A 112,971-nucleotide genomic window follows, 5' to 3' on the forward strand; every position below is an offset into this window, starting at 1 on the left:
GACGGCACGAAGGTCCGCTTCGACGGCGTCGGCCACTGGGTCTCGCTGCAGGTCTCCCACGACCCGACGCAGGGTTTCGTGCTCGGCTTCGCCATCTCGATGTTCCTCGGCCTCGGCGCGTCCTTGCTGGTCAAGCGCCGCCGGCTGTGGGTCCGGGTGAAGCCGGGCACCGAGGACGAGCCGAGTACGGTGATCGAGGTCGCCGGGCTGGCCCGCACCGACCAGGCCGGGTACGGCGAAGAGTTCCACCGGATCAGCGAACGCCTGATAAGTGGTCAGAAGGGCTGAAGCATGCCGATCAACGAGACGCTGTCGCGGTACAGCGACTGGCTGTACACCACCGCCGCGGCGATCTACGTCGTCGCGCTGATGATGACGCTGATCGAGCAGGGCTTCGGCGCCAAGGGCCGGCTCGCCACCGAGCGGGCCAAGCTGCGTGCGCGGGAGCTCGTCGGCGCCGGTGGGCCGCCGATCGAGCAGGTCCAGGCCGCGCAGCGCGAGGTCGGGCGTCCCGAGCGGATCGGCAAGATGGGCGCGTCGCTGCTGGTGCTCGGCGCGCTGCTGCAGCTGTCGGCGATCGTGTTGCGCGGGCTCGCCGTGCACCGCGCGCCGTGGGGCAACATGTACGAGTACGGCATGGCGGTCACCTTCATCACGGTGGTCACCTGGCTGATCGTGATGTCGAAGTTCCCGGTCCGGCACCTCACCGGCTTCCTGCTGCTGCCCGTCGTGATCTTGATGTTCATCAACGGCACCCTGCTGTACACGATCGCGGCGCCGGTGCAGCCCGCCCTGCAGTCGTACTGGCTGGTCATCCACGTCTCGGCGGCCATCATCGGCTCCGGCGTGTTCCTGGTCCCGGGTGTGGCGAGCGTGCTGTACCTGTTCCGCGCGGCCTACGACAAGGACCAGACGAAGTTCGCGCGCTTCGCCTCGAAGCTGCCCGCGGCCGACGTCCTCGACCGGATCGCCTACCGGACGACGATCTTCGCCTTCCCGGTCTTCACCTTCGGCGTGCTTTGCGGCGCCGTCTGGGCCGAGTCGGCCTGGGGCCGGTTCTGGGGCTGGGACCCCAAGGAGACCGTCGCGTTCATCGCCTGGGTCGTCTACGCGGCCTACCTGCACTCACGTGCGACGGCCGGCTGGCGCGGCGCCCGGGCGGCGGCGATCAACATCGTCGGGTTCGCCGCGATCATCTTCAACCTGTTCTTCGTGAACCTCGTCACCGCGGGCTTGCACTCCTACGCCGGGGTGGGCTGAGCATCCCGCGGGTACGCCGACTACCGTCGTCATCAGGGGGAACGATGTCGGGCGGAGTGCGCGGAGGTTTACACCGGTGACCGGACCCAGCGAAGAATCGGCTCCAGGCCACTCCGAGCAGGGCGAACAGCAGGCGGAGCCGAAGCCGAGCCTGTTCGCCGACGACCGGACGGACTCGCATCCGCACCCGGAGACACCAGGCGCCCTGGACGCGTTGCCGACCCAGGCCGTCACGCCGCCGCCGAACCCGGCGGTGTCCGGCCCGCACCAGGTGCCCAACCCGAGCGTGTCGGGCCCGCACCAGGTGCCGAACCCGGCGGTCTCGGGGCCGCACCAGGTGCCGCAGGGCTACGGCTACGACCAGAACCTCCCGCCGCTGCAGCCGCACCAGCAGCAGTACCAGGCCCAGGCCCAGTACCCGCAGCAGCCCCAGCAGCAGCCGTCCGGCCTCCCGCAGCCGCAGGGCGGCCGGCACGCCGCGCCGCAGCAGCCGGGCGGCCACGGCCACGACCTGTCGACGGCGCACCTGGTCAAGCAGGTCAAGCGGCCGCCGCAGTCGGGCTGGCGCAAGGCCGTCTACGTCGGCAGCGGGAAGCTCATCAACCCGGGGGAGAGCCCGGCCGACACCCGGCGCCGCGACCTCATCGCGCGGGTCAACCAGCCGCTGCGCGGGTGCTACAAGATCGCGATGCTGTCGCTGAAGGGCGGCGTCGGCAAGACCACGGTGACCACGACGCTGGGCGCGACGTTCGCCTCGCTGCGCGGTGACCGCGTGGTGGCCGTGGACGCCAACCCGGACCGCGGCACGCTCTCGCAGAAGATCCCGCTGGAGACCACGGCGACGGTTCGCCACCTGCTGCGCGACGCGGCCCGCATCACGCGCTACAGCGACGTGCGGTCCTACACGTCCCAGGGGGCCAGCCGCCTCGAAATCCTCGCCAGCGAGCAGGATCCGGCCGTTTCCGAGGCCTTCTCCGAGGACGACTACCGCCGCACGGTCAACCTGCTGGAGCACTTCTACAACATCGTGCTCACCGACTGCGGAACCGGCCTGATGCACTCGGCGATGAAGGGCGTCCTGGACGTCGCGGACGCGCTGGTGGTCGTCTCGTCCGGCTCGGTCGACGGCGCCCGCAGCGCCTCGGCGACGCTCGACTGGCTCGAGGCCCACGGCTACGGCGAGCTGGTGAAACGCTCGGTCGCGGTGATCAACTCGGTCCGTCCCAAGGGCGGCTCGGTCGACCTCGACAAGCTGTCGGCGCATTTCGGCGCCAAGGTCCGCGCGGTCTGCCAGGTCCCGTTCGACCCGCACCTCGAAGAGGGTGCCGAGATCGAGCTGGACCGCCTGAGCGGCGACACCCGCCTGGCCCTGTTGGACCTGGCGGCCACGGTCGCCGACGGTTTCGCGACCCCGCTCTCCCAGCAGTACCGCTAGCCGCACCGGTCGTGAGCGGGTGATGAGGGTGCTGACCCGGATTACCCACTCACGACGGGCTGCGGGAACGTAAAGGGCGGCCTAAAGGTCTTCGTCCCGGCGTTTGCGCTGCTGTTCGGCCAGCTGGCGCAGGAAGTCGGGGTCGTCGTCCGGCGCGATCGGGGCGCGCCGCGCGGTGGACGGCACTCCGATCCTCTGGCCGGCGAACGACCGCCACAGGAGCAGGGCGACGACCAGCGCGCCGACCGCCGCGAGCAGAGCGAGCATGCCGGATCCTTCCGTGTGGCTTGCCAGTCCCACGAGGTTAGCCGCTTCGGCCGGGTTTGGGCCCGAACCGGTGCCGCGGCGTGACGCCGGGAACAACGAGGGGCCGCGTGGGCGGGGTGGTTTCCCCTACCGACACGGCCCCGACGTTCGGATGGTTCAGGCCTTGCGGGCCGGTTCGCTCGCGTCCGTGGTCAGCTCGGCCAGGAGCTCGTTCACCTCGGACTCACGGAACCGCCGGTGCCCGCCCGGGGTCCGGATCGAGCCGATGCGACCTGCCGTCGCCCATCGGGTGACCGTCTTCGGGTCAACTCGGAACAGTGCTGCCACCTCGCCTGGGGTGAGCAGTCGTCCGCCCATCGTCGCGGTCATTTTCCGCCTCCTTAACGACCTCACTGCTATACCGGAGGCGTCCGGGCCCTTTTGGCCCGTTCCGCCGGGGTAGCCAACACGGCAATCGTTGCACTTCACCCGTCAGGTACTCGAACGGTTGTCCACGAGTAAAGAGCCCTTAAAGGTCAAAACGGACAGGTTGCTTACGCTGTGCAACTATCTGATCGGTCACCCGAAGTGCGCAGATGACCCTTCCTTTGGCCGGCGGGTGCGGGGCGTGGTGCCAATGGGGGATTGTCCAACCGCATAGAGTGATGGCGTGGATCAGTTGGACCGGAAGATCATCGCGGCGTTGCGTATCAACGGACGGGCCACCTATGCCGATCTGGGGCGGGCCGTCGGGCTGTCCGCGTCGTCGGTACACGAACGCGTCGGCAAGCTGGAGGCGGCCGGCGTGATCACCGGATATCACGCGGTCGTCGACCCGAGCTCGGTCGGTCTCGGCGTCACCGCCCTCGTCGGCATCCATCCGACGGACACGGCGACCGACGAGGACGTCGCCGACGCGCTCGGCGAGCTCGACGAGGTCGAGAGCTGCTACGCGGTCGCGGGTGACGAAGCCTTCGTCGTCAAGGTGCGCGTGCCGACCGTCGACGAGCTGGAGCGGACCCTCGGCCGGCTCCGCCGCATCCCCGGCGTCGGGCGGACGAACACCACCGTCGTGCTCTCGACCCGCTTCGAGGGGCGCCCGAACAACGCGGGCGTGCACAAAGACCGGCCGGGCGGGGCGTAACCTGCGTCGATGTGAGCCCCAACCTGTCCCGTGACCTGACGCTGTACCTGCTGGCCCGGTTCGTGCTGGTCGGCGTGATCGCCTGGGCGCTGTCCCTGGCCGGCGTGCCCCTGCTGGTCGCGCTGCTCATCGGCCTGGTCGTCGGCCTGCCGCTGGGCCTGCTGCTGTTCCGCCCGCTCAACGCCCGCGTCACGGCCGGCCTGGCCCAGCGCAACGAGAAGCGCGCGCGGGCCCGGGCCCAGCTGCGCGCGCAGCTGCGTGGCGACTCCGCCGGTCAGCCGGAATGAGCCGCCTGCACAGCCGCAGCTGGGTGCGCGAGGCCGTCCGGATCATCGAGGCCGACGCCAACCGCAGCGCCGACACCCACCTGCACGTCTTCCCGCTGCCCCCGGAGTGGGGCATCGACCTGTACCTCAAGGACGAGTCCGTCCACCCGACCGGCTCGCTGAAGCACCGCCTCGCCCGGTCGCTGTTCCTCTACGGGCTCGTCAACGGCCAGATCGGGCCGGACACCGTGCTCGTCGAGGCCTCCAGCGGCTCGACCGCGGTCTCCGAGGCGTACTTCGCCCGCATGCTCGGCCTGCGTTTCATCACCGTGGTGCCGCGGCGCACGAGCAAGGAGAAGATCGCGCTCATCGAGTTCTACGGCGGTGAGTGCCACTACGTCGACCAGGCGCCGGCGATGTACCCCGAGGCGGAGCGGCTCGCGGCCGAGTGCGGCGGCCACTACCTCGACCAGTTCACCTACGCCGAGCGCGCGACGGACTGGCGGGGCAACAACAACATCGCCGAGTCCGTGTTCGCGCAGATGCGCTCCGAGCGGCACCCGGTGCCGTCCTGGATCGTCGTCGGCGCGGGCACCGGCGGCACGAGCGCGACGTTCGGCCGGTACGTGCGCTACAAGCGGCACACGACGAAGGTCTGCGTGGTCGACCCGGAGAACTCGTCGTTCTTCGGTGCCTGGGAGACCGGCGCGCTGGACTACGCGACCGGCATGCCGTCGCGGATCGAGGGCATCGGGCGGCCGCGGTGCGAACCGTCGTTCGTCCCCGGCGTGATCGACGAGATGTGCCAGGTCCCCGACGCCGGCTCGCTGGCCGCGATCCGGCTGCTGCGCGAGCGCACCGGGCACTGGGCGGGCGGCTCCACGGGAACCAACCTCTACGGCGCGTTCCGGCTGATCTCCCGGATGGTCGAGGACGGCCAGGCGGGCAGCGTCGTCACGCTCCTGTGCGACGGCGGCGAGCGGTACGCGCACACCTACTACGACGACGAGTGGGTGGCCCAGCAAGGTCTGGACCTCGCGCCGCACGCGGCGTTGTTCGAGGAGTTCCTGGCGACCGGGAAGTTCGCCCCGGAGGCCTAGAAGAGGTTCAGCGCGACCGCCGTGACGACCGCCCAGACCAGCATCGCCAGGCCGGTGTCCCGCAACGCGGGGATCAGCTCGCGGCCCGTCTTCCCGCCGTGGACGGCCCCGATCGCGGGAAGGAGCAGGCCGACGGTCAGCACCGCCAGCGAGGCCAGCCCGGGGCCGGTGACCGCCAGGACCACGCTGAGCACGTACGGCACCGCGATCAGCACCAGGTAGAGCCGCCGCGTGCCGCGGTCGCCGAGGCGGGTGGCGAGCGTGCGCTTGCCGGACTCGACGTCGGTCGGGATGTCACGCAGGTTGTTGGCGGTCAGGACCGCCGTCGAGAACGAGCCGACCGCGACCGCGCACGCCAGCGCGGCCCAGCTGACCCGGCCGGCCTGGACGTAGACCGTGCCCAGCACCCCGGCCAGGCCGAAGAAGACGAACACCGCGATTTCGCCGAAACCGTAGTAGCCGTAAGGCTTCTTGCCACCGGTGTAGAACCAGGCGCCGAGGATGCAGACACCACCCATGGCCAGCAGCCACCAGTGCCCGCTGAGCGCGACGAGCAGCAGGCCGAGCACCCCGGCCAGGCCCAGCGCGATCAGCGCGGCGGTGAGCACGGCCTTCGGGGCGGCGACGCGGGAGCCGACCAGCCGCAGCGGGCCGACGCGGTTCTCGTCGGTGCCGCGGATGCCGTCGGAGTAGTCGTTGGCGTAGTTGACGCCGACGATCAGCGAGAGCGAGACCAGCAGCGCCAGCACCGAACGCCACCAGGAGAACGCGTCCAGCGCGATCGCCGCGCCGGCACCCGCCACCACCGGGGCCACCGCGTTCGGCAGCGTCCGCGGCCGCGCGCCCTCGATCCACTCACTCACACTCGCCATGGACGTCATTCAACGCCATGACGATCACGGCCGAGCGGGAGCCCGGAAGGTCAGTTCGTGGTGGGCAGCTGCCAGGTCAGCTGGCCGCTGTTGGGGTCCGAAGAAGGACCGTCGGCCAGGGCCGCACCCGCGGGGAGGAGGACACCCAGTGCGACGGCGGTGCTGATCAGGGCGGTGCGTATCCAGCGCGTCATGGTGAGTAGCCAAGTGGGTGCACCCCGTGCGTGTCAACGAAGTGCCGCCGATCAGCCGTGCGAACCCGGCGGAAACCGGGCTTTCACGGCGGCCTTGTCGATCTTGCCGGGACCGCGAAGGGGCAGCTCAGCGGCGTACTCCAGGCGTTTCGGCGTCGACGCGGCGCCCAGCTCGGCCCGCACGGCGGCCCGCAGTTCGTCCGGTTCACGAGGTTCACCGTCCGGGACCACGAGCGCCACCACGGCCTCGCCCCACTCCGCGTCCGGCAGCCCGACGACACACGCGTCGCGCACCCCCGGCTGAGCGGTCAGGCAGCGCTCGATCGCGTTCGCGGACACCTTCACCCCGCCGGTGTTGATCATGTCGTCGGCCCGGCCGAGCACCTCGATCCGGCCGTCGTCGTGACGAACCCCACGGTCGGACGTCGTGAACCAGCCGCCGGAGAACGCCTCCGCGGTCAGGTCCGGCCGGAGCCGGTAGCCGTGCGCGAGGACGTCACCCGCGATCCGGACGCGCTCCCCGGCGACGTCGACGCGGACGCCGTCGAGCGGGAAGCCGTCGTAGACGCAGCCGCTGGCCGTCTCGCTCATGCCGTACGCGGGCACGATCCGGACCCCGGCTTCGGCGGCGCGCTCGCGCAGCGCGGCCGACGTCGCGGCCGCGCCGACCACGATCCCGTCGAACGTCTTCGCCGCGGCCAGCCCCGCGCCGCCGTCGTCGAGCAGGCGGACCAGCTGCGTCGGCACCAGCGCCGTGTACCGCGGGCCGCCCTTCAGCGTCGCCGAGGCGGCGGCGAAGTCGTCCGGCCGGAAGCCGTGGCCGGTCAGGTACGCCGGTTCGGTGCCCGCCAGCAGCGACCGGACCAGCACCTGCAGCCCGCCGATGTAGTGCGCCGGCGTCGCCAGCAGCCACTGCCCCGGCCCGCCCAGGCGGACGTGGGTGGCCTCGGCCGACGCGACCAGGGCGCGGGCCGAGAGCAGCACGCCCTTGGGCGCGCCGGTCGACCCGGACGTGGCGATGACCACGGCGGTGTCCGGCTCGGCGGGCTCGCCGGGCACCATCGCGTCCCGCAGCGCGGGGTCGGTGAACGGCAGCACGGCCGGGCCGCCGCCCAGCGCGTCCGCGACGGCCGCCTTCAGCGTGTCGAGCGCTTCGGGCGAGCCGTCGAGTGCGAGAGGGCGCAGCTCAGTAGTAATAGGGGACGTCCTTGAAGTCGGGGTCGCGCTTCTGCAGGAACGCGTCACGGCCTTCGACGGCCTCGTCCTGCATGTACGCCAGCCGGGTGGTCTCGCCGGCGAACAGCTGCTGGCCGACCAGGCCGTCGTCGGTGAGGTTGAACGCGTACTTCAGCATCCGCTGGGCCGTCGGCGACTTGCCGGCGATCGTCCACGCCCAGTCCAGGGCCTCTTTTTCGAGGTCGGCGTGCGGCACGACGGCGTTCACCGCGCCCATCTGGTGCATCTGCTCGGCGGAGTACTCGCGGCCGAGGAAGAAGATCTCGCGGGCGAACTTCTGGCCGACCATCTTCGCCAGGTAGGCCGAGCCGTACCCGCCGTCGAACGAGCCGACGTCGGCGTCGGTCTGCTTGAACTTCGCGTGCTCGGCCGAGGCGAGCGTGAGATCGCACACGACGTGCAGGGAGTGCCCGCCGCCCGCGGCCCAGCCCGGCACGACCGCGATGACCGGTTTCGGCAGGAACCGGATCAGGCGCTGGACCTCGAGGATGTGCAGCCGGCCGGCGCGGGCGGGGTCCACCGTGTCGGAGGTCTCGCCGCTGGCGTACTGATACCCGGAGCGTCCGCGAATACGCTGGTCACCACCGGAGCAGAACGCCCACCCGCCGTCCTTGGGCGACGGGCCGTTCCCGGTGAGCAGGACACAGCCGACGTCGGAGCTCATCCGGGCGTGGTCCAGGGCCCGGTAAAGCTCGTCGACGGTGTGCGGGCGGAAGGCGTTGCGGACCTCCGGACGGTCGAACGCGATGCGCACCACGCGTTTGCCGCCACGGCTCTCAGCGGAGCGGTGGTAGGTGATGTCGGTGAAGGCGAAACCTTCGACCTCGGTCCACGCGGCCGGATCGAACAGCTCGGAAACTCGGGCGTCATCCACGTTTGGGAGAATAGGACCTGTGGACACTTCTCATCTCGACGGAGCCTGCCGGTGAACCCTTCCACCGCGCAGGCCAGGGTCATCGTCGACGAACTCGTCCGCAACACCGTTTCGCACGTCGTCCTCTGCCCGGGCTCCCGCAACGCGCCGCTGTCGATCGCGCTCTACGACGCGGCCGCGGCCGGGAAGCTCCAGCTCCACGTCCGGATCGACGAGCGCGGCGCCGGCTTCCTCGCGCTCGGTATCGCCGCGCGCACCGGCCGCCCGGTGGCCGTGCTCTGCACGTCCGGCACCGCGGCCGCGAACTTCCACCCCGCCGTGCTGGAGGCCGACCGCGCCGGCGTCCCGCTGATCGTGCTGACCGCCGACCGGCCACCGGAGCTGCGCGCGGCGGGGGCGTCGCAGGTCATCGACCAGCACCGGCTCTTCGGCAACGCCATCCGCTACTTCGACGAGCTGGCCGTCGCCGAGCGGCGGGCCGGGCAGAACTCGTACTGGCGCAGCCAGATCTGCCGGGCCTGGAACGCCGCGTACGGCGAGTGGCGCTGCGGGCCGGTGCACCTGAACATCCCGTTCCGCGAGCCGCTCGTGCCGGACCTGGACGATGACGGCGAGTGGTACGAATCGCTCGAAGGCCGTCCCGACGGCGAGCGCTGGACCGAGCTGCCCGACTTCGGCGCGCTGCCGTCGTTCGTGGTGCCTTCGGCGCGCCACGGCCTGGTCATCGCGTGCGACACCGGCGTCCAGGCGGCCAGCGAGTGGGCCGAGCAGCACGGCTGGCCGGTGATCTCGGAGACCGGCGGCCTCGGGCTGTCCGGCGGCACGGCGATCTCGTCCGGCGCGTGGCTGCTGGGCGTCGAGGACTTCATCACGCGGCACAAGCCGGAGCAGGTGCTCTGCCTGGGCCGCCCGACGGTGTTCCGGCAGATCCAGAAGGTGCTCTCGGACGCCTCGGTCGAGGTGCTGCTGGTCCGGCCGGACTCGGACTGGCCGGCCCCCGCACACAACGTCCGCCAGGTCGGGCAGTGGTTCGACGAGCCGACCAAGCCCGCCGACCCGGAGTGGCTGGCCAGCTGGCGCCGGGCCGACGCGGCGGCGTCTGCGGCGGTCACGTCGGTGCTGGACGCGGAGCCGTGGCCCTCGGGGCTGCGCCTGGCGTCGGAACTGGTGGACGCGCTGCCGCCGGACTCGCTGCTGGTGGTGGGCTCGTCCAACCCGACCCGCGACGTCGCGCTGGCTGGCCGCCTGCGCCCGGACGTCCTGGTCCACCGCAACCGCGGGGTGGCGGGCATCGACGGCACGGTCTCGACGGCGATCGGCGCGGCGCACGTCCACCGCGGCCCGTCGTACGCGCTGCTGGGCGACCTGACCTTCCTGCACGACGCGTCCGGGCTGCTGACCGGGCCCGCGGAGCAGCGCCCGGACCTGACGATCGTGGTGTGCAACGACGACGGCGGCGGCATCTTTTCCCTGCTGGAGCAGGGAGCGCCGGAGCATTCGGCGAGCTTCGAGCGCGTCTTCGGCACCCCGCACGGCGCCGACCTGGGCGCGCTGTGCGCGGGCTACCGCGTCCCGCACGTGGTGGCGGCGACCCTGACGGAGTTCCAGGCGGCGCTGCGGCCCGCACCGGGGCTGCGGGTGGTGGAGGTCAAGGTGGACCGTTCGCGGCACCGCGACCTGCACGCCCGGCTGCGCGCCGCGGTCTCCACGGCCGTCTCCGCCGTCTGATTCGCACCGAAGACTCCTCGAGCCGACCCTCCGGGTACGTGAGCCGACCCTTCCGGCCCGTGAGCCGACCGTCTGGGTACGTGGGCATGGCGCCGTGGGGTGGTGCAGGTGCGAGTGGACCGTTCGCGGATCCGGCAGCCGCGGGCCGTGGTGAGTCGCGGGCGAGCCGTGCACGCACGGTTGCTTTCCGCGGTCTCCGCCGTCCGACCGGGTTGGTCAACCGCTTTCCGGGTGTGATCTCAGCAGGCAAGATCCTCCCTTCGGCTGTTCCTGGGTGCTTCCTGGCTGGCTACGTTCGAGCGCGCTGATCCTCACCCGTTGGAGGGATTCGAATGCGTGCAAGAACTCGCACCGGCCTTGGTGTGCTCGCGGCCGGGGTCGCCTCGGTGCTGCTCGCCGGTACCGCCAGTGCGGCCCCGGCACCCGGTGCGCCGGGCGTCGGTGACTCGTACTATCCGAACGCCGGCAACGGCGGGACGGACGTGCTGCACTACGACATCCGCCTGACCTACCAGCCCGCGACCGACGTGCTGTCCGGCACGACGACGCTGCTGCTCACCGCGACCCAGGACCTGTCGCGGTTCGACCTCGACTTCGCCCTGAAGGCGTCGAGCGTGCTGGTGAACAACCGCCCGGCCCAGTTCGCGAACCAGAACGGCAACGGCGAGCTCGTCGTCACGCCGGCGCAGCCGCTGCTCAAGGGCCAGACCGCGACTGTCGTCGTCGCCTACTCGGACACGCCGTCCACGGAGAAGGTCGACGGGCTCAACGCGTGGAAGAAGGGCTCCTTCGGCGCGCTGGGCGTCGACGAGCCGCAGAGCTCCGCGTGGTGGTTCCCGGCCAACGACCACCCGACCGACAAGGCGACCTACGACGTCTCCATCGAGGCCCCGGATGACAACGTTGCCGTCACCAACGGCACGCTCGTCCGCACCACGAAGCAACGTGCCGGCTGGACCCGCTGGCAGTGGCGCAGCACGAAGCCGCAGGCCACGTACCTGACGTCGTTCATCGTCGGCAAGTACGAGCTCGACCAGGCGACCACGCCGGACGGCAAGCCGTTCATCTCCGCGTACGGCAGCGACCTCGGCGACTCGCTGTACGCGGCGAAGGCCAGCGTCGAGCGCACGCCGGAGATCGACGCGTTCCTGGCGACGCAGTTCGGCCCGTACCCGTTCGAGGCCGAGGGTGGCGTCGTGACCAGCGGCATCACGTTCTCGCTGGAGAACCAGACCCGGCCGACCTACGGCGTGCGGAACTTCCGCGCGGGCTCGAACACGACGCTGATCGCGCACGAGAACGCCCACCAGTGGTTCGGCGACAACGTCTCGCTCGGCCGCTGGAGCGACATCTGGCTGAACGAGGGCTTCGCGTCCTACGCCGAGTGGCTGTGGTCGGAGCACGAGGGCGAGGGCACGGTCGCCGAGCTGGCGCAGTACACCTACGACTCGAACCCGGCCGACGGTGACCTGTGGAAGCTCGTCCCGGCCGACCCGGGCGCGGACAACCAGTTCGACAACGCCGTCTACGACCGCGGCGCGCTGACGCTGCAGGCGCTGCGCACGGCCGTCGGTGACGAGGCGTTCTTCAAGATCCTGCAGACGTGGCAGGTCCAGAAGGGCGGCTCGAACGGCCGGATCCAGGAGTTCATCGCGCTGGCCGAGAAGGTCTCGGGCAAGCCGCTGTACGACCTGTTCCAGACGTGGCTGTACACGGCGGGCAAGCCGGCGGTGGGGCCGAACGGCGCTTCGCCCGCGGCTTTCACGGCGCGCGCCGCCTCGGTGAAGCCGAAGTCGTTCGACCAGATCCAGGCCAACCACCGGAATCTCGCCGCGGAACACAAGCACTGAGCAGTACCGCTACGCTCGCGGCGTGAGCACGAGAGGTGAGCGGGCGAGGCGCGTCGGGTGGTGGATAACCCTCGCCGTCGCCTCGCTCCTCACCGTGATGTGCGTGTGCCTGCTGTTCGCGGCGATCCGCAACGACCGCTCGATCTCCGGGCAGCTCGGCACGGCGACGGCCACGGTGGATTCGGTGGCCTTCGACCGCACGATCATCCACTTCGAGACCCCGGACGGCATCGTCCACAGCCCGGCCAACGGAGTCCTCTACCCGGACGGCCTGGCCGCGGGCCAGCTGGTCCGCATCGAGTACGACGCGAGTGACCCGGAACTGGCCCGGGTCGCGGGCCGCTCGGCGACGCTGACACTGCTGCCGCTGGGCAGTTTCGTGTTCTTCACGTGGCTGGTGGCGGGGCCGCTGCTGTGGTGGATCCGGCGGCTGAACAAACGGGCCCGAACCGAGGTTCCGGCAGCGGCCTGACCAGCCAAAACACCCCCACCACACCCCCACCACACCCAGGGGGGCGTGCCCAGTCCCAGTCTATCGGCGCCGGCCCGGCAAAACGGTGCCGCGGCAAATCTGTGGACAACCGGAGCGGATGTGGACAACTCGGTGCGCGTGGGTCGCCGCCGGCCACCGCTACCGCTCAACCCGGCTCCCGCAGCCACCGCTTCCGCGTGATCTCGTACTCGACCTCACCCTGCTCAGTCCCCGGAAGCACCACGTCGTAGTCCTCCGCCGAGACGAACGACCGGGCGAACGTCAGCCCCGCCGAAGCCATCGTCGCGCGGGACGGCGTGTTCACCGCCATCGTCTGGGCGAAGATCCGGTCCAGTCCCAGGTCCGCGAACCCGTACCGAAGCAGCTCACGAGTGCCCTCACTGGCGTAACCCCGACGCCAGTGCCGCCGCAGCAGCCGGTACCCCAGCTCGGCCTCGCCGTCGACGAACGGCTGGTCCGGGCCGTGCGGTGGCCGCAGGATCCACCAGCCGACGAAGTCGCCGTCGGCAAAGCCCATCCAGAAGCCGAACCCGGGCGACACGGCCATCCGGCGGCGGTGCGCGGCCTCGACCTCGGCCCACGTCGAGGCGCGGCCCGTCAGGTACCGCATCACCTCCGGGTCCGAGTCCAGCTCGTACTCCAGCTCCAGGTGCTCGTCGGCCAGGGGGACGAGCGTCAGGCGCGCGGTGTGGAGGGTGGGCATGCCCCGATCTTCACAGCGCGCGCAACTCGTTTCAGCCCGCGTGCGCTGTCTCCTGCCACCAGCCCAGTACCTCGTCCGCCACGCCCGGGGCCGCCACCAGCAGGCCGTCCGTCGGGAGGGCCGTGTCCTCGCCGTGCTTGTCCAGCACCACCGCGCCCGCCTCGATGGCCATCGCCACCGAGCCCGCGACGTCCCATTCGTGGTAGCTGTGCAGCACCGCCGCCGCCGCGTGGCCCAGGGCCACCTGCGCGATCGACAGCGCCGCCGAGCCCAGGACCCGGACGCCCGCGTGGGCCGCCGCCGCGCGCTCGATGAAGCCGCCCATGCCCGGCCACGGGCCCTTGCGGGCCAGCTCGGTGCAGACGATCGCGCCCGCCGTGACGCAGCGGTCCGTCAAGCGCACCGGTTTGCCGTTCGCGCGGGCCCCTCGTCCGCGCGCCGCGGCGTAGATCTGGGCCCGGTACGGGTCCGCCACCACCCCGACCACCGGCCCGGCCGCGTCGACCAGCGCCAGGCTGTACGCGCACCACGGCACCCCCGCCACGTAGTTCGCCGTGCCGTCCACCGAGTCGACCACCCAGCGGTACTCCGCGACGTCGGCGCCGTGGTCCGCGCCGAACTCGTGGCCCACCACCGGGATGCCCGGGAACTCGGCGGTCAGCACGCGCCGCGTGTGCCGCTCGAGGATCCGGTCGGTGTCGGTGACCCAGTCGAACGGGGAGTCCAGTGTGGACGGGTGGGCGCCGCGGCCGGCGGTCGCGGTGATCACGTCGGTCGCGTCGTTGGCCAGGCGCCCGGCCACTTCGAGGGCCCTCGACAGCAGGCCGGGCTCCACGGGCCGCGGCGGCCTGGAGGACAAGAGGGTCATGCCTGCTTAGTCTGGGCCCCGCTGGTTTCCGGGACACGACCTTGAGATGACATGTCGTGGCCGATCTTCCGGTGGTCCCAGAGTTCCGACACCGTTGGCCGAGGTGTCACGCGGTCGCCAGGATCGGGTGCGATGGTCGGTTCGTGCGAGTCGCCATAGTCACCGAAAGTTTCCTGCCCCAGGTGAACGGCGTGACCAACTCCGTCCTGCGGGTCGTCGAGCACCTCCGGGAACGCCGTCACGACGTGCTGATCATCGCGCCCGGCCCCGGCCAGGACTCCTACCGCGGCGCCCCGGTGATCCGGATCCCGGCGCTCGACTTCCCGGGCGTCAACTCGCTGCCGATCGGCGTGCCGACGCGCACGGTGCTGACGGCGCTGGCCGCGTTCGGGCCGGACGTCGTGCACCTCGCTTCGCCGTTCGTGGTCGGCGCGCGCGGCCTCGCCGCCGCGAGACGGCTGCGGGTGCCGTCGATCGCCGTCTACCAGACCGACATCGCCGGGTTCGCCTCCGCGTACGGCTTCGGCCTCGCCGCCCGCGCCGCCTGGCGCTGGGTGCGGCGGCTGCACTCGCGGGCCGACCGGACGCTGGCGCCGTCCACCGACTCCGTCGAGCAGCTGCGGCGGCACGGCGTGCCGCGGGTGCACCACTGGGCCCGGGGCGTCGACATCGACCGGTTTTCCCCGGCGCACGCCGACACCGCGCTGCGGGCCGAGCTGGCGCCGAACGGCGAGCTGCTGGTCGGCTTCGTCGGACGGCTGGCGCCCGAGAAGGAGGTCGACCGGCTGGCGGCCCTGGCCGGCGTCCCCGGTATCCGCGTGGTCGTCGTCGGCGACGGGCCCGAACTGCCCGCGCTGAAAGAGCAGCTGCCGGACGCGGCGTTCCTCGGCGCGAAGTACGGCGACGAGCTCTCCGCCGCGTACGCGAGCTTCGACGTCTTCGTGCACACCGGCCCGCACGAGACGTTCTGCCAGGCGGTGCAGGAGGCGATGGCGTCCGGCCTGCCGGTGCTCGCGCCCGACGCCGGCGGCCCGAAGGACCTCGTCCTGCCCGGGCGCACCGGCTTCCTGCTGCCCGCGGACCGCGAGCTCTTCGGCCCGGCGCTGCTGGAGAAGATCGACGCCCTGCGCGACGCCGCGCTGCGGGCGCGGCTCGGCGAGAAGGCGCGCAAGGTCGTGCTCGGGCGGACCTGGCCCGCCGTGTGCCACGAGCTGGTGGGGCACTACGAAGCGGTGCAGGGCCGAGTCGCGCGCGCGGCTTGAGCATGCACATCGTCCAGCTCGCGAACTTCTACGGGCCACGCTCGGGCGGGCTGCGCACGGCGCTGCACCACCTGGGCGCCGGGTACGTGGCGAGCGGGCACGAGGTGACGCTCGTGGTGCCCGGCACCCGCTACGCCGACGAGGTCCTGCCCACCGGCGTCCGCCGGTTCTCGCTGCCGGCGCCGAAGATCCCGGGCACCGGCGGCTACCGCGCCGTCGACCCGCACCGCGTCCGCACGGTGCTGCGCAAGCTCGAACCGGACCGCCTCGAGGTGTCCGACCGGCTGACGCTGCGGGGGATGGGCGGCTGGGCGCGGCGCCACGGCGTCCCCAGCACGGTGATCTCCCACGAGCGCCTCGACCGGCTGCTGGAGCAGTTCCTGCTGCCCGAGGTCGTCGCGCGCCGCGTCGCCGACGTCGCCAACCGCCGGATGGCCGCGAGCTATGACACGGTCGTGTGCACGACGGCGTTCGCGCGGGCGGAGTTCGACCGGATCGCCGCGCCGAACGTCCGCCGGGTGCCCTTCGGCGTCGACCTGGCGACGTTCCGGCCCGCCATGCGCGACGACGGCTGGCGCGCCGGCCTGGCCGGGGGAGCGGACGCCCTGCTCGTCCACTGTGGACGGCTGTCGCCGGAGAAACACGTGGAGCGCAGCGTGGACACCGTCGCCGAGCTGACGGAGGCGGGCGCGCGGGTGCGGCTGGTCGTCGCCGGGGACGGCCCGCGACGCCGCGCCCTCGAACGCCGGGCGCGCGGCCTGCCGGTGACGTTCCTGGGGTTCCTGTCCGGCCGCGGTGACGTCGCGCGGCTGCTGGCCAGCGCGGACGTGTCGCTCGCGCCGGGCCCGCACGAGACGTTCGGCCTGGCCGCGCTGGAGGCCCTCGCGTCCGGGACGCCGGTGGTGGTTTCGGCGTCGTCGGCGCTGCGGGAGATCGTCCGGCCGGGGTGCGGCGCGGCGGTCGACGACCACGCGCCGGCGTTCGCCTCGGCCGTCACGAACCTCCTGGACCGCCCCGAGGACCTGCGTCGCGCGGCGGCCCGGGCGCGGGCCGAGGAGTTCACCTGGCCCGCCGCGGTGGCCGGGATGCTGGCCACCTTCCGCTGATCAGGACAGCCGGCCACGCGCGTAGCCGGGGTGGACGCCCGGCGTGAGCCCCTGGTCCTCGGCGACCTTGCTCAGCAGGCCGTGCAGGACGTCGCGCTCGTCGTCGGTCAGGACCGCCGTCATCGTCCGCTCGTGGGCCGCGCCGGCCTGCGCGATCCGGCCCATCATGGCGCGCCCGTCCTCGCTCAGCTCGACCGCGTAGAGCCGCCGGTCCTCCTGGTTGCGGCGCCGTTCGATCAGGCCGCGTTTCTCCAGCCCGTCGACCAGGGGGACCAGCCGGGTCGCCGGGGTGCCGAGCTGCTTGGCGAGGGTCTGCTGGCTCTGGCCCGGCCGCACCGCGACGAGCCGCAGCAGCCCGACCTGCGCCGGGGTCAGGTCCAGTTCCGCGATGCGTTCGGTGAACCGCTGGGCCGCGTGCGCGCCCACCTGGGCGAGCAGGAACGCGCTGCCCAGCCGCGGTCTCTTCGCTTCCATGGCCGGAACGATAGTCGTTGACAATTCATTACACCACTGTAATCGTTGACGTCATGAAACGAATTGCGGTCATCGCTTACGGCCTGTTCACCGTCGCCGGGGGCGTCCTCGGCGCCACCGGCACCCGCCCGGACTCCTCCGCGGCCGACGTCGCCGCCTACGACGCGAGCCATCACGGCCTGGTCCAGCTGCTGGCGCTGGCCGTCTTCGCCGCCGGGTTGTCGCTCGCGACCTGGACCTCGGCCGTGAGACCGCCCGGCCTGGGCTTCGCCGGTGGTCTCCTCGCTTCGGGGAGCCTGCTGCTGAGCGGCCTCGCGACCTGGACGGCCGCGCAGAACCCCGAGTTCGCCCGGCCCTTCACGTCACTGGCGTTCGCGGCCGGGGCGTTCGGCTTCGCGGTGCCGCTCGCGCTGCTCATCGCCGTCCTCGCCCGGACGCTGGACCTGCCGCGCTGGCTGTCGGTGCTCGGCCTGGTGATCGCGGCGCTGGCCGCGCTGTCGGCGTTCGGGATGCTGACGTCCGTGCTCTACCCGCTGATCCCGGTCGGGCGCTTCGGCGGGCTGATCTGGCTGGTGCTCGTCAGCTTCCGCAGGACCCACAGCTAATCTCAAGCCATGTCACGCGCCAGCCTGGACAAGGACCCGCACGAAGTCGCCGCCATGTTCGACGGTGTCGCGGACGGGTACGACCGGGCGAACTCGTTCATGACCTTCGGCTTCGACCGCCGCTGGCGCACCACCACCGCCCGCGTGCTCGACGCCCGCCGCGGCGAGAAGGTCCTGGACCTCGCCGCCGGCACCGGGGTGTCCACCGTCGAGTACGCCCGCGGTGGCGCCTGGTGCCTGGCCGCGGACTTCTCGTTCGGCATGCTCCGGGCCGGGCTCCACCGCAAGGTCCCGATGGTCGCGGCCGACGCGCTGAACCTGCCGTTCGCCGACGAGAGCTTCGACGCGGTGACGATCTCGCTGGCGCTGCGCAACTTCGTCGACACGAAGGCCGCGCTCACCGAGATCGCCCGCGTGGTCAAGCCGGGTGGGCGCCTGGTGATCTGCGAGGTCTCGACACCGCCGTTCCCCCCGATCCGGTTCATCCACCGGCGGTTCATGCTGAAGCTGCTCACGTGGGTCGGCAAGCGGACGTCGTCCAACCCGGAGGCCTACTCCTACCTGGCCGAATCGATGCTGGCCTGGCCGGATCAGCGCACGCTCGGCGAGATCATCGCGAGCGCGGGCTGGGCCGACGTCGAGTGGTTGAACCTCACATTCGGTGTCGTCGCGATCCACCGCGCCCGAAAGCCCGCATAAACTGCGGCCATGAGCCGTCGTAGCCCTGACCAGGACGCCGAAGTCATCGTCGTCGGCGCCGGACCGGCCGGGTCCACCGTCGCGACCTACCTCGCCCGGTCGGGCGTCGACGTCCTGCTGCTGGAGAAGACCGAGTTCCCGCGCGAGAAGGTCTGCGGCGACGGCCTGACCCCGCGTGGCGTCAAGCAGCTGATCGACCTGGGCATCGACACGAGCGAGGAAGCCGGCTGGGTGCAGAGCCGCGGCCTGCGGATCCTCACCGGCGACCTGACGCTGGAGCTCGACTGGCCGGACCTCACCAGCTACCCGCCGTACGGCGTTTCCCGCACCCGTCACGACTTCGACGACCTGCTGGCGAAGCTCGCGGTGAAGGCGGGCGCGCGGCTGTACGAGCGCACGACCGTCACGAGCGCGATCACCGGCCCGACCGGGCGCGTGATCGGCGTCGAGGCGAAGGTCGGCCCGGAACGGACGCCGGTGAAGTACTACGCGCCGCTGGTGCTGGCCTGCGACGGCGTGTCCGCGCGGCTCGCGCTGAGCGTCGGCATCCAGAAGAACGAGAAGCGCCCGATGGGCGTCGCGGTGCGCCAGTACTACAAGAGCCCGCGCCACGACGACCCGTTCATCGAGGGCCACCTCGAGCTGTGGGACCGGTCCGACCCGCGCGACCCGAAGCTGCTGCCGGGGTACGGCTGGGCGTTCCCGCTCGGCGACGGCACGGTGAACGTCGGCCTTGGCATGCTCTCGACGTCGGCGTCGTTCCGGAACACCGACTACCGCGCGCTGCTGCGCCAGTGGCTCGACGGCACGCCGGAGGAGTGGGGCTACCGCGAAGAGAACGCGATCGGCAAGGTCGGCGGCGCCGGCCTCCCGATGGGCTTCAACCGCACCCCGCACTACCGCGACGGCCTGCTGCTGCTCGGCGACGCGGGCGGCATGGTCAGCCCGTTCAACGGCGAAGGCATCTCGGCGGCGATGGAGTCCGCCCAGATCGCGGCGGAGGTCGTGGTGCAGGCCCTGGCCCGGCGCGAGGGCCCGTCGCGCGAGCGCGCGCTGGAGGCGTACCCGCGCGCGGTCCGCGAGCTGATGGGCGGCTACTACCAGCTGGGGAACGTCTTCGCGAAGATCATCGGCAAGCCGAAGATCATGCACGCGTGCACCAAGTACGGCCTGCGCGTCAACAAGATCCTCCCGCTGGTCTACAAGGGCCTGTCGGGCTGCTACGACGCCAAGGGCGGCGACGGCGTCGACCGCCTGATCTCGGCCCTCGCGAAGGTGACCCCCAGCCCCCGCTGACTCCGAGAAGCTCGCTGACAAGGGCGGCACTTTCACGTGAAAGTGCCGCCCTTCTTCGCGCGCGGACACTCGACCGGCCTAGCAAGTTGGCCGTGCGGCCAGTGGGATAGGTCACAGGTCGGCGCCCTGTTTGTCCGGTCGTGGCGTGATCATGAAACGTCTTCGTGCAGGTCGCACGCGCGCCGTTGCCGGGTCGTGACAACGATGGCGCCGGAAGTTAGGGCACCCTCATAACACGGGGGCCTAGGGACAAGAATGTGAGTCGCGTCCTACACTCCCCCCATGCTTTGTGAATCGCTTCACATCCACGACGAGTGGCTTGTGAACTATTTCACAAGCTGGCCTGAGGACAGCCACGGGCCGTAAGGAGACCCTGACCCTCGGCGGTGTGACCCAGGTCCCTTAGGGTGCCGACGAGGCTGAGCGGTTCCCACCACAAGCAAAACCGCAGCGGCGCGGAAAGGATGGCGAAGACCCCGTGCTGATGTTGCCCGTGCTGACCCAAACGGACGCAGTGAACCTGGCGCAGCAGGCCCCGAGCCTGAAGCCCTACCTGCCCCTGGTCCTGTTGTTCGTGCTGGCGCTGGCGTTCGCCACGCTGTCGGTGCTGCTGGGCCCGCTCGTCGGCCCCAGCCGCTACAACAAGGCCAAGCTCGAGGCCTACGAATGCGGCATCGAACCGTCCCCGCAGCCGCTCGTCGGCGGCGGCCGGATGCCGGTGGCGTACTACATCACCGCGATGCTGTTCATCCTGTTCGACATCGAGATGGTCTTCCTCTACCCGTTCGCCGTGCAGGCGGACGCGCTGGGCACGTTCGGCCTGGTGGAGATCCTGCTGTTCATCGCGACGGTCGGCTTCGCGTACGCCTACGTGTGGCGGCGCGGCGGCCTGGATTGGAACTAGACCCATGGGCCTCGAAGAGAAACTCCCCAACGGCATCCTGCTGGCCAGCCTCGAAGGTCTCGTCAACTGGGCGCGGAAGAACTCCATGTGGCCCGCCACCTTCGGGCTGGCCTGCTGCGCGATCGAGATGATGACGGTCGGCGGTTCCCGCTACGACATCGCCCGGTTCGGCATGGAGCGCTTCAGCGCGACACCGCGCCAGGCCGACCTGATGATCGTCGCCGGCCGGGTCACCCAGAAGATGGCCCCGGTCCTGCGCCAGATCTACGACCAGATGGCCGAGCCCAAGTGGGTGCTCGCCATGGGCGTCTGCGCCTCCTCCGGCGGCATGTTCAACAACTACGCCGTGGTCCAGGGCGTCGACCACATCGTGCCGGTCGACATGTACCTGCCCGGCTGCCCGCCGCGGCCGGAGATGCTGCTGGACGCGATCCTCAAGCTGCACGCCAAGATCCAGGACGAGCCGATCAACGCCCGCCGCGCCGCGATCCGCGCCGCCAGCGGGGCCCGCACCGAGCTCGTCGCGTCGTCGATCAAGTACGCGAAGAAGTAGAACCATGGCTGAGAACCCGAAACCCGGCGAAGAGCAGTCCAGCGCCGATCGTCCCGAAGGCGGCCTCGAACCCCGCGGCACCCGCCCCGCCGAGCCGGTCGTCACCGGCCGCGAACGCCAGGGCATGTTCGGCGTCCACGGCACCGGCGACACCTCCGGCTACGGCGGCGTCCGGCTGCCCGCCTACCACCCGGCGCCGGCCGAGCGGCCGTACGGCGGCTGGTTCGACCAGTTCGCCGACGAGTTCTACGCCGCCCTGTCGGACAACAAGATCCCCGCCGACGCGATCCTGCAGACCACGGTCGACCGCGGCGAGATCACCTTCTACGTCGCCCGCGAGCAGCTGCCGGCGATCGCGAAGGTCCTGCGCGACGACGGCGGCCTGCGCTTCGAGCTGCTGAGCTCGGTGTCCGGGGTGGACTACGGCGTCGACGTCCCGCAGCGGCTGCACTCGGTGTACCACTTCACGTCCCTGACCTACCGCCGCCGCATCCGGCTCGAGGTCACCCTCGACATCGAGGACGCGCACGTGCCGTCGCTGGTCGGGATCTACCCGACCGCCGACTGGCAGGAGCGGGAGACCTGGGACATGTTCGGCATCGTCTACGACGGCCACCCCGCGCTCACCCGCATCCTCATGCCGGACGACTGGGACGGCCACCCCCAGCGCAAGGACTACCCGCTCGGCGGGATCCCGGTCGAATACAAGGGCGCGGAGATCCCGCCGCCGGACCAGCGGAGGTCGTACTCGTGACGATTAACGAAGACGCCACTCAAGTTCCCGAGGCCGACTCGCGCGACACGACCGAAGGCCGCGTCTACTCGGTCTCCGGCGGTGACTGGGACGACGTCGTCGCCGACGCGGCGCACGACGAGCGCATGGTCATCAACATGGGCCCGCAGCACCCGTCGACGCACGGCGTGCTCCGGCTCGTGCTGGAGATGGAGGGCGAGACCGTCACGCAGCTGCGGTCGGTCATCGGCTACCTCCACACCGGTATCGAGAAGAACTGCGAGTACCGGACCTGGACCCAGGGCGTCACGTTCGTGACGCGGATGGACTACCTGGCCCCGCTTTCGACGGAGATGGCGTACTGCCTCGGCGTCGAGAAGCTGCTGCAGATCGAGGCCCCGCGCCGCGCGCAGCTGCTGCGCGTGATGCTGCTGGAGATCAACCGCATCGGCTCGCACCTGGTCTACATCGCCACCGGCGGCATGGAGCTCGGCGCCACCACCGCGATGACGCTCGGCTTCCGCGAGCGCGAGGTCGTGCTGCACCTGCTGGAGCACCTCACCGGCCTGCGCATGAACCACGCGTTCATCCGCCCCGGCGGCCTCGCGCAGGACATGCCCGAGGACTACCGCGAGAAGGTCACCGAATTCGTCAAGACGATGAAGGAACGCCTTCCGCTGTACGACAAGCTCTTCACCGGGCAGCCGATCTGGCGCAACCGGCTCAAGGGTGTCGGGTACCTGCCGGTCGACGCGTGCCTCGCGCTCGGCGTCACCGGTCCGGTGCTGCGGTCCGCGGGCCTGCCGTGGGACCTGCGCAAGACCGAGCCGTACTCCTGCTACGAGGAGTTCGACTTCGACGTGCCGGTCGACAACGGCGCCGACTGCTGGTCGCGCTACCTGATCCGGGTGCACGAGATGCACGAGAGCCTCAAGATCATCGAGCAGTGCCTGGAGAAGCTCGAGCCGGGCCCGGTCATGGTCGAGGACAAGAAGGTCGCCTGGCCCGCGCAGCTGTCCATCGGCAGCGACGGCATGGGCAACTCGCTCGAGCACGTCAAGAAGATCATGGGCCAGTCGATGGAGTCCCTGATCCACCACTTCAAGCTGGTCACCGAGGGCTTCAAGGTGCCGGCCGGGCAGGTGTACACCTCGGTCGAGTCGCCGCGCGGCGAGCTGAGCGCGCACCTGGTGTCCGACGGCGGCACGCGGCCGCTGCGGGTCCACGTGCGCGAACCGAGCTTCGTGAACCTGCAGTCGATGCCCGCAATGGCCGAAGGCGGCCTGGTCGCGGACGTGATCGCCGCCATCGCCTCGATCGACCCCGTCATGGGGGGAGTGGACCGATGACCTCAAGTACCGCAGTGCCCGAACCCGGGCCGAACGCGGCCGACCAGACCCACGCGGCCGCCGGTGGCGACGTCGACGTGATCGCCATCGCGCCGGATCCCGCCGTGGCCGAAGGGATCCTGGCGGAAACGCCGCTCGAGGACATCTTCGACGCCGGGGTCGTCGACCGCGCGCAGGCGATCATCGCGCGCTACCCGGTGGCCCGCTCGGCGCTGCTGCCGATGCTGCACCTCGTGCAGTCGGTGCAGGGGTACGTCAGCCAGGAGGGCATCGCGTTCTGCGCGAACCAGCTCGAGCTGTCCGACGCCGAGGTCGGCGCGGTCGCGACGTTCTACACGATGTACAAGCGCCGCCCGTGCGGTGAGCACCTGGTGAGCGTCTGCACGAACACGCTGTGCGCGGCCATGGGCGGCGACGCGATCTACAAGAAGCTCCAGACGCACCTCGGGTCCGAGTCGGAGCCGCTGGGGCAGAACGAAACCGCGGGCACGCCGAACGAGCCGGGCTCGATCACCCTGGAGCACGCCGAGTGCCTCGCGGCCTGCGACCTCGCGCCGGTCATCCAGGTCAACTACGAGTTCTTCGACAACCAGACCGAGGACAAGGCCGTCGCGCTGGTCGACGCGCTGCAGGCGGGCAAGAAGCCGGCCCCGACGCGCGGTGCCCCGCTGACCAGCTTCAAGGGCGCCGAGCTGCAGCTCGCCGGGTTCTTCCCGGAGGACGAGCGCCAGTACCGCGCGGACGTCGACGGCCCGTCGCAGGCCGTCGAAACCCTGCGGGGCGCGCAGATCGCGCAGGAGCGCGGCTGGGTCGCCCCGGTGGCTTCCGATGTCCCCTTGCCGGAAGTGGAGAAGAAGTAATGGCAGATCCCATTACGCCGGTCCTCACGAAGCGCTGGCTCTCGCCGAACTCCTGGCAGATCGGCACGTACGAGGCGCTGGAGGGCTACACGGCCGTCCGCAAGGCGCTCGCCGGCACGCCGGAGCAGCTCGTCCAGCTGGTCAAGGACTCGGGCCTGCGCGGCCGCGGCGGCGCGGGCTTCCCGGCCGGCATCAAGTGGTCGTTCATGCCGCCGAACTTCGACAAGCCGCACTACCTGGTGATCAACGCCGACGAGGGCGAGCCGGGCACGTGCAAGGACATCCCGCTGATGATGGCGGACCCGCACTCGCTCATCGAGGGCTGCATCATCGCCTCGTACGCGATGCGCTCCAACCACTGCTTCATCTACGTCCGCGGCGAGGCGCTGCACTGCATCCGCCGGCTCAACGCGGCCGTGCGCGAAGCCGAAGCCGCGGGCTACCTGGGCGAAAACATCCTCGGCTCGGGCTTCGACCTCAAGATCACCGTGCACGCCGGCGCCGGCGCGTACATCTGCGGTGAGGAGACGGCGCTGCTCGACTCGCTGGAAGGCCGTCGTGGCCAGCCGCGGCTCAAGCCGCCGTTCCCGGCCGCCGCGGGTCTTTACGCCGCGCCGACCACGGTCAACAACGTCGAGACCATCGCGAGCGCGCCGTTCATCGTCAACGGCGGGTCGAGCTGGTTCCGCGAGATGGGCCGCGAGAAGTCGCCCGGCCCGAAGATCTACTCGATCTCCGGCCACGTCGAGAAGCCCGGCCAGTACGAGTGCCCGCTCGGTACCACGCTGCGCGAGCTGCTCGACATGGCGGGCGGCATGAAGGACGGCGTCCCGCTCAAGTTCTGGACCCCGGGGGGCTCGTCCACCCCGATGTTCACCGCCGAGCACCTCGACGTTCCTCTGGACTTCGAAGGCGCGGCGGAAGCCGGGTCGATGCTGGGCACGACCGCCGTGCAGGTCTTCAACGAGACGGTGTCGGTGCCCTGGGCCGTGATGAAGTGGACGCAGTTCTACGAGCACGAGTCCTGCGGCAAGTGCACACCGTGCCGCGAGGGCACGTACTGGCTCGCGCAGATCCTCGAGCGCATGGTCGAGGGCCACGGCACCGAAGAGGACATCGACACCCTCCTCGACGTCTGCGACAACATCCTCGGCCGGTCGTTCTGCGCCCTCGGTGACGGCGCGGTGTCGCCGATCCAGAGCGGCATCAAGTACTTCCGCGACGAATTCCTCGCGCTGTGCGAGAAGAACCGGCACGAACAGACCAAGCCCGAACTCGTGGGAGCGCAGGCATCATGACGATCGCCCCCGACAAGCCAGAGACCCAGGAGACGCCGGTTCCCGAAGGCCACGTGAAGCTGGTCATCGACGGCGAAGAGGTCATCGCCCCCAAGGGCGAGCTGCTGATCCGCACGGCCGAACGCCTCGGCACGGTCATCCCGCGGTTCTGCGACCACCCGCTCCTCGACCCGGCGGGCGCCTGCCGCCAGTGCCTGGTCGAGGTCGAGATGGGCGGCCGGCCGATGCCGAAGCCGCAGGCGTCCTGCACGATGACCGTCGCCGACGGCATGGTCGTCAAGACGCAGCTGACGTCGCCGGTCGCCGACAAGGCCCAGCAGGGTGTGATGGAGCTGCTGCTCATCAACCACCCGCTGGACTGCCCGATCTGCGACAAGGGCGGCGAGTGCCCGCTGCAGAACCAGGCGCTGGCCCACGGCCGCACGGAGTCCCGGTTCGTGGACACCAAGCGGACGTTCCCGAAGCCGCTGCCGATCTCCTCGCAGGTGCTGCTGGACCGGGAACGCTGCGTGCTCTGCCAGCGCTGCACCCGGTTCTCCCGCGAGATCGCCGGCGACCCGTTCATCGAGCTCCTCGAACGCGGCGCCCACCAGCAGATCGGCACCGCCGAGACGGCGGACGTCCTGGACCTGGCCTCGCGCACGACGTCCGGCCAGCCGTTCCAGAGCTACTTCTCCGGCAACGTCATCCAGATCTGCCCGGTCGGCGCCCTGACGAGCGCCGCCTACCGGTTCCGCTCCCGCCCGTTCGACCTGGTGTCCGCGCCGAGCGTCTGTGAGCACTGCTCGTCCGGCTGCGCCGAGCGGACCGACTTCCGCCGCGGCAAGGTCCAGCGCAAGCTGGCCGGCGACGACCCCGAGGTCAACGAAGAGTGGATCTGCGACAAGGGCCGTTTCGCCTTCCGCTACACGAATGCCGAGGACCGCATCCGCCGTCCGCTGGTCCGCAACCGCGAGACCGGTGAGCTGGAAGAGGCGTCCTGGACCGACGCGCTGCGTGCCGCCGCCGAGGGCCTCACCGCGGCCCGTTCGAACGGCGGTGTCGGCGTCCTGCCCGGTGGCCGGCTGACCGTCGAGGACGCCTACGCGTACTCGAAGTTCGCCCGGGTCGCCCTGCAGACCAACGACGTCGACTTCCGCGCCCGCGCGCACTCGGCCGAGGAGCTGGCGTTCCTCACCTCGCACGTCGTGGGCGTGACGCCGGAGTCCGGTGTCACCTTCGGCGAGATCGAGCGGGCCCGCACGGTCCTGTGCGTGGCCTTCGACCCCGAGGACGAGGCGCCGATCGTGTTCCTGCGGCTGCGCAAGGCGGCCCGCAAGAACCGCACCCGGGTCGTCCACTTGGGACAGTGGACGACGTCGTCGGTGCGCAAGACGTCCGGCGAGCTGCTCGCCTGCGTCCCCGGCCAGGAGGCCGCGGCGATCGAGGGCATCACCAAGCACGCGCCGGACCTCGACGAGGCGCTGAGCGGCGAGAACGCCGTCGTCCTCGTCGGCGAGCGCGCCGCTTCGGTGCCGGGGCTGTTCTCCGCGCTGCACGACCTGGTGGAGCGCACCGGCGTCCGGCTCGCGTGGATCCCGCGCCGCGCCGGTGACCGGGGCGCGCTGGAGGTCGGGTGCGTGCCGGGCCTGCTGCCGGGCGGCCGCCGCGTCGGTGACGACGCCGCCCGCGTCGCCGTCGAAAACGCCTGGGGCGTCCCGCTTCCGTCCGCTCCCGGCCGCGACGCGACCGAGATCCTGAAGGCCGCCTCGGGGCGCGAGCTCGGCGGCCTGGTCGTCGGCGGGGTCGACCCGTACGACCTGCCGGACCCGGAACTCGCGCTGCGCGCGCTGGATGCCGCAGGGTTTGTGGTCAGCCTCGAGCTGCGGCACAGCGCGGTGACCGAGCGCGCGGACGTCGTGCTCCCGGTGGCCGCGTCGGACGAGAAGGCGGGCAGCTACCTCAACTGGGAGGGCCGCACCCGCCCGTTCGACATCACCATCGAGGGCACCGGCTCGCTGCCGGACTGCCGGGTACTCGACACCCTCGCCGTCGAGATGGACACCGACCTGTTCACGCAGACGCCGGCCGCCGCGCGTGGTGACTACGAGAAGCTCGGCGCGGCTTCCGCGCTGCGCTGGGGTTACGTCGCCGCGGAGACCGGGGGAGCCACGGTCGCCCCGGGTGCCGGCCAGGCGGTCCTGTCCACCTGGCGCCAGCTGATCGACAACGGGTCCCTGCAGGACGGTGAGCCGCACCTCAAGGGCACGCAGCGCAAGCCGGTCGCGCGGTTGTCCGCGAAGACCGCCGAAGGGCTGGGCGCGTCCGTCAAGGTGAGCACCGAACGCGGCGCGATCACGCTGCCGATCGAGGTCGCCGACCTGCCCGACGGCGTGGTGTGGCTGCCGGGCAACTCCGACGGCTCCGCCGTGGCCAAGACGCTCGGTGCCGGTCACGGCGCCGTGGTGAACCTCGCTGGGGGTGAACAGTGACACCGTTGCTGGCTGAAGCCGCTGTGGGCAGTGTCCCGGACGCGGCGACGCGTGCGGCACTCCTGGCGGACGACCCGTTCTGGCTGATCCTGCTGAAGTCCGTGGTCATCCTGCTGATCGGGCCGATCATGACGATCTTCCTGATCGTCTGGGAGCGCAAGGCCGTCGGCCGGATGCAGAACCGGCCCGGCCCCAACCGGGTCGGCCCCGGCGGCTACCTGCAGTCCCTGGCGGACGCGATCAAGCTGCCGTTCAAGGAACAGATCATCCCGGACACGGCCGACCGCAAGGTGTACTTCCTCGCGCCGGTCCTGTCCGCGGTGCCCGCGCTGATCGCGCTGTCGGCCATCCCGTTCGGCCCGGTCGTCTCGATCTTCGGCGAGCGGACCGTGCTGCAGCTGCTCGACCTGCCGGTCAGTGTGCTGGTGATCCTGGCCTGCTCCTCGATCGGCGTGTACGGCATCGTGCTCGCCGGCTGGGCGTCCGGTTCGCCGTACCCGCTGCTCGGCGGCATGCGCTCGGCGGCGCAGGTGATCTCCTACGAGATCGCGATGGGCCTCTCGATCGTCGCGGTGATCCTGCAGTCCGGCTCGCTGAACCTGGCCGACATCGTCGGCGCGCAGCAGCACTGGTGGTTCCTCATCCTGCTGCCGAGCTTCGTGATCTACCTGATCTCGATGGTCGGCGAGACCAACCGCGCCCCGTTCGACCTCCCCGAGGCCGAGTCGGAGCTGGTCGGCGGGTTCCACACCGAGTACAGCTCGATGAAGTTCGCGATGTTCTTCCTCGCCGAGTACGTCAACATGGTGATCGTCTCGGCGTTCGCCACCACGCTGTTCCTCGGCGGCTGGATGGCCCCGTGGCCGCTGTCGCTGATCGGGAACAACGTGCTCAACACCGGCTGGTGGCCGGTGCTGTGGTTCTTCGCGAAGATGTTCGTCCTGCTCTTCGGGTTCATCTGGCTGCGCGGCACGCTGCCCCGCCTGCGCTACGACCAGTTCATGCGCCTGGGCTGGAAGGTCCTGGTCCCGCTGAACCTGGTGTGGATCGTCATGGTGACCTTCGCGAAGGTCATCCACTGGACGCCACTGTCGATCATCATCGCCGCGATCGCGATCGTCATCCTGATCGTGCTGTTCTTCTACGTCCGCGCGTCGGGCCGCGAAGAGGAGAGCGAAGTCGTGCCGGTGACCGGTGGCGGTTTCCCGGTCCCGCCGCTGGACCTCAAGGTCCCCCAGACCACCCCGCGTCAGAAAGCCCTGGCCAAGGCCGAGGCGAAGGCGGCCCGGCGCAAGCCGGCGGCCGTCGGTACCGCACAGGAAGGAGCGCAAGATGGGGTTTCTTGATCCCGTCAAGGGCTTCGGCGTCACCTTCGGGATGATGTTCAAGAAGGTCGCCACCGAGGAGTACCCGGAGGCCGGCGCGCCGGCCGCCCCGCGCTACCACGGCCGGCACCAGCTGAACCGGCACCCGGACGGCCTCGAGAAGTGCGTCGGCTGCGAGCTGTGCGCGTGGGCGTGCCCGGCGGACGCGATCTTCGTCGAGGGCGGTGACAACACCGAGGAAGCCCGGTACTCCCCGGGCGAGCGGTACGGCGCCGACTACCAGATCAACTACCTGCGCTGCATCGGCTGCGGCCTCTGCATCGAGGCGTGCCCGACCCGGTCGCTGACGATGATCAACTTCTACGAGCTGGCCGACGACGACCGCCAGCGGCTGATCTACACGAAGGAAGACCTCCTCGCGCCGCTCCTGTCCGGCATGGAGCAGCCGCCGCACCCGATGCGGCTCGGCGAAAACGAGCAGGACTACTACGTGAACGGCCCCGAACTGGCGCGCGGGGAGGGCCCGAAGTGATGTCCTTTACTACGGGGATCACCGCCCTCCTGGCCCAGGCGCCCACCGGCGCCGCCGCCGGCGTGACGACCGGCGAGGCCATCGCGTTCTGGATCCTCGGCCCGGTCTGCCTGCTCGGCGCGCTCGGCATGATCTTCTCGCGCAACGCCGTGCACTCGGCGCTGTGGCTGGTGCTGACCATGCTGAGCCTGGGCGCGCTGTACATGATCCAGTCGGCGCCGTTCCTGGGCTTCACGCAGATCATCGTCTACACCGGCGCGATCATGATGCTGTTCCTGTTCGTGCTGATGCTGGTCGGCCGCGAGAGCTCCGACTCGGTCGTCGAGGTGCTGCGCGGCCAGCGGCTCGCGGCGACCGTGCTGGGCATCGGCCTGGCCGCGCTGCTGGCCACCGGCATCTACCGGGCGCTGGACACCGTCACCCCGGCCGTCCCGCTCGACTCGGCGACGTCGGCGGGCGGCGGCCCCAAGGGCCTGGGCCGGCTGATCTTCACCGACTACCTGTTCCCGTTCGAGCTGACGTCGGCGCTGCTCATCACCGCCGCGGTCGGCGCGATGGTGCTGGCCTTCACCGACCGGCACGCCAAGGGCGGCAAGAAGACCCAGAAGGAACTGGTCGTCGAGCGCTTCCGCGGTGAGCACGACCGGCCCTCGCCGCTGCCCGGCCCGGGTGTCTTCGCCACCGCCAACTCGGTGTCCACCCCGGCGCTGCTGCCGGACGGTTCGGTCGCACCGGAGTCGCTGTCGGCGATCATCGAGGCCACCTCGGCGATCGAGCTGGCGAAGGAACGCAAGCTTGTCGCGGACGACCGCCCGCACCCGGACGCGCACGCGCTGGTCGCTTCCGAAGCCGCTTCGGAAGGGGAGAAGGAATGACCCCGACGTACTACCTGCTGCTGTCGGCGCTGCTGTTCTCGATCGGCGCGGTCGGCGTGCTGGTGCGCCGCAACGCGATCGTCGTGTTCATGTGCATCGAGCTGATGCTGAACGCGGTGAACCTCTCGCTCGTGACGTTCGCCCGGATCAACGGCAGCCTCGACGGCCAGATCATGGCCTTCTTCGTGATGGTCGTCGCGGCCGCCGAGGTCGTGGTCGGGCTGGCGATCATCATGTCGATCTTCCGCACCCGGCGCTCGGCCTCGGTCGACGACACCAACCTGCTGAAGTACTAGGAGACACCGAGTGACCGCATCATCGTGGCTGCTGGTGGCCCTCCCTGCCCTCGGCGCGCTCGTCCTGCTGCTCATGGGCAAGCGCGCGAAGGCGTGGGGGCATCTGCTCGGCACCGCCACCGTCACCCTCGCCTTCGTCTACGGGCTGATCCTGTTCTTCTCGGCTGACGGCAAGGCCACGACGGACACCAAGCTCTACTCGTGGATCCCGGCCGGCGCGCTGCAGATCGACTTCGGGCTCCGGATCGACGCCCTGTCGCTGACGTTCGTGCTGCTCATCACCGGCGTCGGCATGCTGATCCACTTCTACTCGATCGGCTACATGGAGCACGAGGACGGCCGGTACCGCTTCTTCGCGTACCTGAACCTCTTCGTCGCCTCGATGCTGATCCTGGTGCTGGGCAACAGCTTCGTGACGCTCTACCTGGGCTGGGAGGGCGTGGGTCTCGCGTCCTACCTGCTCATCGGCTGGTACCAGGGCCGCCCGTCCGCCGCGACCGCGGCGAAGAAGGCGTTCCTGATGAACCGCGTCGGTGACGTCGGGCTCGCGCTGGCGATCTTCATCATGTTCAAGTACGCCGGGTCCACCGGCTACGCGCAGGTCTTCGACGCGGTGGGCGCCGGCAAGTTCCCGCCGGCCGCGATCACCGCGATGGCGATCTTCCTGCTGCTGGGCGCCTGCGGTAAGTCCGGTCAGTTCCCGCTGCAGGCCTGGCTCCCGGACGCGATGGAGGGCCCGACCCCGGTCTCGGCCCTGATCCACGCGGCGACGATGGTCACCGCCGGCGTCTACCTGGTGGCCCGCTCGCACGACATCTTCAACGCCACGCCGGACGGCCGCCTGATCGTCACGCTGGTCGGGGCGTTCACGCTCCTGCTCGGGTGCATCATCGGCTGTGCGTACGACGACATCAAGAAGGTCCTCGCGTACTCGACGGTCAGCCAGATCGGCTACATGATGCTGGCGGTCGGCCTCGGCCCGGGGATCTACGCGCTGGGCATCATGCACCTGGTGGCGCACGGCTTCTTCAAGGCCGGGCTCTTCCTCGGGGCCGGTTCGGTCATGCACGGCATGAACGACGAGGTCGACATGCGCAAGTTCGGCGGTCTCCGCAAGAAGATGCCGATCACGTTCGTCACCTTCGGCCTCGGCTACCTCGCGCTGATCGGCTTCCCGTTCCTCACCGGCTACTACACCAAGGACGCCATCATCGAGGCGGCGTTCGGCCAGGAAGGCTGGCGTGGCTGGGTCTTCGGCATCGCCACGATCCTCGGCGCCGGGCTGACCGCGTTCTACATGACCCGCCTGATGATGATGACGTTCTTCGGCAAGGAACGCTGGAAGGACATCAAGTCGACGGACGGCCGTGAGTTCCACCCGCACGAGTCGAAGCCGATCATGTGGATCCCGATGGCGATCCTCGCGGTCGGTTCGGTCGGCGCCGGTGCGTTCTTCGCGATCGGCAACCGGTTCGTCGACTGGCTGGCCCCGACGGTCGGCGAGTTCCACGAGGCCGAGCACACCCCGATCCCGGCGGACATCGTGCCGATCCTGACCCTCGTGTTCGCCGCGCTCGGCGTGCTGATCGCGTACCTGATCTTCCGCCGTCCGGTCCCGGTCGAGCGGCCGGAGCGGGTCTCGTTCGTCACCCGCGCCGCCCGCAAGGACCTGTACGGCAACGCGCTCAACGAGACGCTGGTCGCCCGCCCGGGCACCTGGCTCTCGCGGGCGCTGGTGTTCGTCGACAACCGCGGCGTCGACGGCGCCGTCAACGGCCTCGCCGCCGGTCTCGGCGGCGGCTCCGGCCGGCTGAGGCGGCTGCAGACCGGGTTCGTCCGGTCCTACGCGCTGTCGATGCTCGGCGGCACGTTCCTGCTTCTGGCGGCTCTCCTGCTGGTGAGGTTCTCCTGATGACCTGGTTGCTGATCCTCATCCTGGTGCCGCTCGCCGGCTCCCTGGTGCTGGCGTTCCTCAAGGGGAACGACCGCGCCGCGGTGCTGGCCGCGCTCGCCTTCTCGATCCTCGAGTTCCTGCTGATCATCCCGTTCTGGCTCAGCTACTCGCCCTCCGGCGCGCGGCTGCAGATGACGTCGAGCTTCGACTGGATCCCGAGCTTCGGGGTGCACATCGCGTTCGGCACCGACGGCATCTCGCTGATCATGATCGCGGTGATCGCCCTGCTGGTGCCGATCGTCGTCGGCGGGCTCGGCACGATGGACAAGCTCCCGCCCGGCCGCAGCGCCGGCGGGTTCCTGTCGCTGATCCTGCTGCAGGAGGCGCTCACCATCGGCGTCTTCGCCGCGACGGACGTCTTCCTGTTCTACGTGCTGTTCGAGATCATGCTGATCCCGATGTACTTCCTCATCGGCGGTTACGGCGGCGCGAACCGGCAGTACGCGGCGGTGAAGTTCTTCCTCTACTCGTTCCTCGGCGGCCTGATCATGCTGGCCTCGGCGATCGGGGCGTACTCGCTGGCGGACAAGAAGCTCGGCCACGGCACGTTCGACTGGGCCACGCTCGTCACGGTCGTCCGGGACGCGCCGCTGAGCACGCAGATCTGGCTGTTCCTCGGCTTCTTCCTGGCGTTCGCGATCAAGGCGCCGCTCGTGCCGTTCCACACCTGGCTGCCGGACGCGGCGGGGGAGGCGCCGATCGGCGTCGCCGTCCTGCTCGTCGGCGTGCTGGACAAGGTCGGCACGTTCGGCTTCCTGCGCTACTGCCTGCCGATGTTCCCGGACGCGAGCAAGGCACTGGCGCCGCTGGTGCTGGTGCTTTCGGTGATCGGCGTGCTCTACGGCTCGATCCTCGCCGCGGGGCAGCGGGACATGAAGCGGTTCATCGCCTACGTCTCGATCGCCCACTTCGGCTTCATCTCGCTCGGCATCTTCGCGTTCAACGAGCAGGCGATGATCGGCTCGGCGACGTACATGCTGAACCACAGCCTCGCGACCGGCATGCTGATCGTGGTGATCGGCCTGGTCGTCGCGCGCGGCGGCTCGACGAAGATCTCCGACTACGGCGGCATGGCGAAGGTGACCCCGCTGCTCGCGGGCCTGTTCCTCCTCGCCGGGCTGTCCACGTTGTCCCTGCCGGGCACCAACTCGTTCGTCTCCGAGTTCCTGGTGCTCATCGGGTCCTATGTGGACCAGCCGGTGTACACGATCCTCGCGACGGTCGGCATGGTCCTGGCCGCGGCCTACGTCCTCTGGCTCTACCAGCGTGTGATGCAGGGCCCGCTTCGCGGTGACGCTGTGTTGTCGCCGGCCCCGAAGGGGCCTCCCACCCCGACCAGCGTGGAGTCGGGTGGCGCCGTAGCCACGGCAACCGTGGCTCAGTCCGGAGCGACAAAGGTCATCAAGGACCTCAGTGGCCGGGAGATCGCACTCCTCGCGCCGCTGGTCGTGCTGATCATCGTTCTCGGCTTCTACCCGAAGCCGGTGCTCGACACAGTCACCCCGACGGTGCAGCAGACGCTGTCCGCGGTTCAGGGAGGCAAGTAACCCGTGCTCGACATCCTCCTGACCCAGGCGCCGGAGCCACCGATCACGACGCCGTCGGTCGACTACAACGCCGTGCTGCCGGTGCTGATCATCTTCGGCGCGGCCTGCCTCAGCGTGCTGGTGGAAGCGTTCGCCTCGAAGCGCTCGCGGTTCGGCGTGCAGGTCGGGCTGAGCCTGATCGCGATCCTCGCCGCCGGCGGCTGGCTGATCAAGTACGCGCTGAGTGACGCCCCCGCGGGCGGCGTGAAGACGTTCAGCGGCGCGATCTCGATCGACAAGCCGGCCCTGTTCCTCTGGGGCACGCTGCTGGCCCTGGCGGTCGGCGCGGTGCTGCTGATCTCGGACCGCGTCGTCGAGCCGGGCGGCGCGCTGGTCGCGCAGGCCGGCATCCGGCCGGGCACGGTCCAGGACCGCGCGCAGACGGCGACCGTCATGCAGACCGAGGTCTTCCCGCTGACGCTGTTCGCGCTCGGCGGCATGATGGCGTTCTGCGCGTCGAACGACCTGCTGACGATGTTCATCGCGCTGGAAGTGCTGTCCCTGCCGCTGTACCTGATGTGCGGCCTGGCGCGGCGCCGGCGGTTGCTGTCGCAGGAGTCGGCGGTCAAGTACTTCCTGCTCGGCGCGTTCTCCTCAGCGTTCTTCCTCTACGGCCTCGCGCTGCTCTACGGCTACGCGAACTCCGTGAAGCTGGGTGACATCGCGGCCGCGGCGGCCGGTTCGGACCGCTCGGACACGCTGCTGTTCGCCGGCCTCGGCCTGCTGGTCGTCGGCCTGCTGTTCAAGGGGTCGGTCGGCCCGTTCCACACCTGGACCCCGGACGTCTACCAGGGCGCGCCGACGCCCGTGACCGCGTTCATGGCGGCGTGCACGAAGGTCGCCGCGTTCGGCGGGATCCTGCGCGTGCTGTCGGTGGCGTTCGGCTCCACGAGCTGGGAGTGGCGCGGCGTGCTCTGGGGCGTCGCGATCATCTCGATGGTGATCGGCGCGGTGCTGGGCCTGACCCAGACCGACGTCAAGCGCATGATCGCGTACTCGTCGATCGCCCACGCGGGCTTCCTGCTGATCGGCGCGATCTCGATCACCGAGAACGGCCTGTCCAGCACGCTGTTCTACCTGCTGTCGTACGGCTTCACGACGCTGGCGGCGTTCGGCGTGATCAGCCTGGTCCGCGACTCGTCTGGCGAGGCGACGCACCTCTCGGCGTGGGCCGGCCTGGCGAAACGGTCGCCCTTGGTGGCCGCGGTGTTCACGTTCCTGTTGCTGGCGCTGGCGGGCATCCCGTTGACGTCGGGCTTCGTGGGCAAGTTCGTCGTGTTCTCGGCGGCCCTGTCCGACGGGATGGCCCCGCTGGTGGTCATCGCCCTGGTCTTCAGCGCGGTCGCGGCGTTCTTCTACCTGCGCGTGATCGTGCTGATGTACTTCTCCGAGCCGGCCGCCGACGGCCCCACGGTCACGATCCCGGGCTTCGGCACGGGAACGGCGATCTTCCTGGGTACGGCGGTGACGCTGGTGCTGGGCCTGGTCCCGGCGTTCGCCCTGTCGTGGGCGGGTGCGGGCGGCTTCGCTTCCTGAGTTCCGGTCGCCGAAAGGGCCGCCACCTGTTCCGGGTGGCGGCCCTTTCAGCTGTCCAGCAGGGCTGCGACCTTCCGCCCCAGCACCACGGGATCCCCGGGCATGACCGTGATGTACTCGCCGGCGAGCCCGATGCCCACCCGCCCGGCGTCGACGTCGAGGTAGCTGAGCGAGTCCCGCGCTTCGGTCCGTTGCCCGTCCACCTGCTTGGCGGCGTACAGCTGCCCGATCCCGACGTGCGGCTGCTTCAGGAGATCGTCGAGCCGTTGCGCCTCCCGGCTGCGCGCCGGCGCGTCATCGAAGACGTCGCTGACCGGCGCGTCCCGAAAGTCCTGCTGCGGCAGGGTGAAGGGCTTGAATTCGGCGGCGCGGTACGGCGGCAGGTTCGCGACGAGCGCGTCGACGGGATGGGTGTCCGGCGGAACCCCCTTGAGCCACACCCGGGTGCCCTGACAGACCGCAGTGACGGCAGTCCTCCCTCGCGCGGCGACCAGGACCCCGATCTGTTCGGTGAGGTCGCGGGCGTAGGCGAAGAACTCCGTCGCGGGCCGGTCGAGCAGGTGAAGGACGTCGTCGAATTCGGGCGTGAAGCCGTCGCCCTGGGTGAAGCAGTGTTCGCTGAGCTCCTCAAACGCCGCCCGGCTGGTCTGTCGTGCGGCGGACGGCGGGACATACCGCAGACCCCCGGCGAAGACCGGGTGCGGTTCGCCGCAGCCGGCCTGGCGCAGGGCGGTGAGCAGGGTGTCGAGCGAGATGTCGGCCTTGAGCACCACTGGTGCGTGTCCTCCTGGCTACTTCGGCCGGTTCTCCCCGATGACGGGCGGCATGGGCTTCTCGATGAACCCGCCGAAGGTCTCGTCAGGATCGGGGTTCTTCAGGTAGGCAGCGGTCTTCTTCTCTTTGTCTTCGTCCTTGGCCCCCCGCCCACCGGCGGCGGTACCCATGGGCATCCCGTTGGCCCCTCGGGCGCCGGCGATACCGCGTGAGCCGGGCTGCCCGGGGAGGCGTTCGTCGGGAAGACGGGCACCGGATCCACTTCCTGGCCCACGCGGGGTGACGACGCCGCCGTTCGGGCCGCCGTACCGTCCGCTGGTGCTGTTTCCCGGCCCGGTCCCAGTGCTGGTCCCGGTCCCCGGCCCGAACCCGCCGGTGCCCGGCCCGAAGTCACCGTAGGGCTGGTAACCGGAGCCGCCGCCGAGGTTGCTGACAAGCTGCCCGCTGGGTCCGAACTGATACCCGCCCTGAGCGGCCGGGGGAGTGACCGGCTGGGGTACGTAGTTGTTGGCGTGGGTGCTGTCGAAGGACCCGCCTCCGGGAGTCTGCGCCACAGCCTGGTTGCCCTGCTGGTTGGTGGGCTGCACCTGGTTGCGCCCAGCCTGGACGTTCTGATCCTGCCCAGAGGTGCGTTCCTGCCCGGAAACGCCGGGCTGACGCGGATTCCGCGCCCATTCACCGGTATCAGTGGCAAAGGTCGTGGGCCGCCCAGTGGTGGTGGTCTTCCCCCTCGTCTCCTGCCCAGGGGTGGTCATGGAGACGGGCGCCCCGGAGTCCGCGATCTGCGCGTACTGAGCAGGCATCCGCCCGCCGTTGGCGGTGCTGGCGGAGTGGTAGGCACCAAAGGCATCGATGTTGGCCTGACTGTCGGCCTGCCACCCGGCAACCTTGGTGTTGTAGGACTGGCCATCCCCGGTGAGCACATTGAGAAGGTCACCAGAGGTGAGTTCAGGCGGCTGAGGCGCAACGGGCTTCACGGAGTTCTTGGCCGTCCCAAAGGCATCCATCTGAGCCCCGACAGCCGTCCGAGCGGTCTCAAGATGAACAGCATCATCAGCGGCGGCCCGAACAAGCGGAATGGTGGCATCGGCGGCAGAGTCCCCAGCGGCACCTTGCCACCCGGACATGGTCTTGGCCCGCAGCGCACTGATCCGCTGAGCCCGTTCAACCATCCGATTGGTGAGCTGGCCGGCCCCGTCGTGTGCATCGGCCAACGAACCGATGCCATTACCACCGGTGACCTGTTCGTAGATCTGCGCGGCAGTCAGCGGCACTTCGGTGGCCATCAATTGCCTCCCTTGAGGGTAGCGAGGACTTTGGCGCCAACGGTTTGGGCGACCGCGCAAGGGTCGCTTTTCCCGATCTTCTCGCGAGACTGGGTGACGGCGATGTCCACGGTGTTGCGGTCGCTCGTGCCGACTGCGATCGAGCAGCTGCCGTCGGCTCGGTGATCCGAGGTTCCGTACGCCACCGCGGGGTAATCGCCGACCGATTCGAGAACCTGGAAGAACTTGTAGGTGCTGTCCTTTGCCTGATACACGCTGGTCAGACCCAGTCGGTCGACCTTGGAGAAGATGAGGTTGATGCTCGCGCCCGATCCGTCCGCCGGGTCCCAGGTACACGTTGGGCCGGCCGGCCCCTGCAGGTCCGGTTTTGGTGTGACGGACCGGCCGAAAAGCTCCATCACCTGGGATTCGGTCATCGCAGTGCACGGCGCGGATGCGAACTGATCCGTGTCGATCGGGGACTCGACCTTCGGGACACCGGGACCAGGCACCTCGGGGCTCGTGCTCGAGACCGATGAAGAGCTTGGTGTGTTCGCCGGCGAGGCGACACCTGAAGTTTCTGGTGAACACGCGGTGAGTGCCACGAATCCGATGCAGACGGGAAAAATGATCCGGCGCACTAGATGATGCCCTTCGGGGTGTTGCCGATTTCCGTGGCGTGAGTCTCTTCGGCGGTCGCGTACTTTCCCAGGGCGGTGACGTACTTGTTCGCCATCGTTTCGCAGTAGTCGATCCGCTGCTGCAACGTTGAGTACAGGGACTCACCGGACGATCGGATCAGTTCCGCGTTGCCTCCGCTCGCGTATTCGAGACCTGGTCCCTGCGCGCGGGCGAGCACTTCCGCGTGTGCGAGGTCGGTGCGGAACTCAGCCGCCAGATCTCGCCACTCCCTGACCAGTTCTTGCAGTGTCGCCTCGTCGTACTGGAACCCCGGCCCACCTACCCCCGAGCCCGCAGCCCCATAAAACCCAGCCCGCGGCACCCCATTCGGCCCCGGCAGCTGCCAGTTGCCGCCCGGGTCGTAAACCGGCCCCTCACCCACGACCGCTCACCACAACCGTCGTCACGTCAGCTCTCCCCTAGCTTGCTGGGTGCTCCGGCCCGAGCACCCTGCGTATCCGACGGCTCGTAGCCTACCAAGGTTCCGCCAGGGAAGAATCCGCAGGTCAAGAGGGCCGCGGCCGGCGAACGGCCGCGGCCCTCGAGTGACCTAAGGCGTCGGCGAGCAGGACGTGTGGCCCAGGATCACCTGGCCCGTGATGCCCGACGCCGGGAGGAAGTTGATGCGCAGCATCGTCAGGCCGATGCTGCCGTCGCCCGGGAGGTTCTGGGTGTTGAACACCGCGTTCGCCAGCACCGTGCCGTTCGACTTCTTGATCGGGGACACGTAGCCCACCGGGACCGGGCTCGGCGGGTTCGGGATGCCGCTCATGCCGCCGTACGTCCAGCCGGCGTTCGTCTGTGTGTGGGTCGCCGTGCAGGTCACCTTGAACGTCGACAGCTTGATCCGCGGTCCGCCCGCGCTCACCAGTGCCGACAGCTCGAAGTTCTTGCCCGTCGCTGTGGAGGTGGTCGTCGTGGCGTCCGTGTTCGGGTCCGTCACCGTCGTCGTGCAGGACGACGTGCCGCCGCCGAACGTGATGCCCGTCTTGGACACCGACTGGGCCGTCGCGGTCGTCGGGCCGGCCACCGAGCACTTGCCCTGCGCCGGCACCGTGATCGTCGAGCCGGCCTTCGTGAAGTCGGCCGAACCGATCTGGGCCACACCCGGCTGCGGCGCGGCCTGAGCCGGCACGGCCACAGCGAGTCCGGCCACCAACAGCGTTCCGGCGAGCCCCGCTCGCCTCGCGATAGTGCGCATTGCGCTGTCCTCCTTGCTGACCGGGAGAGCTGTCGGGTTCGGCAGTTCTTCCACGCCGTGAATATCCGCCTGTCCGAGCCGCCCGTTGCGTCCGAAACCGCTGATCACCCCTTCGTGGATCATGAACCACCCGTTGGGTGATCCCCGCGGTATCCGGATACGTGTCCGGCTCGACGTCGCGAGCGGTGCCCGTACCGCGATCTCGTGGTCAGCCCGACCTGCCTCGAGGGCGTCGGGATCAAGCGCCGCCGCGGTGTCATGTTCGTCACCGTTTCCGCAGGACAGCGGGTAAACGGTGACGCGGGGCAGCCACTACGCTCAGGGGAGAACCCGACCGGTGCACGAGTAGAGCGGAGCCGACGTGTCTGTGCCTTCCCCAGCCCCCGGGGCGGGATCCCTCCCCGCTGCGCCGGGTGGCGCCCTCGAGGACCTGCGCTCGTCGGTTGGCCTGCAGATCGCCGACGAGACCCTGCTGCGCTCGATCGCCGCCGGGCTGGCCGACGTCGAGAAGCTGCTGCGCGAGGTCGTGCGCAGTGACGTCCAGGCCGTCAACGACGCCGCGTTGCACCTGGTCGAGGCGGGGGGCAAACGCTTCCGTCCGTTGTTCACCCTGCTGTCCGCGCAGTTCGGGCCGAAGCAGGACGACCACGTCGTGATCGCCGCCGCCGCGGTCGAGCTGGTGCACCTGGCCACGCTCTACCACGACGACGTGATGGACGAGGCGGACATGCGCCGCGGCGCCGAGAGCGTCAACGCGCGCTGGGACAACACCATCGCCATCCTGACCGGCGACTTCCTCTTCGCCCACGCCTCGCGGCTGGTCGCCGACCTCGGCACGGACGCGGCGCGGATCATCGCCGAGACCTTCGGCGAGCTGGTCACCGGGCAGATGCGCGAGACCGTCGGCCCCGGACCGGGTGACGACGCCGTCTCGCACTACCTCACCGTGATCGCGCAGAAGACCGGCTCGCTGATCGCGACGTCCGGCCGGTTCGGCGGGATGATGTCCGGCGCCGCCGACGAGCACATCGAGGCGCTGCGCCGGTTCGGCGACATCATCGGCACCGCGTTCCAGATCTCCGACGACATCATCGACATCGCCTCGGCGTCCGACGAGCTCGGCAAGGCGCAGGGCACCGACCTGCGTGAAGGCGTTCGGACGCTGCCGATGCTGTACGCGCTGGCCGACCCCGGGACCGACCCCCGGCTGGTCGAGCTGCTGTCCGGGCCGATCGCCGACGACGACCTCGTCCAGGAAGCACTCGAGCTGCTGCGCGCGAGTAGCGGACTCGAACGCGCGCGCGTCACCCTTTCCGACTACGCTCAGCGCGCGCGTGCCGAGCTCACCGCGCTGCCGGCGTCCCCCGCACGGGACGCCTGCGAGTCGGTTGCCGCTTACCTGGTCGCGCGCACGCACTGAACTAGGGGCAGGGATAGATGTCCATTTTCGGACAGGTTTGGCTGTGGAGCCTCGCGGCGTTCTTCGTCGGGGTACTGCTCACCTGGCTGGTGCTGGTGCTGCCGCTCCGCAAGAGCGTCCGCAAGCTGGAGAGCGCGCTGGCGCAGGCCCACGCCGACGCCGCGCGCACCCCCGCGAACGCCGCCGGGCTGGCCACCTCGGGCGCCGAGGGCTTCACGCGACCCGCGCCGTCCTATGACGACGACGAGAGCCGGTACGAGCACAACCCGTACGAAGAGGCCCGGCCGCAGGAGACGTCGTACCCGGGGACGCTGGTCGCGTCGCCGGTGAGCCTCGACGACGTCCACGACGACATCGACCAGGACTTCGCCGAGCTGGACTCGCAGGTGCCGCCGCGGACCCCGCCGGCGCCCGACTACCGGCCGGAACCCGAGCCGGAGCCCGAGGACGCCTACCCGGCGTCGGCGACGCAGGTGATGGCGCCGGTCGCGGAGCCGGAGCCGGACGACCCGTACCGCACGGCCGCGTCCGAGTACCTGAGCCCGGAGGACGACGAGCACTTCGAGCCCGAGGCCGCCCCGGCGCTTTCGCAGCTGGAGCAGCAGCTCGAGCCGGACACCGCCGGGTCGCTGTTCCGGCCGCCGGGCGCGGAGCCGCAGCCCCGACCGCAGGACCCGGACTGGTTCGACCACCAGCCGGCCGAGCAGCGGTCGGCGTTCGAAGAGCCGGTGGAGCGCACCCGCTACATCAGCGCGCACCCGGGTTCGGTCCGCGAGGAAGAGCCCGAGGACGACGAGACGCCGCAGTACGCCTTCGCGGGCGACGACGCGTCCGACGGTGAGCTGGACGTGCCGCCGGAGACCCCGGCCGAGGCGACGCAGGTGCTGCCGAAGCGCCAACCGCGCGGCCTGGGGTCGGTGCGGGGCGGGTTCGACGCCCCGCAGCCAATCCAGCCGTCGATGCGCACGGTCGAGCGCCGCGACCCCGAGCTGTCCGGCGCGCACAGCGGCTCGCTGTTCGAGCCGTCGGTGCAGCCGAACCAGACGGCCGTCGGCGTCGCGCCGGAGCCGCCCCCACCCCCGCCCGCGCGGGAGACGGCCGAGGATTCGGTTCCGCCCGGCCCGTTCGGTCCCGGCTCGGCCATGCCCCGCCCCGGCGGCGGCCGGCCCAGCGACGCCTTCGAGGTGAAGGCCAGCGTCACGGCTTTGCGGTACTGCACCGACGAGTCCGAGCAGTTCCCGAAGATGGTGGCCGAGGTCTGGTTCCGCACCGCCGAAGACGCCGAGCGCGTCGGGTTCCGCCCGATCGTCTGAGCGTTCATGCCGCCTGGAACAGCACCATCGCGGCCCCGCCGGGATCGGTGACGACGACCAGCGAGCCGACCGGCAGGTCCGTGCGTTCGCGCACGAGCTTTCCGCCCAGCTCCACCGCTTTCGCCGCCGCGGTGTCCACATCGGACACCGCGGCGTAGGGCAGCCACTGCGGCGCGCGCTCGTCGTCCGGGGCCAGTTCCGTGAGGCCGCCCCACGGCGCGCCGTCCTCGGTGAGCAGCGGGCCGCTCGCCTGCCAGCCCAGCAGCTCGGCGAAGAACCGCTTGCTTCCGTCCACATCGGACGTGCGGACGTCGAAGAACACGAACGGTGCGGCCATCCCGCACCACCTCCTCAGGTCGGTTGACCTAAAACTTAGGACAAGCGTCCCAATCAGGCAACACCAAAAAGGCCACCTCGTGCTGAGGTGGCCTCTCGGGTTACGCGACCGTCCAGGTGTCCTTGCCGCGCAGCAGACCCTGCAGGTCCGGCTTGCGGGCCGCGCGGGCCTCCTCGACCTGGGCGCGGGCGCCGTCGTCGTAGGTGGGGCGCTCGACCTGGCGCAGGATGCCCGTCGGGACGTGGTTCAGGCTCTGGTCGCCGAGGCGCGAGAGCGCGAACGCGTACGACGTGTCGGTGATCGTCGGGTCGTGCACGACGATGTTGTCCTCACCGATGTCGGCCACCTTGGCGACGTCCAAGCCGCCCCAGTCGCCGCGCTTGACGCCGAACTCCTGGTTCGGGCCGAACCGGATCGGCGCACCGGCCTGCAGCGGGATCAGCCGGGCGGCGGCCTCGTCGGCGTCCTTGAGGACGTCGAACGCGCCGTCGTTGAAGATCGGGCAGTTCTGGTAGATCTCCACCAGTGCCGACCCGCGGTGCTGCGCCGCGGCCTGCAGGACCTCGGTGAGGCCCTTGCGGTCGGAGTCCATCGCGCGGCCCACGAAGGACGCCTCGGCGCCGATGGCCAGCGACAGCGGGTTGAACGGCGTGTCCACCGAACCCATCGGCGACGACTTGGTGACCATGCCCGGCCCCGACGTCGGCGAGTACTGGCCCTTGGTCAGCCCGTAGATCCGGTTGTTGAACAGCAGGATCTTGATGTTCACGTTGCGGCGCAGCGCGTGGATCAGGTGGTTGCCGCCGATGGACAGCGCGTCGCCGTCACCGGTGACGACCCACACCGACAGGTCCGGCCGCGTGGTCGCCAGGCCGGTCGCGATCGACGGCGCGCGGCCGTGGATCGAGTGCATGCCGTAGGTGTTCAGGTAGTACGGGAACCGCGACGAGCAGCCGATCCCGGACACGAACACGATGTTCTCGCGCTTGAGGCCGAGCGTGGGCAAGAAGGACTGGACCGCGTTGAGCACGACGTAGTCGCCGCAGCCGGGGCACCAGCGGACCTCCTGGTCCGACTTGTAGTCCTTGGCCTTCTGCGGCTCGTCGGTGGTCGGGACGAGATCCAGACCGCCGAGAGTCGGCAGCCCCAGGTCGATCGCAGTCACTTCACGGCCTCCGTAACCCCAGTGATGATCTCCGAGAACACGTTCTGCAGCTCTTCGGCCTTGAACGCCATCCCGGCGACCTTGGTGTACGAGTGGATGTCCACCAGGTACTTCGCGCGCAGTAGCAGAGAAAGCTGACCGAGGTTCATCTCCGGCACCACGACCTTGTCGTAGGAGCGGAGCACGTCACCCAGGTTCGACGGCAGCGGGTTGAGGTGGCGCAGGTGGGCCTGCGCGATCGGCATGCCGAGCTTGCGCACCCGGCGGCACGCGGCACCGATCGGGCCGAAGCTGGAGCCCCAGCCGAGCGCGAGCACCCGGGCCTTGCCGCCGCTCGGGTCGTCGACCACGACGTCGGGGACGTCGATGCCGTCGATCTTCGCCTGCCGCAGCCGGACCATCTTGTCGTGGTTGTCCGGGTCGTAGGAGATGTGCCCGGTCCGGTCGGCCTTCTCCAGGCCGCCGATGCGGTGCTGCAGGCCGGGCGTGCCCGGGATCGCCCAGGCGCGGGCGAGGGTCTCCGGGTCGCGGACGTAGGGCCAGAACTCGCCGGAGTCGTTGTCGGAGTTGGGTTCGGTCGCGAACTCGACGCGCAGGTCGGGCAGCGTCGCGACGTCCGGGATCAGCCACGGCTCGGAGCCGTTGGCGATCGCGCCGTCCGACAGCAGCAGCACCGGCGTGCGGTACTTCAGCGCGATCCGGGTGGCCTCGATGGCCGCGTCGAAGCAGTCCGCCGGCGACAGCGGCGCGATGATCGGCACCGGCGACTCGCCGTTGCGGCCGAACATCGCCTGCAGCAGGTCGGCCTGCTCGGTCTTGGTCGGCAGGCCGGTCGACGGGCCGCCGCGCTGGACGTCGATGACGACCAGCGGCAGTTCCATCATCACGCCGAGGCCGATGGTCTCCGACTTCAGCGCGACACCCGGGCCGGACGTCGAGGTGACGCCGAGCGCACCGCCGTAGGACGCGCCGAGCGCGGCGCCGATGCCGGCGATCTCGTCCTCGGCCTGGAAGGTGAGGATGCCGTAGTTCTTGTGCTTGGACAGCTCGTGGAGGATGTCCGAGGCCGGGGTGATCGGGTAGGTGCCGAGCAGGATCTGCAGCCCGGACTGCTGTCCGGCGGCGACGATCCCGTAGGCCAGCGCGGTGTTGCCGGTGATCTGCCGGTAGGTGCCCTGGTTCAGCTTGGCCGGCGCGACCTGGAACGTCGTCGCGAACGACTCGGTCGTCTCGCCGTAGTTCCAGCCCGCGCGGAAGGCCAGGATGTTGGCCTCGGCGATGTCCGGCTTCTTCGCGAACTTCTCGCGCAGGAACCGCTCGGTGCCTTCGGTCGGCCGGTGGTACATCCACGACAGCAGGCCGAGGGCGAACATGTTCTTGCAGCGCTCGGCGTCCTTCTTGCCGAGTCCGGTGTCGGCGAGCGCGCCCTGGGTCAGGGTCGACATGGCGACCCGGTGCACCTGGAACGGGGTGAGCGTGTCGTCGTCCAGCGGGTCCGTGGCGTAGCCGACCTTGGTCAGGTTCCGCTTGATGAAGTCGTCGGTGTTGAGGATGATCGTGCCGCCGCGCGGCACGTCGCCGAGGTTCGCCTTGAGCGCGGCCGGGTTCATCGCCACCAGCACGTCCGGCCGGTCGCCGGGGGTGAGGATGTCGTAGTCGGCGAAGTGGACCTGGAACGAGGAGACGCCCGGGATCGTGCCCTGCGGGGCGCGGATCTCGGCGGGGAAGTTCGGCATGGTCGACAGGTCGTTGCCGAACGCGGCGGCCTCTGACGTGAAGCGGTCACCGGTCAGCTGCATGCCGTCACCCGAGTCGCCCGCGAACCGGATGACGACCCGGTCCAGCTTGCTGACCTCGGTCTTCCTGGTCGCGGCGAGCGAGCCGTGACCAGCGCCGTTGCCGTTCGCACTCGTGCTCATGGGTCAGGGATTCCCTCTCTCCCGACGATGCGGCCTTCGGTCGCTCTTGCCCGGTGTCGTGACATTCGGGGCACCAGGCCCTACCACGAGGTTAGCTCGCGCATGACCACGATGTTCCCAGTGTCCCTACAGTCGAACGACCTCTCGGCTGCGCTGGTGGTTCTTCTGTGCTGGTCCGACAAATACCTGTTACCGATGGTAACGGGAATATCTTTTCGAACGCTGTGACGCGTGTCTCGCGCGTCGCGTCCATCTGCTGGGAATCACGGCCGCGCCCGGATCCGCGCTCGCATCGCCGCCAGTCGTTCGGCGAACTCCGGGGACGCCAGCGAGGCGAGCTGCGGCTCGATCTCGACGTCGACGGCGTCGGCGTGCGCGGCCAGTGAGGCCGTCGTCCGGAGGCTGCGCTTGGTGGCGAGCAGGGCCTCGCGCGGCGCGGCGACCGCGGGGGCCGCCAGCTCGCGCGCCGCGGCCACGAGCTCGTCGTGCTCGCCCTCGACCACGCGCAGCGCCAGCCCGGCGCGCACCGCCGCCTCGGCGTCGAGCGGCCGGCCGAACAACGTCATCGCGGCGGCCTGCTGCGGGCCGGCCAGCCGCTGCGTCATCCACGTCATCCCGCCGCCCGGGTGCAGGCCCAGCTCCAGGAACCGGGCGACGAACTTCGCGTGCGGCCCGGCCAGCCGGACGTCCGCCGCGAGCGCGAGGTTCAGCCCGGCGCCGACGGCCGCGCCGCCGACCGCCGCGATCGTCGGCAGGGCGCAGCGCGCGACGGCGAGGAAGCCTTCGTAGATGGCGCGCAGGCCGGCCTCGTCGGCGGCGCCCAGCGCGGCGAGGTCGGCGCCGGCGCAGAAGGCCGGCGGGGTGCCGGTGACCACGACGGCGTGCACCGACTCGTCCCGCTCCGCGGCCGCGACGGCCGCCGCGAGCTGCGAGGACAGCTCGAGCGTGAGCGCGTTGCGGCTGCCGGGCGCGTCGACGGTCAGCAGGGCGACGCCGCCCGCGTGCTCGCTGACGATGCTGTCGGTCATGGGGGTAAGGGTGGCACGGGGCGGCCGACGCCGTGCTCGGGTATGACTTGGAGGTATGGGGGAACTCGTCGGAGCCCTGGTGCGGGGGTTCATCGTGCTGGCGGGCCACGTGCTGACGATGGTCGACACGGCCGAGTTCTTCGGCGCCCGCCGCCGCAAGGCGCGTCAGGAGGCGCTGGCCCGCGGCGAGCAGGTGAAGATCCCGTGCGTGCTGCGCGACCCGGACCTGACGGACGGCCGCGAGCAGCAGGGCAGGCTGCACGTGGGCGGCGGCCGCGTCCGGTGGCTGGCCCCGGGCCGCCCACCGGCGGCGTTCGAGCCGGGCGAGCTGACGATGCAGGCGGTGGACGAGCAGGCCATCACGTTCCACGCGGGCCGCACCGAGCTGCGCCTGCACCCGGACGAGGCCCCGGCGGTCCTGCGCGCGCTCGGCACCTGAAACCGTCGGTACCCGCCGCTACGCTGGAAAGCGGGGGGCGCCGCCCCGCGTTCGTTCATCTTTCGCCCTTCGACCAGCGGGCGACGTGCGACCGGCGTCCGACGCCCGGCCCGGCGAACGGCGGATTCCGGCGTCACTCCTCCGGCGTCGGCGGCCGTTCGAGCAGCCGGGAGAGGACGACCGTCGACACCGTCCGGTCCACGATCTCCAGCCCGCGCAGCCGCTCCAGCGCCGTCTCCAGGTGGTGGATGTCGGCCGCGCGCAGGTGGACGATCGCGTCCGCCGCGCCCGACACCGTGTACGCCGCCACCACCTCCGGCAGCGGCTCCAGCCGCGCGCGGATGCGGGCCGGCGTGATGTTGCCCTGGCACGTGACCTCGACGAACGCCTCCGTGCCCCAGCCCAGCGCCTCCGGGTCGACGACCGCCGTGAAGCCGCGCAGGATGCCGGTTTCGAGCAGCCGGTCGACCCGCCGTTTGACCGCCGGCGCCGAGAGTCCGACGACCTTGCCGATCTCCGCGTAGCTCGATCGCGCGTTCGCCACGAGACACGAAACGATTCGCTGGTCGATGGTGTTCACACGCAACATTTAGCACAGATACGCGCAGCGAACAGCGATTGATTGCGAGTTTAGGCAGCACTTACCCTGCAATCATGCAGGGATCACAGCCCTTGGCCACTCGTGTACCGACCACCCGCCGATACCTGATGTGCCCGCCGCGCTTCTTCGCGGTGGACTACGTGATCAACCCCTGGATGGACCCGACCCAGCCGGTCAGCGCCGACGTCGCCGTCGCGCAGTGGACCGAGCTGCGCGACACCTACCGCCGCCTCGGCCACACCGTCGAGGAGATCGAGCCCCAGCCCGGCCTGCCCGACATGGTCTTCGCCGCGAACTCCGGCACGGTCGTCGACGGCCGCGTCCTCGGCTCGCGGTTCCGCGCGCCGCAGCGCTCCGCCGAGGCCGAGCACTTCCGCCGCTGGTTCGTCGAGCACGGCTACCGCGACATCACCATGCCGGAGAAGATCAACGAAGCCGAGGGGGACTTCGCCTGGACGGGCAGCCTGCTGCTGGCCGGCACCGGCTTCCGCACCGACCCCGCCGCGCACGCCGAGGCGCAGGAGGTGCTCGGCGTCCCGGTCGTCTCGCTCAACCTGGTCGACCCGCGTTATTACCACCTCGACACGGCGCTGTTCGTGCTCGCCGAATCGACCGACACGACCCGCGCGCAGATCGTCTACTACCCGGAGGCGTTCTCCGCGGGCTCGCGCCGCGTGCTGGAGCGGCTGTTCCCGGACGCCGTGCTCGCCACCGCGGCCGACGCCGAGTGCTTCGGGCTCAACGGGGTGTCCGACGGCCGGAACGTCGTGCTGCCGGTCGAGGCGACACGACTGGGTGAACTGCTCGCCGCCCGAGGGTACGAGCCGGTCTACGTCGACATCTCTGAGCTGCGGAAAGCCGGTGGCGGACCGAAGTGCTGCACGATGGAGATCCGGAAAGGCTGATTGCCGGAAAAAGGGTGTAACTCACCCGTTTGCTTCCGCGATTAATCGAGGTAATAGCTCGACTACGTGCGGTGGCAGGGGGTGGAGCGGTGGCGGTGAACCTCGCCATGCACGGGATCGGCCGGCCGGCTCGCCAGCTCGAGCCGGGGGAGAACGAGCGCTGGGTGACGGTCGAGCAGTTCGAGCGCATCCTCGACGCGGTCCAAGACCGCGACGACGTCCACCTCACCTTCGACGACGGCAACGAGTCCGACGTCGAGATCGCCCTGCCCCGGCTCGTCGAGCGCGGGCTGACGGCGGAGTTCTTCCCGCTCGCCGGCCGTCTCGGGCAGCGCGGTTATCTCGACCGCGACGCCCTGCGCGAGCTCGCCCGCGCCGGCATGGAGATCGGCTCGCACGGCTGGGAACCCCGCGACTGGCGCCGGCTCGACGACCGCCACGCCCGTCGGGAGCTGACGGAGGCGCCGAAGCTCCTCGGCGACCTGTGCGGCAAGCCGGTGCGGCGGTACTCGCTGCCGTTCGGCGCCTACGACCGACGGGTGCTGGCACGGCTCAAGCAGGCGGGCGCAACCCGCGTGTACACGAGCGACGGCGGCGAAACCAGCCGCGACGGCTGGCTGCAGGCACGTACGGAGCTGCGTCACGACCTTGACGACGCCTGGCTCGACGGGGTTCTGTCGGGAGGCCTCCGCAAGGGCTGGTGGGGGCGGCTGTTTCGGCGGTCTGACGGTTAGTCGGTATAACCGTCAGACGGGTTGCCTGTCTGACGGTTGGTCGGTCCGACGGCCGTCGGTATGACCGGTAGTCGGTATAACCGTCATTCTGGCTGCCGGGCTGGCTGTACGCCGCCGGCACTGGCTCTGCGCTTGCTGACCGGGTGGACGTAGCCGGGCCGCGCGCCTGGGCGTCGGTGGGCTTGCCGGCTGGGGGACGGTTAGTCGGTATAACCGTCAGACGGGTTGTCTGCCTGACAGTTTGATCGCAGCTGCATGAGCTTGTCAGCCGGTAAATCGGTATGCCGGTATGACCGTCGATCGGACTTCCCGATGGCCGGAACACGGCGCCAACCCGGTTTCCGCGCGGACCGCGTCCGGTGAGCAGGGTTTTCGTCAAGTCCCGCCGGATGCTGGGAAATTCTCGTACCTCTGGGTCTTGAACCCGTCACGGTCCGGGTGCATCCTGTGTGCCTCGCCGCCGTAAGGAAAGTTTCCTAACTAAAGGGAGCACCAGGAATGCGGAAACTGATCCTGCTCGCGACCATGGCGCTTGCCGCGGCCGTGATGCCCTCGGCACTCGCGTCGGCGGCCCCGGCCCCCGCCGCGGCGCCGGCCTCCGTCGAAGCCGGGCCGACCGCGGCCCAGCTGCTGGCCAAGACCACCAGCTGCCACCAGATCTCCAACGGCAAGTACAAGACCGACGAGGACGTCTCGGCCAAGACGGTCGCCGTCTGCGACGCGAACGGCGCGGTCTTCTGGAAGGCCGACATGGACATCGACTGCGACGGCCAGCGCACGACGCAGTGCAACGAGAACACCGACTGCTGCTACCAGGACGACACGGCGTTCCACCAGTCCGACGGCAAGCCGCTCAGCGCCGCGAAGCTGCCCTACATCGTCGTGCCGAGTTCGAGCAGCATCTGGAAGTACTCCTCGTCGCAGCTGAAGGGCGGCGGCTCCTGCGCGGTGATCTACAACGGCAAGATCGAGTACGCCGTCATCGGCGACACCGGCCCGACCCAGATCATCGGTGAAGCCTCCTACGCGACGGCGAAGGACCTCGGCATCAACCCCGACCCGTCCAACGGCGGCACCGACTCCGGTGTGACGTACATCTGCTTCAAGAACTCGACCGTCTCGCCGATCGAGAACCACACCAATGCGATCAGCAAGGGCGAAAGCCTCGCCACGACTTTCGTGAACAACAACTGACGCACGCGCGTCCGGGGCCGATCCGTTCAAGACACGGGCCGGCCCCGGCTGCTGTGCTGGGCCCATGAGCGAACTGCTGAAGCTGGCCAACATCGGCCCGGCGATGGTCCGCGACCTCAGCCGGCTCGGCATCACCGAACCCGCCCAGCTGGCCGGGCGCGATCCCGTCGAGCTGTACGAACGCCTCTGCGCGACCGACGGGCACCGGCACGACCCGTGTGTGCTCGACACCTTCATGTCGGCCGTCGACCAGGCCGGCGGCGCGCCGCCCCGGCCGTGGTGGACCTACACCCCGGAACGGAAACGCCTTCTCGGGGAACGCTGACCGGAACCGCGCCGAACGCGTTGCCCGCCCACCTGCAAGATGCAATTCCCGGGCGAATCGAGACGCGATTCTTACCCGAAAACTGTTGCGCCTCACGGCCGTCACACGCATTACCCCGTTCGCGGCCCTCGCGGTAACGATCCAGGGGGGCCCGCCGACCAACTCATGGGTCGCGTGGGAAAAGCGGAGGTTTTGGCGTGAAGATCAGTGTCTTCGGGCTCGGTTATGTCGGATGTGTCTCCGCGGCGTGCTTGGCGGGGCAGGGGCACCGGGTGGTCGGCGTGGACGTCAACCCGGTCAAGATCGACCTCATCACCCAGGGCAAGGCCCCGGTGGTCGAGGAGCGGATCGGCGAGCTGACCGCCGAAGTCGTGGCGAGCGGGGCGCTGAGAGCCACGACCGACGTCGCGGAAGCCGTCGCCGACAGCGAGATTTCGCTCGTCTGCGTGGGTACGCCATCGGCGCCGAACGGCAGCCTCTCCACGGTCTACCTCGAGCGCGTCGCCGAGGAGATCGGCGAGGCGATCGCGAAGAAGACCGAGCGGCACACCGTCGTCTTCCGCAGCACGATGCTGCCCGGTACCTGCCTCGACCTGCTGGTTCCCATCCTGGAGAAGGCGTCCGGCCGCACGGCCGGTGTCGACTTCGGTGTCGCGGTGAACCCTGAGTTCCTGCGCGAGGGCACCAGCGTCCGCGACTTCTTCGACCCGCCGAAGACCGTGATCGGCGAGATTGACGCCACCAGTGGTGACGCCGTCGCGGCGCTCTACGAGGGCCTGCCCGGCCCGGTCTTCCGCGTGCCGATCCCGGTCGCGGAGATGACGAAGTACGCCGACAACTCCTTCCACGGCCTGAAGATCGGGTTCGCGAACGAGCTCGGCTCGATCTGCCGCGCGCTCGGCCTCGACTCGCACCAGGTGATCGACGTCTTCCTCGCCGACACCAAGCTCAACATCAGCCCGGCCTACCTGAAGCCCGGGTTCGCGTTCGGTGGCTCGTGCCTGCCGAAGGACCTGCGCGGGCTGGTCTACGCCGCGCACCGCGCCGACGTGAAGGTGCCGATCCTGTCGCACGTGCTCAGCTCCAACGAAGAGCACCTGCAGCGGGCGTTCGACCTGGTCGCGCGCACCGGCAAGCGCAAGGTCGGGCTGTACGGGCTGTCGTTCAAGCCGGGTACCGACGACCTGCGCGAGTCGCCGCTGGTCGAGCTGGCCGAGAAGCTGCTCGGCAAGGGCTACGACCTCAAGATCTACGACGCGAACGTCAGCCTCTCGCGGCTGATGGGCGCGAACCGCGAGTACATCGAGGGCCGGCTCCCGCACCTCGGGCAACTGCTCGCCGGATCCGTCCAGGAAGTCATGGACCACGCCGACGTCGTGATCGTCGGCTGCAAGGACCCGGACGTGCTGGCGGCCCTGCCGCACGGCGGCGACCGGGTGCTGATCGACCTCGTCCGCCTGCCCGACGCCGAGAAGCGTCGCCTTGAAGAGGGATACGCCGGCCTTGCCTGGTAAAGCGCTCATCCTCGTCGAAAACCTTTCGGTGCCCTTCGACCGGCGCGTCTGGCAGGAGTCCACGACCCTGCGCGACGCCGGCTGGGAGGTGCACGTGATCTGCCCGCAGGGCACGAAACGCGACACCGAGGCCGAAGCCGTCATCGACGGCGTCCACATCCACCGCTATCCGTTGAAGGCCGCGACCGGCGGCCCGGCCGGGTACCTGCAGGAGTACGGCAGCGCGCTGTGGCACACGCTGCGGCTGGCCCGGAAGATCGGCCCGGTCGACGTCGTGCACGCCTGCAACCCGCCGGACCTGCTGTACCTGGTCGCGAAGGTCCTCAAGCGCCAGGGCGCGAAGTTCATCTTCGACCAGCACGACCTCTGTCCCGAGCTGTACCTGTCGCGCTTCGACCGCGGGCAGGACCTCCTGTACCGCGGGGTCTGCGCGCTGGAGCGCGCCACCTACCGCGCCGCCGACGTCGTCATCTCGACGAACGAGAGCTACAAGCAGGTCGCCCGGATCCGCGGCGGCAAGCGGCCCGAGGACGTCTTCGTGGTGCGCAGCGCCCCGGTGGTCGAGCGGTTCCACGAGGTCCCCGTCGAGCCCGAGCTGAAGAAGGGCAAGCCGTACCTGCTGGCCTACCTCGGCGTGATGGGCCCGCAGGACGGCGTCGACTACGCCCTGCGCGCGCTCGCGAAGCTGCGTGACGAGGTCGGCCGCACCGACTGGCACGCCGTGTTCGTCGGCTCCGGTGACGCCTTCGACGACATGGTCGCCCTCTCGGCGAAGCTCGGGCTGGCCAACCAGGTCGAGTTCACCGGCCGGATCTCGGACGAGGACCTGGTCCGGTACCTGTCCACCGCCGACGTCTGCCTGTCGCCGGATCCGCTCAACCCGCTCAACGACGTCTCCACGATGAACAAGGTCATGGAGTACATGGCGATGAGCAAGCCGATCGTCTCGTTCGAGCTGCGGGAGGCACGCGTCTCCGCCGGCGACGCCGCGGTGTACGCCCCGGCGAACGACGAAACGGAGTTCGCGGCCCTGGTCTCGCGCCTGCTCGACGACCCCGAGGAGCGGGTCAGGATGGGTAAGCTCGGCCAGGCCCGGGTCGCGGGCCCGCTGTCCTGGGAGAACTCGGCGAAAGCCCTCCTCGCCGCGTACGAGCACGCACTCGGTTCCTGATCGCCGTTCGGTCAAGAAGTCACCGGACGTGTAACCAATGGTCCCGGCCGGACGACGGTTGGGGTAACCGGCCGATCCACTGAAGCCGTTCGGCGTACTCGCCTCAGGAATGGAGATCCAGCCGTTGACTGACGACACGGTGCGCCTGAGCCTGATCGGGCAGGTTCTCCGCCGGCGCTGGCGGCTGCTGGTCGCTCTCGCCGTCCTGGGCGGGGCGGTCGGCGCCGGCGCCTCGGTGCTCTTCTCACCCGGGTACCAGACTTCGTCCAGCGTCCTGCTGCAAGGGCCGCGCCAGGCCGACGAGCTGCTCACCCAGGCCGAGGTCGCGACCAGCTCGGTCGTCCTCGACCGGGCCGCCGTGCAGCTGCCGTGGCACCCGAGCGGCGCCGACCTGAAGAAGCAGGTCACGGCGTCGGTGGCGAACGGCAACGTCGTGACGCTCACTGTCTCGGCCGACACCGCCGAGCACGCCCAGCAGCTCGCCGACCAGGTCGCGCAGCAGTTCGTCAAGTACTCCGGGCAGCTCGCCAGCAACTCGGCCGACGCCTCGGTGCAGCTGGCCCAGGAGCAGCGCGAGACACTGCGCCAGCAGGTCCAGCTGACCACGCAGAAGATCAGTGACCTCGCCAAGAGCGTCGGCGGGGACCTGACCGTCGAGAGCGTCCAGGTCCGCACGCAGCTCGAAGGCCTGCGGACGTCGCTGGAGCAGGCCATCAACGACCTCAACCAGGCCGACCTCGCGACCGGCATCGGCAACACCGTGGTGCTCGGCCCCTCCGAGCGCCCGACCGGTCCGGCCGCCCCGACGATGACGCAGCTGGCCGCCGGTGGTGCCGTGCTGTTCTTCCTGATCGGGGTCTTCGGGCACCTCTTCACCGCACGTGCCGACCGGCGGCTGCGGGGCGAGCCGGAGATCGCGTCCGCGCTCGGCTCGCCGATCCTCGCCGGCGTCGACGTCCCGACCCCGGCGGGCGACCGCCTCCCGGCGACCGGCCTGTACGGCAAGGTGCGGCGCCTGCTCGGCGGCGACCGGCCGTGGGTGCTGCCGCCGGTGGCGACCTCGGCCGACGACGTCAACCGCGGCATCCGGTACCGCCGGGTACTGGCCCGGGTGGCCACCGGCCCCGCCGACATCCTGCTGCTGGTGGCCGACGACGACGAGACGGCCCGGCTGGCCGCGACGCAGCTGGCCGCCCTGGCCGACGAGATGTCGCTGCCGCTGCGCGTCCAAGAGGTCACCCCCGGCCGCCCGACCGTCCCGGACGCCGCGGCGAGCTCCGGCGTGCTGGTCGTGCTCAGCACGGCCAGCCGCACCGCGTGGGAGCTCGTCTCCCTCGCCGAGGCCTGCTCGGAAGCCGGGCGGGAGATCATCGGCGCGGTTCTCACCCATCCCGTCCGGCCCCGTGAGCCGGTCGCCGAACCCGCGGCGGAAGCCCCAGAAAACACCACCGAGAAAGCCTTGGCAGGTTCGGCGTGACGACTACATCGGAAACCCCGGCCGCTCCGCTGGTCGACCTGGCGCGGGTGTTCGTCGCCATCCGCCGCCGCAAGCGGTTCTGGCTGGCCACGGCGCTGCTCGGGCTGATCGCGGGCGCTCTCGTCGCGATCCTGCTGCCGGCCCCGCCGACCGCGGTCGCCAAGGTGATCGTGGTCCACCAGGACGACTCGCCGACCGACAGCGGCACGCTGATGCGCACCGACGTCGCGGTGCTGTCGACCACCCAGATCGCCGAAGGCGCGCTGAAGAAGCTCAACAGCACCGAATCGCCCGAAGAGTTCATGAAGAACTACGCGGGCCTGCCGGTGACGAACAACGTCATGCAGATCACGGTCAAGGCCAAGACCGACGAAGAGGCTGTCGCGCAGGCCAAGGCGCTGGCCGACACGTTCATCGCCGACCACGTGCAGCGCAGCCAGGCCGCCGCGGCCGCGCAGTCGAAGGCCATCCTCGACCAGCGCAAGAACGCCCAGGACGAGCTGACGAAGGTCGACGCGCAGATCGCCGACGAGACCGGCAAGGGCCGCAACGCGAACGCGAGCACCCTCGAAGGCCTCTACGGCCGCCGTGCCGCACTGGCGTCGCAGGTCTCGGACTTCGACTCCCGCGCCCAGCAGGCCGGCATCGGCAGCCCGCAGGTCGCCGCCGGCACCCAGATCGTCGACGCGCCCCGCGCGCTGCCGAAGGCGTTCCTCAAGACGACCGCGACCAACGCCGGCATCGGGTTCGCGCTGGGCCTGGCCCTCGGGATCGCGTTCGCCGGCATCGGCGCGGTCTCGCGTGACCGGCCGGTGCTGCGCCGCGAGATCTCGACGCACCTCGGCGCGTCCGTGATCGCCCAACTGCCGTCGAAGCGCCGCGGCCCGGCCCGGCTGTGGCAGCGTTCCCGCGCGGTCTCGGAACGCAAGCGCGTCGCCACGACGCTGGTCCGCGCGATCCAGAAGGACGTCACCGAGGTGTCGCTGCTGGAGCTCGGCGCGCCGAAGATCGCCGCCGCGCTCGCCCTCGACGTCGCGGAGCAGCTCGGCGAGGACGGCCGCGCGAGCGTCGTGGACGACCTGCCGGGCGAGGACGTCCGCAAGCTGGCGAGCGAGACCAAGAGCCAGGTCACCGTGCTCGGCGCGGGCGACCCGGAGGCCGAGGACGGCGAACGCCGGGTCGGCGTCGGCACGGTGTCCCCGGGCACCGCGTGGACCGACCTGGAGCACCTCGGCGCGGAGACCGTGCTGGTCGTCAAGGCCGGGCACGCGAACACGCTGTGGCTGCACACGGTCGCGCGGCAGCTGGCCGACCAGCAGATCCCGATCCTCGGTGTGGTGCTGGTCGACCCGGACCCGCGCGACAAGTCCGACGGGACGCTGTGGGACGGCCTGCACACCGCGCTGCGCGGCCGCGCCGGCCTGGCGCCCGCGGCGCCGCGCGTCGACGAACGCGAAGACCGGATCGACGAGCTGGCGGCCCGGGTCGCCGAGCGCGTCGCGCTGGTGGATCCGCCGACGCGGATGTTCGCGCCGGTCCGGCCGATGGTCCCGTCGGTCGCCAAGCCGCTGCAGCCCAAGCCACTGCCGCCCAAGCCCCTGCAGTCCGCGCCACTGCAGTCCAAGCCGGTGCCGCCCAAGCCGCAGGACCAGAAGGTCCCGGAACCCGGCAGCGTCAGCGTCCCGCACGCGGACGCGCCGACGAAGAAGTTCGCCCCGGTCAAGCCGAAGCGGCCGACGCCGTTCAAGCGCGACCACGGCGAGCCGACGCACCAAGGCGAACTGAACGCCGAGCTCGAGTCCGAAAAGAGCGCGGAGGTCTCCTGACCCCGCGCCGCGACGAAGGGGAACCCACTCGAGATGTGCGGCATCGCAGGCACCTACCTCTGGCCGGACGGCGGACCGCTGACCGACCGGCTGACGAAGACGCTGGCCCACCGCGGGCCGGACGGTTCCGGCCGCTACGACCACGGCGTCGGCGGCGCCGGCTCCGGCGACGTCCACTTGGGACACCGGCGGCTCTCGATCGTCGACCTGACCGAGACCGGCGCCCAGCCGATGGTCCTCGACGGCCTCGCGCTGAGCTACAACGGTGAGCTGTACAACGCGCCGGAACTGCGGGCCGAGCTCGAGGGTGCCGGCGTGCGCTTCCGCGGCACGTCCGACACCGAGGTGCTGCTGCAGGCGTGGCGGCGCTGGGGCACCGACTGCCTGCCGAAGCTGCGCGGGATGTTCGCCTTCGCGATGTTCGAGGAGGGCACCGGCGAGCTGTTCCTGGTCCGCGACCAGCTGGGCATCAAGCCGCTCTTCTTCGTGCGGCGAAACGGCGGTGTCGCTTTCGCGTCCGAGCTGAAGGCGCTGGCCGGTGAGCTGGGCGGGTCGCTGCAGATCGACAACGCGGCGCTGGTCGCGTCGCTGCTCTACTACTGGGTGCCGGACAGCCGCTGCGCCTACCAGGGCGCGGAGAAGCTGCAGCCGGGCACCTGGCTGCGCTGCCGGCCGGACGGCCAGGTCGACCGCGGCCGCTACTGGTCGCTGCGGGAGGTCGCCGAGGAGGGCGCGGCCTTCGAGGGCGAGGTCGACCTGCACGAGGTGATCTCCGAGTCGACCGCCAAGCACCTGATCTCGGACGTCCCGGTCGCGACGTTCCTCTCGGGCGGCCTGGACTCCAGCTACCTGACGGCGCTGGCCGCGCGATCCCGGCCGGGGATCTCCGCCTACACCATCGGGTTCCGCGCCGAGGACGCCAAGTTCGAGGCCATGCCGGACGACCTGAAGTACGCCCGGATCGTGGCGCAGCAGTTCGGCGTGGACCTGCACGAGATCGAGATCGCGCCGCAGGTGCTCGACCTGCTGCCGAAGATGACCTACCACCTCGACGAGCCGATCGGCGACCCGGCGGCGATCAACTCGTTCCTGATCTGCTCGGCCGCGCGGGACGCCGGCGTCAAGGTGATGCTCTCCGGCATGGGTGCCGACGAGCTGTTCGCCGGCTACCGCAAGCACCTCGCGAACCTGATCGCCCTGCGCTACCACAAGGTGCCGGGCGCGGTCCGGCGTCCGGTGGAGTCCCTGGTCGACCGGCTGCCCGTCGCGTCGGCCAAGCGCGGCTACCGCTCGGTGCGGTTCGCGAAGCGGTTCCTCTCCTTCGCCGGCCTGCCCGAGGAGACGGCGTTCCGGCGCAGCTACACGATGTACGACCAGGCGGAGCTGCTCGGCCTGCTCAACCCGGACCTCGCGCCGACGGTCGACGACGTCCTCACCGAGCACGCGGACACCTACAACGACCAGGCGCTCGACGACTTCGTCAACCGCATGTGCCTGGCGGACTCGCGGCTGTTCCTGCCCGGCCTGAACCTGACCTACACCGACCGCTCGACGATGGCCGCGTCCACCGAGGTGCGGACGCCGTTCGTCGACGTCGAGGTCGTCCGGGCGGCGTTCAAGATCCCTGGGGACAAGAAGATCGTCGGCCGCGCCGGCAAGGTGGCGCTGAAGAACGCGGCGCTGAACATCCTGCCCAGCGAGATCGTGCACCGGCCGAAGGGCCTGTTCAGCGCGCCGCTGCGGGCGTGGATGAGCCGCGACCTGGCGCCGCTGGTGCGGGAAGTCGTGAACGAGGGTGTGCTCGTCGAGTCCGGCTTCCTGCAGCGTGAGGCGCTGCAGCGGATGGTCGCCGAGGACGCCGCCGGCCAGGAGGACCGCGGCAAGCACCTCTGGCACATCTTGACCCTTGAGTACTGGTACCGGAATGCGATGGCGGGAGCGAAGTGAAGCAGGTCGTTCAGAACTACAAGAGTGGTGAACTGGCACTGCTCGAGGTGCCGGAGCCGGCGTGCAAGGCCGGCGGCGTGCTCGTCCGCACGGTGTACTCCCTGATCTCGACCGGCACCGAGATGATGAAGGTGTCCGAGGCGAGCCTGTCGCTGGTGGGCAAGGCGAGAGCCCGGCCCGACCAGGTCGCGAAGGTCGTCCAGAGCGTGGCGACCAACGGCCTCTCGGCGACCTACCGCAAGGTGACGTCCAAACTGGACTCATACACGCCCCTCGGATACTCGTTGTGCGGCATCGTGGAGCAGGTCGGCGACGGGATCACGGACGTCGCGGTCGGCGACCTCGTGGCCTGCGCGGGCAACGAGCACGCGCTGCACGCCGAACTGAACTGGGTGCCCAAGAACCTCTACTCGCGCGTCCCGGCCGGGGTCGACCCGCGGCACGCGGCGTTCGGCACCGTCGGCTCGATCGCGATGCAGGGTGTGCGCCGCGGCGAACCGCAGATCGGTGACGTCGCCTTGGTGATCGGGCTCGGCCTGATCGGCCAGCTCGTGGTGCAGCTGCTCGTGTCGTCCGGCGTGCGCGTGTTCGGCGTCGACCCCGACCCGGATCGCTGCAAGCTCGCCGAGAGCCTGGGCGCGCTGGTGTGCAGCCACCCGGGTTCCGGCGTGGTCGACACCGCGGTCGACGAGCTGACGCACGGCGCGGGCGTCGACCAGACCTACCTCGCGGCCGGCGGCAACACGAACGACCCGGTGGAGCTGGCCGCGAAGCTGTCGCGCGACCGAGGCCGCGTGATCGACATCGGCAAGTGCAAGCTCGACCTGCCGTGGAACGCCTACTACGAGAAGGAACTGGACGTCCGGTTCTCCCGCTCGTACGGCCCCGGCCGCTACGACCCGTCGTACGAGCTCGAAGGGCGCGACTACCCGATCGGCCAGGTCCGCTGGACCGAGCGCCGCAACCTCGAGTGCGTCATCGACCTGATCGACCGCGACCGCCTCGACGTCGAGCCGCTGATCACGCACGTCTCGGACTTCTCCGAGGCCGTCGAGACGTACAAGGCGCTCAACGACGGCGAGCTGAAGGCTGTCGCGGTGCTGTTCCGCTACCCCGACGCGGTCGCGAGGACCGAGCCGGTCGTGACGTCCGCGCGAGTCGGGCTCGTCGAGCACAAGGCTGCGCCGCGCCCGGCCGGGCAGCCGGTGCGCCTCGGCTTCATCGGGGCCGGCAACTACGCGTCTTCGATGCTGCTGCCGCACCTCGCCGAGCGCGAGGACGTCCACCTCGAGCACGTCGCGACGACGTCGGCGCTGTCCGGTGCCAACGCCCGGCGCAAGTTCGGCTTCGCCGAGGCGTCCACCGACATCGACAACGTGCTCGGCGACGACTCGATCGACGCCGTCTTCGTCGTCACCCGCCACAGCTCGCACGCCGAGCTGACCCGCCAGGCGCTGCTCGCGGGCAAGACGGTGTTCGTCGAGAAGCCGCTCGCCCTGTCGGAAGCCGAGCTGCAGAAGGTGCTCGACGCGATCGAGGAGTCCGGCAACGACCGGCTGCAGGTCGGCTTCAACCGCCGGTTCGCACCGCTGCTGCACGAGGCCCGCGGCCAGTTCGGCCCGCGCGTCGGCCCGGCGACGGTCCGGTACCTGGTCAACGCCGGCCGCCTCGACCACGGCAGCTGGTACAACCAGACCGCCACCGAGGGCTCGCGCTTCGCCGGCGAAGGCGGCCACTTCATCGACACCGTGAGCTGGCTGCTCGACGCCGACCCGGTCTCGGTGTACGCGACCGGCGGCACGGACCTGCAGGTCACCCTCGGCTACGCGGACGGCTCCACGGCGGTCATCACCTACGCCGAGAGCGGTTCGTCGGGCTTCCCGAAGGAGACGCTCGACGTCACCGCCGACGGCAAGGTCCTGAAGTTCGACGACTACGTCCGTGCCTCGGTGTACTCCCGCAAGAAGTGGGCCAGTTCGCGGATCCCGAAGGGCCGCGACAAGGGCCAGGCCGCCGAGGTCGACGCCTTCCTCGAAGCCGTGCGCACGGGTGGCCCGATGCCGATCTCGGTCGCTTCGCTGGCCGCGACGACGCTGGCCACGCTCGCCGCGCAGACCAGCGTCGCGAACTCGGCGCCGGTCCGGATCGAGCTCCCGCGGAAGGCGGGTGCCCCGGCATGATGGGTCCCGGCTGGTACCTGCGCCGGCTGTCCCGGATGGGGCCGGCGGAGGTCGTCGGCCGCGCTCGGCACGCCGTCTTCCAGCGGCAGTGGCGCTCGGCGCTGCCGTCGCCGCCCGAGCGGCCGTCACACCCACGGTTCACCGCCCAGCTGCCGGACGGCGTTCTCGGCAAGGTCTCCGGCGAGGCCGTCACGCGGCTGCTGGCCACGGCCGACGGCCTGATGGCCGGCCGCGCCGAGTACTTCGGCGTCCTCCGCGAAGACATGGCCGACCCGGACTGGGCGCTCGACCCGAAGACCGGCCGCCGCGCGCCGCTGGACGTCTACGCCTTCGACGTGCCGTACCGGTCGGAGGACACGGTCGGCGACATCAAGCAGATCTGGGAACCGTCGCGGCACCAGCACCTCACCGTGCTGGCCGCGGCGTACGCCCTGACCGGCACCGAGGCGTACGCCGAGCGCGTCGCCGCCCACCTGCGGTCTTGGTGGGCGGCCAACCCGCCCCTGCAGGGGCCGCACTGGGTGAGCGGGATCGAGCTGGGCATCCGGCTGCTGTCGTGGGTCTGGGTCCGCCGCCTGCTCGACGGCTGGGCCGGCGTCACGGCGTTGTTCGAGGACAACCCGGACTTCCACCTGCAGCTGTGGCACCACCAGAACTGGCTGGCGACCCTGCGCAGCCACGGCTCGTCGGCGAACAACCACGTCATCGCCGAGGACGCCGGGCTGCTGGCCGCGGCCTGCGCGTTCGGCTGGTTCCCGGAGTCGCCGCGCTGGCGGGCCGAGGCGACCCGCTCGCTCGACGTCCAGCTGGGCCGCAACACCTTCGACTCCGGGCTCAACGCCGAACTCGCGTCCGAGTACCACGGCCTGGTGCTGGAGCTGGGCCTGGCGGCGGCGCTCGAAGCCGACGCGGCGGGCACCCCGGTGCCGGACTCCACCTGGGACGTCCTGCTCCGGATGACCGACGCCCTGGCGTCCATTGTGGACAACCGGTTCCGGCCGCCGCGGCAGGGCGACGCCGACGACGGCTTCGGCCTGATCGTCGACGGCTCCGAGACCAGCCGCTGGGGGTCGCTGCTGGCCACCGGGGAAGCCCTGTTCGGCCGCCTCGACTGGTGGCCGGTGCCGGGCGACGACGTCCGCACCCCGCTGCTGGCCGCCCTCGCGGCCCGGACGCCGCGTGTCACCGGCGTCCGCCCCGGCCGGCGCCCCGCCCACCTGCGGGACGCCGGGATGACCATCCTGCGGTCGGGCAAGGTCTGGGCGCGCTGCGACGGTGGCCCGCACGGCTTCCTGTCGATCGCCGCGCACGCCCACGCCGACGCCCTGTCGGTGGAGGTCCGCCACGACGGTGTCGACGTCCTCGCCGACCCGGGCACCTTCTGCTACCACGGCGAGCCGCAGTGGCGGTCGTACTTCCGGTCCACGCTCGGCCACAACACGCTCGAGCTGGGCGGAAGCGACCAGTCCGGGTCCGGCGGCCCGTTCCTCTGGACCCGGCACGCGGTGACGAAGGTGCTCGGCGTGCACACCCCGGACGACGGCGCGTCCCGCTGGTCGGCGGCCCACGACGGCTACGCGCCGGCCGTGCACCGCCGCACGGTGGAGCTCGACGGCGCGGTGCTGAAGATCGTCGACGAGGTGCTCGGCGACACCGGCCCGGCCGCGCGGCTGGCGTTCCACCTGGGCCCGGCCGTCACGGCCACGCTCGAGGGAAACGTCGCCCACCTGAGCTGGGCGGGCGACGGCCGTACCTTGGCCCCGGTGCACACCGCGGAGCTGGAACTGCCGCCCGAGCTGTCGTGGACGGCCCACCGCGGTGAGCTCGACCCGCCGCTCGGCTGGTACTCGGCGGGCTTCGGCCGCAAGGAACCCTCGACCACCCTGGTCGGCTCCGGCACTCCAGGACACCTGACCACCCTGCTCCGCTTCAGTTAGGACCCGCCCGTGACAGCCCGCCGCTCCCGACTCAGCCGTGCCGCTCCGCTGCTCGGCGTGCTGCTCACGCTCGCGGCGTGCTCCAGCAGCCCCGACACCGGCGGCCCGGCCCAGGCGACGTCGGCTCCCAGCGGGTCGGTCGCGGCGGTCTGCGACAAGGAGCAGGCCGGCCCGACGGCGCCGCCGGCGGGCGCGGTGATCGTCGACCCGGCGGTCCCGAACGACCTCGCCGTGAAAACCCGCTCGGCCGGCCCGGGCACGACGTTCTGGCTCAAGCCGGGCAAGCACGTCCTCGGCGACGACAAGTACGACCAGGTCTCCCCGAAGGACGGCGACGTCTACATCGGCGCTCCCGGCGCGATCCTCGACGGCCGGAAGATCAACCAGTACGCGTTCACCGGGCACGGGGCCAACGTCAAGCTCACCTACCTGACCGTGCAGGGCTTCGCGGCACCTCGCGACGAAGGCGTCGTCAACCACGACTCGGGCGACGGCTGGCTGATCGAGCACTCCACGATCCAGGACAACGACGGTGCCGGGCTGATGGCGGGCGCGCGCCAGCAGGTGCGCGGGAACTGCCTGCGCCGCAACGGCCAGTACGGCATCAACGCCTTCTCCGGCAGTACCCCGATCACCGCGCTGGTCGTCGAAGGCAACGAGATCGCCGGCAACAACACGGGCGACTGGGAAACGAAGATCGACGGCTGCGGCTGCACCGGCGGTGTGAAGTTCTGGGACGTCAACGGCGCCGACGTGCGCGGCAACTGGGTGCACGACAACCACGGCACCGGGCTGTGGGCCGACACCAACAACAACGACTTCCTCATCGAGGGCAACCTCATCGAGAACAACGACAGCGCCGCGATCATCTACGAGATCAGCTACAACGCGATCATCCGCGACAACACGATCCGGAAGAACAACTGGGTCGACGGCCGCAAGTACGCCGACAAGGGTGACAACTTCCCGACGCCGGCGATCTACATCTCCGAGTCCGGCGGCGAGCCGCGGATCAAGGCGCGCACCGCGAAGCTGGAGATCTCCCGCAACTACCTGGAGAACAACTGGTCCGGGATCACGCTGTGGGAGAACGCCGACCGGTACTGCAACAGCCCGGCCAACACCTCCTCCGGCGACTGCACCCGGCTGGTGCCGAACGTGAAGACGTGCGCCGCTCCGGCCATCACCACCCAGCCACTGCTGAGCGACTGCCGCTGGAAGACCCAGCACGTCGACATCCACGACAACAAGTTCGTGCTGGACCCGGCCGTGGTCGGCTGCCAGGCCTCGTGCGGCCGGATGGCCCTGCTGTCGAACTTCGGCACCTACCCGGACTGGTCGCCCTACAAGGGTGACGTGGTCCAGGAGGCAATCACGTACAAGCAGGACAACCGCTGGCACGACAACACTTATGCCGGGCCGTGGACGTTCATCCCCTACACCACCGACCGGGTTGTCGAGATCGGCGAGTGGGAAGGCGCGCCGTACTCGCAGGACACCGGAAGCACGTTCACCGCGCAGGGCGGGGGCTGACATGGCGGCGCAGACCGGAGTGGCGGCGGGGATCCGCGGCGAGGCCGTGACCGAGCCCGGATCGGCGACGCCGAAGTGGGCGGCCGTGGCGTGGGCCCTGCTGATCATCAACACGCTCGGCTCGACCGGCGCGAAGACGGTCATCCCGCTGCCGCGCTCGGTCAGCCAGCTGGTCACGATGGGCTCGCTGATGACGGCCTTCGTGATCGCGCTGGCGCTGAACAAGCACCTGCGGATCCGGCCGAGCGCGTACCTGCTGCTGCTGACGTTGCTGCTGCTGTCCAGCATCCTGGCCAGCGCCGACCTGCAGGAAGGCGCGGGTGCGCTCTTCCGGTGCTTCCGGCTGACCGTGTTCGTGTCGACGCTCTGGCTGCTGACCCGCTGGTGGGACGGCGGGTTCGCCTTCGTCCGCTCCCATATCCGGACGTACGGGGTCGTGCTGGCGTCGGTCGCGATCGGCCTGGTCGTCTCGCCGGGCAACGCGATGCCGGAGGAGTACGGCGGCCGGCTTTCGGGTGCGATCTGGCCGCTCACTCCGCCGCAGATCGGCCAATACGCCGCGGTCATCGCGGGACTCACGCTCCTTCTCTGGTTCGGCCGCCGCACGACGTGGCGCAGCGCGGTGGTCATCGTGGTGCCGGTGCTCGGGTTGCTGCTGCTCACGCACACCCGCACGGCGACGCTCGGCCTGATCGCCGGGCTCCTGGTGGCCTTCCTGTCGATGGCGCTGACCAGCGCCCGCGCCCGCAAGGTGTTCGCCTGGACGGCGGGCATCGGCGGCGTCGCCGGTATCGTGCTGGCCGGGGCGCTGCAGGCGTGGTTCCTCCGCGGTCAGAGCGCGGACAACTTCTCCAGCCTGACCGGTCGCGCGAAGGTGTGGGACGCGCTGCTCGAGGCTCCGCGGACGACGTCGGAGTACATCTTCGGCGTCGGCCTGACGGACAAGTCCTACGACGGCCTCCCCATCGACAACAGCTGGCTCGCGATCTACCACGAGCAAGGGTTCGTCGGGATCGCTTTGGTCGCCGCGTTCCTCCTCACGTTGGTCGTGGTCGCGGTGCTGCGCCCGCCGTCACTGGCTCGCGCGTGCGCGATCTTCTTGATCACCTACTGCATTTCGGCCTCCTACACCGAAGCCGGTCTCGGCGACGCGTCGCCGTACCTGCTGCACCTGGCGCTGGCCGCCTCGCTGCTGGTGCGGGGAACGCCGCAGACCGACGAAGAAGCATTCATCCCGTCGAAGGGGGCAAGCGTGCGAGGTGCAGGCGCGTGAAGGTGCTCGTGGTCCACAACCGATACCGGTCCGAGCAGCCGAGCGGGGAGAACAACGTCGTCGACGCCGAGGTGTCGCTGCTCGCCGAGGGCGGGCACAAGGTCTCGTTGTTCGAACGCCGCAGCGACGACATCGCGCAGATGCCGTTGCCCCGCAAGGCGGCCGTCCCGCTGATGGTCCCGTGGAACCCGGCGGTGCGGAAGGAACTCGCGGCCCGGCTGCGAGCCTCGCGCCCGGACGTCGTGCACATCCACAACACGTTCCCGCTGCTGTCGCCGTCGGTGGTCGCGGCCTGCGCGGACGCGGGCGTGCCCGCCGTCGCGACGCTGCACAACTACACGATGGTCTGCCCACCGGGCACCCTGCACCGCGACGGCCACATCTGCACCGAGTGCGTCGGCGGCTCACCGCTGCCCGCGGTGAAGCACGGCTGCTACCGCGGCTCGAGCGCCGCGACGGTGCCGATGGCGGCGAGCATGGTCGCGAACCGCCGCCGGTGGTGGACGGGCGTCTCCCGGTTCTTCTGCATTTCGGCGGCTCAACGTGACCTCCTGGTGTCGGCCGGCATGCCCGGCGAGCGGATGGCGGTGAAGCACAACTTCGTCACCGACCCCGGCGTCCGCCGCACCGGCGACGGGACACATGTGCTCTTCCTCGGCCGAATCACCGAGGAGAAGGGGGTCGGGCTCCTCATGCGGGCCTGGGACCGGCTCGGCGGCGCCCTGGGCGTGCCGCTGGTCATCGCGGGTACCGGCCCGATGCAGGACGAGGTCGCTGTCTGGGCGAACGGCCGCTCCGATGTGTCGTACGTCGGCCTGCGGAACAAGGCGGAGTGCCGCGCGTTGACGGCCGACGCCCTGGCTGTGGTGGCCCCGTCGACGTGGCTGGAGGCGTTTGGCCTTGTGGTCGTCGAAGCGATGGCCGCCGGTGTGCCGACGGTCGCGGCGGCCCACGGCGCGTTCCCCGAACTGGTCGAGGACGGCGTGACCGGCCTCCTGCACCAGCCGAACGACGCGGCCTCGCTCGCGGACCGGCTGCGCGAGGTGGTCGGCGACCGGAACCGGGAGATGGGTGACGCGGCCCGTGTCCGGTACGAGAAGGACTTCACCCCGGAGGTCGGGCTGGACCGGCTGATCTCCGGGTACCAGGCGGCGATCGAGGCGCACGGGTGAGGGAGCTCGTCCGGACCGCGCCCGTGGCCCTGCCAGCCACGCTGCGCACCCCGCTGGCGATGACGGGCGCGCTCGCGACGGCGGTGCTCGTCGCCCTCGGCATTCTCCACTTCCACGACTCCGGCCTGACCGGGATCGACGCGGCCGTGCTGCCCTCGGTCGACGGCGTCCGGCCGCCGTGGCGGTACGTGGCGCTGATCTTCGACTTCGGCGGCGAGCCGGTCGGGTCGACGATCCTGGTCGCGCTGATCGCCCTGGCCGGGTTCCTGGCCCACCGGGTCCGGATCGCGGTGCTGACCGTGCTCGGTGTCCTGGCCACGGTCGCGGTGACGACGGTGCTCAAGCCGATCGTCGGCCGCACGATCCACGGCGAGTTCCTCTCCTATCCGAGCGGCCACACGGCCCTCGCGACGGCGCTCGCGCTGGTCATCGGCCTGCTGGTGGCCGACCGCCTGCACCTGGGCCGTACCGCGGCAGTGACACTCCTGCTCGTCCTGGCCGTGGTCGCCGGGCTCGCGATGGGCTGGGCCGAGGTGGCCTTGGGCGCGCACTACCCGACGGACACGATCGGCGGTTTCTGCGCCGCGCTGGCGGTGGTCCCGGCGACGGCGTGGGTCGTCGACCGCGTCGCGGACCGTCTCTGACGAGAGCCCGGCCGTCCGGCTGATCGGTTCCACAGGGGTGTCGGTCTTCGCCCGACCTGTTCGTCGGTGGGGTGACCGACTCACGAAGGAGACCCCGATGATCCAGGACCTGATCGCCGCGGAACGCCGTGACCTGGCCGCGGTGCTCGACGGCCTGTCCCCAACCGAATGGGCGACGCCGACGTTGTGCGCCGGCTGGCGTGTGCCGGAGGTGGTCGCCCACCTGACGATGCCGTTCCGCATGTCGACCGGCCGGTTCGCGCGCGAGATGCTGAAGTCCGCCGGCCGCTTCAACCACATGGCGAACCGGGTTGCCCGCCGCGAGGCGGCCGAGCTGTCGCGGGAGGCGCTCATCGCTTCGCTGCGCGACAACGCCGAGGACCCCTGGCGGCCGCCGGGCGGGGGAGCGGAGGGCGCGCTGAGCCACGACGTGATCCACGGCCTCGACATCACGACCGCCTTGAGCCTCGACCGGCACGTGCCCTTGGACCGGCTCGAAGTGATCCTGAACAGTCTCAAGCCGAAGCAGGTGAAGTACTTCGGCACCGATCTGACGGACATCTGCCTGCGCGCCGACGACCTCGACTGGTCGTACGGCACCGGCACGCCGCTCACCGGCGCGGCCCAGGATCTCCTGCTGGTGCTCTGCAACCGGCGGCTGCCCTCCGGGCGGCTGCGGGGAGAGCCGAGTTCGCGGTTCACCACGGTCTGAGCTCTCTTCGCAACTGTTCCATTGTGGACAGACCGGCCGCGCCGAACCGCAGCGCCTGCAGGCCCGCGGCCCGCGCGGCCATGACGTTCTCCGCGCGGTCGTCGATCAGCAGGACGCGGTCCGGCACCACATCGAGCCCCCGGCACAGGCCGGTGAACGCTTCGGGATCGGGTTTGCGTACGCGGACATCACCGCTGACGACCCAGTCAGTGATGTATTCGGCGAGCCCGAACCGTTCCCGCAGCACCTTCGACCATTCGCTGACGTCGTTGCTGAGACAGGCGAGTCGCACGCCGGTGGTGTCGAGCTCGGCGAGCACCGTGACGACGCCGTCGGTGAGACGGTGGCCGCGGCAGTATTCGTCGTCCGGCGCGCCGGGTACGCCCGCCGCCGCCCAGAAGTCCGCGGAGGACATCTTGCCGAGGCTGCAGGCGTGGTAGAGGTCGTCGATGTCACGTCGTTCGAGCACGCATCCCTTGCCGCGCAGGAAAGGGACGAGCAGCTCGCCGACGTCATCGGCGCACGAGTAGAGGACGCCCATGGCGTCGAACACCACGACGTCGATCGCGTCGCGGCGGAGGGGTTCGGAGACGGGGCTCGGGGTGGCCATGTCTCCGACGGTACCGAACACCCGTGCGAACACCATCGCTGAAACGGGTGATCTACCGGTGTCCGGAATTTACCGGTCGCGACTTTTCCCTTGTGCGCCAAGGGAAATCGTCATCACTGTCGTGACTGTTCGAGAAAAGTGTCGGACCTCGCTGTCACAGTCGTGATCAGCAACCGGCGGACCCACCGTCGAACGAAGAACACGCGTCCTGCGAGTACGGGCCCGCCCGCCAGCCCGCAGGATCGACCGTCCTGGAGGTGTCATGCGCGACGAAGGTCCACGGCCCCGCGTAGGAGTTGTCGTGCCACCGGTTGTCCTGCTGGAAGGTGATCGCCTCCTGGACCACGGTTCCCTTGTAGGGCGACCAGTCCGGGAACGTCCCGTAGTTCGACAGCAGGGCCATCCGCCCGCAGAGACTCGTGCACCCGAGCCGTGCGGGATCGAACCGGAAGGTGTTCCCGTGAATCTCCACACGCTGCGTCTTCCAGCGGCAGTCGCCGTAGGCAGGCGCCTTCGCGATGGTGCCCGCCGAGCACGAAGACGGGGAAGCCACCTTCGTGCAGTAGCCCGAAGACGTGTTGGCCGGGCTGGTGCAGAAGCGGTCGGCGTTCTCCCACAGCGTGATCCCGCCCCAGTTGTCGGCGAACGTGTTCCCGCTGATGTCGATGGCGGACGTCCGCGCCGGGACTCGTGGCTCGCCGCCCGACTCCGACAGGTACACCGTCGCCACCGGGAAGTTGTCGCCGCGCGCCGCGAACGCGCGGCCCTGAACCAGGCTGTTTCCGCGGAAGGTGTTGCCGCGCAGCACCAGGTTGTAGCTCGTCTCGTAGAACAGCGCCTCGGCGTCGTTGGCCTCGAAGAGGTTGTCTTCGACGAGGAAGTCGTTGTCGTTCGTGTCGGCCCACAGACCGGCGCCGTGGTTGCCGTGGACCCAGTTGCCGCGGACGTCGGCGCCGTTCACGGCCCAGAACTTGGCCCCGCCGCTGCAGCCGCAGCCCGGCACCTTGGTCTCCCAGTCGCCGGTGTTGTTGCCGGTGATCTCGTTGCCCTCCAGCACGAGCCCGGTGATGCCGTCGCCGGCCTGGTACGCGTTGAGCCCGTACTGGCCGTTGTTCCGCAGGCAGCTGTGGCGCACGACCTGGCCCGCGCCGGCCATCAGGGCGGCGCCGGCGTTGTCTTCGATGGTGGCGTTTTCGATGAGCCAGCCGTTGCCGGAGTCGTGGTTGACCACACCTTGGTCCTGCAGGGCCGCGAAGCCGCGGATCGTCAGGTTCCTGATCTCGACGTCACGGGCCCGCTGGGTGAACGCCGCGCGGTTGACGCCGCGGCCGTCGACGATCGCGCCGGGCGCGCCGAGGTAGACGTCGCCGTCCTTCGGGGCGACCTGGCCGAACTCGTCGGTGCCGAGAGTGTGGGTGCCGGGGCGGAGCCAGAACGTGGTGCCGGGCGGGTTCGCCGCCGTCTTGGCCGAAAGGTCCCCGTCGACGCCCGGATCGACGGAGACCGCTCCGGAGGGCGCCTCTTCGTACGCCACGGGCTGGTGATCGCACACCGGCTCCGGCCCGTCGGCACCCCGCGCGATCGCCGGGCAGGCCACGGCGATCAAGAGCGAGCAAGCACCAACGAGGAACGCACGAGATCTGCCCATGGCAGGACGCTACGCACGATCGGGCGGGAAGACAGTCACCCTGCAGTGTCCTCATCGGACCCAAGGAGTGAATCCGGCTCCCCGGGGCGGCGAACCGGCGTGCTTCCGTGGAGACGGAACCGCCCGGTGCCCGGTCGAGACCGGGCACCGGGCGGGTCGTGGCCGTTCGGGTCAGGCGTACTTGCGGAACACCGGCTGCACCGGGCGCCCGCCCATCCACGGCGTGGGGTCGTTGGCGTCGAGGGCCTTGCGGTAGACCGTGCAGGCCTGGGCGACCACGTCGATCGTCTTGTCGATGTCCGCCTCGGTGAGCGCGGCACTGACCACGAAGGACGGGCCGAGCACGCCGCCGGAGATCAGCTCGCGCAGGAACAGGGTCCGGTACGGCTGCGACGGCTTGCCTTCCTCGTCGAGCGTGCCGAAGACCAGGTTGCTGGCCCGGCCGCGGACGACGACGTGGTCCTCGACGCCGATCCCGGCCGCGACTTCGCGGACGCCGGCGGCGAGCCGGTCGCCGAGGGCGTGCATGCGGCCGATGACGTCCTCGTCGCGGTAGACGTCCATGACGGCCATCGCGGCGGCGAGGGAGTGGGTTTCGGCGCCGTGGGTGGTCGAGAGGAGGAACACCCGCTCCCGGTCGGTGCGCACCCCGCCGATCTCCATCAGCTCCCGCTTGCCCGCGAGCGCGGAGACGGCGAAGCCGTTGCCGAGTGCCTTGCCGAAGGTCGAGAGGTCCGGGGTGACGCCGTAGAGGCCCTGCGCGCCGTGGGCGGACCAGCGGAAGCCGGTGATCATCTCGTCGAAGACGAGCACGACGCCGTGGCGGGTGGCGAGTTCCCGCAGGCCCTGCAGGTACCCCGGTGGCGGTTCGACCGCCGCGGCCGGCTCCAGGATCATGCACGCGATCTCGCCGTCGTGGCGCTGCAGCAGCTCCTGCGCGGCCTGCAGGTCGCCGTACGGGAAGGACACCGTCTGCTCGGTCGTCTCGTCCGGGATGCCCGCGTTCATCGGCGTGGTGCCGATGAACCAGTCGTCGGTCGAGAAGAAGGCGTGGTCGGCGCACTTCGCGACGAGCTTGCGCCCGGTCGCGGCGCGGGCCAGCCGCACCGCCGCCGTCGTGGCGTCGGAGCCGTTCTTGGTGAACTTCACCATGTCGGCCGTCGGGATGTTCACGAGGAACCGCTCGGCGGCCTCGGCCTCGATGATCGACGGGCGGATGAAGTTGCTGCCCTTGTCCAGTTCGCCGCGGACGGCGTCGAGGACCCGGGGGTGGGCGTGACCCAGGCTGACCGCTCTCAGCCCGGAGCCGTACTCGATGTACTCGTTGCCGTCGACGTCCCAGACGTGGCCGCCGCGGCCGTGGGAGATGACCGGGGCCATCTCGAAGGGATACTGGTCCGAGCCCTTGGCGTAAGTGTGCGCACCACCCGGGATGACCCGGTGCAGCCGCTCGTTCGCCGTCGTGGAGCGGGGCAAGTTCGTTCCCATGGGGGTCACCTCGTTGGTTTCAACGCCTCTCCGAGAGACGGCGCACGTTCGTCTCGGTCACTCACCAGTGTGACCGACAGTGGCCAGGAAATGTCCAATTCAGGGTCTTTGTACGAAATCGTAATGTCTTCGTTCGGGTTGTGCGCCCGATCGATACGGTACGAGACGTCGGACGGATCTGTGAGTGACTGGAATCCGTGCGCACACCCCGCGGGGATGTACACGGAAACCTGCGTCTCACCCGAAAGTTCGAAAGTCTTGATGTTTCGGAATGTCGGGGAATCCGGTCGGAGGTCCACCACGACGTCGAAGATCGCGCCGTGTGAACAGCGCACGAGCTTCGATTCGCCGGCCCCGCCGCGCAGGTGCATCCCGCGCACGACTCCCTTGCGGGAGCGGGAAAGGCTGTCCTGGGCGAAGCCGTCCGGGTCGATCCCGACCGACGCGACGACCGCACGGTCGAAGGTGCGGCTGAAGAAGCCGCGCTCGTCGACGTGGGGGGTCGGTTCGAACAGGTACACGCCCTCGATTTCGGGCACTGGAATGGCCTTCATCGCCCACCCCCGAAGAGGGCCGCCGAAAGGGCGGCGAACTGGTCCTTGAGCCGTTGCGCGTTCATCTCGTTCCGTTCCAGCAGCGTCTGGCGCAGTTCGGCCGAGCGGTTCTCGAGTTCGGTGAACTGCTCGACGAGACGGTCGAAGTCGACGGTCTTCGCCCGCTGGGTGAAACCGCCGAGCCCCATCTCCGCCATGAGGACGTCGTTCTTCGGCGCGTACCCGATCGCCACGGTCGGTTTCGCGACCTTCAGGGCGCAGAGCACGTTGTGGTAGCGCGTCGCCACCACGCGGTCCACCGCGGCCATCTCGTGCATCAGCTCGTCCAGGGTCTCCGCCGAGGCCGCCGTCACCAGCGGGGAAGCGGTCTTCTCGATGATCTCGTCCACGACCTGCCGGTCGATCTGGTCGCCGATGAACAGCCGGACCGGTCTGTCCTGGTCAACGAGCCAGGCGACAAAACGGTTCATCGTGTCGACGTAGTGGCGGTAGATCCGGTCGGCTTCGGCGCGGTCGTCGTTGCCGCCGTAGTAGGCCATCACGCCGACGCCGACGGTGCCCGGCCTGCCGTCGCCGTCCGGGGTGGGAAGGGAGAACGCGAGGTCGGGGTACACCTGGTCGCGGCCGGTGTCGACGCCCATGGCGCGCATCGCGTCGCGGGAGATGTCGTCGCGGTAGGAGCGGTAGGCCGCGAGCCGGCCGGCCCAGCGGACCAGCGTTCGCGTGGCCCGTGCGCTGATCTCGTTGGCGCCGACGCTGACCAGCGCGACCTTCGTCCCGAAGAGCTTTCCCGTGGCAGAGAGGAGGAACAGCGAATACGGAAAACCCCAGGGGCGCAACGGAAGCGTCGCTTCGAGGACGCCCATGCCGGGCACGATCACGACGTCCTGCTCGCGGACCCAGGCGGCCGTGCGGCCGATGTCGACCAGCTTGCCGAGTCCCTTGAGGACGACCGACCGGAGGCCGGACGCCGTCTCGTACTCGGACTGGTTCCAGTGCAGTGGTGTGGTGTCGAGGCCGTACCGCTCGCGGACGATCTCCGGGCCGCCCACCAAAGCGCCCAGCACGGCGTCCGGGTACTCGGCGCGCAGGTAGCCGAGCACGGCCTCGAGGGAACCGTCGTTGCCGAGGTTCCCCGAGCCGAGCAGACCGAACACGCCGACGCGTGGGGCACGCTTCACGCGAGCCTGCCTTCCCGGCCGGCGACGATCTCGTTGACCGTGGCGACGTCGGAGGCGGTCGGCGCGCGGTCCTCGACGCGCTCGCCGTGACCGGAGCGCGCGCGGTCGGTCAGCCAGCTGCCGAGGTGCCGGAAGCACTCGCGCTTGTCGGCACCCGAGATCGGCGCTCGCCTGATCAGGTCGGCGAACCCGACGATGTACTCGCCGACCAGGCGGACGGTGGGATTCCGGAGCCGGTCCGCGCGCCGCGGGTCGAGGTTGGCGCACCGGCTCCGGATGGTCGGGTTGGCCCGCTCCGCGCGGCCCGGGTGGTCGCGGCGGAAGTACAGCAGCTCGGGCACCTGGTAGAAGGGGCCGTGGAGGGCCATCTCGGCCGAGTACGTGCGGTCGGCGTGGTGGTAGCTGTCGAGCGGCTTGACGCGGCGGAGGACGTCGGCGCGGATGACGCCGTAGAAGTCGTCGCCGCCGGGCTCGAACAGGATGCTGCGGAAGCGGTCCGGGGCGTGCCGGGAGCCGGTGTTCAGCGTGTACTGGAGCGGCTGGACGATGCGGCCGTCGCCGTCGATGATGGCCTGGTCGCAGTGGGCGAGGATGACGTCCGGGCGTTCGTCGAGCGCCTCGACGCAGCGCTTCAGGAGGTCGCGGGCGTAGAGGTCGTCGTGGGAGACCCACTTGAAGAGCTCGGTGCGGGACACGTCGAACACGAAGTTGTGGTTCGGCGTCGCGCCGATGTTCTTCGGCTGGCGGACGTAGCGGATCCGCGAGTCCTTCTCGGCGTAACGGCGGCAGATCTCGTCGGTCGCGTCGGTGGACGCGTTGTCCGAGATGATCAGCTCGTAGTCCTCGTAGGTCTGGCCGAGCAGCGCGTCCAGTGACTCGGCGAGGTACTCCTCGCCGTTGTACACCGGGAGGCCGAGGCTCAGCCGCGGGACGGTGGTCATGGAGTCCTCATTCCTTGATCGGCTCTTGGATCGGGGCGAAGACCACGGTGGTTTCGTTGATCGTCTCCTTGATCGGCGCGAAGACGATCGTGGTCTCGTTGGCCCCGGCGTCGTCCAGGGCCGGCGGCACGTACTCGCGGAGCCCGAGCCGCAGCTGCCACCACCAGACGACGGATCCGGTGAGCGTCGCGGTCGCGACGCCCCAGGCGGATCCGGCCGCGCCGCCCAGGAAGGCTCCGGTGATGCCGAACGTGACGTAGAAGAGGGAGGCGATCAGCTGCGACCGCAGGCTCCGCGGGGCGGCGCCGAGGGCACGGAGACCGGCGGCGGCGCCGGTCGCGAAGCTCGCGCCGACCACGGCGAGGGTCACCGGGAGGATCAGCGGGGACGACGAGTCCCACACCGAGCCCATCACCCAGCGGCCGGCCGAGTCGGGGATCAGGAACAGCAGCCCGAGACCCCAGCACAGGGCGGCGCCGGCCTGGCCGCCGCCGAGGATCACGCAGAAGTGCTTCAGCCGGTGCGGCGCCCGCTGAAGCACCCGCGCGCCCTCGGCGACGGTGACCAGGGACAGGCCCATGAGCAGGGCCAGGAACGGGCCGAGCAGCTGCTCGGCCCCGCGGACCGCGCCGACGGCCGTGATGCCGGCGATCGCGCCGAGGCCGTAGGCGCGCAGCTGGGACGCGCCGCTGTTGCTGACGTTCTCGACGAGGTAGCGGACACTCAGGTCGCGTTGCTGCCGGAACCACCCCAGCGCTTCGCGGGGGTGCGGGAGGATGCCGGTCTGGAACCAGCCGAACAGGGCCGCGACCGCGCCGGAGAGGCCCCAGGCCAGCACGAACGCGACCACGGTGTGGACCTGGGCGGCGACGAACAGCGCCGGCAGCAGGGCCACGCCCCAGACGCAGTCGTTGACGAACGCCTTCTTGCCCTCGCCCTTGGCGAAGAACGCGAAGCGCCAGGCGTCCTGCAGCAGCAGCCCGGGCAGCACCACGGCGAGCGCGACGAACGCGCTGCCCAGCGGGCCGCCCGCGGCCAGCCCCGCGACGAGGCTGATCACGCCGGTCACGCAGCCGACGCCGATCGCGGTGCCGGACGCGCTCGCGACGCCGGAGCGCCAGCGATCCTGCGCGACGGCGCTGAAGCGCACCATCAGCGGGTCGGTGGCCAGTCCGCGTGAGACGTTCAGCACCACGCCGTACGTCACCCAGGCGAGGCTGAAGATGCCGAAGGCGAACGTCCCGAGCGAGCGGGCCACGTACAGCCCGACCGCGAAGTTGGTCAGGCTCGACACCGCCTGGTCGCCGAGTCCCCAGCTCAGCCGTCCGGCCATGGCGCGCACGGCGCCGTTCCGGAGCAGCGAGCGGGGAGCACGGCGATGGTTGGCCACGTTGCTCATTCCTTGACCAGACCGGCGTCGTGGAGGGCACGCGCCGCGACGTCGACGATGTCGAAGGGCAGGCCGGCCCGTTCGGCGATGTCGAGGAGCGAGTGGTCGCCGTCGGACAGGTTGAGCACCCAGAGCATGGCCATCTGGGCTTCCTTGGCGTCGCTGCGGCCGCCGAGCGAGCCGTAAAGCCCGCGCTTGCCGAGCTGGGGCTCGCCGTAGGGGCTGAGGTTGACGTACTGGCGGTTGCGGTCCAGGACACCGAAGGCGTCGAGAAGCGCGCCGAGCGTGTCTTCCATGGCCGCGGGCGAGACGAAGCCCGGGTTGTCGGCGGAGGTGTGGTACTCCGGGTAGCCCGCGTACGGCGTCCGCGTCAGGGAGCCGACGCCGAGGTTGAAGCCCGGCGAGCAGAACTGGCGCTCGTCGTAGCCGTACGGCGAGAAGTCGACAACGCGATGCTCGCGTGAGCGCAGCACGTGCTGCACGACGCGGTCGATCTCGGCGTCGTCGCGGCGGGACTTCTTGTACGTCAGCGGGCCGGGGTCACCCGCGCACGCCAGCACCAGGCCGTGCTTGACCTTGTCGATCCGGCCGGCGTTGCGCGCGAGCCAGGTGATCGAGCCGATCGTGCCCGGCATGAACAGGAACCGGTACGTGTAGTGCGGCTGCGCCTCGGCCAGCTGCTGGGCCAGCGAGATCGCGACGGCGATGCCGGCGAGGTTGTCGTTGGCCAGCGACGGGTGGCAGACGTGGCAGGACACGATGACCTCGTCGGTGACGCGGCCGGGCACGACGTGCTCGCCGTAGGTGAGCGAGCCGTCGGCCAGGGTCGAGTCGATGACGACGTCGTAGTCGCCGTCGGGCAGCGCGTCCAGCTTCTCCTGCGCGAGGCAGAATCCCCAGGCCGGGGCGTAGTAGCTGGTCCGGTAGGGCACCCACGACGGCTGGTCCGGCAGCGTGTGCAGGTGCTCCCGCAGCTCGCTCAGCGGCATCCGCTCGGACACCGGGACGCTGTACCCGACGACGTGCAGGTTCGACTCCCGGAAGTCGATTACCCGCTCACCGGACGGCGTGGCGACGTACGCGTCGCGGATGTTCCACTCCTGCGGGATCGTCCAGTCCAGCACCTGGGTGCCGGTCGGGACCTCGTGCCGCTCGAGCGCGATGTGCTCGCCGATGATGTCCAGGGTCTGCCGCACGCCGTCGCCGGTGATGCTGCGGCAGACCGGGTACAGCCGTTCGACCAGGGCGTGCAGCTCCGCCCCCGACCGCAGCCGCGAGCCCGGCACTAGTGCCGCCGCAGGGTGTCGTCGACGCGGCCGGCTTCGCCCTCGCTGCGCAGCCAGGCGAGCCTGGTGAACAGCTTGTCGAAGGATTCCCTGGTCAGGCCGAACTTCCGGTAGGCCTCGATCAGCTCGACGGCGCCGTCCTTGACCGACCACTCGCAGGCGAAGCCCGGGATGGCCTCGCGGAAGCGCGAGAAGTCGACGCGGTAGGAGCGCGGGTCGGCGCCGGCCTCGCCGGTGATGTTCAGCGTCGAGCCCGGCACGGCCTCGACGACCTCCTGGGCGATCTCGGCGACGGTGACGTTGTTGTCCTCGGTGCCGATGTTGAAGGCCTTGTTGTGCACGGCCTCCTTCGGCGCGGTCAGCGCGGCGGTGAACGCGCGCGCGATGTCCTGGGCGTGCACCAGCGGCCGCCACGGCGTGCCGTCGGAGAGCACCAGCACCTCGCCGGACAGGTGCGCGTGCGCGGTGAGGTTGTTCAGCACGATGTCGCCGCGCAGGCGGGGCGAGTAGCCGAACGCCGTCGCGTTGCGCATGTAGACCGGGGTGAAGTCGTCGTCGGCGAGCTCGTGGACGTCGGCCTCGACGCGCACCTTCGACTCGGCGTACGGCGTCACCGGCTTCAGCGGCGCGTCCTCGTCGACCAGGTTGTCGCCGCCGGCGCCGTACACCGAGCAGGTCGACGCGTAGAGGTAACGGCCGACGCCGGCGTCCTTGGCCAGCTTCGCGAGCTTCACCGACGCGTGGTGGTTGATGTCGTAGGTCAGCTCGGGTGCGAGCGAGCCGAGCGGGTCGTTCGACAGCGCGGCCAGGTGGATCACCGCGTCGACGTCGGAGACGTGCTTGGCCGTGACGTCGCGCAGGTCGACCGCGTAGCCGCCCGGGTCGGCCGGCGCGGGCCCGAGCAGACACTGCTCGAACAGCCCGGAGTCGAGGCCGACGACCTCGTGGCCGGCCGCGGCGAGCACCGGGGCCATCACCGTGCCCAGGTAGCCCTTGTGCCCCGTCAGCAACACCCGCATCGAATTCAGCCCTTCAGGTCGAGAGTGAGTTTCTTGACGAAAAACGCTTCGGCGTACTTCGCGGCCGCTTCGATCCCGCGGATCCGGGCCAGGCCGAGGAAGGCCTCCCGGTCGTACCAGCCACGGTGCCGCTGGGACGCGTAGTGCGTCTGCAGCAGCCGCACCTTCTCCTCGGCGACGTCGTCGTCGAGCGGCTGGTAGACGGACGGCGCGCCGAGGTCGCCGTCCCACTTGACGATCTCGTAGCCCAGCGCCAGGTGGTCGCGGAACGCCGTCGGCACCAGCTTCGCGAGCCCGCGGTGGTCCTGATGCGCGTCGTCGGTGCGCGGCGCCAGGATGACGTCCGGGTCGGTCCGGCGCCGCAGCTCCTCCAGCGCGTTCTTGGCCTCTTCCCAGTGCGCCGGGAACCGGCCGTCCGGCAGCTTCAGCACCGTGACGTCGACCTGCGCGCCGGGGCAGAACGCCGCCAGCGCCGCGCGCTCCTCGTCCTCGCGGGGTGTGCCGCCGCCGGAGAGGACCAGCGCGTCGACCCGCAGGCCCGGCCGTGCCGCGCACATCGTCAGCAGGGTGCCGCCGGCGCCGATCGCGATGTCGTCGCAGTGCGCGCCGAGGGCGACGACACCGCCGAGCCGACCCGGCCGGAGCCCGATCACGCGATGCTTTCGACAGGCCGCTCCCAGAGCGCCCAGGGCTTCTTGCCGTGCGTGTACGCGTCGTCGAGCGCCGCGCGCTCCTTGACCGTGTCGGTCGGCTTCCAGAACCCGCGGTACGGGTAGGCCAGCAGCCGGCCGCGTTTGGCCAGCTCGCCGCAGCCGTCGGCGACCAGGTCGCCGTTCTCCGGGATGTGGTCGAAGACCTCCTGGCGGAGCACGAAGTACCCGCCGTTCTCCCACAGCGGCATCTCGCTGACGGCGGTGATCGCGCCGACCATGCCGCCTTCGTTCATCTCGACGCAGTGGAACGACGACTGGGGCGGCACGACCATCATCGACGCGCCGGCGTCGGTGTTCTGGAACCGCTCGATCATGTCCGGCAGCGGCGCGTCGGACAGGACGTCGGCGTAGTTCGCGAGGAACATCTCGTCGCCGTCCAGGTAGTCACGGACGCGGCGCAGACGCTCACCGATCGGCGACTCGATCCCGGTCTGCACGAAGGTGATCGTCCAGTCGGCGATGTCGGTCGAGAGCAGCTCCGCCTGGCCGTTGCGCAGGATGAAGTCGTTGGAAATGGTTTCCTGGTAGTTCAGGAAGAAGTTCTTGATGTGCGCCGCGCCGTAGCCGAGGCACAGGATGAATTCGGTGTGCCCGAAGTGGGCGTAGTACCGCATGACGTGCCAGATGAGCGGTCTCGGGCCGACCATGGCCATCGGCTTCGGGACGTCGTCGGCCGCGCCGTTGCGCATCCGCATCCCGTAACCACCGCAGAAGAGAACGACCTTCACTTCAAGACACCTCGACGATTTCCAGGCGGGGAATGGGGAACACGAGCTTTCCGCCCCAGGCACCCACGAACGACAGCTGTTCGGTCAGTTCCTCCCGGAGGTTCCACGGGAGGACGAGCACGTAGTCGGGCCGATCGGCTTCGATCCGTTCCGGGGGCAGCACCGGAATGCGCGTGCCCGGGGTGAACCGGCCGTGCTTGTACGGATTGCGATCGACGGTGTAGCTCAGCAGGTCCGTCCGGATCCCGCAGTGGTTCAGCAGGGTGTTGCCCTTGCCCGGGGCGCCGTAGCCGACGACGGTCTTCCCGTCGTTGCGCGCCTCGATGAGGAACTTCAGCAGGTCCAGCCGCACGCGGGTGACGCGCTCGGCGAACTCGGTGTACCCGGACAGCTCGTGCAGCCCGGCGGCCTTTTCGCGCTCCAGGACGTCGGTCATCCGCTCGCTCGGCTCGCCCGCGACCTCGTCGGGACGCGCCCAGAGCCGGATCGAGCCGCCGTGCGTCGGCACGAGTTCGACGTCGACCACGGTCAGCCCGCCGGTCGCCAGTGCGCGGCGGGCGGATTCGACCGTGTAGTACTGGAAGTGCTCGTGGTAGATCGTGTCGTACTGGTTCTTTTCGATCAGCGTGAGCAGGTGCTGGACCTCGATGGAGACCCAGCCGTCGTCCGCGACCAGGGCGCGCAGGCCCTTGGTGAAGCCGAGGACGTCGGGGATGTGCGCGTACACGTTGTTGGCGGCGACCAGGTCGGCCGGCCCGTGCTCCTCGCGCACCTGCCGGCCGGTTTCCTCGGAGAGGAAGGCCGTCAGGGTGGGCACGCCGGCGTCACGCGCCGCCTGCCCGACGTTCACCGAAGGTTCGACACCCAGACACCGGATCCCGTGGCCGACGACGTGCTTGAGCAGGTAGCCGTCGTTGCTGGCGACCTCGACGACGAACGACTTCTCGTCCAGCCCGAGCCGCTCGACCGAGCCGTCGACGAACCGCTTCGCGTGCTCGACCCACGACGTCGAGAACGACGAGAAGTAGGCGTACTCGGTGAAGGTGTCGTCCGGGTCGATCAGCGGCGGGATCTGCGCCAGCCAGCACTCGGTGCACACGATGAGGTGCAGCGGGAAGGTGGTTTCCGGCTCGTCGAGCTGTTCGGCGGTCAAAAATCGCTCACACGGGGGAGTCGCGCCGAGGTCCACGACGCTGGCCGTGTTTGTCGAACCGCAGAGTCGACATGTGGTCATCTACCAGGCTCCTTGGACTCGCGGTCGCGATATGCGTTAGACACGTCGAGCAGCGGTGGAAGGTCGTTACAGCGACGCGTGCCGGTCAGGTGGACCGATTCGGAACCGCAACATCACCACGCCGACCAGGTGACCTGTGGTGCAGATCACGGATAGTGCCGGTCCGGATCCGTAACGTCCACAGTGGACCTGGGCCCTACGCTGGGCGGATGACTTCGGAGCCGACTCCCCGCCTGAGCGGGATCGCGGGCGTGGTGCTGACGGTCCGTTTCCTGACGGAGCTGGCGCTCTTGGGCGGCTTGGCCCTGGCGGGCACCCAACTCGGCGGCGGCCTGGCACTGGCGATCGTCGACGCGATCCTGCTGCCGGTGGTGGCGGCCGCGATCTGGGGCCTGTTCATCGCCCCGCGCGCCCCGCGGCGGCTCCCGGAACCGGCCCGTTTCCTGGTGGAGTTCGTCCTGTTCGCGGTCACCGGCGTGGTGCTGGCCCTGGTGGGCTGGGTGGTCGCCGGGATCGTGCTGGCGGTGGTCGGCATCGGCGTCGCGGCCCTGACCCGGCGCTTCGCCAAGGACGGCTGAGGTGGCCGGAGACATTCTTCTGACTCGCGAGCTGGTGTGGGCGGTGAGCTACTCGGCGTACCACTGGGCGATGGATTTCCTGGCCGGGGAGGTCACGGACGCCGGGCTTCGGCGGAAGATCACGGAGGTCCACGAGAGCGGCGTCGGCATCTTCGACGTGACGGAGCTTCCTGCGCCCTGGCGGGCGGAGATCCTGCTCTCGCTGCGGACTCGATTCGTGGACTACTCGGCGCAGCGGCTGCCTGGCCCACGGGCGGGGAGCGAAGGTTTCCTGGCGATGTGCCGCGAGCTGGCGGAGCTCGCGGCGAAGGCCGGTTGACGGTTGCCTCGCGAGACGGGCCCGCGAGGCAACCACCCAGGTCAGAGCTTGTTCGCCACCGGGATCACGTCCGTGGCGAAACGCTCGATCACCGACAGGTCCGGCACGCCCGGGACCCAGCCCAACACCGCGTCCACGCCCAGGCCGGACAGGCGCTCCAGCTCCTCCAAGAGCGCTCCGGTCGACGAGCCGCCGTCGCCCGTGTCCAGCCACAGCGCCACCGTCTTGGTGATCTCGCTGTAGTCGCGTCCCTCCGCTTCGCAGTGGGCCCGGAGCACCGACAGCTTGTGCTCCAGGTCCGGGCCGGCGATCAGGTTACAGGCGTCGCCGTACCTCGCGACGAAGCGCAGGGTCTTCTTCTCGCCGCCTCCGCCGATCATGATCGGGGGGTGCGGGCGGGACAGCGCCTGCGGGACGTTCAACAGGCGCTCCGCCGTCACGTGGGTGCCCGAGAAGCCCGAATCATCCGATGACCACATCTGGTGGACGTACCTCAGCGCGTCTTCCAGCTGCTCGAAACGCTCCTTCGTGGACGGGTAGCGCATGCCGAGGCCACGCGCTTCCTCCTCGTTCCAGCCGGCGCCGAGGCCGAGCACGGCGCGGCCGCCGGAGAGCACGTCCAGCGTCGTGATCGCCTTCGCCAGCAGGCCCGGGTGGCGGTAGATCACGCCGCTGACCAGTGTCAACAGCCTCACCTGCGACGTGTGCGCCGCCAGGAAGCCGAGCGTCGTGTACGCCTCCAGCATCTCGTGCTCGGGCGGGCCGTAGCGCGAGATCTGGAAGAAGTGGTCCATCACCGAGAGGTAGCCGAAGCCGGCTTCGTCGGCCGCTCGGGCCGTCGCGGCCAGGTCGGCGCCGAGCGCGGCCGGGCCGTTCGGGTACGTCTGCTGGGCGAGGTGGAGACCTAGTTTCATCCGATGTTCTCCGCGGCGGGGATGACGTCGGTGCCGAACTTCTCGAGCACCGCCTGGCTGTGCACGTGCGGAACCGCGCCGAGGGCGACCTCGAAGCCGAGCCCGTTCAGCCGCTCGAGCTCCTTCAGCAGCTCGTCGGTCTTCTCACCGTTCTCGCCGATGTCGAGGACGTGGTAGACGGTCTTGGTGATCGAGTCGTAGTCCCGGCCCTCGTTCTCGCAGTGCCGCTTGAGGACGTCGAGCTTGTGCTCCAGCTCCGGGCTGTTGAAGAGGTTGCACTGGTCGGCGTACTTCGCGACGAAACGCAGCGTCTTCTTCTCGCCACCGCCGCCGATCATGATCGGCGGACGCGGGCTCGAGAGCACCTGCGGCACGTTCAGGAGCCGTGAAGCGTCGAAATGCTTGCTCTTGAACGCGCCGTCGCCCTCGGCCCACATCTGGAGGACGTACTGGAGGTTCTCCTCCAGCAGCTCGAACCGTTCGGCGACCGGCGGGAACGGGAAGCCGAGCCCCGTGGACTCCTCCTCGTTCCAGCCCGCGCCGATGCCGAGGATCGCGCGGCCGCCGGACAGGACGTCCAGGGTCGTGATCGCCTTGGCCAGCAGGCCCGGGTGCCGGTAGAGGACACCGGTGACGACGGTCAGCAGCTTGGCGCGCTCGGTGTGCGCCGCGATGAAGCCGAGGGTGGTGTACGCCTCGAGCATGTCGTTCTCGACGGGGCCGACCCCGCGGATCTGGAAGAAGTGGTCCATCACGGCGATGGAGTCGAAGCCCGCGTTGTCGGCGGTGCGAACGACCGCGGCCAGGTCGGCGCCCAGCGCGGACGCCCCGTTCGGCCAGGTGAAGTCGGGAATCTGCAGTCCGAGTTTCATAGTCTCCGACCGTATACCTGGAGTTGCCCCAGCCGGGTGCTCAGAAATCCCTAATGAGGGAAACCCGGCCGTGCAAGGGATCCGTGACGAACACCGTGCGCGTGCGCTGGTCGACAGCGACGTCGCCGGGGTTGACGCCCAGCGAAAGATCGCCCGACAACGTGCCCGTCGCGCCGTCGATCCGGCTGAGCCCGTTCGAGCCGCCGTTGGTGTACACGGTGTTGGTGCCCTGGTGCACCGCGAGGGCAGAGGATTCACTGCGCAGCAACACGGTCTTGCGCTCGGTGCGCGTCGAGGAGTCCACAATGGACATGTGGTGGATGCCGGAGTTCGCGACGTACACCGCGCCGCTCGCGACGTGCACCGCGACGGCCGTCGGCCTGGCCCCGACCTTCACGCTCGCGACGAACTTCCCAGCCTCGATGTCGAACACCTCGACCGAGTCCGTGCCGGTGCTGGCGCAGTACGCGAGCTTGCGGCCGGGGTCGACGGCGATGCCGCCCAGGCTCGGCTTCGGGCCGGGCACGAGGGCCGCCAGGGTGCAGCTGACGCCGTCGAGCACGGCGAGCATGCCGGTGCCGCCGCTGGCCGCGTAGACGCGGTTGGCCTGCTCGTCCACCGCCAGGGTGGCCGCGCCGGCCCCGGCGCCGATCACGCTCACCAGGTCGTGGGTGTGGCCGTCGAGCACCACGACGGTGCCGGCGGGCGGGTTCGCGACGTAGACCCGGTTGGCGACCGAGTCGACGACGACGTCGCCGGGCTCCCCGCCGACGCGGACCACCGCGCCGACCGTGGCGCTCTGCGGATCCACGACCGACACCGTGCCGGCCTGCGGATCCGTGACGTACCCGAGCCCGGTGACCGGATTCACCGCGACGGCGGTCGGGGCGCCGCCGACGTCGATCGAGCGGACGTTCTCCGCGCGCGCGACCCCGGGTAGGACCAGGGCTCCGGCGCCCGCCGTGACCAGGGCGAACAGGGTCCTCCGGCGTATCTGGCGACCTCGCATCGGCGCCTCCGCTCGTGATCAATTCGCTTCCCGAGCGTAACCCGCGCGATGATCACGTGAAGGAACTTCGGGTCCCCCGATCGCGTTGTTTCCAGTGGGTAACCCACCTGAAGAGCGGGAAGAGCGGACGGAGGCGAGCGCGCGTGCACGGGCACCAGAACGGACTCAAGACGGCGTTGCTGCTCGGCCTGCTGTCGGCGATCATCGTCGCGATCAGCGGGCTCTTCGGCCGCGGTGCCCTGGTCATCGGCCTGGTCGTCGCCCTGGGGATGAACGCCTTCGCCTACTTCAACTCGGACAAGCTGGCGCTGCGCGCGATGCACGCCCAGCCGGTGTCCGAGGCCGAGCAGCCCGCGATGTACCGGATCGTGCGCGAGCTCGCGACCGTGGCCCGCCAGCCGATGCCCGCGCTGTACCTCAGCCCGACCGTCGCGCCGAACGCGTTCGCCACCGGACGCAGCCCGCGCCACGCCGCCGTCTGCTGCACCACCGGCATCCTCGACCTGCTCGACGAGCGGGAGCTGCGCGCCGTGCTCGGCCACGAGCTGTCCCACGTCTACAACCGCGACATCCTGATTTCCTGCGTCGCGGGGGCCCTGGCCAGCGTGATCAGCGTGCTCGCGAACATCGCGCTGTTCTTCGGCGGCAACAACCGCGACGGGAGCCCGCTGGTCAGCCTGATGCTGATCTTCGTCGGCCCGATCGCGGCGGCCGTCATCCGGATGGGCGTGAGCCGGTCACGGGAGTACCAGGCCGACGCGTCCGGCGCCGAGCTGACCGGCGACCCGCTGGGCCTGGCCTCGGCGTTGCGCAAGCTGGAGGCGGGCACACGCGCGCGGCCGCTGGTCGCCGAGCCGCAGCTGGTGTCGCAGTCGCACCTGATGATCGCGAACCCGTTCCGTCCGGGCGAGGGGCTGAGCAGGATGTTCTCGACGCACCCGCCCATCGCCGACCGCGTCGCGCGGCTCGAGGAGATGGCCCGCCGCGGCCCTGGTGGTCTCTAGGCCGAGGCCCCCGCCGCCACGGCGACAGCCTTGACGTAGTCGCCGTAGCCGGACTTCGCCAGCTTCGAGCCCAGGGCGTAGCACTCGTCGGCGTCGATGAAGCCCATCCGCAGCGCGATCTCCTCGAGGCAGGCGATGCGCACGCCGGTCCGGTGCTCCAGCACCTGCACGAACTGCCCGGCTTCGAGCAGCGAATCGTGCGTCCCGGTGTCGAGCCAGGCGAACCCGCGGCTCAGCTCGACCAGCGTCGCCCGGTCCTGGCGCACGTAGGTGAGGTTGACGTCGGTGATCTCCAGCTCGCCGCGCGCGGACGGCTTGAGCGCGCGCGAGATCTCGACGACCTCGTTGTCGTAGAAGTACAGGCCGGTGATCGCCTTGTTCGACCGCGGCTTGGCCGGCTTCTCCTCGATGGAGACCAGCTTGCCGTCCGGCCCGACCTCGCCGACGCCGTAGCGCTCGGGATCCTTCACGGGGTAGCCGAACAGGACACAGCCGTCGAGGTCCCGGACCGCGGCCTGGAGCCGGCTGGAGAAACCCTGGCCGTAGAAGATGTTGTCGCCGAGCACCAGCGCGACGTCGTCGTCGCCGATGAAGTCCGCGCCGATCACGAACGCCTCGGCCAGCCCGTTCGGGCTGGGCTGCTCGGCGTAGGAGAACGAGAGGCCGAACTGGTCGCCGTTGCCCAGCAGCTTGCGGAAGCTCGGCAGGTCGGCCGGGGTGGAGATGATGAGGATCTCGCGGATCCCGGCCAGCATCAGCACCGAGATCGGGTAGTAGACCATCGGCTTGTCGTAGACCGGGAGCAGCTGCTTCGACACCGCCTGGGTGATCGGGTGCAGGCGTGTCCCGCTGCCTCCGGCCAGCACGATGCCCTTCATTCGCTGCCTCCCTCTCGTCGACCACAGCCTTGCCCACCCTACGGGGCGACCTGTGGAGCCGGGATGGGGAAGCGCTAGAAGAGCGGGCCCTTGCCGAAGTAGGCCTTGCAGCCGAGGTTGTACTCGGTGGCGATCTCCAGGACGTTCTTGCCGTCGTCGACCGGCAGGAGCGTCGAGGAGTAGTTGGGGCAGAAGTTGTTGTAGATGCCGGTGATGTGCACCGGCGCGGGCAGCTCGTACCAGTTGCCGCTGCCGAAGTTGTCGTTGGCCAGCAGGACCTGGCCGTTGCCCGGCTGCGGCTTGCCCTTGGCGTCGGTGTAGATCTGCCCGACCATGACGATCCGGACGCCGTTCGGCCCGCCGGGAAACAGCGTGATCGTCTGCGCGTGCTGGAAGTAGTTGCCGTTCGCGGTGTTCACCCGGGTGCCGGGGTCGGTGGTGCTGCCCCAGTTGGCGCCGTCGGACGAGATCTTGAAGTACGGGTCGCAGTAGCGGTCGCGGAAGTTGCAGATCTCGTAGGCGAAGTAGTACCGGCCGTCGGGCAGCCGCCGGATGATCGGCATGCCGGGGCGGACCCGGTCCGGCGGGATCGCCAGGGTGAGCTGCTTGGTGCCCCAGTTCACGCCGTCGGTCGAGGCGACCCGGTTGAGCACCTGCGCGTACTTCGGGGCCTGCGTCTCGTCGGCGAAGTGCAGCCAGAGCGTGCCGCCGGCGTCGACGGTGAACTCCGGCTCCCAGATGCCGTCGATGTTGTGCGAGCGGGCGGCCTCGGCGAGGAACCCCCAGGAGCGGCCGCCGTCCTTGCTGGCCCAGATCTTGATCCCGACGCGGCGTTGTGCCCCGGCGTCCTGCCGGTAGGACGCGGCCCACAGCAGGGTGCCCGCGCGGAGCCGGCCGACGCGCTGGGGGAGTTCGTAGAGGGTGCCGCAGCACATGCCGTAGCGGCCGTCGGGGTCGTGGATCTCGGCGATCTTGTGGAACGTCTCGCCCTCGTCCGTGCTCTCCAGCACCGGCGTGAACTTGCCGCCGGCGTCTTCGCTGGTCAGCGCGGCGATGATGTGGCCGCGGCCGAAGATCGAGTACTCGAGCCGGACGAGGCGGGCGTAGGAGCCGTAGCCGGGGACGAGCTGCTGGCGCTCGGCGGCGCTCGCGGGCGTCAGCAGCGCGGTGACGAGGACCAGTGGAAGCACGAAGACGAGCAAACGGCGCATCCTGACCCTCTCCACGCGGTGACGGCGCGATTACAGCACGGCCGGGCCGTCTCTTGTGGACAGTCGAACGGTGTTCGCGCTTTCGGGGAGCTGGGTAGGCACGATCGGGTGACCAATCACCCAAGGCGACGGTAACGCCGGGCCAAAGGGGACCGAAAGATCACCTGGGGGGCCGGTGGTGGCCCCGAGGGGGAACGATGAAACTCCGGCTGTCCTGTCTGCTGGTCCTGATATTGGCGTCCGCGTGCGCGCCGTCCGTCGGTTACGGCGAGATCGTCGCCGCTACGTCCGCCGAAGAGCCGTCGCCGACGTCGGCTGCAGCACCGCGCGAGGTGCCGCTCGAGACGCACACAGGCACGGGGAGCGGCGAGTTCGCGACCAGCTGGCCGGCGGACCAGCTCGGTTTCTTCACGTTCGACTGCCCGAAGTGCTCGTCCAACGTGATCATCGACACCGACGGCGGCGAGCACGGCCTGGTCAACGCGATCGGCGCGTACAAGGGCACGACGTGGCTGAACACGGACCCCGACCGCCCGGTGACGCGGGTGACGGTCCACGCGAACGCCCCCTGGACGGCGACGATCCAGGACTACCGAAGCCTCCCGACGGCCTCGGTGGGCCAGCCGGCCTCGGGCAAGGGCGACGCGGTGCTGCGCCTGCCGGAAGGAGCGACGCACATCCACCTCACGGTGAAGACCCGCGGCAGCACCGCGCTGTGGGTGATGTCCCCGGAACAGCACGACCTGCTGGTCAACCAGATCGGCGACCTGCAGGTGGAGCGGAACGTGCGCGGGCCGGCGTACCTGCGGGTGGACGGCTACGAGGCGAGTTGGACGCTGACGCCGTCCTGAGCGGGCAGGATGGGTGCATGGTGAAGATCGGTTACCTGACCGAATCCGACCGCGCCCTCTGGGAAGTCCTGACCCGTGGCAAAGACGCGCACTTCGGCGTCGAACGCGGCGCCGACGCCTACGAACGAACCTGGCGCCGCCTGCTCGACGACGACCGGTTGCGCGGGATCGCCGCCCGGCTGGACGACAGGATGGTCGGCGTCGCGCACTACCTGTTCCACGCCAGCGTCTGGTACTCCGGCAAGTGCTACCTGGCGGACCTGTTCGTGGCCCCGGAAGCCCGGCGGCGCGGTATCGCGACGGCGATGATCGAGTGGGTGGCGCGCGACGCCGGGGAGCGGGGCTTCCCAGGCCTCTACTGGAACACGCTGGAAGACGCCCCGGCCCGTGCGCTGTACGACCAGGTGGGCAAGGTCCACGAGGGGTTGATCCACTACAGCTACCGGCGTGACGCCGCCGACGGTTTCGGTCCGATGGTGGCCGGCGCTGGTGATCACGATGTCCCCCAGGTTGTACCCACGGGCATCTGAAACCAGATACCCGCAGGTCAACGAGGGTGTGTCAGCGGTAGTTGGTGAACTGCAGCGCGATCTCGAAGTCCTTGCCCTTCAGCAAGGCGATCACGTCCTGCAGCTGGTCCTTCTTCTTGCCCGACACCCGCAGCTGGTCACCCTGGATCTGGGCCTGCACACCCTTGGGGCCCTCGTCGCGGATGAACTTCGCGATCTGCTTCGCCTTGTCCGAGGCGATGCCTTGGATGATCTTGCCGCTGAGCTTGTAGATCTTGCCCGAGAGGGCCGGCTCGTCCGCTTCGAAGGCCTTCAACGAGATGCTGCGCTTGATCAGCTTCTCCTTGAACACCTCGACCGCGGCCAGCGCGCGCTCCTCCGTCTCGGACTCGATCGCGATCGCCTCCTCGCCGGACCAGTTGATCGTCGTGCCCGTGCCGCGGAAGTCGAAGCGCGTACCGAGCTCCTTGCTCGCCTGGTTGAGCGCGTTGTCCACCTCCTGGCGGTCGACCTTGCTCACGACGTCGAAAGAGGGATCCGCCACGTGTCCTCACACCTCGTACTCGCTTGTCAGGGGCACTCAGCCTAGTCCCGGGTATCCCGGTTGACCCCCGCCGGGAGTGCTTGGGTAAGCTTCTTCCCGGCCGGTACGACCGGCTTGGGCGGGTTACCCGAGTGGCCAAAGGGGACTGGCTGTAAACCAGTTGGCTTACGCCTACGGGGGTTCGAATCCCTCACCCGCCACGCCCAACGGCCCCGGTGACCAGCAGGTCACCGGGGCCGTTTGCGTCAGAAGCCCGAGTTCCCGGCGCCCCGCACCAGCGTGTAGCCGCCGTCGTTGAGCAAGCCACCCGAGGTGGCGCCCGTCACCGTGGTGTGGGCGATCGACGCGCTGCCCGTTGCGTTCGTCTCGATGCCGTACGTGCCCGCTCCGGTGATCGTCACGCGGTCGAAGCTCAGCTGCGTGATCGACTTCTGGAAGCTCAGGAGCACACCCTGGTAGCTGCTGTCGGTCAGCGTCAGGTCCTCGACGACGATCGGTGCCGCGATGGGCGCCGAATCCGCGTAGATCCAGAGGCCGCCGATCGCCGAGTTCCAGTTGTGCTCGAAGCTGCCGGTCCTCACCAGCGTGTTGCGGCGGATCGACGTCGTGCCCGACAGCGGCACCGGGTTGAAGCGGGTGCCGACCGTGATGCCCGAACCCGCCTCGACGTTGTCCGAGACCACGTTGTCCTCGACACGGTTACCCGCCCCGCCGAAGACGCCGATGCCGTTCGCCAGCGCCGGCGACTGGACCGTGTTGAACGTGTACGCGCTGCTGGTCACAGCGCTGCCTTCCGAGAACATCGCCAGGCCGTCGTCGCCGGTGTTGCGGACCATGGACTGGTCGACCCGCACGTTGGTCACGTTGGCGTGGATGTTGACGCCGTCCGCGAACGTGTCGCGGATCCGGGTGCCGACGACGTACAGGCCGTTCGTGCCCGAGTCCGCCCACAGCCCGACCTTGGTGTGCTCGATCCACAGGTTCTGGACGAACGACCCGGCGCCGAAGTTGCCGTCGAGCGCCGCGTCCGAGCCGTTGTCGTCCCGGATCCGGACGTCACCGAAGATCGCGAAGTCGGCCAGCGTGACGTTGCCGCCCGTGCCGAAGAAGCCACCGCGAGGGCCGGTGCCCTGGATCACCGAGTACCAGGGTCCGGCGCCGTAGACGTGCACGTTCGCCACGTTGATCTTCGACGTGATCCGGAACGTCCCGGCCGGGATCCACACGGGCTTGTTCTGCGCTGCGCCCGCCGCGATCGCGGCGTTGATCGCCGACGTCGCGTCCGAGCCGTTGTCCGGCACCGCGCCGTACGACGTGATGGACAACGCACCCGCGGGAGCGGTTGCCGCGGCCGGCGCCTGCTCGGCGTCCAGCAGGTCGACGTCGTAGTACGCGGCCGTGCTCGACGCGTCCTTCTGCAGCTTCAGTACCGTGCCCGCGGGCCAGTCGCCGATCAGCGCGCGCGTCTCGTCGTAGTACCGGTGCGGGCTGCCTTGCGACGGCACGTTCGTGTACGGGTACGCGCCGTAGACCCAGCTGTAGTTCGACGTCAGGGACAGGTCGCGGATCTTCGTCCCGTTCGCGTAGAGAGCGAGCGGCGCGGTCTGCCCGGCGCCGTCCGCGGTGTCCGGGATCGAGAACCGGAGGGTGACGGCGTTCGCGGGCTTGGTCAGCGTGACGCTCACGGACTGTCCGGTCGCGCCCAGCCGCACCGCGCGGCGGCCGCTCGACTCGGCCTGGACCGTGTGGAACGTCCGGTCCGCGGCGAGCACGGTCCCGGTCGTCGTCCCGGCTTCGGCTTCGTACTCGGTGTACGGCGTCGTCGCGCCCCGCGCGGCCAGCGCCGTCTCGTTCGCGACGACCACGCTGTCGACCTGCACGTCGCTGCCGGTTCCGGCCAGTTGCAGCGTGTTGACGCCCGCGCGGACCGGCACCGAGATCGTCGCCGTGCGCCAGCCGGTGCCGGACGGCAGGGTCGCCGACCCGGCGTCACGGCCGTTCGCCGACACCGCGAGAGCGCCTCCGCCACTGAACCGAATCGTCGCGGTCGACGTTCCCGCCGACGCCATCGCGAAAGTGCGCACCAGACGCGCGCCCGTCGTCGCGAAGCCCGTCACATAGCCCGGACCGGTGTAGCCCGCGGTCGTGGCGCCGACGGTCGCACCGCCGGACAGGAATGCGGCTTCAGCCTCGCCAGGACCGGCGGGCACCGAAGCCGTCACGGTCAGGCTGTCCAGGTTCACGTTGCCGGAATCGTTGCTGTCGAAGGCGTATGCCACCGTGTGGTCACCCGCGGTCAGCGTCACGGACTCGGTCGCCGACGTCCACGTGTCCCAGTTCGCCGACGGCGGCAGCGACACCTGACGTAGCCGGACGCTGTCGACATAGAGCGAAAGCGTCATGGCGGTTCCGGTGCCGTTCGCGTACCGGAGCGCGAGCGACTGCGCCCCGGCCGTGGTGACAGCAACCGCGAACGACGTCCGCGCGGCCCCCTTGTTCGCGTCCGTGTAGCCGCCGACGAAGCCGGTCCCGCTGTAGCCGGGATGGTCGGTCGCGACGACCGCGCCGCCCGTGAGGGTCGCGTTCTCCGCCTCGAACAGCGGACCCGCCTGCCCGGTTGCGGACGGCGTCACGTCGAGACGGTCCAGGTTGACGTTCCCGCTGTCACCCGAACCGAAGGTGTACGACACGTTGTGCGCGCCCGCGCCGAGCGAGACGGCCACGCTCGCCGAGCCCCAGCTGTCCCAGGAAGCTGTTGCGGGCAGGGAAATCTGCTGGGCCGTGGAATCCACAGTCAGCGTGAGAGTTCGCACGGAACCGGTGCCGTTCGCGTAGCCGAGCGCGAGCGTGTACGAACCGGCTGAAGCCGCGGAGACGGCGAACGTCGTCCGCGCGGTACCTCGGTGGCTGTCGGTGAAACCGCCGACGAACCCCGAACCGCTGTAGCCGGGATGGTCGGTTTCGACGACTGCGCCGCCCGAAAGGGTGGCGGATTCGGCTTCGAGACGGGTGGTCGCGGCCTGAGCCGGGACCGTGCCCAAGAGAGCGGTGAAGGTGAGCACCGCGACGGCCAGAACAGGGGATCTGCGCATCTGTTTTCTCCCAACCAGAGAGTCAGCCCTTGACGGCTCCGCCCAGCGCGTTGCCGCGCAGGAACATCCGCTGGAACACGAGGAACAGCACGACGGGAATCACCGTCGAAATAGCCAGAGCGGCCAGGAAGACGTCCAGCTCGACGAACTTCTGCAACGCCGGCAGCCGGACCGAGAGCGGCTGGACCGCCGGGTCGGGCAGCACCAGCATCGGCCACAGGAAGTCCTTCCAGGCGGCCACGATCGCGAACACCGAGACGACGCCGAGGATCGGGCGGGACATCGGCAGCACGACCGACCAGAACAACCTCAGCGGGCCCGCGCCGTCGACGCGAGCGGCTTCGAACACCTCACGCGGGAGGTTGTCGAAGAACCGTTGCACCAGAAGGATGTTGAACGCGCTGGCACCCGAAGGCAGCCAGACCGCCCAGAACGAGTTGATCAGCGAGAAGTCCACCATGGACAGGTAGAGCGGCACCAGGAGTACCACCCCCGGCACGAACAACGTCGTCAGGACGACCCCGGTGAGCACCCGCCCATAGCGCGGCCGCAGCACGGACAGCGCGAACCCGGCCGTCGTCGCGACGATCAGCTGCACCAGCCACGACCCCGCGGCGACCCAGACGGTGTTGAGGAAGTACTTGTCGATCTGCACGCGCGTCCACGCCGTCGAGAGGTTGGCGAAGTCGATCCCGTGCGGCCACAGGGCGAGTGGGTCGCGCAGCGTGTCCTGCGTCGGCGTTACGGCCGCCTTCGCCAGCCACAGCATCGGGCCCAGTCCCGCCAGGAACAACGCGGCGAGCAGGAGCGCGTGCAACGTCCGAGTCGTGCGCCGGACCACCGGACGTCGCCAGTCCGACGGCGAGAGCAGGGCGCGCGTCATGACTTGCTCCAGGAGCGGGTGAGGCGGAAGTACACGGCGGAGAACAGGCCCAAGACCACGGCGAGCAGCACGCTCAACGCGGTCGCGGCGCCGTAGTCGCCGCCGAGGCTGTCGGCGAAGGCGTAGTTGTAGACGAGCAGCAGGATCGTGGTCGTCGACCGCGCCGGGCCGCCGCCGGTGAACAGGAACGGCTCGAGGAACACCTGCGCCGTGCCGACGATCTGCAGGATGAACGTGATCAGCAGGACCCCGCGCAGGTGCGGCAGCGTGACGTGCCAGACCTTGCCCCAGACCGACGCGCCGTCGATCTCGGCCGCCTCGTACTGCTCGGGCGGGACGCTGGTCAGGGCGGCGAGGTAGATGATGATCGTCGCGCCCGCGGCGGCCCACGTCGCCTCCGCGACCAGCGAGAACATCGCCGTCGACGCCGACTGCAGCCACGGCGCCGGGCTGATCCCGACGGCGCCCAGCACGGTGTTGAACACCCCGTTCGGGCTCGCGTCGTAGAAGAACTTCCACAGCAGCACGGCCACCACCGGCGGGATCACCACCGGCAGGTAGGCCAGCGCGCTGTAGAGGCCCTTCGCCCGGCGGACCTCGCTCATCAGCACCGCGGCGACGAGTGGGATCGGGTAGCCGAGCAGCAGCGCGAGCACAGCGAACCACAGCGTGTTGCCGACGGCGTTCCACAGCTGCGGATCACCGAGGACGGCGCGATAGTTGTCCAGCCCGACGAATACCGGGTCCGAGACGAGGTTCGTCTGCTGGAAGCTCATCACGACGGCCTGGCCGATCGGCCGCCACGAGAACAGCCCGAACACCGCCAGCATCGGCAGCAGGAACAGCACGGTGCCGAGGCCGCCGCCGCGCACCCACGTCATCGGGGTGCGCCGGCGGCGGGCCCGGGCCGGGCGGGTGGCGGTGACCGCCGGCCGGGCCGCCGTGAGCGTCACGGCTTGTCCAGCAACGCCTGGGCCTGCGTCTGCGCGTCGGCCAGCAGCGCGGGGATGTCCGCGCCGCGGTCGGTCAGGACCTTCTGCGCCACCGGGTCGAGCAGGCCGTAGACCTGCTGGGTGGACCGCGTCGGCTCGGGGAGCAGCGGCTGGCCGAACATCTTGTCCGTGTACGGCGTCATCTGCTTCACCGGCACGTTGACGTACTGCGCGATCCAGCCCATCCGCTGGTCGAAGGTCGCCTTGTCGAACACCGGCAGCTCGGGCGAACCGACGGCCTCACCGGAGTCGGCGGTCGTCTTCGCGTCGGCGACCGCGGCGGCCTGGTCGGCCTGCTTCTGCAGGTAGTAGAAGTCGATCCACTTGACGGCCGCGGCCTTCGTGGCGTCTTTGGCTTTGGCGTTGACGGCCGCGAGGGTGCCGCCGCCGAGCACACCCGCGCCCGGGCCGTCGAGCGGGAGGGCCGTGACGCCGTAGTCGTCCGCCTTGATCGCGTTCTGCGCCTTCAGCGAGCCGTAGTTGCCGCCGCCGGAGATGTACATCCCAATCCGGCCGGCGGCGAAGTCCTGGTTGATGCCGTTCCAGTCGTAGAGGAAGTTGGCGCCCATGCTGTTGTCGTCCCACCGCATGGTGTGGATGGTCTGCAGCGCGCGGGCCATCTGCGGGGTGTTCAGCGTCGCCGTCGCCTTGTCGCCGGTCAGCTGCTCGGTGCGGCCGCCGAAGGCGTAGTCGAGCGTCGCGAGGATCCAGCCGCCGGTGTTGTCCGTGGTCAGCTGGGCGTAGCCGGCCTGGCCGGTCTTCTGCGCGATCTGCTTGGCGTCGGCGCGGATCTCGTCCCAGGTGGACGGTGGCTTGTCCGGGTCGAGTCCGGCTTGCTTGAAGAGCGTCCGGTTGTAGTGCAGGGCCTGGCCGTGCGCGGCTATCGGGACGGCCCACATCTTCCCGTCGGCGGCTGAGCCGGCCTTCGCGACCTCGGGGTTGAACTTCTTCGCGTACGGCAGCTGGTCGACCAGGCCGCTGATGTCGGCGATCTGACGGCGTTCGATCAGGCCGCGGCCGTCGGTGAACGGCATCGTGAGGACGTCGGGGAGCGTGCCGCCCGCCAGCTGCGCGGTGAACGTCGTCGCGTCCCACTTGAACTCCTGCGGGACCAGGTCGATCTTCGGGTTCGCGGCTTCGAACTGCGTGACCCGGGCGTTGAACGCGGCGACCGCGCCCTGGTCCAGGCCCGGTTCGATGGACACCTTGACGACGGTCTTGCCGTCGGCGGTCGTGGTGTCGTCGGTGCCGGAACAGGCGGTCAGCGCGGCGGCGGCGCACAGGCACACCGCGGCGATCTTCGAGGACTTCATCGTCACTCCTGGCGGGTTACTGGACTCGCAGCCAGACGGCTGTGTCGGTGGGCAACTGGGAGCCGGCCAGCTCGCCGCTGGCGAGCAGGATTTCGAGGTGGGCGGGCAGGTCGATCGGGGTTTCGCCGAAGTTGACCAGGCAGAGCAGGTCGTCGCCGCGGCGGAAGGCGAGGACGTCGGCGCCGTCCTCGGCCGCCCAGGCGAACTCCTCGCCACGCAGCGCGGGTTCGGACCGGCGCAGCGCGATCATGGTGCGGTAGAGCGTCAGCATCGACCGCGGATCGCCGTCCTGCCGCTCGACCGAGTAGTCACCCCAGTTCGCCGGCTGGGGCAGCCACGGCTCTCCGCCGAAGCCGTACGCGGTGCTCGCGTCGGACGTCCAGGGCAGCGGGACGCGGCAGCCGTCGCGGCCGGGGTCGGTACCGCCGGAGCGGAAGTGCATCGGATCCTGCAGCACCTCCAAGGGCAGGTCCTCGACCTCGGGCAGGCCCAGCTCGTCACCCTGGTAGACGTACAGCGAGCCGGGCAAGGCCGCCGACAGCAGCGCGGCCGCGCGGGCTCGCCGTTGAGCCTTCGCGAGGTCGGTGGGGATGCCGAAGGCCCGGGCCACGAAGCCGAACGAGCTGTCCTCGCGGCCGTAGCGGGTGGCCGCGCGGGTGACGTCGTGGTTGGACAGCACCCACGTCGGGGGCGCGCCGACCGGGCCGTGGGCGTCCAAAGTGGACACGATGGCGGTGCGCAGCTCGCCGGCGTCCCAAGGCCGCATCATGAAGTCGAAGTTGAACGCCGTGTGCATCTCGTCGGTGCGCAGGTAGCGGGCGAAGCGGTGCGGGTCGGCCAGCCAGACCTCGCCGACCAGCACGCGTGGCTCGGCGTAGGAGTCGGCGACGGCCCGCCAGCCGCGGTAGATGTCGTGGATCTCGTCGCGGTCGACGAACGGGTGCGCGTCCGGCGTCACCTGGTTGGGCAGCGCGGGGTCCTTGACCGGCATGGTCGCGGAGTCGATGCGGATGCCCGCGACCCCCCGGTCGAACCAGAACCGCAGCACCCGCTCGTGCTCGGCGCGGACGTCCGGGTGGTTCCAGTTGAGGTCCGGCTGCTCGGGCGCGAACAGGTGCAGGTACCACTCGCCGGGCGTGCCGTCCGGGTTCGTGGTGCGGGTCCAGGTGCCGCCGGAGAAGGCGGACTCCCAGTCCGTCGGCGGCAGTTCGCCGTGCTCGCCGCGGCCCGGGTGGAACCAGAACCGTTGGCGCTCCGGCGATCCCGGCCCGGCGGCCAGTGCTGCTTGGAACCACTCATGCTGGTCCGAGACGTGGTTGGGGACGATGTCCACAATGGTCTTGATGCCCAGCCCGGCGGCTTCGGCGATCAGCTGCTCGGCCTCCTCGAGAGTGCCGAAGGCCGGGTCGATGACGCGGTAGTCGGCGACGTCGTAACCGCCGTCGGCCAGCGGCGAGGCGTACCAGGGCGTGAACCAGAGGGCGTCCACGCCGAGGCTTTTGAGGTGGGGCAGCCGGGCGCGGACGCCGGCGAGATCGCCGGTGCCGTCGCCGTTGCCGTCGGCGAAACTGCGCGGGTAGATCTGATAGATGACGGCCCCGCGCCACCACGGCGCCGCCTGGTCGACGGGTGCGGTCAGCGGGCTGGTCGAGAGGTCGGTGGTCACGGGACTCCCGTTCTGGCTCAACGGTTTCCGGAGCGCGGCGAAGGGTGCGGACCGGCGTCCGCAGCGATTAGGTTTAGCGCTATACCTCGATAGACGGTAATGTCGTCCCCGGCCGGTTGTCAACGGCCGGTCCCGTAACCTGGGGGCCCGGGTGAGCGAGAGGAGTCCGAGGGTGCGCGTCACGCTGCGGGAGGTCGCCGAGCAGGCGGGCGTGAGCATGATGACCGTGTCGAACGTGATGAACGGCAACCGCGCGCGCGTCTCCCCGAGCACCATCGAGAAGGTCCAGCGCATCGCGGACGAGCTGGGTTACGTCCCGAGCGCGTCGGCCCGCAGCCTCGCGACGCAGGCGTCCCGGCTGGTCGGCCTGCTGGTGCCGGCCGCCGACGAGGACAGCCTGATGATCAGCCCGCACACCATGGCGATCGTCGGCCTGATCGAGCGTGAGCTGCGCAAGTACGGCTACCACCTGCTGCTGCGCGGTGTCGCCCACCCGGACGAGGTCGCCGAGGCCCTGCGCTCGTGGAGCCTCGACGGCGCGATCCTGCTCGGCTTCCTCGACGAAGAGGTCGGCAAGCTGACCAAGAAGACGATCGGCGCGGTCCACGTCGTCGCGATCGACAGCTACTCGGCGAACCGCCTCACGACGGGCACCCGTTCCGACGACTTCGCGGGCGCCCGGCTGGCTGCGCGGCACCTGCTGAACCTCGGCCACCGCCGGATCCTGTTCGCTGGCCCGGCGTTCAGCGGCGTCGGCGTGGTCCACGAACGCTTCGAGGGCTTCAATCAGGCGTTCGCGGACGCCGGTGTCCCGCGGCCGGGCTTGGTCGAGACGGTCAACACGACGTACGAGGAGGGCCGGGAACTGGGGCTGGTCCTGCGGGAGCGCCACGCCCCGACGGCGGTGTTCGCGACGGCGGACATCCTGGCGGTCGGCATCGTCCACGGCCTGACCGAGGCGGGCGTCCGGGTCCCGGAGGACGTCTCGGTGGTCGGCTTCGACGACCTCGACCTCTGCAACTACGTGACACCGAAGCTGACGACCGTCGCCCAGGACATCGCGCGCAAGGCGTCGACGGCGGTGTCGATCCTGATGGACTCCATCGAGAAGGGCGATCGCTCGAAGCACCCGGTGACGATCGACGTCTCCCTCGTCGAGCGCGAGTCGACCGCCCCGGTCCGGACGTGAAGAAACGGCCGGTTTCCCTTGGGGGAGAGGGAAACCGGCCGTTCAGGTGGCGGCGTTCGGGGTTACGCCGCCTGGGCAACCGGCGTCGAAGCCGGGGTCAGGGCGAGGTCGAGGACCTCGCGGACGTTCGCCACCGCGTGGACGTCCAGCTGGGACAGCACCTCGGCCGGGACGTCGTCGAGGTCCGGCTCGTTGCGCTGCGGGATGATCACCGTCTTCATCCCGGCCCGGTGGGCTGCCAGCAGCTTCTGCTTGACGCCGCCGATCGGCAGGACGCGCCCGGTCAGGGACACCTCGCCGGTCATCGCGACGTCCGCCTTGACCACGCGGCCCGAGAGCAGCGACGCCAGCGCCGTCGTCATCGTGACGCCGGCCGACGGGCCGTCCTTGGGCACCGCGCCCGCGGGGACGTGGACGTGGATGCCGCGGTTCTTCAGGTCACCGACCGGGAGTTCCAGCTCCGCGCCGTGCGAGCGCAGGTAGGACAGCGCGATCTGGACGGACTCCTTCATCACGTCGCCGAGCTGGCCGGTCAGCTGCAGCCCGGACGCGCCGGACTCCTGGTCCGCCAGCGACGCCTCGATGTAGAGGACGTCACCGCCGGCTCCCGTGACCGCCAGGCCCGTGGCCACACCGGGGGTCGCGGTCCGCTGGGTCGACGCGGGCAGCGACGACTCCGGCAGGTGACGCGGCCGGCCGAGGTAGGTCTCGAGATCGGCGTCGTCGATCGTGAGCGGCAAGGACACCTCGTCCAGGGCCACCTTGGTCGCGATCTTGCGCAGTACCTTCGCGATCGTGCGGTTCGCGTCGCGCACGCCCGCCTCGCGGGTGTACTCGGCGGCGATCCGGCTGAACGCGGCGTCGGTCAGGCTGACGTCGGCGACGGCCAGGCCGGCGCGCTCCAGCTCGCGGGGGAGCAGGTGGTCGCGGGCGATGGTGACCTTCTCGTGCTCGGTGTAGCCGTCCAGCGTGACGAGCTCCATCCGGTCCAGCAGCGGGCCGGGGATGGTCTCGAGCGCGTTGGCCGTCGCCAGGAACACGACGTCGGACAGGTCCAGCTCGACCTCGAGGTAGTGGTCGCGGAACGTGTGGTTCTGCTCCGGGTCCAGCACCTCGAGCAGCGCTGCGGTCGGGTCGCCGCGGTAGTCGGCGCCGACCTTGTCGATCTCGTCGAGCAGCACGACCGGGTTCATCGAGCCGGCTTCCTTGATGGCGCGGACGATCCGGCCGGGCAGGGCGCCGACGTAGGTGCGGCGGTGGCCGCGGATCTCCGCCTCGTCGCGGATGCCGCCGAGGGCGACGCGGACGAACTTGCGTCCCATGGCCTTCGCGACGGACTCACCCAGCGAGGTCTTGCCGACCCCGGGAGGGCCCGCGAGGGCGAGCACCGCGCCGGACCGGCGTCCACCGACCGGGCCGAGACCCGATTCCGCGCGACGCTTGCGCACGGCCAAGTACTCGATGATGCGTTCCTTGACGTCGTCGAGACCGGCGTGATCGGCGTCCAAAACGGCGCGCGCGGCGGCGATGTCGTAGACGTCCTCGGTGCGCTCGTTCCAGGGCAGCTCCAGGACGGTGTCCAGCCAGGTGCGGATCCAGCCGCCCTCGGGGGACTGCTCGGACGTCCGGTCCAGCTTGTCCACCTCGGCCAGCGCGGCCTTCTTCACGGCGTCCGGCAGCTCGGCACCTTCGACGCGGGCGCGGTAGTCCGTGTCGTCGGCGGAGCCGTCGAGCTCACCCAGCTCCTTGCGGATCGCTTCGAGCTGGCGGCGCAGCAGGAACTCCTTCTGCTGCTTCTCCATGCCTTCGGAGACGTCCTTGCGGATCGTGTCGGTGACCTCGAGCTCGGCCAGGTGTTCCTTGCTCCACTCGAGCGCCTTCTCCAGGCGTGCGGTGACGTCGAGCGTGGTGAGCAGCTCGACCTTCTGGTCGGTGTCGAGGTACGGCGCGTTGCCGGACAGGTCGGCGACCGCGGACGGGTCCTCGACCTGCTGGACGGCGTCGATCAGCTGCCAGCCGCCGCGCTGCTGGAGGATCGAGATGACGACGGCCTTGTACTCGGCCGCGAGCTTCGCGGTCCGGTCGTCGGTGGTTTCGGGGGCGTCCTCGGCGTGCACCCAGCGGGCGGCGCCGGGACCGTCGGCCATCCGGCCGACGAGCGCGCGGCTCGTGCCGCGCAGCAGCACGGCGGCCTTGCCACCGGGCACGCGCCCGATGCGCTCGACCGTGGCGACGGTGCCGTACTCGGCGTACTCACCGTGGACCCGCGGGACGATCAGGACCTCGCCTTTGCTGGCCTTCAAGCCGCCGGTCGACCGGATGCCGGGGAACGACGCCTGACTGGGGGTGTTGGCCTGGGCGGACTCCACCGCGGCCCGCGTCTCGGTGTCGGTGAGGTCGAGCGGGACGACCATGCCCGGCAGCACGACGTCGTCATCGAGCGGGAGCACGGGCAGGAGGCGGGTGTCGGACATGTGCACTCCTCGGGTAGTTGAGTCTGCCTAGCTCAACTCTCCGATGGGCGGGTTTGTTTCCGATGGTGCGTTCGCCCACAGCGATCAGCGAACCCGCAGGTCAGAGGGGGCTGAGTGCTCCATATGGCGTTGGGGGCCGCGCGGATCGGGGCGACGAGACTCGAGCTCAGTGGCTTGGCCGCGGACTGCGGGCGGTGGCCGGCCGGCGTGGCCGGCCCGCTCGCCGGATGTCGTGGACCGCGGGCGGGCGCGGGAGCTGCCCTCGCCGATGTGAGCCGGAGTTTCACGTCCGGTGCCGATTCGACCTGGGGCAGCCGCTTCTCGCCAGGGCGGCCGCGTAGGGCGGCGAAGTGAAGGTCGCCAAAGCGGGCGAGTGGGTGCCTCGCAGAGCCTGGACGGGCGACGGTGAAAGGTCAGAGGCTTGGCCGGCGCGCGACGGCGCACCAGGCGAACGGCCGCGTCTCCAGGTCGATGGCGTTCGGCGGCGCCTCCGGCCGCCAATCCGGCAACGATGTCATCCCCGGCGGCAACAGCGGCCAGCCGCCGAACCAGGGGAGCAGTTCTTCGGCCGTGCGCAACCAGGCCGGGTTCGTCGTGTCGCGGTAGGCGTCGATGAATCGTTTCACCTCGGCCGCGCGAGCGGGTGGAGCGTCGTCGCGGCAGGTGCCGTGGGTCAGGGCCAGCCAGCTGCCCGGGGCGAGCTTCGCGCGGTACGCCGCCATCAGGCCCGCGGGATCGTCCGACGGGCCGACGAAGTGCATCACCGTGATCATCAGCAGGCACACCGGCCGCGACCAGTCGATCAGGTCCTGGGTCACCTCGTCCGCGAAGATCTCCTTCGGGCGGCGGATGTCCCGCTCGACCAGACCCGCCCAGTCCGTCGCTTCTTCCTTCTCCAGGATCAGCCGGGAGTGCGCGGCGGCCACGGGCTCGTAGTCGACGTACACCACCGACGCGCGTTCACCGGCGGGCAGCAGGTCGCGGACGATCTCGTGCACGTTGCCCGCGGTCGGCACGCCGGAGCCGAGGTCGACGAACTGGCGGACGCCGGCGGCCATCGCGGTCTTGACGACCCGGTTCATGAACGCCCGGTTCTGCCGCGAGATCGGCCGGATCAGCGGCCACACCTTCTCGACGCGGCGGCCGAACTCGCGGTCGACCGCCCAGTGGTGGTTGCCGCCGAGGTACCAGTCGTAGACGCGCGCCGCGGACGGCTTCTCCGTGTCCACCCCGGCCGGCGCGATCGGCGCGGTTTCGCTCATCCGCCCGGCCTCTCCGCGATGCCGCACCACGCGTACGGGCGGGCGGCGGCTTCGAGTGCGTTCAGCTTCCGGTCGGGCCGCCAGTCCGGCAGGTGCACGATGCCCGGCTCCAGCAGGGGCCAGTCGCCGAACAGCGGCTCGATCTCGTCGCGGTCGCGCAGCCACACCGGGTTGCTCGTCTTCCGGTACTGCTCGACGAACCAGCGCAGCCCGGCCAGCATCTCGCCCTCGCCGTCACCCTCGCTCATCTGCGAGATCGCCAGCCAGCTGCCCGGCGCGAGGGCGTCGCGGTAGGCCTTGAGCAGGCCGTGCGGGTCGTCGTCCGGGCCGACGAAGTGCAGCACCGCCATCATCATCACGCAGACCGGCTTCGAAAAGTCGATCAGCCGCTTCGTCTCCGGAGCGCGCAGCACGGCCTTCGCGTCCCGCATGTCGGCCTGGACGATGCCGGCCCAGTCGGTCGCCGCTTCCTCTTCGAGGATGAGCGTCGCGTGGGCGACGGCGACCGGCTCGTAGTCGACGTAGACGACCGTGGCGTCGTGGTCGTCCGGCAGCTCGGCCTCGACGACCTCGTGCACGTTGCCGGCCGTCGGGACGCCGGAGCCGAGGTCGATGAACTGCCGGATCCCCGCCTTCAGCGCCGCGCGCACGGCGCGGTTCATGAACTCGCGGTTCTGCTTCGAGCCGGGGCGCACGAGCGGCCACTGCTGTTCCATGCGGCGGCCGAACTCGCGGTCGACGGCCCAGTTCTGCGTACCGCCGAGGTACCAGTCGTAGATCCGGGCCGCGGACGGCTTCTCCGTGTCCACGCCCTCGGGTGCTCTGGGCGCGGCGTCCCGCTGCTCGTTCACGTCGGCTCCCCGTCCCTTGTACTGACATCAGCCTATAAGGACGGGGCACCCGGGGTAATCCGCCAGTAGTTCACCGAACGGCTGGGCGACGCTGCCAGTACGTCCACAGCGGGCGGTAACCCTGCGCGTACCAGAACGGCGTCGAGAGCGGGTTCGCCGCGGCGTGGTGCAGCAGGACGACGTCGGTGCCCTCCTCGTCGAGGACGTGGTGGGCGTGGGCGGCCAGCGCCGTGCCGACACCGGAGGACCGCGCCGCCTCGGCGACCGCCAGCGACGACAGGTACCCGACCCGGGTGGCGGCGACGCGGTCGCTGATCCAGCCGGTCTCGCCGGGGTGCTGGACGTTCACCATGCCGAGCGGACGGCCGTACAGCTCGGCGATCCACAGCGGCGGCTCCGGCCGGTTCAGCTGCTCGGCGAGGTCCTTGGCCATGATGTCCTCGACGCCCTGGCGCAGGTTGACCGTGCCGTACTGGGCGTCGTAGGAGTGCAGCTCCAGGCCGAGGGCGACGACCGTGTCGAGGTCGCCGGGCTCGGCGCGCCGGATCTTGACGCCCGGGGTGCCGTGCGGGCCCTCCGGGATCATCCGGTCGGCCGGGCGGACCGCGACGACGCGCAACGGCGCGAAGCCGTGGTGCAGCATTTCGCGCGCGCCGGCGGCGTCACGGCTGGCCCGGGGGACGACCGCGGCGGTCTCGGTGTCGCCGCGCTCGGCGACGGCCCGCAGATGTTCATCCCATCGGGTGAGGAGGGCGTCGAGCGCACCGGCCGGGTGGGGGCCGGCGAGCTGGAGGTCGAGCCGGTGCTCGGTGAGGGCGCGCCACGGCGCGTTGGGGGCGTCGCGGTCCACCTGGACGCGGGAAGCGAGTCCCGACGCGGCCGAGTCGTCGGTGGCCACCTCCAGGACCACGGCGTTTTCGGCCGCTTCGAACGGAGATGAGCCGGGGAGGAGGGGATCCACCGCCGCGAGTCGCGTCGCGTGCTCGGTGGCAATCACATCGCTGTGCATGGGGCACATTCAAGCGCTACCCGGCCCGGAATGCGTACAGAACCTCCCGGGAAGGGGTCGCGGCTCCCGCACCAGATGTTTCACCCCTTGGTCCACGCAGGTCAGCGCTATCGAGGCATTGTTAACCCTGGGGTGATCTCCTACTGTCTCGAAAGGGACATGAGTACGCCCTACGGGGTACGGTATGGCCCTTGTCCACACCTGACGTCACGGATCAGCGACCAGTGGGCAATCCGGGAGGGAAGAACGGATGCCGGAGACCACCGCGCACGGCGACGCCGTCGCGCAGCCCGGGCCGGGCGGTCCCGCGACCGCACCGATCCCCGCGGCCTCCGTCGAAGCGCGGACCGACGAACGCCGGTTCCGCGCCTACACCTTCGCGGTACTGAGCCTGGGGCTCGTCGCCGCGTTCGCGGTCGGCTCGTGGCTGCCGTTCCACTGGGACAGCAAGCTGCTGTGGATCGGCCCGGTGCTCGCGGTCGCGTTCCTCCTCGCCGAGCAGCTCGGCATCAACGTCGACGTCCGCAGCGGCATCTCGTGGACCATCTCCTTCACCGAGATCCCGCTCGTCATCGGCTTCTTCATCGCGCCGTTCGAGGTCGTGCTGGCCGCGCACCTGGTCGCCGGCATCGGCACGCTGCTCGCGCGCAAGGTCGCCGGCCGGGTCCTCTACAACGCGGGCGCGTTCCTGCTCGAGATCACCGGCGCCTTCGCGGTGGCCGGGCTGGTCAAGGTCGCCGTCGGCGCCGGGGCGGGCAGCGAGATCCCGTGGGTCGCCGCGCTCGCCGGCACGCTGACCGCGCCGCTCGTCAGCACGCTGCTCGCCCTCGCCGCGGTGCGCGTGCTACGCCGCCGGATGCGGGTCAGCACCGCGGTCCGGCTCACCGCGCGGATCCTGGTCGTCGGGTTCGTCAACGCGTCGGTCGGCCTCTCCGGGTACCTCGTCATCTCGAACACGCCCAAGGCGTGGCCGCTGGTGCTCGCCGTCTTCCTCGGCCTCACCGCGCTCTACTGGGCCTACTCCGACCTGCTGCGCGAGCAGCGGGACATGGAGGCGCTCTCGGACGTCAGCCTGATGGTCGCCCGCTCCGGCCAGCAGGCCGCGGCGCGCCCGGCCAGCCGCGCGGACGAGCTCGTCGGCGGCGTCGACGTCCGCGAGTGGGCCACGATCGCCGAGCGCATCAAGGACCAGCTCGCCGCCGGCCGCGTGGTGCTGCGGCTGCGGCTGGAGCCGAAGGACACCATGCGCGTCGTCGTCGCGGGCGACGAGCTGCCGGCCGCCGACCCGGGCGCCGACGACCCCCTGCTGCGCCTGCCCGGCGCGCACGTCCGGCACTTCCGGATCACCGAAGCCAACCCGGACGTCCGCGCCGCGCTGCTCGACCGCGGCGCGCAGGAGGCGCTCGTCGTCCCGCTGCGCAGCGCGAACCAGCTGCTCGGCGTGGTCGAGGCGCACGACCGGCTGTCCCGCTGGCGCGGGTTCGGCAAGTACGACGTCCAGCTGCTCGGCACGATGGCCAGCCACCTCGCGACGTCGCTGGACAACCGGCGGCTGCTCGCGACGCTGCGCCACGACGCCTACCACGACCCGCTCACCGGGCACCTCAACCGGCCGGGCTTCCGGCAGGTGGCGAAGGAACCGTTGCGGGACTTCGCGAACGCCGTGGTGCTGCGGATCGACCTCGACGTCTTCTCGACCGTCTCCGACGCGCTGGGCTACGCCTGGGCCGACCGGATGGTCATCGCCGCCGGCCGCCGCATCCGCGACGCGCTCGGCCCCGACATCCCGCTGGCCCGCCTCGAAGGCGCGTCGTTCGCGGCGCTGCTCGTCGGCTGCGCGCCGGAGGACGCCCACCACGCGGCGGAACGGCTGCGCGAGGAGCTGTCCGCGCCGTACCCGGTGGACCGCCTTTCGGTCGAGGCCAACGCGATGATCGGCTACGCGACGACAACGCCCGAAGAGGCCGGCGACCCGGTCGACATCGAAGGCCTGCTCCAGCGGGCCGACGTCGCTGTTCGCGCGACCAAGGGCGGCGAAGAGGTCCGCGGCTACGTGCCGAGCATGGGCCAGATCTTCCTGCGGCGCTTCCAGATGGTCACGCAGTTCCGGCAGTCCCTGGAGGACGGCCAGGTCAGCGTCCACTACCAGCCCAAGATCACCCTGCCGAACCGTCAGGTCCAGGGCGTCGAGGCGCTGGTCCGCTGGGTGCACCCGGAGTTCGGCAGGCTCGGCCCGGACGAGTTCGTCCCGGCCATCGAGGCGGCCGGCCTGATCGGCGTGCTGACGTCGTTCGTGCTCGGCGAGGCGCTGAAGCGCTGCCGCAAGTGGCTCGACGAGGGCCTGCGGATCTCGGTCGCGGTCAACCTGTCGGTGCGCAACCTCGCCGACGAGGACTTCCCGAACAAGGTCGCCCGCGAGCTGGACCGCGTGGGCATCCCGCCCGAGCTGCTGACGTTCGAGCTGACCGAGTCCGGCGTGATGTCCGACCCGCAGAAGGCGCTGCCGATCCTGCGCGAGCTGCACTCGCTGGGCATCACGCTCGCGGTGGACGACTTCGGCACCGGCTACTCGTCGCTGGCCTACCTGCGGCAGCTGCCGGTCGACCAGGTCAAGATCGACAAGAGCTTCGTCCTCGGCATGGGCACCGACCTCGGCGACCTGGCCGTGGTCCGCTCCATCGTCGAGCTGGGGCACTCGCTCGGCCTGACGGTGGTCGCGGAAGGCGTCGAAGAGGACGTCGCGCGCGACCAGCTCGAGGCGATGGGCTGTGACGTCGCCCAGGGCTACCTCATCTCGCGGCCGCTGCCGGAGGACCGCCTGGAGGCGTGGCTGCAGGCCCGCACCGCGCGCTCGCCGGGGCGGCACTCGGAGACCGTCCTGACCCTGCTGACCTGAGGTTTTGCTCTTTCGGGACCCCGGTTGCACGGCCGGGTGACGGGACTTGGTAATCTTTCCAAGTCCTCGCGAGAGGCCAGGCCCCTTTAGCTCAGTCGGCAGAGCGTCTCCATGGTAAGGAGAAGGTCTACGGTTCGATTCCGTAAAGGGGCTCCGCGATCAGGCGAGCTATGCTCGGGAAAAGCCCGAGCCTGGCTCGCTTCGCGGTGTCCATCTGGGGGTCGACCCCCAGACCCCCGCCAAGGGGCTTCGCCCCCTGGACCCCCGGGGTTGGGCATGTAAGGGCGGTGTAGCTCAGTTGGCAGAGCAAGCGGCTCATAATCGCTGTGTCGCCGGTTCAAGTCCGGCCACCGCTACGCGGTAACGACTGGGGCTGGCCCCCGGGACCTGAGAGAGAAGGAAACGCTGTGGCTGCCACCGACGTGCGACCCAAGATCACGCTGGCGTGCGAAGAGTGCAAGCACCGCAACTACATCACCAAGAAGAACCGGCGCAACAACCCGGATCGCCTGGAGATGAAGAAGTTCTGCCCGAACTGCGGTACGCACCGGACGCACAAGGAAACCCGCTGACCGCGTAGCGCGTTCGCACCAGCTTCGAAGAGCCGCCCTGGACCACCGGGGCGGCTCTTTGCTGTTGGTAGCCTCGTCGGCGTGCCCTTGGACGAGTCGTTCACCGGGCGGGTTTACCCGCCGCAGACCAGTTACGAAGTGAGCCGGGAGAAGATCCGGGAGTTCGCCGACGCGATCGGCGACCAGAACCCGGTCTACCGGGACGTCGACGCAGCGAAAGCCGCCGGCCACCCGGACGTCATCGCGCCCCCGACGTTCCTCACGATCATCAACCTCGCCTCGATCAACTCGATCGTCACCGACCCCGAGCTCGGTCTCGACTACTCGCGGATGGTCCACGGCGACCAGCAGTTCAGCTACACCCGCCCGGCCCACGCCGGTGACGTGCTGCTGCTGACCACGCACATCGACCGGATCATGGCCCGGGCCGGCAACGACTTCATCAACCTGCGCGCCGAGATCACCGACGCCGGCGGCGGGCACATCGCCACCACGCGCGCGCAGCTCGTGGTGCGGGGGGAGGACGCGTGAACGTCGGAGACGAACTGGCCGCCCTCGAGGTCCGGATCACCCGCGACCAGCTGGTGCGCTACGCCGGAGCGGCGCTGGACTTCAACCCGATCCACTGGAACGAGGCGTTCGCGAAGGAGGTCGGCCTCCCCGACGTCATCGCGCACGGCATGCTCACGATGGCCGTGGCCGGCCGCGTGGTCACGGACTGGCTCGGCGACCCGGGCCGCCTGGTCGACTTCAGCGCCCGCTTCACCCGCCCGGTCGTGGTCCCGAACACGCCGGAAGGCGCGGTCGTCGAGATCACCGGCAAGGTCGGCGCGCTGCAGGACGACGGCATCGCCCGCATCGACCTCGTGGTCAAGTCCGACGGCAAGACGGTGCTCGGCAAGCCCCAGGCCCTGATCCGCGTCTGACCGCCGCGCGGCGGCGGTGAGCTAAGGCAGCTTCAGCAGGGAGACCACGGCGTCGGCCATGCCCTGCTCGCCGCGGGCGTTCGGGTGCAGCGGCGCGGCGGGCGAGGCCGGGAGGATGCCCTCCACCCAGCGCTTGTCCGACGCCGTGCAGACGTCGTGGCCCTTGCCGGGGGTCGCCGTGTCCGCGTAGCCCGCGCGGTGGGCCTTCGCCTGGTCCTCGAGCATCGCGTTCAGCTTGGCCAGGGTGTCGCGGAAGTACGCGACGTCGCCCGCGCCGAGCGGCAGGGCGGGCCAGCAGCCGTCGCCGTCGGGCAGGACCGTCGGGTAGCCGACCAGCACCACCTTCGCCCGCGGCGCCTTGGTGTGGATCTTGTCGAGCACCGCGCCCAGCTTCGGCGCGGTGGCGTCGATCCGCTCGGCGAGCTGGTCGTGCCCGCCCGCGGTCAGCCGGTCCTTGCAGGGTGACGCGGACGGGTGCGCCGTCGCGCAGGTCGGCGCCAGCGCCAGGAAGCCGACGTCGTTGCCGCCGATGCCGAGGGTCACCAGCGTCGTCTTCCCGGTCACCGCGTCCAGCTGCGGCGGGTTCGTGCCGTTCGACGTCTGCTGCGCGGCGGTGAGGCTCGCCGTGGTGGCGCCGCCGCAGCTGACGTCGGCGAACTCGGCCGGCTTCAGCTTCGCCGACACGAGGTGCGGGTAGTTGTCGTCCGAACGTTCGCAGCCCACCGGGGTGCCCGACTGCCGCCCGGTGCGTGGCGAGGACGTGTACGAGTCCCCCAGCGCGACGTAGCGGCCGCTGCCGCCGCCGGTGTCGTCGCCGTCCGGCGGCGCCGCGGACGAGCCGTGCTGCCACTTGTAGTACCCGAAGATCAGCAACCCGACCACGAGCACGACCACGAGGCAGCCGCCCCCACCGCTCTTTTTCGCCACTAGTCCGTTTCTACCGGGCCGCGTGCCTCGCGGACCTAGTCAATCCGGGTGACGCCCTGCGCGATCAGGTCGTTCACCAGGCCGGCGCCGGTCTCCGGGTCGTCGACGCTCACCAGCACGGTCCGGCCGTTCTCCAGGGTCAGCGCCAAAGCCGGGCCGCCGCGCACCTTGTACGCCGTCGTGCCGGTCATTGAGTTGAAGCGGAGGCCGAGCCCGCCGTCGCCGAACGTCGTCAGCTCGCGCACGGTGGCCTCGCGGACGTCGCCCAGGTCGAGGTGCCGCCACGGGAAGCCGAGGAGGCCGAAGCGGATCGTCACGCCCGTGGCGTCCACCTTCGCCCGCAGCCGGTAGGTCAGCGCCGTGACCACCGCGCCGACGAAGCCGATCCAGACGGCGGTCGGCCACGGGAGCCCGGCGGGTAGGAAGGCGATCGCGACGGGGATCGCCAGGAGCGCCCAGAGCATCGCCGGGTTCGACGCCCGGCCCGACCAGAACGCCCGCTGCCCCGGCTGGAGCCCGACACTCGGCCGGTACTCCCCGGTAGCGTGCTCGCGAGCCGGCGCGGGCAGGCCGCCGACGAACGCCGCCACGACGCCGAGCACGGTCACGCCCAGCAGGAAGAGCAGGACGAGGGCGCCGCCGCGGGCCGCGTGCCAGTCCGGCGCGTCGAGGTTCAGCACGAGCGTCGACAGCAGGACGGCGGACGGCATCGCGGCGAGCCCGGTGCCCAGCCCGGCGGCCAGGCGCGGCAGCGGCCGCCCGTTGCGCAGCCCGACCACGGCGATCACCGCCACGACCGCGGTCACGACCACGCCGAGCACCAGGCAGACGGTGACGAACAGCCCGAGGGAGTTCGCGTTGTCCGGCCCGTCGTTCCAGTGCGTCGCGATGGGATCGGGCAACCGGTCGCGCCACGCGTTCGCGAGGACGGCGGCGACGGCCAGGACCGCACCCGGCAGCACGGCCGTCGCGACCAGGACCCGGATCAGCTTGTTCATGAGTACTTCTCCTTGATCACCCCGGTGAGCTCGTCCGGGCCGACGCCCGCACGTTTCGCTTCGTCGATCAGTTCCGCGACGAGCTCGGTCAGCCGTGCCCGCGACGGTGCGTCGCCGAGCACGACGGCACCGCGCCGTCGCCGCAGGTCGATGAGGCCTTCGTCGCGCAGCAGCGCGTACGCCCGCAGCACGGTGTGGACGTTGATCTCGAGCGACGCCGCCAGCTCGCGGGCCGGCGGCAGCTGTTCGCCGCGCGCGGGGCTGCCCCCGGCGAGGGCGCGGCGGATCGACGCCGCCACCTGTTCGAAGAGCGGGACGGGCGAACCCGGGTCGATGCGGACCAACATAGTTCTAACTGTACTAGAACTAACCAGCTTTGTGTGGGTGAACCTGAGTGAGGGAACGAGGGTTGCGTGAGACGCCGATCACAGCGAGGGTGGGGCCCGTTCCGTAGTCGAAACCGAGGAAGGCAGGAAACGCGCTGTGGGCCTGAACCTGAACAAGCTCGTCGACAAGGCTTACGAGGACAAGTCGATCAAGGAGCTGCTGGACGCCCCGCCGTCCGCGCTCGAGGGGCTCACGCCGAAGCACGACGAACTGCTCGCCGAGCTGAAGATCAAGACGATCCGCGACCTCGCCAACTGGAAGTACGCGGCCAAGGCGCAGGCGCTCGCCGCGCTCGCCGACAGCGAGTCCTAGGGGCTCAGCCGGTCAGTTCGCCGGCCAGTTCCAGTGCGTGGTCGACGTCCTTCGCGACGTAGTGCAGGTCGACCAGCACCTCCGTGACGCCCTCTTCGCGGGCCACGTCCAGGCACGGCAGGACGTCCGCGACCGACTCGACCCCGGTGCCCGCGCGCGGGTTGATCCGCAGTACCCGCCGCAGGGTGCCGGGGTCCCGGCCGGCTTTTTCGGCCGTTTCGAGCGCGACCGCCCAGAGGCCCTTGAGGTACGGCCGGGGCATCCAGCCGGCCAGCCAGCCGTCCGCGCGGCGGCCGATCCGGGCCAGTGCCGGCGGCGCGAAACCGGCGAGCAGCACCGGCGGCCGCGGGTCCTGCGCCGGGCGCAGGCCGACCGTCGACGGCGCGATGCGCCACTGCGGGCCGTCGTGCGCCACCGGGTCGCCGGTCCAGATCGCTTCGAGCGCGTCGAGCACCTCGTCGAGCCGCTTGCCTCGACCCTCCCAGGGCACGCCCGTCGCGAAGTACTCCTCGCGCAGCCAGCCGAGCCCGAGGCCGACGTCCAGCCGTCCCGCGCTGGCGAGGTCGAGCGAGGTCAGCGCCCTGGCGAGCAGCACCGGGGAATAGACGGGCCCGGTCAGAGCGCTCATCCCCAAGCGGACCTCGTTCGTCACCGCGGCCGCCGTCGCCAGCGTCGTGAACGGGTCGGCGAAGGTCTTGAACTCCTCCGGGTACGGGTGCTCCGGCGTTCCGCCGCCCGGGTAGAGATCGGACGGCTCGAGCGGCGTCAGGATCCGGTCGCCGACCCACAGCGACGCGAAGCCGAGTCCCTCTGCGGCGACGGCGAAGCGCGCGACGGCGGCGGGGTCGGCCAGGGCGCCGTACTGCGGCAGGGCGAGCCCGAGCCGTGTTCCGCTCACCGGGTTGCTCGTCATGGCGGACATCCTGGCATGATCACCAGGTCGGCGGGAGGTTTTCCGCAGGCCGACCGGGGTTCGGCGGTCGATCGGGGGGCGCGGTTGCGGGCTCTCGTGAGGCTTGCCGTAGACTTCGGGACTTGGAAAGCACTACGGTCATCCCCGCCTGGATGGTG

108 protein-coding genes and 3 tRNA genes (1 of these 111 only partly in view) are annotated in these 112,971 nt (G+C 70.3%); 61 read left to right on the forward strand and 50 right to left on the reverse strand.

The annotated features are described in order from the left end of the window. The 3 genes from ACGFMK_RS04165 to ACGFMK_RS04175 all read left to right on the forward strand — a co-directional run. Nucleotides 1–288 carry the 3' portion of a cytochrome c biogenesis protein ResB gene (locus tag ACGFMK_RS04165; protein WP_392758267.1) on the forward strand. The gene continues 1,308 nt to the left of window position 1, outside the view, so the window shows 288 of its 1,596 coding nt (coding positions 1,309–1,596); the start codon falls outside the window, past its left edge; the stop codon is at nt 286–288. Between the two features lie 3 nt (nt 289–291). Then, nucleotides 292–1,260 (forward strand): c-type cytochrome biogenesis protein CcsB, encoded by a 969-nt coding sequence (gene ccsB, locus ACGFMK_RS04170; protein WP_392758268.1) that lies wholly within the window; start codon nt 292–294, stop codon nt 1,258–1,260. A 76-nt stretch (nt 1,261–1,336) separates the two neighbouring features. After that, nucleotides 1,337–2,695 carry a MinD/ParA family protein gene (locus ACGFMK_RS04175; protein ID WP_392758270.1) on the forward strand — a complete coding sequence of 453 codons (1,359 nt, stop codon included), beginning with the start codon at nt 1,337–1,339 and terminating at the stop codon, nt 2,693–2,695. Nucleotides 2,696–2,776: 81 nt separating this feature from the next. Here the strand turns inward: ACGFMK_RS04175 and ACGFMK_RS04180 are convergent, their stop codons facing one another. After that, a complete protein-coding gene (locus ACGFMK_RS04180; RefSeq protein ID WP_392758272.1) occupies nt 2,777–2,962 on the reverse strand; it encodes a hypothetical protein in 186 nt (61 codons plus the stop codon). Between the two features lie 156 nt (nt 2,963–3,118). Then, nucleotides 3,119–3,331: a BldC family transcriptional regulator gene (locus ACGFMK_RS04185; protein WP_072474890.1), complete on the reverse strand. Its 213-nt coding sequence runs from the start codon at nt 3,329–3,331 to the stop codon at nt 3,119–3,121. Nucleotides 3,332–3,611: 280 nt separating this feature from the next. Between ACGFMK_RS04185 and ACGFMK_RS04190 the strand changes: the two genes are divergently transcribed. From ACGFMK_RS04190 to ACGFMK_RS04200, 3 genes are read left to right on the forward strand one after another with little or no spacing between them, the layout of a single operon-like run. Beyond that, nucleotides 3,612–4,085 carry an Lrp/AsnC family transcriptional regulator gene (locus ACGFMK_RS04190; RefSeq protein ID WP_323329387.1) on the forward strand — a complete coding sequence of 158 codons (474 nt, stop codon included), beginning with the start codon at nt 3,612–3,614 and terminating at the stop codon, nt 4,083–4,085. Between the two features lie 11 nt (nt 4,086–4,096). Further along, on the forward strand, nt 4,097–4,372 hold the full coding sequence (locus ACGFMK_RS04195) for a DUF4229 domain-containing protein (RefSeq protein ID WP_392758273.1): 276 nt from the start codon (nt 4,097–4,099) through the stop codon (nt 4,370–4,372). Further along, nucleotides 4,369–5,451 (forward strand): PLP-dependent cysteine synthase family protein, encoded by a 1,083-nt coding sequence (locus ACGFMK_RS04200; RefSeq protein WP_392758276.1) that lies wholly within the window; start codon nt 4,369–4,371, stop codon nt 5,449–5,451. The genes ACGFMK_RS04195 and ACGFMK_RS04200 overlap by 4 nt, the downstream gene beginning before the upstream one ends. Here ACGFMK_RS04200 and ACGFMK_RS04205 read toward each other — a convergent pair. Genes ACGFMK_RS04205 through ACGFMK_RS04220 form a run of 4 tightly spaced genes read right to left on the reverse strand, consistent with a single transcriptional unit; the run spans nt 5,448 to nt 8,627 of the window. Continuing rightward, nucleotides 5,448–6,323, reverse strand: coding sequence for a 1,4-dihydroxy-2-naphthoate polyprenyltransferase (locus tag ACGFMK_RS04205; protein WP_392758277.1), 876 nt, complete (start codon nt 6,321–6,323; stop codon nt 5,448–5,450). The genes ACGFMK_RS04200 and ACGFMK_RS04205 overlap by 4 nt on opposite strands. Nucleotides 6,324–6,373: 50 nt before the next feature. After that, nucleotides 6,374–6,517 carry a hypothetical protein gene (locus ACGFMK_RS04210; RefSeq protein WP_392758278.1) on the reverse strand — a complete coding sequence of 48 codons (144 nt, stop codon included), beginning with the start codon at nt 6,515–6,517 and terminating at the stop codon, nt 6,374–6,376. Nucleotides 6,518–6,568: 51 nt separating this feature from the next. Next, nucleotides 6,569–7,702, reverse strand: a complete 1,134-nt coding sequence (menE, locus tag ACGFMK_RS04215) for an o-succinylbenzoate--CoA ligase (RefSeq protein ID WP_392758620.1) — start codon at nt 7,700–7,702, stop codon at nt 6,569–6,571. A 1-nt stretch (nt 7,703) separates the two neighbouring features. Next, complete coding sequence (locus ACGFMK_RS04220; RefSeq protein ID WP_392758279.1) at nt 7,704–8,627, reverse strand: 1,4-dihydroxy-2-naphthoyl-CoA synthase; 924 nt, start codon at nt 8,625–8,627, stop codon at nt 7,704–7,706. 51 nt (nt 8,628–8,678) lie between these two features. On the opposite strand from ACGFMK_RS04220, the gene menD reads away from it, so the two are divergent. The 3 genes from menD (at nt 8,679) to ACGFMK_RS04235 (ending at nt 12,677) form a co-directional block, all read left to right on the forward strand. After that, complete coding sequence (gene menD, locus ACGFMK_RS04225; RefSeq protein ID WP_392758280.1) at nt 8,679–10,355, forward strand: 2-succinyl-5-enolpyruvyl-6-hydroxy-3-cyclohexene-1-carboxylic-acid synthase; 1,677 nt, start codon at nt 8,679–8,681, stop codon at nt 10,353–10,355. A 332-nt stretch (nt 10,356–10,687) separates the two neighbouring features. Further along, nucleotides 10,688–12,205 (forward strand): M1 family metallopeptidase, encoded by a 1,518-nt coding sequence (locus ACGFMK_RS04230; protein WP_392758282.1) that lies wholly within the window; start codon nt 10,688–10,690, stop codon nt 12,203–12,205. Nucleotides 12,206–12,227: 22 nt separating this feature from the next. After that, nucleotides 12,228–12,677 carry a DUF3592 domain-containing protein gene (locus ACGFMK_RS04235; protein ID WP_392758284.1) on the forward strand — a complete coding sequence of 150 codons (450 nt, stop codon included), beginning with the start codon at nt 12,228–12,230 and terminating at the stop codon, nt 12,675–12,677. Between the two features lie 166 nt (nt 12,678–12,843). On the opposite strand, the gene ACGFMK_RS04240 is transcribed toward ACGFMK_RS04235, so the two are convergent. Both ACGFMK_RS04240 and ACGFMK_RS04245 read right to left on the reverse strand, forming a co-directional pair. Then, a complete protein-coding gene (locus tag ACGFMK_RS04240; protein ID WP_392758285.1) occupies nt 12,844–13,401 on the reverse strand; it encodes a GNAT family N-acetyltransferase in 558 nt (185 codons plus the stop codon). A 31-nt stretch (nt 13,402–13,432) separates the two neighbouring features. Continuing rightward, a complete protein-coding gene (locus tag ACGFMK_RS04245; RefSeq protein WP_323329397.1) occupies nt 13,433–14,269 on the reverse strand; it encodes an inositol monophosphatase in 837 nt (278 codons plus the stop codon). A 191-nt stretch (nt 14,270–14,460) separates the two neighbouring features. On the opposite strand from ACGFMK_RS04245, the gene ACGFMK_RS04250 reads away from it, so the two are divergent. Next, nucleotides 14,461–15,531 (forward strand): glycosyltransferase family 4 protein, encoded by a 1,071-nt coding sequence (locus ACGFMK_RS04250; RefSeq protein WP_392758287.1) that lies wholly within the window; start codon nt 14,461–14,463, stop codon nt 15,529–15,531. A gap of 2 nt (nt 15,532–15,533) precedes the next feature. Then, on the forward strand, nt 15,534–16,637 hold the full coding sequence (locus tag ACGFMK_RS04255) for a glycosyltransferase family 4 protein (protein ID WP_392758622.1): 1,104 nt from the start codon (nt 15,534–15,536) through the stop codon (nt 16,635–16,637). On the opposite strand, the gene ACGFMK_RS04260 is transcribed toward ACGFMK_RS04255, so the two are convergent. Further along, a complete protein-coding gene (locus tag ACGFMK_RS04260; protein WP_392758289.1) occupies nt 16,638–17,111 on the reverse strand; it encodes a MarR family winged helix-turn-helix transcriptional regulator in 474 nt (157 codons plus the stop codon). Nucleotides 17,112–17,164: 53 nt separating this feature from the next. Between ACGFMK_RS04260 and ACGFMK_RS04265 the strand changes: the two genes are divergently transcribed. From ACGFMK_RS04265 to nuoN, 17 genes are all read left to right on the forward strand, one after another. Beyond that, a complete protein-coding gene (locus tag ACGFMK_RS04265) occupies nt 17,165–17,716 on the forward strand; it encodes a DUF4386 domain-containing protein (protein ID WP_392758291.1) in 552 nt (183 codons plus the stop codon). 9 nt (nt 17,717–17,725) lie between these two features. Then, nucleotides 17,726–18,415: a demethylmenaquinone methyltransferase gene (locus tag ACGFMK_RS04270; protein WP_392758292.1), complete on the forward strand. Its 690-nt coding sequence runs from the start codon at nt 17,726–17,728 to the stop codon at nt 18,413–18,415. Between the two features lie 9 nt (nt 18,416–18,424). Beyond that, a complete protein-coding gene (locus ACGFMK_RS04275) occupies nt 18,425–19,711 on the forward strand; it encodes a geranylgeranyl reductase family protein (RefSeq protein ID WP_392758294.1) in 1,287 nt (428 codons plus the stop codon). Nucleotides 19,712–20,195: 484 nt separating this feature from the next. Next, complete coding sequence (locus tag ACGFMK_RS04280; RefSeq protein ID WP_323329734.1) at nt 20,196–20,615, forward strand: NADH-quinone oxidoreductase subunit A; 420 nt, start codon at nt 20,196–20,198, stop codon at nt 20,613–20,615. A gap of 4 nt (nt 20,616–20,619) precedes the next feature. After that, nucleotides 20,620–21,168, forward strand: coding sequence for an NADH-quinone oxidoreductase subunit B family protein (locus ACGFMK_RS04285; protein ID WP_086863694.1), 549 nt, complete (start codon nt 20,620–20,622; stop codon nt 21,166–21,168). Nucleotides 21,169–21,172: 4 nt separating this feature from the next. Then, nucleotides 21,173–21,922, forward strand: a complete 750-nt coding sequence (locus ACGFMK_RS04290; protein WP_392758295.1) for an NADH-quinone oxidoreductase subunit C — start codon at nt 21,173–21,175, stop codon at nt 21,920–21,922. Continuing rightward, on the forward strand, nt 21,919–23,250 hold the full coding sequence (locus ACGFMK_RS04295) for an NADH-quinone oxidoreductase subunit D (protein WP_392758296.1): 1,332 nt from the start codon (nt 21,919–21,921) through the stop codon (nt 23,248–23,250). Before ACGFMK_RS04290 ends, ACGFMK_RS04295 begins: the two co-directional genes overlap by 4 nt. Next, nucleotides 23,247–24,110, forward strand: coding sequence for an NADH-quinone oxidoreductase subunit NuoE (gene nuoE, locus ACGFMK_RS04300; RefSeq protein WP_392758298.1), 864 nt, complete (start codon nt 23,247–23,249; stop codon nt 24,108–24,110). Before ACGFMK_RS04295 ends, nuoE begins: the two co-directional genes overlap by 4 nt. Further along, entirely contained in the window at nt 24,110–25,408 is a 1,299-nt protein-coding gene (gene nuoF, locus ACGFMK_RS04305) for an NADH-quinone oxidoreductase subunit NuoF (RefSeq protein WP_323329406.1), read from the forward strand. The genes nuoE and nuoF overlap by 1 nt, the downstream gene beginning before the upstream one ends. Beyond that, nucleotides 25,405–27,879 carry an NADH-quinone oxidoreductase subunit G gene (locus ACGFMK_RS04310; protein ID WP_392758299.1) on the forward strand — a complete coding sequence of 825 codons (2,475 nt, stop codon included), beginning with the start codon at nt 25,405–25,407 and terminating at the stop codon, nt 27,877–27,879. The genes nuoF and ACGFMK_RS04310 overlap by 4 nt, the downstream gene beginning before the upstream one ends. Further along, on the forward strand, nt 27,876–29,225 hold the full coding sequence (gene nuoH, locus ACGFMK_RS04315; RefSeq protein WP_392758300.1) for an NADH-quinone oxidoreductase subunit NuoH: 1,350 nt from the start codon (nt 27,876–27,878) through the stop codon (nt 29,223–29,225). The genes ACGFMK_RS04310 and nuoH overlap by 4 nt, the downstream gene beginning before the upstream one ends. Then, nucleotides 29,212–29,736, forward strand: a complete 525-nt coding sequence (gene nuoI, locus ACGFMK_RS04320) for an NADH-quinone oxidoreductase subunit NuoI (RefSeq protein ID WP_392758302.1) — start codon at nt 29,212–29,214, stop codon at nt 29,734–29,736. The genes nuoH and nuoI overlap by 14 nt, the downstream gene beginning before the upstream one ends. After that, nucleotides 29,736–30,611 carry an NADH-quinone oxidoreductase subunit J gene (locus ACGFMK_RS04325; RefSeq protein WP_392758304.1) on the forward strand — a complete coding sequence of 292 codons (876 nt, stop codon included), beginning with the start codon at nt 29,736–29,738 and terminating at the stop codon, nt 30,609–30,611. The genes nuoI and ACGFMK_RS04325 overlap by 1 nt, the downstream gene beginning before the upstream one ends. Further along, nucleotides 30,608–30,907, forward strand: coding sequence for an NADH-quinone oxidoreductase subunit NuoK (gene nuoK, locus ACGFMK_RS04330; protein WP_392758305.1), 300 nt, complete (start codon nt 30,608–30,610; stop codon nt 30,905–30,907). The genes ACGFMK_RS04325 and nuoK overlap by 4 nt, the downstream gene beginning before the upstream one ends. Nucleotides 30,908–30,917: 10 nt before the next feature. Then, entirely contained in the window at nt 30,918–32,819 is a 1,902-nt protein-coding gene (nuoL, locus tag ACGFMK_RS04335) for an NADH-quinone oxidoreductase subunit L (protein ID WP_392758307.1), read from the forward strand. Next, complete coding sequence (locus ACGFMK_RS04340) at nt 32,819–34,408, forward strand: NADH-quinone oxidoreductase subunit M (protein ID WP_392758308.1); 1,590 nt, start codon at nt 32,819–32,821, stop codon at nt 34,406–34,408. Before nuoL ends, ACGFMK_RS04340 begins: the two co-directional genes overlap by 1 nt. A 3-nt stretch (nt 34,409–34,411) precedes the next feature. Then, nucleotides 34,412–35,983: an NADH-quinone oxidoreductase subunit NuoN gene (nuoN, locus tag ACGFMK_RS04345; protein ID WP_392758309.1), complete on the forward strand. Its 1,572-nt coding sequence runs from the start codon at nt 34,412–34,414 to the stop codon at nt 35,981–35,983. A gap of 47 nt (nt 35,984–36,030) precedes the next feature. Here the strand turns inward: nuoN and ACGFMK_RS04350 are convergent, their stop codons facing one another. The 5 genes from ACGFMK_RS04350 to ACGFMK_RS04370 form a co-directional block, all read right to left on the reverse strand. Beyond that, a complete protein-coding gene (locus ACGFMK_RS04350) occupies nt 36,031–36,756 on the reverse strand; it encodes an ESX secretion-associated protein EspG (protein ID WP_392758311.1) in 726 nt (241 codons plus the stop codon). Nucleotides 36,757–36,774: 18 nt separating this feature from the next. Next, nucleotides 36,775–38,043 carry a hypothetical protein gene (locus tag ACGFMK_RS04355; RefSeq protein WP_392758313.1) on the reverse strand — a complete coding sequence of 423 codons (1,269 nt, stop codon included), beginning with the start codon at nt 38,041–38,043 and terminating at the stop codon, nt 36,775–36,777. Beyond that, complete coding sequence (locus tag ACGFMK_RS04360; protein ID WP_392758314.1) at nt 38,043–38,663, reverse strand: DUF3558 domain-containing protein; 621 nt, start codon at nt 38,661–38,663, stop codon at nt 38,043–38,045. Before ACGFMK_RS04360 ends, ACGFMK_RS04355 begins: the two co-directional genes overlap by 1 nt. Further along, the gene (locus ACGFMK_RS04365; protein ID WP_392758316.1) at nt 38,663–39,085 is read right to left on the reverse strand and encodes a hypothetical protein; all 423 of its coding nucleotides are present in this window, start codon (nt 39,083–39,085) and stop codon (nt 38,663–38,665) included. The genes ACGFMK_RS04360 and ACGFMK_RS04365 overlap by 1 nt, the downstream gene beginning before the upstream one ends. A 168-nt stretch (nt 39,086–39,253) precedes the next feature. Next, nucleotides 39,254–39,904 (reverse strand): hypothetical protein, encoded by a 651-nt coding sequence (locus ACGFMK_RS04370; protein ID WP_392758318.1) that lies wholly within the window; start codon nt 39,902–39,904, stop codon nt 39,254–39,256. 367 nt (nt 39,905–40,271) lie between these two features. On the opposite strand from ACGFMK_RS04370, the gene ACGFMK_RS04375 reads away from it, so the two are divergent. Together ACGFMK_RS04375 and ACGFMK_RS04380 are read left to right on the forward strand one after the other, a co-directional pair. Next, complete coding sequence (locus ACGFMK_RS04375; RefSeq protein ID WP_392758623.1) at nt 40,272–41,324, forward strand: polyprenyl synthetase family protein; 1,053 nt, start codon at nt 40,272–40,274, stop codon at nt 41,322–41,324. Nucleotides 41,325–41,341: 17 nt separating this feature from the next. Then, nucleotides 41,342–42,637, forward strand: a complete 1,296-nt coding sequence (locus ACGFMK_RS04380) for a hypothetical protein (RefSeq protein ID WP_392758319.1) — start codon at nt 41,342–41,344, stop codon at nt 42,635–42,637. A gap of 4 nt (nt 42,638–42,641) precedes the next feature. Here ACGFMK_RS04380 and ACGFMK_RS04385 read toward each other — a convergent pair whose 3' ends face one another. From ACGFMK_RS04385 to ACGFMK_RS04400, 4 genes are all read right to left on the reverse strand, one after another. Next, nucleotides 42,642–42,974, reverse strand: coding sequence for a VOC family protein (locus tag ACGFMK_RS04385; RefSeq protein ID WP_392758321.1), 333 nt, complete (start codon nt 42,972–42,974; stop codon nt 42,642–42,644). Nucleotides 42,975–43,074: 100 nt separating this feature from the next. After that, a complete protein-coding gene (locus tag ACGFMK_RS04390; RefSeq protein ID WP_392758323.1) occupies nt 43,075–44,139 on the reverse strand; it encodes a 2-oxoacid:ferredoxin oxidoreductase subunit beta in 1,065 nt (354 codons plus the stop codon). Then, nucleotides 44,136–46,058 carry a 2-oxoacid:acceptor oxidoreductase subunit alpha gene (locus ACGFMK_RS04395; RefSeq protein WP_392758325.1) on the reverse strand — a complete coding sequence of 641 codons (1,923 nt, stop codon included), beginning with the start codon at nt 46,056–46,058 and terminating at the stop codon, nt 44,136–44,138. The genes ACGFMK_RS04390 and ACGFMK_RS04395 overlap by 4 nt, the downstream gene beginning before the upstream one ends. A 263-nt stretch (nt 46,059–46,321) precedes the next feature. Further along, entirely contained in the window at nt 46,322–47,086 is a 765-nt protein-coding gene (locus tag ACGFMK_RS04400) for an enoyl-CoA hydratase (RefSeq protein ID WP_392758326.1), read from the reverse strand. Nucleotides 47,087–47,141: 55 nt separating this feature from the next. On the opposite strand from ACGFMK_RS04400, the gene ACGFMK_RS04405 reads away from it, so the two are divergent. Then, nucleotides 47,142–47,525, forward strand: coding sequence for a hypothetical protein (locus tag ACGFMK_RS04405; RefSeq protein WP_392758327.1), 384 nt, complete (start codon nt 47,142–47,144; stop codon nt 47,523–47,525). A 133-nt stretch (nt 47,526–47,658) separates the two neighbouring features. Here the strand turns inward: ACGFMK_RS04405 and ACGFMK_RS04410 are convergent, their stop codons facing one another. Next, nucleotides 47,659–48,105 carry an Lrp/AsnC family transcriptional regulator gene (locus tag ACGFMK_RS04410; protein ID WP_026468878.1) on the reverse strand — a complete coding sequence of 149 codons (447 nt, stop codon included), beginning with the start codon at nt 48,103–48,105 and terminating at the stop codon, nt 47,659–47,661. Nucleotides 48,106–48,179: 74 nt separating this feature from the next. On the opposite strand from ACGFMK_RS04410, the gene ddaH reads away from it, so the two are divergent. The 16 genes from ddaH to ACGFMK_RS04490 all read left to right on the forward strand — a co-directional run bounded on the left by ddaH (nt 48,180) and on the right by ACGFMK_RS04490 (nt 68,670). Then, the gene (gene ddaH / locus ACGFMK_RS04415; protein ID WP_392758329.1) at nt 48,180–49,031 is read left to right on the forward strand and encodes a dimethylargininase; all 852 of its coding nucleotides are present in this window, start codon (nt 48,180–48,182) and stop codon (nt 49,029–49,031) included. 107 nt (nt 49,032–49,138) lie between these two features. Next, entirely contained in the window at nt 49,139–49,765 is a 627-nt protein-coding gene (locus tag ACGFMK_RS04420) for a polysaccharide deacetylase family protein (RefSeq protein WP_392758625.1), read from the forward strand. 498 nt (nt 49,766–50,263) lie between these two features. Next, a complete protein-coding gene (locus ACGFMK_RS04425; protein ID WP_392758331.1) occupies nt 50,264–50,959 on the forward strand; it encodes a glycoside hydrolase family 75 protein in 696 nt (231 codons plus the stop codon). 64 nt (nt 50,960–51,023) lie between these two features. Next, nucleotides 51,024–51,284 carry a helix-hairpin-helix domain-containing protein gene (locus ACGFMK_RS04430; protein ID WP_392758332.1) on the forward strand — a complete coding sequence of 87 codons (261 nt, stop codon included), beginning with the start codon at nt 51,024–51,026 and terminating at the stop codon, nt 51,282–51,284. A gap of 197 nt (nt 51,285–51,481) precedes the next feature. Continuing rightward, entirely contained in the window at nt 51,482–52,798 is a 1,317-nt protein-coding gene (locus ACGFMK_RS04435) for a nucleotide sugar dehydrogenase (protein WP_392758334.1), read from the forward strand. Next, the gene (locus ACGFMK_RS04440; protein WP_392758336.1) at nt 52,788–53,969 is read left to right on the forward strand and encodes a glycosyltransferase family 4 protein; all 1,182 of its coding nucleotides are present in this window, start codon (nt 52,788–52,790) and stop codon (nt 53,967–53,969) included. The genes ACGFMK_RS04435 and ACGFMK_RS04440 overlap by 11 nt, the downstream gene beginning before the upstream one ends. 109 nt (nt 53,970–54,078) lie before the next feature. Beyond that, the gene (locus ACGFMK_RS04445; RefSeq protein ID WP_392758338.1) at nt 54,079–55,446 is read left to right on the forward strand and encodes an exopolysaccharide biosynthesis protein; all 1,368 of its coding nucleotides are present in this window, start codon (nt 54,079–54,081) and stop codon (nt 55,444–55,446) included. Next, nucleotides 55,443–57,272: a Wzz/FepE/Etk N-terminal domain-containing protein gene (locus ACGFMK_RS04450; RefSeq protein ID WP_392758340.1), complete on the forward strand. Its 1,830-nt coding sequence runs from the start codon at nt 55,443–55,445 to the stop codon at nt 57,270–57,272. The genes ACGFMK_RS04445 and ACGFMK_RS04450 overlap by 4 nt, the downstream gene beginning before the upstream one ends. A gap of 33 nt (nt 57,273–57,305) precedes the next feature. Next, nucleotides 57,306–59,219, forward strand: a complete 1,914-nt coding sequence (gene asnB, locus ACGFMK_RS04455; protein WP_392758342.1) for an asparagine synthase (glutamine-hydrolyzing) — start codon at nt 57,306–57,308, stop codon at nt 59,217–59,219. Beyond that, nucleotides 59,216–61,399, forward strand: coding sequence for a bi-domain-containing oxidoreductase (locus ACGFMK_RS04460; protein ID WP_392758343.1), 2,184 nt, complete (start codon nt 59,216–59,218; stop codon nt 61,397–61,399). The genes asnB and ACGFMK_RS04460 overlap by 4 nt, the downstream gene beginning before the upstream one ends. Beyond that, nucleotides 61,396–63,336: an alginate lyase family protein gene (locus tag ACGFMK_RS04465; RefSeq protein ID WP_392758345.1), complete on the forward strand. Its 1,941-nt coding sequence runs from the start codon at nt 61,396–61,398 to the stop codon at nt 63,334–63,336. The genes ACGFMK_RS04460 and ACGFMK_RS04465 overlap by 4 nt, the downstream gene beginning before the upstream one ends. Before the next feature lie 9 nt (nt 63,337–63,345). Next, nucleotides 63,346–64,869 (forward strand): right-handed parallel beta-helix repeat-containing protein, encoded by a 1,524-nt coding sequence (locus ACGFMK_RS04470; protein ID WP_392758346.1) that lies wholly within the window; start codon nt 63,346–63,348, stop codon nt 64,867–64,869. A gap of 1 nt (nt 64,870) precedes the next feature. Continuing rightward, nucleotides 64,871–66,142 (forward strand): O-antigen ligase domain-containing protein, encoded by a 1,272-nt coding sequence (locus ACGFMK_RS04475; RefSeq protein WP_392758348.1) that lies wholly within the window; start codon nt 64,871–64,873, stop codon nt 66,140–66,142. Beyond that, nucleotides 66,139–67,314 (forward strand): glycosyltransferase, encoded by a 1,176-nt coding sequence (locus ACGFMK_RS04480; protein ID WP_392758350.1) that lies wholly within the window; start codon nt 66,139–66,141, stop codon nt 67,312–67,314. The genes ACGFMK_RS04475 and ACGFMK_RS04480 overlap by 4 nt, the downstream gene beginning before the upstream one ends. Next, nucleotides 67,311–67,958, forward strand: a complete 648-nt coding sequence (locus tag ACGFMK_RS04485; RefSeq protein WP_392758352.1) for a phosphatase PAP2 family protein — start codon at nt 67,311–67,313, stop codon at nt 67,956–67,958. The genes ACGFMK_RS04480 and ACGFMK_RS04485 overlap by 4 nt, the downstream gene beginning before the upstream one ends. A 97-nt stretch (nt 67,959–68,055) precedes the next feature. Further along, nucleotides 68,056–68,670 carry a maleylpyruvate isomerase family mycothiol-dependent enzyme gene (locus tag ACGFMK_RS04490; RefSeq protein WP_392758353.1) on the forward strand — a complete coding sequence of 205 codons (615 nt, stop codon included), beginning with the start codon at nt 68,056–68,058 and terminating at the stop codon, nt 68,668–68,670. On the opposite strand, the gene ACGFMK_RS04495 is transcribed toward ACGFMK_RS04490, so the two are convergent. The 12 genes from ACGFMK_RS04495 to ACGFMK_RS04550 all read right to left on the reverse strand — a co-directional run bounded on the left by ACGFMK_RS04495 (nt 68,657) and on the right by ACGFMK_RS04550 (nt 81,462). Beyond that, nucleotides 68,657–69,280, reverse strand: coding sequence for an HAD family hydrolase (locus tag ACGFMK_RS04495; protein ID WP_392758355.1), 624 nt, complete (start codon nt 69,278–69,280; stop codon nt 68,657–68,659). The two genes, ACGFMK_RS04490 and ACGFMK_RS04495, sit on opposite strands and share 14 nt — an antisense overlap. Before the next feature lie 166 nt (nt 69,281–69,446). Continuing rightward, nucleotides 69,447–70,928, reverse strand: a complete 1,482-nt coding sequence (locus ACGFMK_RS04500) for a right-handed parallel beta-helix repeat-containing protein (RefSeq protein WP_392758357.1) — start codon at nt 70,926–70,928, stop codon at nt 69,447–69,449. 171 nt (nt 70,929–71,099) lie between these two features. Next, entirely contained in the window at nt 71,100–72,416 is a 1,317-nt protein-coding gene (locus ACGFMK_RS04505; RefSeq protein WP_392758359.1) for a glutamate-1-semialdehyde 2,1-aminomutase, read from the reverse strand. Between the two features lie 5 nt (nt 72,417–72,421). After that, a complete protein-coding gene (locus tag ACGFMK_RS04510) occupies nt 72,422–72,970 on the reverse strand; it encodes a dTDP-4-dehydrorhamnose 3,5-epimerase family protein (protein WP_392758361.1) in 549 nt (182 codons plus the stop codon). Next, nucleotides 72,967–74,151 carry a polysaccharide pyruvyl transferase family protein gene (locus ACGFMK_RS04515; protein ID WP_392758362.1) on the reverse strand — a complete coding sequence of 395 codons (1,185 nt, stop codon included), beginning with the start codon at nt 74,149–74,151 and terminating at the stop codon, nt 72,967–72,969. Before ACGFMK_RS04515 ends, ACGFMK_RS04510 begins: the two co-directional genes overlap by 4 nt. Next, a complete protein-coding gene (locus ACGFMK_RS04520) occupies nt 74,148–75,092 on the reverse strand; it encodes a glycosyltransferase family 2 protein (protein ID WP_392758363.1) in 945 nt (314 codons plus the stop codon). Before ACGFMK_RS04520 ends, ACGFMK_RS04515 begins: the two co-directional genes overlap by 4 nt. Before the next feature lie 7 nt (nt 75,093–75,099). Next, complete coding sequence (locus tag ACGFMK_RS04525) at nt 75,100–76,491, reverse strand: hypothetical protein (protein ID WP_392758365.1); 1,392 nt, start codon at nt 76,489–76,491, stop codon at nt 75,100–75,102. Next, on the reverse strand, nt 76,488–77,768 hold the full coding sequence (locus tag ACGFMK_RS04530) for a DUF4910 domain-containing protein (protein ID WP_392758366.1): 1,281 nt from the start codon (nt 77,766–77,768) through the stop codon (nt 76,488–76,490). Before ACGFMK_RS04530 ends, ACGFMK_RS04525 begins: the two co-directional genes overlap by 4 nt. Beyond that, nucleotides 77,768–78,787 (reverse strand): NAD-dependent epimerase/dehydratase family protein, encoded by a 1,020-nt coding sequence (locus tag ACGFMK_RS04535; RefSeq protein WP_392758368.1) that lies wholly within the window; start codon nt 78,785–78,787, stop codon nt 77,768–77,770. Before ACGFMK_RS04535 ends, ACGFMK_RS04530 begins: the two co-directional genes overlap by 1 nt. Before the next feature lie 5 nt (nt 78,788–78,792). Then, nucleotides 78,793–79,440 (reverse strand): PIG-L deacetylase family protein, encoded by a 648-nt coding sequence (locus ACGFMK_RS04540; protein ID WP_392758370.1) that lies wholly within the window; start codon nt 79,438–79,440, stop codon nt 78,793–78,795. Next, entirely contained in the window at nt 79,437–80,228 is a 792-nt protein-coding gene (locus tag ACGFMK_RS04545) for a glucose-1-phosphate cytidylyltransferase (RefSeq protein WP_392758372.1), read from the reverse strand. The genes ACGFMK_RS04540 and ACGFMK_RS04545 overlap by 4 nt, the downstream gene beginning before the upstream one ends. Nucleotide 80,229: 1 nt before the next feature. Continuing rightward, on the reverse strand, nt 80,230–81,462 hold the full coding sequence (locus ACGFMK_RS04550; protein ID WP_392758374.1) for a class I SAM-dependent methyltransferase: 1,233 nt from the start codon (nt 81,460–81,462) through the stop codon (nt 80,230–80,232). A 209-nt stretch (nt 81,463–81,671) separates the two neighbouring features. Between ACGFMK_RS04550 and ACGFMK_RS04555 the strand changes: the two genes are divergently transcribed. Beyond that, nucleotides 81,672–82,040, forward strand: a complete 369-nt coding sequence (locus ACGFMK_RS04555) for a YrdB family protein (protein ID WP_392758376.1) — start codon at nt 81,672–81,674, stop codon at nt 82,038–82,040. A 1-nt stretch (nt 82,041) separates the two neighbouring features. Then, entirely contained in the window at nt 82,042–82,359 is a 318-nt protein-coding gene (locus ACGFMK_RS04560) for a hypothetical protein (RefSeq protein WP_392758378.1), read from the forward strand. Between the two features lie 41 nt (nt 82,360–82,400). On the opposite strand, the gene ACGFMK_RS04565 is transcribed toward ACGFMK_RS04560, so the two are convergent. From ACGFMK_RS04565 to ACGFMK_RS04575, 3 genes are read right to left on the reverse strand one after another with little or no spacing between them, the layout of a single operon-like run. Then, nucleotides 82,401–83,273 carry an LLM class F420-dependent oxidoreductase gene (locus tag ACGFMK_RS04565; RefSeq protein ID WP_392758380.1) on the reverse strand — a complete coding sequence of 291 codons (873 nt, stop codon included), beginning with the start codon at nt 83,271–83,273 and terminating at the stop codon, nt 82,401–82,403. Beyond that, a complete protein-coding gene (locus tag ACGFMK_RS04570; protein WP_392758382.1) occupies nt 83,270–84,145 on the reverse strand; it encodes an LLM class F420-dependent oxidoreductase in 876 nt (291 codons plus the stop codon). Before ACGFMK_RS04570 ends, ACGFMK_RS04565 begins: the two co-directional genes overlap by 4 nt. Nucleotides 84,146–84,185: 40 nt before the next feature. Further along, complete coding sequence (locus ACGFMK_RS04575; RefSeq protein ID WP_392758384.1) at nt 84,186–85,154, reverse strand: hypothetical protein; 969 nt, start codon at nt 85,152–85,154, stop codon at nt 84,186–84,188. A gap of 143 nt (nt 85,155–85,297) precedes the next feature. On the opposite strand from ACGFMK_RS04575, the gene htpX reads away from it, so the two are divergent. Continuing rightward, entirely contained in the window at nt 85,298–86,158 is an 861-nt protein-coding gene (gene htpX, locus ACGFMK_RS04580; RefSeq protein WP_392758385.1) for a zinc metalloprotease HtpX, read from the forward strand. On the opposite strand, the gene rfbA is transcribed toward htpX, so the two are convergent. Beyond that, nucleotides 86,155–87,036 carry a glucose-1-phosphate thymidylyltransferase RfbA gene (gene rfbA / locus ACGFMK_RS04585; protein ID WP_392758387.1) on the reverse strand — a complete coding sequence of 294 codons (882 nt, stop codon included), beginning with the start codon at nt 87,034–87,036 and terminating at the stop codon, nt 86,155–86,157. The genes htpX and rfbA overlap by 4 nt on opposite strands. A 74-nt stretch (nt 87,037–87,110) precedes the next feature. Continuing rightward, nucleotides 87,111–88,247, reverse strand: coding sequence for a sialidase family protein (locus ACGFMK_RS04590; protein ID WP_392758389.1), 1,137 nt, complete (start codon nt 88,245–88,247; stop codon nt 87,111–87,113). A gap of 197 nt (nt 88,248–88,444) precedes the next feature. Here ACGFMK_RS04590 and ACGFMK_RS04595 point away from each other — a divergent pair, with 197 nt between their 5' ends. Both ACGFMK_RS04595 and ACGFMK_RS04600 read left to right on the forward strand, forming a co-directional pair. Continuing rightward, nucleotides 88,445–89,098 carry a hypothetical protein gene (locus ACGFMK_RS04595; protein ID WP_392758390.1) on the forward strand — a complete coding sequence of 218 codons (654 nt, stop codon included), beginning with the start codon at nt 88,445–88,447 and terminating at the stop codon, nt 89,096–89,098. A 17-nt stretch (nt 89,099–89,115) separates the two neighbouring features. Next, nucleotides 89,116–89,628, forward strand: a complete 513-nt coding sequence (locus ACGFMK_RS04600; RefSeq protein WP_392758391.1) for a GNAT family N-acetyltransferase — start codon at nt 89,116–89,118, stop codon at nt 89,626–89,628. Nucleotides 89,629–89,659: 31 nt separating this feature from the next. Here the strand turns inward: ACGFMK_RS04600 and ACGFMK_RS04605 are convergent, their stop codons facing one another. Then, nucleotides 89,660–90,151 carry a YajQ family cyclic di-GMP-binding protein gene (locus ACGFMK_RS04605; RefSeq protein ID WP_284747809.1) on the reverse strand — a complete coding sequence of 164 codons (492 nt, stop codon included), beginning with the start codon at nt 90,149–90,151 and terminating at the stop codon, nt 89,660–89,662. Nucleotides 90,152–90,268: 117 nt separating this feature from the next. Between ACGFMK_RS04605 and ACGFMK_RS04610 the strand changes: the two genes are divergently transcribed. After that, nucleotides 90,269–90,351 (forward strand) — tRNA-Tyr (locus ACGFMK_RS04610). Nucleotides 90,352–90,396: 45 nt separating this feature from the next. Here the strand turns inward: ACGFMK_RS04610 and ACGFMK_RS04615 are convergent. From ACGFMK_RS04615 to ACGFMK_RS04635, 5 genes are read right to left on the reverse strand one after another with little or no spacing between them, the layout of a single operon-like run. After that, nucleotides 90,397–93,243: a CBM35 domain-containing protein gene (locus tag ACGFMK_RS04615; protein WP_392758393.1), complete on the reverse strand. Its 2,847-nt coding sequence runs from the start codon at nt 93,241–93,243 to the stop codon at nt 90,397–90,399. A 22-nt stretch (nt 93,244–93,265) separates the two neighbouring features. Continuing rightward, on the reverse strand, nt 93,266–94,126 hold the full coding sequence (locus tag ACGFMK_RS04620) for a carbohydrate ABC transporter permease (protein ID WP_392758394.1): 861 nt from the start codon (nt 94,124–94,126) through the stop codon (nt 93,266–93,268). Beyond that, complete coding sequence (locus ACGFMK_RS04625; protein WP_392758395.1) at nt 94,123–95,079, reverse strand: carbohydrate ABC transporter permease; 957 nt, start codon at nt 95,077–95,079, stop codon at nt 94,123–94,125. Before ACGFMK_RS04625 ends, ACGFMK_RS04620 begins: the two co-directional genes overlap by 4 nt. Continuing rightward, nucleotides 95,076–96,431, reverse strand: a complete 1,356-nt coding sequence (locus tag ACGFMK_RS04630) for an ABC transporter substrate-binding protein (protein WP_392758396.1) — start codon at nt 96,429–96,431, stop codon at nt 95,076–95,078. The genes ACGFMK_RS04625 and ACGFMK_RS04630 overlap by 4 nt, the downstream gene beginning before the upstream one ends. A 16-nt stretch (nt 96,432–96,447) precedes the next feature. Beyond that, complete coding sequence (locus ACGFMK_RS04635) at nt 96,448–98,097, reverse strand: glycoside hydrolase family 13 protein (protein ID WP_392758398.1); 1,650 nt, start codon at nt 98,095–98,097, stop codon at nt 96,448–96,450. Nucleotides 98,098–98,269: 172 nt separating this feature from the next. Here ACGFMK_RS04635 and ACGFMK_RS04640 point away from each other — a divergent pair, with 172 nt between their 5' ends. Beyond that, nucleotides 98,270–99,286 carry a LacI family DNA-binding transcriptional regulator gene (locus ACGFMK_RS04640; RefSeq protein WP_392758399.1) on the forward strand — a complete coding sequence of 339 codons (1,017 nt, stop codon included), beginning with the start codon at nt 98,270–98,272 and terminating at the stop codon, nt 99,284–99,286. Nucleotides 99,287–99,348: 62 nt separating this feature from the next. Here the strand turns inward: ACGFMK_RS04640 and lon are convergent, their stop codons facing one another. From lon to ACGFMK_RS04660, 4 genes are all read right to left on the reverse strand, one after another. After that, nucleotides 99,349–101,760 (reverse strand): endopeptidase La, encoded by a 2,412-nt coding sequence (lon, locus tag ACGFMK_RS04645; protein WP_392758401.1) that lies wholly within the window; start codon nt 101,758–101,760, stop codon nt 99,349–99,351. Between the two features lie 413 nt (nt 101,761–102,173). Further along, nucleotides 102,174–103,022, reverse strand: a complete 849-nt coding sequence (locus ACGFMK_RS04650) for an SAM-dependent methyltransferase (RefSeq protein ID WP_392758403.1) — start codon at nt 103,020–103,022, stop codon at nt 102,174–102,176. Then, nucleotides 103,019–103,873, reverse strand: a complete 855-nt coding sequence (locus ACGFMK_RS04655; RefSeq protein WP_392758404.1) for an SAM-dependent methyltransferase — start codon at nt 103,871–103,873, stop codon at nt 103,019–103,021. Before ACGFMK_RS04655 ends, ACGFMK_RS04650 begins: the two co-directional genes overlap by 4 nt. A 70-nt stretch (nt 103,874–103,943) precedes the next feature. Continuing rightward, nucleotides 103,944–104,882 carry a GNAT family N-acetyltransferase gene (locus ACGFMK_RS04660; protein ID WP_392758406.1) on the reverse strand — a complete coding sequence of 313 codons (939 nt, stop codon included), beginning with the start codon at nt 104,880–104,882 and terminating at the stop codon, nt 103,944–103,946. Between the two features lie 250 nt (nt 104,883–105,132). Here ACGFMK_RS04660 and ACGFMK_RS04665 point away from each other — a divergent pair, with 250 nt between their 5' ends. From ACGFMK_RS04665 to ACGFMK_RS04690, 6 genes are all read left to right on the forward strand, one after another. Further along, nucleotides 105,133–107,778 (forward strand): putative bifunctional diguanylate cyclase/phosphodiesterase, encoded by a 2,646-nt coding sequence (locus ACGFMK_RS04665; RefSeq protein ID WP_392758408.1) that lies wholly within the window; start codon nt 105,133–105,135, stop codon nt 107,776–107,778. Between the two features lie 80 nt (nt 107,779–107,858). After that, nucleotides 107,859–107,931: transfer RNA gene (locus tag ACGFMK_RS04670), tRNA-Thr, on the forward strand. Nucleotides 107,932–108,061: 130 nt separating this feature from the next. Continuing rightward, nucleotides 108,062–108,134, forward strand: a tRNA-Met gene (locus ACGFMK_RS04675). Nucleotides 108,135–108,185: 51 nt separating this feature from the next. Next, a complete protein-coding gene (gene rpmG / locus ACGFMK_RS04680; protein ID WP_005152047.1) occupies nt 108,186–108,350 on the forward strand; it encodes a 50S ribosomal protein L33 in 165 nt (54 codons plus the stop codon). An 81-nt stretch (nt 108,351–108,431) separates the two neighbouring features. After that, nucleotides 108,432–108,881 carry a MaoC family dehydratase N-terminal domain-containing protein gene (locus ACGFMK_RS04685; RefSeq protein WP_392758411.1) on the forward strand — a complete coding sequence of 150 codons (450 nt, stop codon included), beginning with the start codon at nt 108,432–108,434 and terminating at the stop codon, nt 108,879–108,881. Next, nucleotides 108,878–109,276, forward strand: coding sequence for a MaoC family dehydratase (locus tag ACGFMK_RS04690; protein ID WP_323329480.1), 399 nt, complete (start codon nt 108,878–108,880; stop codon nt 109,274–109,276). Before ACGFMK_RS04685 ends, ACGFMK_RS04690 begins: the two co-directional genes overlap by 4 nt. Nucleotides 109,277–109,297: 21 nt before the next feature. Here the strand turns inward: ACGFMK_RS04690 and ACGFMK_RS04695 are convergent, their stop codons facing one another. Genes ACGFMK_RS04695 through ACGFMK_RS04705 form a run of 3 tightly spaced genes read right to left on the reverse strand, consistent with a single transcriptional unit; the run spans nt 109,298 to nt 111,548 of the window. Beyond that, nucleotides 109,298–110,203, reverse strand: coding sequence for an SGNH/GDSL hydrolase family protein (locus ACGFMK_RS04695; protein WP_392758413.1), 906 nt, complete (start codon nt 110,201–110,203; stop codon nt 109,298–109,300). A gap of 35 nt (nt 110,204–110,238) precedes the next feature. After that, the gene (locus tag ACGFMK_RS04700) at nt 110,239–111,201 is read right to left on the reverse strand and encodes a hypothetical protein (RefSeq protein ID WP_392758415.1); all 963 of its coding nucleotides are present in this window, start codon (nt 111,199–111,201) and stop codon (nt 110,239–110,241) included. Further along, nucleotides 111,198–111,548 (reverse strand): GntR family transcriptional regulator, encoded by a 351-nt coding sequence (locus ACGFMK_RS04705; protein ID WP_392758417.1) that lies wholly within the window; start codon nt 111,546–111,548, stop codon nt 111,198–111,200. Before ACGFMK_RS04705 ends, ACGFMK_RS04700 begins: the two co-directional genes overlap by 4 nt. Nucleotides 111,549–111,684: 136 nt before the next feature. Between ACGFMK_RS04705 and ACGFMK_RS04710 the strand changes: the two genes are divergently transcribed. Then, nucleotides 111,685–111,900 carry a hypothetical protein gene (locus ACGFMK_RS04710; protein ID WP_257921896.1) on the forward strand — a complete coding sequence of 72 codons (216 nt, stop codon included), beginning with the start codon at nt 111,685–111,687 and terminating at the stop codon, nt 111,898–111,900. A gap of 4 nt (nt 111,901–111,904) precedes the next feature. On the opposite strand, the gene ACGFMK_RS04715 is transcribed toward ACGFMK_RS04710, so the two are convergent. Then, nucleotides 111,905–112,822 (reverse strand): TIGR03619 family F420-dependent LLM class oxidoreductase, encoded by a 918-nt coding sequence (locus ACGFMK_RS04715; RefSeq protein WP_392758419.1) that lies wholly within the window; start codon nt 112,820–112,822, stop codon nt 111,905–111,907. Nucleotides 112,823–112,971: the final 149 nt, after the last annotated feature.

The sequence above is a fragment of the Amycolatopsis sp. NPDC049252 genome, assembly GCF_043197175.1.
GTDB lineage: Bacteria > Actinomycetota > Actinomycetes > Mycobacteriales > Pseudonocardiaceae > Amycolatopsis.

Coding starts and splice junctions, on each gene's coding strand:
- ACGFMK_RS04245 (WP_323329397.1), bottom strand. CDS start 14,269: ATGACCCTCTTGTCCTCCAGGCCGCCGCGGCCCGTGGAGCCCGGCCTG.
- ACGFMK_RS04500 (WP_392758357.1), bottom strand. CDS start 70,928: ATGGGCAGATCTCGTGCGTTCCTCGTTGGTGCTTGCTCGCTCTTGATC.
- ACGFMK_RS04285 (WP_086863694.1), top strand. CDS start 20,620: ATGGGCCTCGAAGAGAAACTCCCCAACGGCATCCTGCTGGCCAGCCTC.
- ACGFMK_RS04595 (WP_392758390.1), top strand. CDS start 88,445: ATGAAACTCCGGCTGTCCTGTCTGCTGGTCCTGATATTGGCGTCCGCG.
- ACGFMK_RS04620 (WP_392758394.1), bottom strand. CDS start 94,126: ATGACGCGCGCCCTGCTCTCGCCGTCGGACTGGCGACGTCCGGTGGTC.
- ACGFMK_RS04420 (WP_392758625.1), top strand. CDS start 49,139: ATGCACGGGATCGGCCGGCCGGCTCGCCAGCTCGAGCCGGGGGAGAAC.
- ACGFMK_RS04665 (WP_392758408.1), top strand. CDS start 105,133: ATGCCGGAGACCACCGCGCACGGCGACGCCGTCGCGCAGCCCGGGCCG.
- ACGFMK_RS04570 (WP_392758382.1), bottom strand. CDS start 84,145: ATGAAACTCGGACTGCAGATTCCCGACTTCACCTGGCCGAACGGGGCG.
- ACGFMK_RS04325 (WP_392758304.1), top strand. CDS start 29,736: ATGTCCTTTACTACGGGGATCACCGCCCTCCTGGCCCAGGCGCCCACC.
- ACGFMK_RS04385 (WP_392758321.1), bottom strand. CDS start 42,974: ATGGCCGCACCGTTCGTGTTCTTCGACGTCCGCACGTCCGATGTGGAC.
- ACGFMK_RS04425 (WP_392758331.1), top strand. CDS start 50,264: ATGCGGAAACTGATCCTGCTCGCGACCATGGCGCTTGCCGCGGCCGTG.
- nuoE (WP_392758298.1), top strand. CDS start 23,247: ATGACCTCAAGTACCGCAGTGCCCGAACCCGGGCCGAACGCGGCCGAC.
- ACGFMK_RS04380 (WP_392758319.1), top strand. CDS start 41,342: ATGTCCATTTTCGGACAGGTTTGGCTGTGGAGCCTCGCGGCGTTCTTC.
- asnB (WP_392758342.1), top strand. CDS start 57,306: ATGTGCGGCATCGCAGGCACCTACCTCTGGCCGGACGGCGGACCGCTG.
- ACGFMK_RS04445 (WP_392758338.1), top strand. CDS start 54,079: ATGGAGATCCAGCCGTTGACTGACGACACGGTGCGCCTGAGCCTGATC.
- ACGFMK_RS04200 (WP_392758276.1), top strand. CDS start 4,369: ATGAGCCGCCTGCACAGCCGCAGCTGGGTGCGCGAGGCCGTCCGGATC.
- ACGFMK_RS04270 (WP_392758292.1), top strand. CDS start 17,726: ATGTCACGCGCCAGCCTGGACAAGGACCCGCACGAAGTCGCCGCCATG.
- lon (WP_392758401.1), bottom strand. CDS start 101,760: ATGTCCGACACCCGCCTCCTGCCCGTGCTCCCGCTCGATGACGACGTC.
- ACGFMK_RS04525 (WP_392758365.1), bottom strand. CDS start 76,491: ATGAGCAACGTGGCCAACCATCGCCGTGCTCCCCGCTCGCTGCTCCGG.
- ACGFMK_RS04705 (WP_392758417.1), bottom strand. CDS start 111,548: ATGTTGGTCCGCATCGACCCGGGTTCGCCCGTCCCGCTCTTCGAACAG.
- ddaH (WP_392758329.1), top strand. CDS start 48,180: ATGCAGGGATCACAGCCCTTGGCCACTCGTGTACCGACCACCCGCCGA.
- ACGFMK_RS04340 (WP_392758308.1), top strand. CDS start 32,819: ATGACCTGGTTGCTGATCCTCATCCTGGTGCCGCTCGCCGGCTCCCTG.
- ACGFMK_RS04255 (WP_392758622.1), top strand. CDS start 15,534: ATGCACATCGTCCAGCTCGCGAACTTCTACGGGCCACGCTCGGGCGGG.
- ACGFMK_RS04405 (WP_392758327.1), top strand. CDS start 47,142: ATGGGGGAACTCGTCGGAGCCCTGGTGCGGGGGTTCATCGTGCTGGCG.
- ACGFMK_RS04660 (WP_392758406.1), bottom strand. CDS start 104,882: ATGCACAGCGATGTGATTGCCACCGAGCACGCGACGCGACTCGCGGCG.
- ACGFMK_RS04490 (WP_392758353.1), top strand. CDS start 68,056: ATGATCCAGGACCTGATCGCCGCGGAACGCCGTGACCTGGCCGCGGTG.
- ACGFMK_RS04520 (WP_392758363.1), bottom strand. CDS start 75,092: ATGACCACCGTCCCGCGGCTGAGCCTCGGCCTCCCGGTGTACAACGGC.
- ACGFMK_RS04465 (WP_392758345.1), top strand. CDS start 61,396: ATGATGGGTCCCGGCTGGTACCTGCGCCGGCTGTCCCGGATGGGGCCG.
- ACGFMK_RS04210 (WP_392758278.1), bottom strand. CDS start 6,517: ATGACGCGCTGGATACGCACCGCCCTGATCAGCACCGCCGTCGCACTG.
- ACGFMK_RS04495 (WP_392758355.1), bottom strand. CDS start 69,280: ATGGCCACCCCGAGCCCCGTCTCCGAACCCCTCCGCCGCGACGCGATC.
- rfbA (WP_392758387.1), bottom strand. CDS start 87,036: ATGAAGGGCATCGTGCTGGCCGGAGGCAGCGGGACACGCCTGCACCCG.
- ACGFMK_RS04430 (WP_392758332.1), top strand. CDS start 51,024: ATGAGCGAACTGCTGAAGCTGGCCAACATCGGCCCGGCGATGGTCCGC.
- ACGFMK_RS04265 (WP_392758291.1), top strand. CDS start 17,165: ATGAAACGAATTGCGGTCATCGCTTACGGCCTGTTCACCGTCGCCGGG.
- ACGFMK_RS04575 (WP_392758384.1), bottom strand. CDS start 85,154: ATGCGAGGTCGCCAGATACGCCGGAGGACCCTGTTCGCCCTGGTCACG.
- ACGFMK_RS04230 (WP_392758282.1), top strand. CDS start 10,688: ATGCGTGCAAGAACTCGCACCGGCCTTGGTGTGCTCGCGGCCGGGGTC.
- ACGFMK_RS04180 (WP_392758272.1), bottom strand. CDS start 2,962: ATGCTCGCTCTGCTCGCGGCGGTCGGCGCGCTGGTCGTCGCCCTGCTC.
- ACGFMK_RS04290 (WP_392758295.1), top strand. CDS start 21,173: ATGGCTGAGAACCCGAAACCCGGCGAAGAGCAGTCCAGCGCCGATCGT.
- ACGFMK_RS04615 (WP_392758393.1), bottom strand. CDS start 93,243: ATGCGCAGATCCCCTGTTCTGGCCGTCGCGGTGCTCACCTTCACCGCT.
- ACGFMK_RS04700 (WP_392758415.1), bottom strand. CDS start 111,201: ATGAACAAGCTGATCCGGGTCCTGGTCGCGACGGCCGTGCTGCCGGGT.
- ACGFMK_RS04355 (WP_392758313.1), bottom strand. CDS start 38,043: ATGGCCACCGAAGTGCCGCTGACTGCCGCGCAGATCTACGAACAGGTC.
- nuoF (WP_323329406.1), top strand. CDS start 24,110: ATGGCAGATCCCATTACGCCGGTCCTCACGAAGCGCTGGCTCTCGCCG.
- nuoK (WP_392758305.1), top strand. CDS start 30,608: ATGACCCCGACGTACTACCTGCTGCTGTCGGCGCTGCTGTTCTCGATC.
- nuoI (WP_392758302.1), top strand. CDS start 29,212: ATGGGGTTTCTTGATCCCGTCAAGGGCTTCGGCGTCACCTTCGGGATG.
- ACGFMK_RS04240 (WP_392758285.1), bottom strand. CDS start 13,401: ATGCCCACCCTCCACACCGCGCGCCTGACGCTCGTCCCCCTGGCCGAC.
- ACGFMK_RS04555 (WP_392758376.1), top strand. CDS start 81,672: ATGACTTCGGAGCCGACTCCCCGCCTGAGCGGGATCGCGGGCGTGGTG.
- ACGFMK_RS04395 (WP_392758325.1), bottom strand. CDS start 46,058: ATGAGCACGAGTGCGAACGGCAACGGCGCTGGTCACGGCTCGCTCGCC.
- ACGFMK_RS04505 (WP_392758359.1), bottom strand. CDS start 72,416: ATGGGAACGAACTTGCCCCGCTCCACGACGGCGAACGAGCGGCTGCAC.
- ACGFMK_RS04205 (WP_392758277.1), bottom strand. CDS start 6,323: ATGGCGAGTGTGAGTGAGTGGATCGAGGGCGCGCGGCCGCGGACGCTG.
- ACGFMK_RS04715 (WP_392758419.1), bottom strand. CDS start 112,822: ATGTCCGCCATGACGAGCAACCCGGTGAGCGGAACACGGCTCGGGCTC.
- ACGFMK_RS04400 (WP_392758326.1), bottom strand. CDS start 47,086: ATGACCGACAGCATCGTCAGCGAGCACGCGGGCGGCGTCGCCCTGCTG.
- ACGFMK_RS04650 (WP_392758403.1), bottom strand. CDS start 103,022: ATGAGCGAAACCGCGCCGATCGCGCCGGCCGGGGTGGACACGGAGAAG.
- ACGFMK_RS04590 (WP_392758389.1), bottom strand. CDS start 88,247: ATGCGCCGTTTGCTCGTCTTCGTGCTTCCACTGGTCCTCGTCACCGCG.
- ACGFMK_RS04550 (WP_392758374.1), bottom strand. CDS start 81,462: ATGACCACATGTCGACTCTGCGGTTCGACAAACACGGCCAGCGTCGTG.
- ACGFMK_RS04275 (WP_392758294.1), top strand. CDS start 18,425: ATGAGCCGTCGTAGCCCTGACCAGGACGCCGAAGTCATCGTCGTCGGC.
- ACGFMK_RS04510 (WP_392758361.1), bottom strand. CDS start 72,970: ATGAAGGCCATTCCAGTGCCCGAAATCGAGGGCGTGTACCTGTTCGAA.
- ACGFMK_RS04475 (WP_392758348.1), top strand. CDS start 64,871: ATGGCGGCGCAGACCGGAGTGGCGGCGGGGATCCGCGGCGAGGCCGTG.
- ACGFMK_RS04535 (WP_392758368.1), bottom strand. CDS start 78,787: ATGCGGGTGTTGCTGACGGGGCACAAGGGCTACCTGGGCACGGTGATG.
- ACGFMK_RS04565 (WP_392758380.1), bottom strand. CDS start 83,273: ATGAAACTAGGTCTCCACCTCGCCCAGCAGACGTACCCGAACGGCCCG.
- ACGFMK_RS04310 (WP_392758299.1), top strand. CDS start 25,405: ATGACGATCGCCCCCGACAAGCCAGAGACCCAGGAGACGCCGGTTCCC.
- ACGFMK_RS04280 (WP_323329734.1), top strand. CDS start 20,196: ATGTTGCCCGTGCTGACCCAAACGGACGCAGTGAACCTGGCGCAGCAG.
- ACGFMK_RS04260 (WP_392758289.1), bottom strand. CDS start 17,111: ATGGAAGCGAAGAGACCGCGGCTGGGCAGCGCGTTCCTGCTCGCCCAG.
- ACGFMK_RS04600 (WP_392758391.1), top strand. CDS start 89,116: ATGGTGAAGATCGGTTACCTGACCGAATCCGACCGCGCCCTCTGGGAA.
- ACGFMK_RS04370 (WP_392758318.1), bottom strand. CDS start 39,904: ATGCGCACTATCGCGAGGCGAGCGGGGCTCGCCGGAACGCTGTTGGTG.
- ccsB (WP_392758268.1), top strand. CDS start 292: ATGCCGATCAACGAGACGCTGTCGCGGTACAGCGACTGGCTGTACACC.
- ACGFMK_RS04630 (WP_392758396.1), bottom strand. CDS start 96,431: ATGAAGTCCTCGAAGATCGCCGCGGTGTGCCTGTGCGCCGCCGCCGCG.
- ACGFMK_RS04185 (WP_072474890.1), bottom strand. CDS start 3,331: ATGACCGCGACGATGGGCGGACGACTGCTCACCCCAGGCGAGGTGGCA.